This window comes from Alteromonas sp. ABH4_454 (assembly GCF_056311775.1).
Window position 1 is genome coordinate 1,038,087 of the sequence record NZ_CM149972.1, and the last position, 115,343, is coordinate 1,153,429.

Annotated in this window: 92 protein-coding genes, 1 tRNA gene and 3 pseudogenes (2 of these 96 cut by a window edge); 74 read left to right on the forward strand and 22 right to left on the reverse strand. The window is 44.3% G+C overall.

The features are described from left to right. The 10 genes from galK to ACYX4W_RS04625 form a co-directional block, all read left to right on the forward strand. A protein-coding gene (galK, locus tag ACYX4W_RS04580) for a galactokinase (protein WP_476074819.1) crosses the window boundary here: on the forward strand, window positions 1–590 show its 3' portion. The gene continues 550 nt to the left of window position 1, outside the view; only the last 590 of its 1,140 coding nucleotides appear in the window; the start codon falls outside the window, past its left edge; it ends in the stop codon at window positions 588–590. A gap of 361 nt (window positions 591–951) precedes the next feature. Continuing rightward, window positions 952–2,514 (forward strand): sodium/sugar symporter, encoded by a 1,563-nt coding sequence (locus ACYX4W_RS04585; RefSeq protein ID WP_474802859.1) that lies wholly within the window; start codon window positions 952–954, stop codon window positions 2,512–2,514. A 267-nt stretch (window positions 2,515–2,781) separates the two neighbouring features. Then, window positions 2,782–3,366, forward strand: a complete 585-nt coding sequence (locus ACYX4W_RS04590) for a single-stranded DNA-binding protein (RefSeq protein ID WP_476074820.1) — start codon at window positions 2,782–2,784, stop codon at window positions 3,364–3,366. Window positions 3,367–3,519: 153 nt separating this feature from the next. After that, window positions 3,520–4,254 (forward strand): hypothetical protein, encoded by a 735-nt coding sequence (locus ACYX4W_RS04595; RefSeq protein WP_476074821.1) that lies wholly within the window; start codon window positions 3,520–3,522, stop codon window positions 4,252–4,254. Beyond that, window positions 4,230–4,775: a site-specific integrase gene (locus ACYX4W_RS04600; protein ID WP_476075441.1), complete on the forward strand. Its 546-nt coding sequence runs from the start codon at window positions 4,230–4,232 to the stop codon at window positions 4,773–4,775. Before ACYX4W_RS04595 ends, ACYX4W_RS04600 begins: the two co-directional genes overlap by 25 nt. After that, window positions 4,765–6,339, forward strand: a complete 1,575-nt coding sequence (locus tag ACYX4W_RS04605) for a site-specific integrase (RefSeq protein WP_476074822.1) — start codon at window positions 4,765–4,767, stop codon at window positions 6,337–6,339. Before ACYX4W_RS04600 ends, ACYX4W_RS04605 begins: the two co-directional genes overlap by 11 nt. Next, the gene (locus ACYX4W_RS04610) at window positions 6,332–8,362 is read left to right on the forward strand and encodes an integrase (protein ID WP_476074823.1); all 2,031 of its coding nucleotides are present in this window, start codon (window positions 6,332–6,334) and stop codon (window positions 8,360–8,362) included. Before ACYX4W_RS04605 ends, ACYX4W_RS04610 begins: the two co-directional genes overlap by 8 nt. Then, entirely contained in the window at window positions 8,355–8,774 is a 420-nt protein-coding gene (locus ACYX4W_RS04615) for a hypothetical protein (RefSeq protein WP_476074824.1), read from the forward strand. Before ACYX4W_RS04610 ends, ACYX4W_RS04615 begins: the two co-directional genes overlap by 8 nt. Window positions 8,775–8,844: 70 nt before the next feature. Next, window positions 8,845–10,125 (forward strand): AAA family ATPase, encoded by a 1,281-nt coding sequence (locus ACYX4W_RS04620; RefSeq protein ID WP_476074825.1) that lies wholly within the window; start codon window positions 8,845–8,847, stop codon window positions 10,123–10,125. Continuing rightward, on the forward strand, window positions 10,126–11,007 hold the full coding sequence (locus tag ACYX4W_RS04625) for a hypothetical protein (RefSeq protein ID WP_476074826.1): 882 nt from the start codon (window positions 10,126–10,128) through the stop codon (window positions 11,005–11,007). It begins immediately after the preceding gene. Between the two features lie 1,046 nt (window positions 11,008–12,053). Here the strand turns inward: ACYX4W_RS04625 and ACYX4W_RS04630 are convergent. Further along, window positions 12,054–13,079 (reverse strand): hypothetical protein, encoded by a 1,026-nt coding sequence (locus ACYX4W_RS04630; RefSeq protein WP_476074827.1) that lies wholly within the window; start codon window positions 13,077–13,079, stop codon window positions 12,054–12,056. Window positions 13,080–13,655: 576 nt separating this feature from the next. On the opposite strand from ACYX4W_RS04630, the gene ACYX4W_RS04635 reads away from it, so the two are divergent. Both ACYX4W_RS04635 and ACYX4W_RS04640 read left to right on the forward strand, forming a co-directional pair. After that, window positions 13,656–14,942 carry an alpha/beta hydrolase family protein gene (locus tag ACYX4W_RS04635; protein ID WP_476074828.1) on the forward strand — a complete coding sequence of 429 codons (1,287 nt, stop codon included), beginning with the start codon at window positions 13,656–13,658 and terminating at the stop codon, window positions 14,940–14,942. A 170-nt stretch (window positions 14,943–15,112) separates the two neighbouring features. Further along, the gene (locus ACYX4W_RS04640) at window positions 15,113–16,204 is read left to right on the forward strand and encodes a tetratricopeptide repeat protein (protein WP_476074829.1); all 1,092 of its coding nucleotides are present in this window, start codon (window positions 15,113–15,115) and stop codon (window positions 16,202–16,204) included. Between the two features lie 83 nt (window positions 16,205–16,287). Here ACYX4W_RS04640 and ACYX4W_RS04645 read toward each other — a convergent pair whose 3' ends face one another. The 6 genes from ACYX4W_RS04645 to glpK form a co-directional block, all read right to left on the reverse strand. Continuing rightward, the gene (locus tag ACYX4W_RS04645) at window positions 16,288–18,417 is read right to left on the reverse strand and encodes an alpha-galactosidase (RefSeq protein ID WP_476074830.1); all 2,130 of its coding nucleotides are present in this window, start codon (window positions 18,415–18,417) and stop codon (window positions 16,288–16,290) included. Window positions 18,418–18,687: 270 nt separating this feature from the next. Beyond that, the gene (locus ACYX4W_RS04650; RefSeq protein WP_476074831.1) at window positions 18,688–20,145 is read right to left on the reverse strand and encodes an SLC5 family protein; all 1,458 of its coding nucleotides are present in this window, start codon (window positions 20,143–20,145) and stop codon (window positions 18,688–18,690) included. 20 nt (window positions 20,146–20,165) lie between these two features. Then, the gene (locus ACYX4W_RS04655; protein WP_476074832.1) at window positions 20,166–20,915 is read right to left on the reverse strand and encodes a SapC family protein; all 750 of its coding nucleotides are present in this window, start codon (window positions 20,913–20,915) and stop codon (window positions 20,166–20,168) included. A gap of 13 nt (window positions 20,916–20,928) precedes the next feature. Continuing rightward, complete coding sequence (locus tag ACYX4W_RS04660; protein WP_476074833.1) at window positions 20,929–22,461, reverse strand: tryptophan halogenase family protein; 1,533 nt, start codon at window positions 22,459–22,461, stop codon at window positions 20,929–20,931. A 123-nt stretch (window positions 22,462–22,584) separates the two neighbouring features. Beyond that, entirely contained in the window at window positions 22,585–25,398 is a 2,814-nt protein-coding gene (locus tag ACYX4W_RS04665; RefSeq protein ID WP_476074834.1) for a TonB-dependent receptor, read from the reverse strand. Window positions 25,399–25,702: 304 nt separating this feature from the next. After that, on the reverse strand, window positions 25,703–27,187 hold the full coding sequence (gene glpK / locus ACYX4W_RS04670) for a glycerol kinase GlpK (protein WP_476074835.1): 1,485 nt from the start codon (window positions 27,185–27,187) through the stop codon (window positions 25,703–25,705). A 159-nt stretch (window positions 27,188–27,346) separates the two neighbouring features. Between glpK and ACYX4W_RS04675 the strand changes: the two genes are divergently transcribed. The 29 genes from ACYX4W_RS04675 to tldD all read left to right on the forward strand — a co-directional run bounded on the left by ACYX4W_RS04675 (window position 27,347) and on the right by tldD (window position 59,839). Further along, entirely contained in the window at window positions 27,347–28,105 is a 759-nt protein-coding gene (locus ACYX4W_RS04675; RefSeq protein WP_461852671.1) for a DeoR/GlpR family transcriptional regulator, read from the forward strand. A 345-nt stretch (window positions 28,106–28,450) separates the two neighbouring features. Next, on the forward strand, window positions 28,451–29,998 hold the full coding sequence (gene glpD / locus ACYX4W_RS04680) for a glycerol-3-phosphate dehydrogenase (protein ID WP_474857322.1): 1,548 nt from the start codon (window positions 28,451–28,453) through the stop codon (window positions 29,996–29,998). A gap of 141 nt (window positions 29,999–30,139) precedes the next feature. After that, window positions 30,140–30,721, forward strand: coding sequence for a phosphoglycerate mutase family protein (locus tag ACYX4W_RS04685; RefSeq protein WP_474857323.1), 582 nt, complete (start codon window positions 30,140–30,142; stop codon window positions 30,719–30,721). 226 nt (window positions 30,722–30,947) lie between these two features. Then, complete coding sequence (locus tag ACYX4W_RS04690; protein WP_474802751.1) at window positions 30,948–31,451, forward strand: hypothetical protein; 504 nt, start codon at window positions 30,948–30,950, stop codon at window positions 31,449–31,451. A 167-nt stretch (window positions 31,452–31,618) separates the two neighbouring features. After that, complete coding sequence (locus ACYX4W_RS04695; RefSeq protein WP_474857324.1) at window positions 31,619–32,533, forward strand: agglutinin biogenesis protein MshI; 915 nt, start codon at window positions 31,619–31,621, stop codon at window positions 32,531–32,533. Beyond that, window positions 32,530–33,156 (forward strand): PilN domain-containing protein, encoded by a 627-nt coding sequence (locus ACYX4W_RS04700; protein ID WP_474802745.1) that lies wholly within the window; start codon window positions 32,530–32,532, stop codon window positions 33,154–33,156. Before ACYX4W_RS04695 ends, ACYX4W_RS04700 begins: the two co-directional genes overlap by 4 nt. Beyond that, the gene (locus ACYX4W_RS04705) at window positions 33,131–33,778 is read left to right on the forward strand and encodes an agglutinin biogenesis protein MshJ (protein WP_476074836.1); all 648 of its coding nucleotides are present in this window, start codon (window positions 33,131–33,133) and stop codon (window positions 33,776–33,778) included. The genes ACYX4W_RS04700 and ACYX4W_RS04705 overlap by 26 nt, the downstream gene beginning before the upstream one ends. A gap of 18 nt (window positions 33,779–33,796) precedes the next feature. After that, complete coding sequence (locus ACYX4W_RS04710) at window positions 33,797–34,114, forward strand: agglutinin biogenesis protein MshK (RefSeq protein WP_476075442.1); 318 nt, start codon at window positions 33,797–33,799, stop codon at window positions 34,112–34,114. Beyond that, complete coding sequence (gene mshL, locus ACYX4W_RS04715) at window positions 34,098–35,846, forward strand: pilus (MSHA type) biogenesis protein MshL (protein WP_474802740.1); 1,749 nt, start codon at window positions 34,098–34,100, stop codon at window positions 35,844–35,846. The genes ACYX4W_RS04710 and mshL overlap by 17 nt, the downstream gene beginning before the upstream one ends. Before the next feature lie 2 nt (window positions 35,847–35,848). Then, window positions 35,849–36,751, forward strand: coding sequence for an ExeA family protein (locus tag ACYX4W_RS04720; protein ID WP_474802738.1), 903 nt, complete (start codon window positions 35,849–35,851; stop codon window positions 36,749–36,751). Then, a complete protein-coding gene (locus tag ACYX4W_RS04725; protein ID WP_476074837.1) occupies window positions 36,748–38,106 on the forward strand; it encodes a tetratricopeptide repeat protein in 1,359 nt (452 codons plus the stop codon). Before ACYX4W_RS04720 ends, ACYX4W_RS04725 begins: the two co-directional genes overlap by 4 nt. Further along, complete coding sequence (locus ACYX4W_RS04730; RefSeq protein WP_476074838.1) at window positions 38,106–39,818, forward strand: GspE/PulE family protein; 1,713 nt, start codon at window positions 38,106–38,108, stop codon at window positions 39,816–39,818. The genes ACYX4W_RS04725 and ACYX4W_RS04730 overlap by 1 nt, the downstream gene beginning before the upstream one ends. After that, window positions 39,818–41,047 carry a type II secretion system F family protein gene (locus ACYX4W_RS04735; RefSeq protein WP_476074839.1) on the forward strand — a complete coding sequence of 410 codons (1,230 nt, stop codon included), beginning with the start codon at window positions 39,818–39,820 and terminating at the stop codon, window positions 41,045–41,047. Before ACYX4W_RS04730 ends, ACYX4W_RS04735 begins: the two co-directional genes overlap by 1 nt. A 28-nt stretch (window positions 41,048–41,075) precedes the next feature. Continuing rightward, window positions 41,076–41,570, forward strand: a complete 495-nt coding sequence (locus ACYX4W_RS04740) for a hypothetical protein (RefSeq protein ID WP_476074840.1) — start codon at window positions 41,076–41,078, stop codon at window positions 41,568–41,570. Window positions 41,571–41,614: 44 nt separating this feature from the next. Beyond that, window positions 41,615–42,202 (forward strand): prepilin-type N-terminal cleavage/methylation domain-containing protein, encoded by a 588-nt coding sequence (locus ACYX4W_RS04745; RefSeq protein WP_474857332.1) that lies wholly within the window; start codon window positions 41,615–41,617, stop codon window positions 42,200–42,202. A gap of 22 nt (window positions 42,203–42,224) precedes the next feature. Beyond that, complete coding sequence (locus tag ACYX4W_RS04750; RefSeq protein WP_476074841.1) at window positions 42,225–42,740, forward strand: type II secretion system protein; 516 nt, start codon at window positions 42,225–42,227, stop codon at window positions 42,738–42,740. A gap of 1 nt (window position 42,741) precedes the next feature. Then, the gene (locus ACYX4W_RS04755) at window positions 42,742–43,203 is read left to right on the forward strand and encodes a type II secretion system protein (protein ID WP_474857334.1); all 462 of its coding nucleotides are present in this window, start codon (window positions 42,742–42,744) and stop codon (window positions 43,201–43,203) included. Next, complete coding sequence (locus ACYX4W_RS04760; RefSeq protein ID WP_476074842.1) at window positions 43,193–43,714, forward strand: type IV pilus modification PilV family protein; 522 nt, start codon at window positions 43,193–43,195, stop codon at window positions 43,712–43,714. Before ACYX4W_RS04755 ends, ACYX4W_RS04760 begins: the two co-directional genes overlap by 11 nt. Beyond that, window positions 43,714–44,457, forward strand: a complete 744-nt coding sequence (locus ACYX4W_RS04765) for a type II secretion system protein (RefSeq protein ID WP_476074843.1) — start codon at window positions 43,714–43,716, stop codon at window positions 44,455–44,457. Before ACYX4W_RS04760 ends, ACYX4W_RS04765 begins: the two co-directional genes overlap by 1 nt. Next, a complete protein-coding gene (locus tag ACYX4W_RS04770) occupies window positions 44,447–44,935 on the forward strand; it encodes a pilus assembly PilX family protein (protein ID WP_476074844.1) in 489 nt (162 codons plus the stop codon). Before ACYX4W_RS04765 ends, ACYX4W_RS04770 begins: the two co-directional genes overlap by 11 nt. Then, the gene (locus ACYX4W_RS04775; RefSeq protein ID WP_476074845.1) at window positions 44,935–48,657 is read left to right on the forward strand and encodes a DUF6701 domain-containing protein; all 3,723 of its coding nucleotides are present in this window, start codon (window positions 44,935–44,937) and stop codon (window positions 48,655–48,657) included. The genes ACYX4W_RS04770 and ACYX4W_RS04775 overlap by 1 nt, the downstream gene beginning before the upstream one ends. A 353-nt stretch (window positions 48,658–49,010) precedes the next feature. Beyond that, window positions 49,011–50,054 carry a rod shape-determining protein gene (locus ACYX4W_RS04780; protein WP_118490596.1) on the forward strand — a complete coding sequence of 348 codons (1,044 nt, stop codon included), beginning with the start codon at window positions 49,011–49,013 and terminating at the stop codon, window positions 50,052–50,054. A 37-nt stretch (window positions 50,055–50,091) separates the two neighbouring features. After that, window positions 50,092–50,994, forward strand: a complete 903-nt coding sequence (gene mreC / locus ACYX4W_RS04785; protein ID WP_476055231.1) for a rod shape-determining protein MreC — start codon at window positions 50,092–50,094, stop codon at window positions 50,992–50,994. Then, window positions 50,987–51,463 (forward strand): rod shape-determining protein MreD, encoded by a 477-nt coding sequence (mreD, locus tag ACYX4W_RS04790; protein ID WP_118490591.1) that lies wholly within the window; start codon window positions 50,987–50,989, stop codon window positions 51,461–51,463. The genes mreC and mreD overlap by 8 nt, the downstream gene beginning before the upstream one ends. Before the next feature lie 36 nt (window positions 51,464–51,499). After that, on the forward strand, window positions 51,500–52,105 hold the full coding sequence (locus ACYX4W_RS04795; RefSeq protein WP_476074846.1) for a Maf family protein: 606 nt from the start codon (window positions 51,500–51,502) through the stop codon (window positions 52,103–52,105). Further along, on the forward strand, window positions 52,102–53,568 hold the full coding sequence (gene rng / locus ACYX4W_RS04800; protein WP_179982059.1) for a ribonuclease G: 1,467 nt from the start codon (window positions 52,102–52,104) through the stop codon (window positions 53,566–53,568). The genes ACYX4W_RS04795 and rng overlap by 4 nt, the downstream gene beginning before the upstream one ends. Window positions 53,569–53,594: 26 nt before the next feature. Further along, complete coding sequence (locus tag ACYX4W_RS04805) at window positions 53,595–57,593, forward strand: YhdP family protein (RefSeq protein ID WP_476074847.1); 3,999 nt, start codon at window positions 53,595–53,597, stop codon at window positions 57,591–57,593. Beyond that, window positions 57,586–58,404, forward strand: coding sequence for a carbon-nitrogen hydrolase family protein (locus tag ACYX4W_RS04810; protein ID WP_476074848.1), 819 nt, complete (start codon window positions 57,586–57,588; stop codon window positions 58,402–58,404). Before ACYX4W_RS04805 ends, ACYX4W_RS04810 begins: the two co-directional genes overlap by 8 nt. After that, complete coding sequence (gene tldD, locus ACYX4W_RS04815) at window positions 58,397–59,839, forward strand: metalloprotease TldD (protein WP_474802705.1); 1,443 nt, start codon at window positions 58,397–58,399, stop codon at window positions 59,837–59,839. The genes ACYX4W_RS04810 and tldD overlap by 8 nt, the downstream gene beginning before the upstream one ends. Window positions 59,840–59,938: 99 nt before the next feature. On the opposite strand, the gene yjgA is transcribed toward tldD, so the two are convergent. After that, complete coding sequence (yjgA, locus tag ACYX4W_RS04820; protein WP_476074849.1) at window positions 59,939–60,496, reverse strand: ribosome biogenesis factor YjgA; 558 nt, start codon at window positions 60,494–60,496, stop codon at window positions 59,939–59,941. Between the two features lie 72 nt (window positions 60,497–60,568). Here yjgA and pmbA point away from each other — a divergent pair, with 72 nt between their 5' ends. Further along, window positions 60,569–61,924: a metalloprotease PmbA gene (gene pmbA, locus ACYX4W_RS04825; RefSeq protein ID WP_476074850.1), complete on the forward strand. Its 1,356-nt coding sequence runs from the start codon at window positions 60,569–60,571 to the stop codon at window positions 61,922–61,924. Here pmbA and ACYX4W_RS04830 read toward each other — a convergent pair. Beyond that, window positions 61,898–62,752 (reverse strand): AraC family transcriptional regulator, encoded by an 855-nt coding sequence (locus tag ACYX4W_RS04830; RefSeq protein WP_476074851.1) that lies wholly within the window; start codon window positions 62,750–62,752, stop codon window positions 61,898–61,900. The two genes, pmbA and ACYX4W_RS04830, sit on opposite strands and share 27 nt — an antisense overlap. Window positions 62,753–62,856: 104 nt before the next feature. Here ACYX4W_RS04830 and ACYX4W_RS04835 point away from each other — a divergent pair, with 104 nt between their 5' ends. Then, complete coding sequence (locus ACYX4W_RS04835) at window positions 62,857–65,967, forward strand: beta-galactosidase (protein ID WP_476074852.1); 3,111 nt, start codon at window positions 62,857–62,859, stop codon at window positions 65,965–65,967. Window positions 65,968–66,042: 75 nt separating this feature from the next. On the opposite strand, the gene arcA is transcribed toward ACYX4W_RS04835, so the two are convergent. The 7 genes and pseudogenes from arcA to ACYX4W_RS04870 all read right to left on the reverse strand — a co-directional run bounded on the left by arcA (window position 66,043) and on the right by ACYX4W_RS04870 (window position 72,941). Next, window positions 66,043–66,750, reverse strand: coding sequence for a two-component system response regulator ArcA (gene arcA, locus ACYX4W_RS04840; protein WP_014996957.1), 708 nt, complete (start codon window positions 66,748–66,750; stop codon window positions 66,043–66,045). A gap of 154 nt (window positions 66,751–66,904) precedes the next feature. Continuing rightward, a complete protein-coding gene (locus tag ACYX4W_RS04845; RefSeq protein ID WP_476074853.1) occupies window positions 66,905–68,551 on the reverse strand; it encodes a sensor histidine kinase in 1,647 nt (548 codons plus the stop codon). A 219-nt stretch (window positions 68,552–68,770) separates the two neighbouring features. Then, window positions 68,771–70,196: pseudogene (glgA, locus tag ACYX4W_RS04850) on the reverse strand (glycogen synthase GlgA). 146 nt (window positions 70,197–70,342) lie between these two features. Beyond that, on the reverse strand, window positions 70,343–71,425 hold the full coding sequence (locus ACYX4W_RS04855; RefSeq protein ID WP_476074854.1) for a methyltransferase: 1,083 nt from the start codon (window positions 71,423–71,425) through the stop codon (window positions 70,343–70,345). Further along, entirely contained in the window at window positions 71,425–72,144 is a 720-nt protein-coding gene (gene trmB, locus ACYX4W_RS04860) for a tRNA (guanosine(46)-N7)-methyltransferase TrmB (RefSeq protein ID WP_474802689.1), read from the reverse strand. The genes ACYX4W_RS04855 and trmB overlap by 1 nt, the downstream gene beginning before the upstream one ends. A gap of 91 nt (window positions 72,145–72,235) precedes the next feature. Next, on the reverse strand, window positions 72,236–72,613 hold the full coding sequence (locus ACYX4W_RS04865; protein ID WP_476074855.1) for an alpha/beta fold hydrolase: 378 nt from the start codon (window positions 72,611–72,613) through the stop codon (window positions 72,236–72,238). After that, on the reverse strand, window positions 72,606–72,941 hold the full coding sequence (locus ACYX4W_RS04870) for an alpha/beta fold hydrolase (RefSeq protein WP_476074856.1): 336 nt from the start codon (window positions 72,939–72,941) through the stop codon (window positions 72,606–72,608). Before ACYX4W_RS04870 ends, ACYX4W_RS04865 begins: the two co-directional genes overlap by 8 nt. A gap of 133 nt (window positions 72,942–73,074) precedes the next feature. On the opposite strand from ACYX4W_RS04870, the gene mutY reads away from it, so the two are divergent. From mutY to ACYX4W_RS05010, 28 genes and pseudogenes are all read left to right on the forward strand, one after another. After that, window positions 73,075–74,142, forward strand: a complete 1,068-nt coding sequence (gene mutY, locus ACYX4W_RS04875) for an A/G-specific adenine glycosylase (protein WP_476074857.1) — start codon at window positions 73,075–73,077, stop codon at window positions 74,140–74,142. Between the two features lie 58 nt (window positions 74,143–74,200). Then, window positions 74,201–74,473 carry an oxidative damage protection protein gene (locus ACYX4W_RS04880; protein ID WP_476074858.1) on the forward strand — a complete coding sequence of 91 codons (273 nt, stop codon included), beginning with the start codon at window positions 74,201–74,203 and terminating at the stop codon, window positions 74,471–74,473. A gap of 151 nt (window positions 74,474–74,624) precedes the next feature. Beyond that, window positions 74,625–74,700: transfer RNA gene (locus ACYX4W_RS04885), tRNA-Phe, on the forward strand. Window positions 74,701–75,339: 639 nt separating this feature from the next. Then, on the forward strand, window positions 75,340–78,021 hold the full coding sequence (locus ACYX4W_RS04890; RefSeq protein WP_476074859.1) for a TonB-dependent receptor: 2,682 nt from the start codon (window positions 75,340–75,342) through the stop codon (window positions 78,019–78,021). Window positions 78,022–78,079: 58 nt separating this feature from the next. Then, entirely contained in the window at window positions 78,080–79,591 is a 1,512-nt protein-coding gene (locus ACYX4W_RS04895) for a CehA/McbA family metallohydrolase domain-containing protein (protein ID WP_476074860.1), read from the forward strand. After that, the gene (locus ACYX4W_RS04900; RefSeq protein ID WP_474802677.1) at window positions 79,581–80,111 is read left to right on the forward strand and encodes a sigma-70 family RNA polymerase sigma factor; all 531 of its coding nucleotides are present in this window, start codon (window positions 79,581–79,583) and stop codon (window positions 80,109–80,111) included. Before ACYX4W_RS04895 ends, ACYX4W_RS04900 begins: the two co-directional genes overlap by 11 nt. Further along, window positions 80,111–81,052 carry a FecR family protein gene (locus ACYX4W_RS04905; RefSeq protein ID WP_476074861.1) on the forward strand — a complete coding sequence of 314 codons (942 nt, stop codon included), beginning with the start codon at window positions 80,111–80,113 and terminating at the stop codon, window positions 81,050–81,052. The genes ACYX4W_RS04900 and ACYX4W_RS04905 overlap by 1 nt, the downstream gene beginning before the upstream one ends. 6 nt (window positions 81,053–81,058) lie before the next feature. After that, window positions 81,059–84,016 (forward strand): TonB-dependent receptor, encoded by a 2,958-nt coding sequence (locus tag ACYX4W_RS04910; protein ID WP_476074862.1) that lies wholly within the window; start codon window positions 81,059–81,061, stop codon window positions 84,014–84,016. 450 nt (window positions 84,017–84,466) lie between these two features. After that, window positions 84,467–84,646 (forward strand): DUF2986 domain-containing protein, encoded by a 180-nt coding sequence (locus ACYX4W_RS04915; RefSeq protein ID WP_474857357.1) that lies wholly within the window; start codon window positions 84,467–84,469, stop codon window positions 84,644–84,646. Between the two features lie 999 nt (window positions 84,647–85,645). Next, window positions 85,646–86,317 (forward strand): methyl-accepting chemotaxis protein, encoded by a 672-nt coding sequence (locus ACYX4W_RS04920; RefSeq protein ID WP_476075443.1) that lies wholly within the window; start codon window positions 85,646–85,648, stop codon window positions 86,315–86,317. A gap of 57 nt (window positions 86,318–86,374) precedes the next feature. Continuing rightward, the gene (locus ACYX4W_RS04925; protein WP_474802668.1) at window positions 86,375–86,740 is read left to right on the forward strand and encodes a response regulator; all 366 of its coding nucleotides are present in this window, start codon (window positions 86,375–86,377) and stop codon (window positions 86,738–86,740) included. Window positions 86,741–86,778: 38 nt separating this feature from the next. Next, window positions 86,779–88,896, forward strand: a complete 2,118-nt coding sequence (locus ACYX4W_RS04930; RefSeq protein ID WP_476074863.1) for a chemotaxis protein CheW — start codon at window positions 86,779–86,781, stop codon at window positions 88,894–88,896. Continuing rightward, window positions 88,893–89,396 (forward strand): chemotaxis protein CheW, encoded by a 504-nt coding sequence (locus tag ACYX4W_RS04935; protein ID WP_476074864.1) that lies wholly within the window; start codon window positions 88,893–88,895, stop codon window positions 89,394–89,396. The genes ACYX4W_RS04930 and ACYX4W_RS04935 overlap by 4 nt, the downstream gene beginning before the upstream one ends. Before the next feature lie 489 nt (window positions 89,397–89,885). After that, window positions 89,886–90,209, forward strand: a pseudogene (locus ACYX4W_RS04940) (PAS domain-containing protein); the annotation flags it as partial. Next, window positions 90,198–92,351 (forward strand): methyl-accepting chemotaxis protein, encoded by a 2,154-nt coding sequence (locus ACYX4W_RS04945; RefSeq protein ID WP_476075444.1) that lies wholly within the window; start codon window positions 90,198–90,200, stop codon window positions 92,349–92,351. The pseudogene ACYX4W_RS04940 and the gene ACYX4W_RS04945, both read left to right, overlap by 12 nt. A 3-nt stretch (window positions 92,352–92,354) precedes the next feature. Beyond that, window positions 92,355–93,185 (forward strand): CheR family methyltransferase, encoded by an 831-nt coding sequence (locus ACYX4W_RS04950; RefSeq protein WP_476074865.1) that lies wholly within the window; start codon window positions 92,355–92,357, stop codon window positions 93,183–93,185. A 14-nt stretch (window positions 93,186–93,199) separates the two neighbouring features. Continuing rightward, window positions 93,200–93,829, forward strand: coding sequence for a chemoreceptor glutamine deamidase CheD (gene cheD / locus ACYX4W_RS04955; RefSeq protein ID WP_179982083.1), 630 nt, complete (start codon window positions 93,200–93,202; stop codon window positions 93,827–93,829). Then, window positions 93,804–94,850 carry a protein-glutamate methylesterase/protein-glutamine glutaminase gene (locus tag ACYX4W_RS04960; protein ID WP_476074866.1) on the forward strand — a complete coding sequence of 349 codons (1,047 nt, stop codon included), beginning with the start codon at window positions 93,804–93,806 and terminating at the stop codon, window positions 94,848–94,850. The genes cheD (ACYX4W_RS04955) and ACYX4W_RS04960 overlap by 26 nt, the downstream gene beginning before the upstream one ends. 226 nt (window positions 94,851–95,076) lie before the next feature. Continuing rightward, a complete protein-coding gene (locus tag ACYX4W_RS04965; RefSeq protein ID WP_476074867.1) occupies window positions 95,077–96,141 on the forward strand; it encodes a methyl-accepting chemotaxis protein in 1,065 nt (354 codons plus the stop codon). 212 nt (window positions 96,142–96,353) lie between these two features. After that, window positions 96,354–96,719: a response regulator gene (locus ACYX4W_RS04970; protein ID WP_039217225.1), complete on the forward strand. Its 366-nt coding sequence runs from the start codon at window positions 96,354–96,356 to the stop codon at window positions 96,717–96,719. A gap of 38 nt (window positions 96,720–96,757) precedes the next feature. After that, window positions 96,758–98,692: a chemotaxis protein CheA gene (locus ACYX4W_RS04975; protein ID WP_476074868.1), complete on the forward strand. Its 1,935-nt coding sequence runs from the start codon at window positions 96,758–96,760 to the stop codon at window positions 98,690–98,692. Next, window positions 98,689–99,192, forward strand: a complete 504-nt coding sequence (locus ACYX4W_RS04980) for a chemotaxis protein CheW (protein ID WP_179982088.1) — start codon at window positions 98,689–98,691, stop codon at window positions 99,190–99,192. The genes ACYX4W_RS04975 and ACYX4W_RS04980 overlap by 4 nt, the downstream gene beginning before the upstream one ends. 4 nt (window positions 99,193–99,196) lie before the next feature. After that, window positions 99,197–101,503 (forward strand): methyl-accepting chemotaxis protein, encoded by a 2,307-nt coding sequence (locus ACYX4W_RS04985; protein ID WP_476074869.1) that lies wholly within the window; start codon window positions 99,197–99,199, stop codon window positions 101,501–101,503. Window positions 101,504–101,607: 104 nt separating this feature from the next. Beyond that, entirely contained in the window at window positions 101,608–104,523 is a 2,916-nt protein-coding gene (locus tag ACYX4W_RS04990) for a methyl-accepting chemotaxis protein (RefSeq protein WP_476074870.1), read from the forward strand. Further along, the gene (locus ACYX4W_RS04995) at window positions 104,523–105,353 is read left to right on the forward strand and encodes a CheR family methyltransferase (protein ID WP_476074871.1); all 831 of its coding nucleotides are present in this window, start codon (window positions 104,523–104,525) and stop codon (window positions 105,351–105,353) included. The genes ACYX4W_RS04990 and ACYX4W_RS04995 overlap by 1 nt, the downstream gene beginning before the upstream one ends. An 8-nt stretch (window positions 105,354–105,361) precedes the next feature. After that, window positions 105,362–105,979 carry a chemoreceptor glutamine deamidase CheD gene (gene cheD, locus ACYX4W_RS05000; RefSeq protein WP_474802646.1) on the forward strand — a complete coding sequence of 206 codons (618 nt, stop codon included), beginning with the start codon at window positions 105,362–105,364 and terminating at the stop codon, window positions 105,977–105,979. Between the two features lie 2 nt (window positions 105,980–105,981). Next, the gene (locus tag ACYX4W_RS05005; RefSeq protein ID WP_476074872.1) at window positions 105,982–107,028 is read left to right on the forward strand and encodes a protein-glutamate methylesterase/protein-glutamine glutaminase; all 1,047 of its coding nucleotides are present in this window, start codon (window positions 105,982–105,984) and stop codon (window positions 107,026–107,028) included. Between the two features lie 432 nt (window positions 107,029–107,460). Then, on the forward strand, window positions 107,461–107,721 hold the full coding sequence (locus tag ACYX4W_RS05010) for a hypothetical protein (RefSeq protein ID WP_474802642.1): 261 nt from the start codon (window positions 107,461–107,463) through the stop codon (window positions 107,719–107,721). A 71-nt stretch (window positions 107,722–107,792) separates the two neighbouring features. On the opposite strand, the gene ACYX4W_RS05015 is transcribed toward ACYX4W_RS05010, so the two are convergent. The 4 genes from ACYX4W_RS05015 to ACYX4W_RS05030 form a co-directional block, all read right to left on the reverse strand. Then, window positions 107,793–108,464 (reverse strand): haloacid dehalogenase type II, encoded by a 672-nt coding sequence (locus ACYX4W_RS05015; RefSeq protein WP_476074873.1) that lies wholly within the window; start codon window positions 108,462–108,464, stop codon window positions 107,793–107,795. 197 nt (window positions 108,465–108,661) lie between these two features. After that, the gene (locus ACYX4W_RS05020) at window positions 108,662–109,951 is read right to left on the reverse strand and encodes a GGDEF domain-containing protein (protein ID WP_476074874.1); all 1,290 of its coding nucleotides are present in this window, start codon (window positions 109,949–109,951) and stop codon (window positions 108,662–108,664) included. 52 nt (window positions 109,952–110,003) lie between these two features. Then, entirely contained in the window at window positions 110,004–110,462 is a 459-nt protein-coding gene (locus tag ACYX4W_RS05025; protein ID WP_476074875.1) for a hypothetical protein, read from the reverse strand. Between the two features lie 149 nt (window positions 110,463–110,611). Continuing rightward, entirely contained in the window at window positions 110,612–111,505 is an 894-nt protein-coding gene (locus ACYX4W_RS05030; RefSeq protein ID WP_476074876.1) for a DMT family transporter, read from the reverse strand. Between the two features lie 267 nt (window positions 111,506–111,772). On the opposite strand from ACYX4W_RS05030, the gene ACYX4W_RS05035 reads away from it, so the two are divergent. After that, a complete protein-coding gene (locus tag ACYX4W_RS05035; protein ID WP_476074877.1) occupies window positions 111,773–112,291 on the forward strand; it encodes an HAD family hydrolase in 519 nt (172 codons plus the stop codon). 4 nt (window positions 112,292–112,295) lie between these two features. Here the strand turns inward: ACYX4W_RS05035 and ACYX4W_RS05040 are convergent, their stop codons facing one another. Then, on the reverse strand, window positions 112,296–113,153 hold the full coding sequence (locus tag ACYX4W_RS05040) for a DUF4760 domain-containing protein (RefSeq protein ID WP_476074878.1): 858 nt from the start codon (window positions 113,151–113,153) through the stop codon (window positions 112,296–112,298). A 778-nt stretch (window positions 113,154–113,931) separates the two neighbouring features. Between ACYX4W_RS05040 and ACYX4W_RS05045 the strand changes: the two are divergent. Next, window positions 113,932–114,219 (forward strand): annotated as a pseudogene (locus ACYX4W_RS05045) (HAD family hydrolase); the annotation flags it as partial. Here ACYX4W_RS05045 and ACYX4W_RS05050 read toward each other — a convergent pair. After that, complete coding sequence (locus ACYX4W_RS05050) at window positions 114,216–114,374, reverse strand: hypothetical protein (RefSeq protein WP_269918800.1); 159 nt, start codon at window positions 114,372–114,374, stop codon at window positions 114,216–114,218. The pseudogene ACYX4W_RS05045 and the gene ACYX4W_RS05050 sit on opposite strands and share 4 nt — an antisense overlap. Before the next feature lie 68 nt (window positions 114,375–114,442). Between ACYX4W_RS05050 and ACYX4W_RS05055 the strand changes: the two genes are divergently transcribed. Beyond that, on the forward strand, window positions 114,443–115,343 hold the start of the coding sequence (locus tag ACYX4W_RS05055) for an ATP-binding protein (RefSeq protein ID WP_476074879.1). It continues 2,984 nt past the right edge of the window; 901 of the gene's 3,885 nt are visible here — the first part of the coding sequence; its start codon is at window positions 114,443–114,445; its stop codon lies beyond the right edge, outside the window.

Genomic DNA, 115,343 nt, shown 5'->3' on the forward strand with positions numbered 1-115,343 from the left:
CAATGCTGCTTGATTGTCAGTCGTTAGCCATCGAACATTCACCGCTTCCAAACTCGCATCAAATCGTGATTATCAACTCGAATGTGAAACGTGGCTTGGTAGACAGCGAGTATAACTTGCGTCGTCAGCAGTGCGAGCAAGGTGCATCGCTACTGGGTGTTTCATCATTGCGCGAAGCAACCATGGAGATGCTAGAAGAAGCCAAAGCACACATGCCTGAAGTGGTTTATCGCCGAGCAAAGCATATCATTACTGAAAACGCGCGTACGTTGGCCGCAAGCCAAGCGTTAAAGTCTGGTGATATTGAAACGGTAAGTGACGCTATGGCCCAGTCTCACATTTCTATGCGTGATGATTTCGAAATTACCGTACGCCCAATTGATTATTTGGTTGAGATTATCGGTGAAGTGCTTGGTAAATCTGGCGGTGTCCGTATGACGGGCGGTGGTTTTGGCGGCTGCGTTGTAGCGCTTGCCCCTACAGACAAAGTTGATGCTGTGAAGCAAGTAGTAGCAGACAAATACTTTGACGAAACTGGCTACCATGCAGACATCTACGTGTGCACCGCAACACAAGGCGCATTTGCTTAAGTTCGCATGAATGAAAACAAGGATTAGATAGTAAAACCTCTCCCTTTTCTAAACAATCCTAAAGGTTAGAATTGTTTGTGTCCCTTGAGCCGCTCCCATAGGTAGCGGCTTTTTTTTACAAAATTGCATGTTTCTTGTTAAAAAAGATCAACAAAGTGTGTTACTAATACTACCCGCAGTAACACGATACGTTTATCGGTGACTTTCTGACCGGTTGACAGTTATCGTAGAATGCGAAAAACGCGTTGTAAAAAACGTGACACCGGTGTGGCAATAACCAATAAAATAATAAAAACAATTTTTCACCTGTGTACCCTGCATAACAATCGCCGCACCCAAAATAAGAACTTTGGGAAAAACTATGAAATTAGCATCAATAGATATCACGTTGTTCGTGGTATACGTCGTCGCGCTTATCGGAATTGCGTGGTGGGTTTCGCGCGAAAAGCAGGGTCACCAAAAAGACACTAACGATTACTTTCTAGCGGGCTCAAGCTTGCCATGGTGGGCGATTGGCGCATCGTTAATTGCCGCCAATATTTCTGCCGAACAAATCATTGGTATGTCTGGCTCAGGCTACCAGCTAGGGCTTGCCATTGCGTCTTATGAGTGGATGGCCGCCATTACACTGCTTATTGTGGGTAAGTTCTTTTTACCTATCTTTTTAAAGCATAAAATTTACACCATGCCTCAATTCTTAGAGCAGCGGTATGATCATCGCGTGCGTAAGGTAATGGCAATATTCTGGCTAGGCGTTTATGTTTTTGTAAACCTGACAGCTGTGCTGTGGCTAGGTGCATTGGCCATCAATACCATTGCTGGTGTCGATATGGTCTACGGCATGATGTTCTTAGGCCTTTTCTCGCTAGCCTACTCACTTTATGGCGGCCTAAAAGCGGTCGCGTTAACCGACATTATTCAAGTGGTGCTGTTAGTCATTGGCGGGCTGTTCCTGTCGTATACCGCGTTAAACCTAATCAGTGATGGAAACGGTGTTATTCAGGGGTTTGTCGATTTAACCAATAAACTACCTGAAAAATTCGACATGATTTTGTCAAAAGACAACCCGCACTATATGGACTTGCCGGGCATTTCTGTACTGGTTGGCGGTATGTGGATAATGAACCTGTCGTACTGGGGCTTTAACCAGTACATTATTCAGCGTACGTTGGCGGCAAAGAGTGTGCAAGAAGCCCAAAAAGGTATCGCCTTTGCGGCATTCCTTAAGTTACTTATGCCATTAATTGTGGTGTTGCCTGGCATAGCTGCGGTACTAATTGTGCCTGACCTAGCTAAGCCTGACCAAGCTTATCCAAGCTTGATGACGCTAATGCCTGTTGGCCTTAAAGGTATTATCTTCGCCGCGCTTGTGGCGGCAATTGTGTCATCACTAGCCTCAATGACAAACAGCGTGTCCACTATTTTTACTATGGACCTTTATAAAGATAAGCGCCCGAACGAGTCACAGCAGCACTATGTAAAAGTAGGGCGAATCGTGAGCCTGGTCGCGCTAATTATTGCTATGGTGGTGGCCAAGCCGCTGCTGGGAAATTTCGACCAAGCATTCCAGTATATCCAAGAATTTACCGGTTTCTTTACACCGGGTATCTGCGCGTTATTCGTTTTAGGCATGTTCTGGAAGAAAACCACGGCAAACGGTGGCCTGCTTGCTGCGTTAGGTTCATTTTTATTAAGCATTGTATTTAGACAGTTCTGGCCAGAACTACCGTTTATTGACCGTGTAGGGCTCGTGTTCCTACTGTGTGTTGCTCTGGCTGTAGTTGTTTCACTTCTGGAGAAAAAGGGCGTTAGCGAAAATGCGGTTGATATAAATGAAGTGCAGTTCAAAACCACAAGTGGTTTTAACGTAGCTTCAATCGCTGTAGTGATTTTGACCGCAGCGTTTTATATTACGTGGTGGTAGCAAGTACAAGAGGGTGTTTCTAATAGTAACGCCCTCACTAAGCTCTGCTCAAAACAACGCGAAAGTTCAGAAGACGCTGACAATAAATTTTGTTAAGTTCTAGAACGTGTTGCAGTTAGTGAAGTAAACGTGAGGCGAAAAATTTCAATTTTCCCTCATAAAATACGATATACTAACCGGCTAATATTCGATGAACTTTCGCGCTTGCTGATGTCTTACTAAGAAGAGTTATACAGCAAGCCACTAAAAACGTTACAGGAGACATCAATGGCAACGAAAGGCGTTAATAAGGTTATTCTTGTTGGAAACCTTGGCAATGATCCTGAAGTTAGATACATGCCTAACGGAAACGCCGTTGCGAACTTAAGCCTAGCAACTAGCGAAAGCTGGAAAGACCAACAGGGTCAGGTTCAAGAGCGCACTGAGTGGCACCGCCTTACAATGTACCGTCGCTTAGCAGAAATTGCCGGAGAGTACCTGAAAAAGGGCTCGCAGATTTACGTTGAAGGTAAATTGCAAACGCGCAAGTGGCAAGATCAGCAAGGTCAGGATAGGTACACTACTGAAATTATCGTAGACCAAATGCAAATGCTTGGCGGTCGCGGCGGTGAAGGTGGCGGCGGTAACGGTGGTTACCAGCGTCCTCAAAATAATCAAGGTGGTTACAACCAAGCACCAGCGCAGGGCGGCTATAATCAAGCGCCACAGCAAGGCGGTGGTCAACAAGGTGGTTACAATCAAAACCAAGGTGGCAGCTACAATCAAGCGCCTCAAGGTGGCAACCAAGGTCAGCCTAAGAACCCACCAATGGCTGAGCCAGATTTTGACTTTGACGACGATATTCCGTTCTAGCGTTTACCTGAGATATATTCTGTAAAGAATTTTGATTAAGCCCTTTTGATAAGGGCTTTTTTTGTTTCTATGGTTAGTTTTTAGTGTAAATAATTGATTGGCAATTATCTGCTTATTGTGTACCTTGTAGAAATGTAAAGAATGGGGTGCACAATGAAAGGTGATTACGGAACATCTGTATTTGTGATGGATAGTGGAGAGCGATACTGTTTAGTTATCGATAAAGCTACAGGATTGCCCGTATTCCATCCTAATTTATTTCTCACTACTCAGGTACGTAATACTAAGTCCAATTCATTTTCTTCTCTCTTGTCAGCCGCTAGTAGCTTAGTTGTCTTACTTCGTTTCTTGAACAGACGAGGAATTGATCTCGAACAGCGGGTAAATAATCGAGCGTTACTTGAAGTTCATGAGCTGGATGACTTAAGAGATTTCACGCAAAGAAAGTTTAAATCCTGCGCCATCGATAACTCAGTGCTTTCTATGTTTTCACTTGAAGAGTTGGAAGAATCCGAGGGCTTTGTTGAGTCCTCAACTCAATATAATCGGTTAACGATAATCGCTGAATATATAAAGTGGTTTATAAGTCACGTTATTTCGAGACCTTCAACTACAGAGTGGAAGCAAATTGATGCAATTGAAGCGCAAATTAAATCAAGACGTCCATCAAGAAAAGGACGCAATAAAGAAATAGATCGCTCTATAGATGAGATTCAATTGGAAGCGCTGTTTGAAATCATACGAATTGGTTCTGAGCAAAACCCCTTTTCAGCGGAAGTTCAACGCAGGAATAGGCTAATGGTATTGCTACTTTATCATCTGGGTGTCAGGGGGGAGAGTTACTTAACATCAAGGTCGCAGACATTGATTTTGCCAAGCATCAACTGAAAGTGCTCAGACGAGCAGACGAAAAAGATGACCCACGTGTTAATGAACCTAATGTGAAAACGTTAGAGAGAACGTTGCCCTTATCGGAAACGCTTAGCAAGGAATTGCATGAGTATGTAACAACAGATCGTCGATTGGTTCCTAATGCAAAGCGAAACACCTTTCTTTTCGTGACACACAAATCTGGCCCTACTGTTGGACAACCAATCTCTAAGTCTGGATATCATAAAGTAATGGCTGTTGTAAAAGCAGTTTCTCCAAAACTATATGCTTTGACTGGGCATAAGCTCAGGCACACATGGAACCGTAAGTTTTCCGAGCTTATGGATTCAATGGACAACTCGCCAAGTGAAGAAAGGCAAGAACAAATTCGTTCGTACCTAATGGGCTGGAAGCCTGGCTCTGGTTCTGCCGCACATTACAACAAACGCTTCAGACAAGAACAGGCAAATAAGGCTGCTTTAGCACTTCAAAATACGAGTGGGCTTCGTCTACCCAAGGATTTACATAATGATGAATGAAAAAAAGAAGCAGTTGTTACCAGTCCACAATCGCACTGTATCCAGGATACCAGCAAAGGCAAGAGGGTATGACTTTGATATCAAGGACGTAAATTGGATTTTGGACAAGAATACCAAAATAAACTTAACGGGGATTCATAAATTCTTAAAAGGCCCGACTCTTGAAGGGTGTCTTCACACGCTCTCTTACTATGCATCAAATCTATCGGGCAAGCATACTTCTAACGTTGCAATGCTGTTTCAGCACATGCTTCGGGAGACCGAGACAAATGAAATCACTGATACTATGCTCATTAATTACCGAGCATCATTGACCAAGTCAACTGAATGGTATTTGGGCACTATCAGAGGTTTTTTGCGGCGATGGTATCAGCTAGGCCATTTTGGCATTAGCGAAGAAGTTATTACGTTACTCGATGGTTGGACGATTAAAGGTAATCGTAAAGGTGACGCAGTAAAGCGAAAAGACCCAACTCAAGGGCCACTAACAGATAATGAGTTGCTGGCCTTCAACGAGGGGGTTGTAAAAGCTTATGAGCTAGACCAGATCCAACTCTCAGATTTAGCAATTTCACTGACAGAGAGCAACACAGGGCGGCGACCAATACAGATTTCTCATTTAAGACTTGTCGATGTTATTTGTGGGATGAACAACAAAGGTGAACCTTACTATTTGCTTAATGTCCCTAGAGGAAAGCATGGAGAAGGCTTCAGGGCAGAATTCAAACCCTTTGCTATCACACATGAATTATGGGCGATTTTGTCTGCTCAAGCTAAAAATGCGCTGTCCTTGACAGAGAAAAATTTGGGATTTCAGCTGCAAGAACAAGATCGCCAACAAATTCCATTGTTCCCAGATTACAGCGTCTTACTTCAAGTTACCTCCCCAGCCGAATATCGAGCATTATTGGAAAGTGATAAACTACATATATCTGCTGCTGAAGTAACAGACATTCTCCAATTTACTGCCGAAGAAGCAGGCGTTAAATCTGAGCGTACAGGAGAGAGCCTATTTATAAACGCTCGACGCTTTAGATATACCACAGGAACCAGAGCTGCGCGTGAAGGATTCGGAGAGTTGGTAATTGCGGAATTACTTGATCATCGAGACACACAAAACGCAGGCGTATATGTAAAAAACATACCGGAACATGTTGAACGACTTGATGCGGCGGTAGGTTTTCAACTGGCTCCCTATGCTCAAGCATTCGCAGGTGTATTGGTTGATTCAGAGAAGGAAGCCGAACGAGGTGATGACCCATCAAGTAGGATTCGTACTGGAGTCGGTAAAGGTGTTGGTACATGCGGAGAGCATGGATTTTGCGGCGCTAATGTACCTATACCCTGTTACACCTGTATTCATTTTCAGCCCTGGTTAGATGGCCCGCATCAGGAAGTTTATCAAGACTTGCTTGACGAGCGAGAACGAGTGAAAAGCATCACTGGTGACATTGAAATTGCGGCAGTTCTGGATAGAAGTATTGTCGCTGTTGCTGATGTTATTTTGCGATGTGAGAAGCGTAGAGCCGAGCTTGACGAGCAAGGAGAGTGTAACAATGGCTAATTTGTTCCAGTTCAAAGCGAAAGATGAAGTTACAGCGGAAGAAAATCTCAGTGCTTTCATTGATAAATGTAGAAACGAACTTGCGGTGTTTGGTACAGATCTTAATTGGTCAGCATTTGTTTGGCCCAAAATAGCCGTATTTGCCAAGCTTGGTGTTACCACTCGTAAACCTACACCAGAGCAAATATTGGATAATGATTTTGTTGAATTTGCGAAAGCATATTTTCGCTATCAGCAAGGTCATAAACCGACTGGCACAAAGAATGAACTAAAAGCACTACGAGCGATAGAGTCAGCACTCATTCAAGTAAATGGGAATGCTTCGATTGTTGGACTATCTATTGATTGTTTGGATGAGGCGGCTGTACTTACAAAGCAGCACTATTCTGACGGCGCTGCATATCATTGCGGGAGAGAAATCGAACGATTGGCTGAATTTGTAACAACCCACCATCTAATCTCTGCAAATTTGAAGTCTTGGAAGAGTCCTATTTCGCGGCCCAGCGATACAACAAAAACGGGCAAGGATGCAAAAGCGGCAAGAGATAAAAAGCTGCCAAATGAAATCGCTTTGAATGCGTTGGCAGAGATATTTGCCAATAACCCCAGCGACAATCGAGACATATTTACGACCTCAGTATTCGCAATGTTGATGTCTGCGCCATCAAGGGTTTCTGAAGTTCTTGCGTTACCAGCAGACTGCGAAGTGATAGAGATGGACAACAAGGGTGTAGAACGCTATGGCTGGCGTTTCTTTTCAGGCAAAGGCTTTGAAGGCGATATTAAGTGGATACCCACTGTAATGGTTGAGGTAGCAAAAACCGCAGTCAAACGAGCTAGAAAACTATCGTCAGAAGCCAGAAAGTTGGCAGATTGGATAGAAAAGCACCCAGACAAGTTTTACAGGCACAAAAATTGTCCTAATGTGTCTGATACTACCAAGCTCACCGTGAAACAAGCTTCTCAGGCTCTAGGATTGGCAAATGATACCCGTAAAAATTGCTTATCTAGCCTTCATAGCAGAGGCTTGGAAGCGAAGGATGGAGTTCATACACTAAAAAGTCTTTGGATTCACGTAAAAGAACGGCTGCCCGAAGGCTTTCCTTGGTTTGATAAAGATAAGGGAATTAAGTACAGCAATGCATTGTTTGCATTAAATAAAAATCAACTTCATGGCAACCGTGGCTGTTTACCTGTTGAACTGCACAAGCCAACAAATAACTTTTTCAATAACGACATTATTACCAGAGACAGTCTAGGTGATACCCATCGAAGCATTTTTGACCGATATGGATATCGTTCTGAAACCGGACAACGCCTAAAAGTAACCTCGCATCAGGCGCGGCATTTATTGAATACCATTGGACAACGTGGTGGCCTTTCAAACCTTGAAATAGCCAAATGGTCAGGCCGCGCTGACGTTAAACAAAATCGGACTTACAACCATATGACTGAATATGAGTTGGTAGCTATGGCGGAAAAGATTGATACGTCCAAAACCATGTTTGGCCCTGTCGGAGATGTTAGCAAACACCTACCTGTTACGGCACTAGAATTTAACACATTAGAGCAAGCTGCGGCACATGTCACAGAGTATGGTTTCTGTGTTCACGACTACACAATGAGTCCGTGTGAAAAGTATCGTGATTGTATCAACTGTACAGAGCAGGTTTGTATAAAAGGAGATACATCTAAGCTAGAGCGCATGAAGGAGCGTTTAGAAAGAACGGAAGAACTCCTGATAAAAGTAAAAAAAGATGTTGAAGAAGGCGATGCAGGGGCTGACAGATGGTTTACCTATCACCAAAAAACAGCAACCAGGCTACGTGAGTTAGTCAGGATACTCGAAGATCCTGAGGTAGAGGAAGGCGCACAGATTAAATTACGTGGCAATGATTTCAGTCAATTACGTCGTGTCGCGCAGAAAAAATCAGTGGAATCAATTAGCAGTAGTCGTTCTAATAACGAAGAAGCAGCGATGTTAGAGGATCTCTCTAAAATGCTGGGAGGCGGAATTGGCTAAACACCTTAGCAGGCAAGATATAACAGCAATCGTCAGTTTGATTCGGGGATGGGAGGAAACGAAACTCACGTGGTCGGCAATTTGTGAAGAAGCTGAACCCTTGATAGGCAAGTTACCTACTAGACAGTCTCTCAACGCACATGAAGCCATCACAACCGCTTATCAAACGAAAAAGGACTCGTTAAAGGGTAAAGCCCCTAAAAAGCCTCGTCCAGCTAGCCTTAACGCGGCTGCGTCTCGTATTGCAAATCTTGAGGCTGAGTTGGCAGAGGTTAAAGAGCAAAATCGAAGATATAAGCAGATGTTTACGATTTGGCAATACAACGCATATAAAAAAGGGGTAAATGAATCGCAACTCAACATGCCCTTGCCCAAAATTGATCGTGAACGTTCAGATGGTCAGAAACGTTAGCGTGGTTAATTTTATATTTACCTAACAGTTTGAAAAATGTATTGTTTCTGAGCTATGCATGGAGAGAAAAATGAATTTTATAGATAGAGTGTCCATAGATGGATTTTGGGGAAGTCGAAGTTTTAGCCTTAATTTTCATGATGATGTGAATTTTTTAATAGGGATCAACGGCTCAGGAAAAACAACAGCAATTAACTTAATAGTTGCGGTTTTAACTGCTGACTTTTCAACGCTAGATTCAATCGAGTTTGATAAAGTGGTTGTAACTTTAAAAGAATCAAAAGGGCGAAAAAAGCCAGAAGTAACGGTTCTAAAGAAAACTATTGAGTCATTACCTTTTCAAGCTATTGAATACCGAATAAAAAACTCGGCAGGAGAAAAGCCCGAAATATATTCATTAGACGAATATGAGGAAAGGCTTCTGTATAGGGATGTACCTCAAAGATTTATTAGTAGAGAGATGAGGCGAGCTTACGGTAAATCAATTGTTGAGCACTTGAATAGACTATGTGAGGTTAGTTGGTTATCTGTTCATCGAGCCTCTCCGTCAGAAGACCGAGAAAGAAAGTCCTTTGAATCAACAGTCGATAGGAAGTTGGATGAGTTATCAAACCGTCTAGTGAGATATTTCTCAATGTTAGGCAGGCAAGGTTCAGAATTATTAGAAAAATTTCAAGAGACGATATTTTTATCTATGTTGGTTGGTAGAAGCCAACGAGGTTTATTCCGCCGTGATATGGACGAAAACCTAAATCTCGAAGAAGAAAAAAAGGCGCTTAATGATATATTTTCTCAATTCAAACTAGACGAAAGAAAATACTCTTCTAGAGTTGAAAATCACTTTTCAATATTAACTAAAGCTATAAAGAAACTGCAAGATAATGAAGGGCTTACGCATTCGGATGTCGCAGCAATAGTATTGAATGATAGAATCGATAGCATTATTGATGACTGGAAATCGCTTGAAGAAAAAAGGGCAATTATATTCGAGCCAAGGGAGATCTTTCTTCGAATAATAAATGGATTGATGCAACGTAAAAAGTTTCATATTGATGATAGAAATGAACTGAAAGTTGTAACGCAATCGGGAAAAAACCTTCCGTTGAGGCTTTTATCATCTGGTGAAAAGCAATTAATAATCGTATTAGGTGAAGCTTTGTTGCAGCAGCAAAAAGCTTGTATTTATATAGCTGATGAACCTGAACTTTCCTTACATGTAAAGTGGCAAGAAAGCCTTGTAGAAAACTTATTAGCATTAAATGAAAACGCACAAATAGTATTTGCTACTCATTCTCCTGATGTTGTAAGCGTCTTTGGAGATAAAGTATTCGATATGGAGAGCGTTTTTTAAATGGCGTTTACAAGAACAAAATCAGGGCTGTCTAATTTAGCCCAATTCCATGGAGCAGATGTAATACTATTTACTGAAGGAGGGGTTCAATCTTTCACGTTCGAGGATGTTTGTAATGGTCGATTTAATGAAGCTGCTATCGATATAAAGTTTTGGTCTGCTATATTGGCAAAGCACGGTTACGATAAGCGGGTTAGATTTAGGGCTTTAGGTTCTAAGAGTGCTTCGGAAAAAATCTGTGAACTCATTGTAAGCGGTCAAGTCAGGAATGTTGTTGTCGCCAGAGATTCTGATTTAGATGATTTCCTATCTCAAAAGTATAATTCCCCTTTTATACTCTATACAAGAGGGTACAGTTGGGAGAATGATGTGTATGAGAAGGAGTTGGTAAAAGAACAGGTTAACTCTCTCTTGATGGAAGCAGAGCTTAAAGCCGAGTATGTCCAGATGATTGATGATTGCTTTGAAAAATTCATGCTCAAAGTTAAAAATCTTATGAAGTTAGAACTAATCTTTAGGACACAAGGCAAGAAGTTTATAACCGACTCAAATGGAGAAAGGTTCATAGATGGTAAGAATTTACCGCTGCTGAAAATGTCACAAATTAGAGATATTCTCGATAGTCTCAAGAGCGAACTGAACCGTCCAGTTATGCTGAACGGAATGAAAAGTAGCTTTTGCCCAGTGACGTATTGTTATGGAAAGCTGTTTGAAGCACTAGCGATATCTCTAGTTAGTTACATAGTTAGTAATCTTGAGGGGCGAAAGTCAGCCCAACCTGAAGCTGTAAAGATGGCGATGATCGAAAGGTACAAGAATACACCATCAGCAATTTCGGATGGATATTACAATCAATTGGTGGCTACGCTTAAGGCTGGGTAGGACTGGGCACGATTGGTGTATTAGCGAACATTGAATTGCCATTAATTAGCTAAGCGCTTTGGCATGTGTTCGTTTTATAAATTCTAGTGCACAAAGTTTTACCTGAGGGGACTCCTTACGCAGCATTCTGTATTTTTTTTTGGTTTTCTTCTTATGTGACAAGATATTTTCTTGATAGAAGTAAAGCTATTAAAAAAGCGTAACTGTGACTGATAAATACATTAGCTAAACCGCATAATGAAACTTTCATTATGACTTTATCATTATGAAAGTTTCATTATGGCTAAGAAGACGGATTTCAGTCTCAAGGAGCAAAGTGGCAATATGATAAAAGAGTACGAACATAAAAACCTGACAGAACGGGAACATGAGCGTGCCCAAGTGCGAAAAAACATGCGCCGCTAGGTAAAGTTGCGAGAGCATTTCGACAAAAGGCCTCTAAATAAGAACAAATCTGGGTAGGTGGCACTGAACACTAGGAATTCAGTGGTGGCTATCGCGTCAATAAAAGTAACGACTGCATCATCAGCCCCATTCTGAATGCTTTCAGTTGTTGTATTTTATGCAACAACTGATGACCGTTTGTTCCATTTTGGAACGAGCCACTATAGTCGTTTATTTGTGTATACGTGTTTGCACATTTAGAAGGGGGCATTTTTTGCACTTTGCATTTTCTCATCGCTGCATGAACCCCATTTCTGAAAGGGGTTCATTTAGCTCACCAAATCGCTCTAGCTTGACCTCCAATTCTTTAACGTTAGCTTCAATTCAATATTTTCAGCTTCTAATACAGATACGCGCTTAGAGTTGAGCAGCTTACTATATGACGTGTTGCAGTATTGCTTTGGTTTAAATAAATTTATTTTACCGATTCGGTCAGTGGCGGCAAAACATCTTTTTCACGCAACTTGTCTTCTAACGCCTTGTACGCTTTTCTAAGCGCAGGGTTCTGGCTGATGGCCGAATTGTATCAGCCAACACCTTTTGCAACTCCGATGCTGTTAAGCTTGCCTTTAAAGGCTATTTGCTTAAAGTCATCATTAGTTTTAGTGGCCTGCCATTCCTGAAATGCTTAGAGATCTTGCTACACTTCTCAAGTTTTTGGGAAGGTGTGTACATCCGTATATTGTGGCAATTATGCATCTACAAAAATCAAAGTAACTATGTTCTAAGGTTAATCTTGGCTCGAAATTATCGCTAAGTGCTGCAAGAGTGAATGTATCTTCTATACATGAATAAGTGTCAGCATCATGAATATGCGATTCAAGACGTATGTGGCTATCTAAGTCGGCTTTGATCACTCCAGCCAGACTATTATCTTCATTGTCCAAAGAGTCCTTGTAAACTTTTACCATAAAAAAATCATTTTCGAGATTTAACTTATACATATATGAAGATGGACTATAAAAAGCGCTGCGTACTATTACCCTATTTAATTCTTCATTAGATAAATTGATTGCTGATGAGGGAACATAATCAAAGTGGCATATTTTCGTCTGTGATTCTATAAATACGATATCGGAATAAAGTTCTAAATACCTAAGAATGGGACGTCGCGCTCCATAGGGTCGATTTCTGCGTTGTATTAGTTTTTTATCAATTTTAACTATCGGATTAAATACATGTGCTGTCGAATGAAGTGTTTGAAGCCCATGGATAAGGTCAAGTTCGCTGGTATAACTAATCACTTCGTAATTATCTTTGTCTAAAGGTATCAAGCACAAATTGATAATTGTTCCAGGTGCCTCTCCACCGTACTGAGTCCAAGCAGAAGAAGCTGAAAATCCCGCAAATAGCTCATCTATGCATTTGTTAGAGTTGGAATGTATATTTAGTGAGCGAATTGTATTAGGTATTACGACTTTTAAGATTGCAGGTAAATCAGTGAACAATACGTCACACTTATTGAAATCTTTCAATCTATTCCAACTCGGATAACCAAGGCTCAAAGCAATATTATTTTGTATTGATGTTAATCCGAGCGAGGGGGAAACAGTTTTCTTAATTGTTTTAGCGAGTGCTTTAAGAATGGCTTTGTCTTTTTCACTAACATAGAATTTAAATTCAGACATAAATACTCCTTCACCCCGTCAATTAGAACCTCGATCAGCATGGAGTGAACTAGCAAATAGTCATATTAATAGCAAAAAAGCACACGGTTTACTGGCTCTGGAAAGTTGGTGTGCAAGATTAAATTAATTTGAATTGATGTACATGTCAATAAGACTCTCTGATGTTTGTAAATGGACGGCGTCTGATACGGATCTTGGCTAGTTGCATCTGGTCATGCTTTTCCCTGCTTTCACATAAGTATAACTTTACACTTTTGCAACACAGACCCCAATATTGCAAAAAAGTTTACAAAAATCATTGCAAAACTTCTTTAAAAAATCATTAAGTATATAATATATATGGAATTATATGCGTATATTAAAATTAATAGGTCAATTTAACCCTTCTAATCAAAGACAAAATAAAAAATGTTTAAAAGTATAGAAAGAGCCGCTTATAGCGGCTCTTTTTTTGAGCTAAACTCGCCTAATTATTTCCTCTTATATTTCTAAATCATCAATAACAATAGTCTTGAGGTTGTGCCGTATCCGCAGCAAGGTATTATTTTATTAACTAATTAAAAAATGCCTATCACCATGAAAACGTTATCCCTACTTGCTAGTACCATCGCTTTGGTTTCAGCAACCGCCATCGTTTCACCCACAGTATCAGCTGCACAAACGCTGTATAAGCCTTTTCCTGCCGACGTGATGCCGTCGCTCAGTGAGAAAGGTGCACATACAGTAGGTGTAAAAACGATTGAAGCCACGTATCCCGAAAAAGTAAAAGATATTACTGGGAATGATGTCGAACGTAAGTTGACGCTAGAGGTTTGGTATCCAGCTTCAAGTTCTGCCGAGACGGCAACGTATGTGAATGAAACGCGAAGTGGTCAGGTATTTGAAATTGAGGGCGATGCAAGTCGCGATGCGCCCATTGCTGCAGCAGATTCTGATTACCCGGTGGTGGTTATATCTCACGGCTATACTGGCTATCGCACGCTTATGTATTATTTAGGTGAACACCTAGCGTCTCACGGCTATGTGGTTGCATCTATCGACCATACAGACTCAACAAACAAAGATGTTAACTTTGCGGAAAATCCGTATTCAGGTTTTCCAAGCACATTACTAAACCGCTCACGAGACCAAGTACTTACTTTAAACAGCATCAGCGAAAACGAATTTTTCAAAGAGAATGTTGATGCAAGCAAAGCAGGTGTGATTGGTTATTCCATGGGAGGCTATGGTGCGGTAAGTACAGTCGGTGGTTGCTATGCATTTAACGATCAAACAGCAGCAACCTTTACTGGTACACAAGACCCTAAAGTGGCAGCGCTAGTTAAAGACGCGCTAAATACGTGCGCAGGTGGCGAAGAAAGTAGTAAGGATGTGCTGCCAGTTTGGAAAGCAGCGCTAGCGCTTGCCCCATGGGGCGGGCAACATCAGCTCTTTGACGTTGAATCACTTAACAATATCAAGATACCGGTTCTTTATGTGGCAGGTGATAACGACGATATTTCTGGTTACGAAGGTATCAAGTGGTTATTCGAAAATACCGGCAGTGAAGGCTCTAAGCTACTTACGGTTAAAAATGCGCGTCATAACGTAGCGCCACACCCAGCACCTAAAGAAGCCTATGGTAGCGAGTTTGATTTGGGTAGCTACATTGAACCTGCGTGGGAAGTACAAAAGTTAAATGCCATCAACGAGCACTTTGCGTTGGCGCTTATGAACTGCCATGTGAAAGGTTTAAAAGATGATTGTGAATACCTGAATGTGAGTGGCAGTAGTGCCCAAGTACCCGTAGACGGTAAGAAGCCAGAGCCTTGGAAGGGATTCGACGACCGATGGGCATTGGGTCTAGAGATGGACGGTAAATAAAAGTTTGAAAAGGGTGCTTCGGCATCCTTTTTTAATTTTGTTACATATTTATTTTCTAACTTTACGCATAAAGGCGTATTGTAAGACTGCTTCTATCAATCATTGATAGTAAAAAGCGCTTTAAAGCGGCATTTCGGGCTACCCATAAACTAAACCATAAGGAAGTGAAAATGCGTAAATTTACTGTGTCAGCACTATGTGCGTGTTCTATTTTGGTAATGCCTTCCATAACCGTTACCCAAAGCTATGCGGCAGCACAAAACGTTGCTACAACGAATGCCGTTGACATAGAAACGCTAAAATCTTACTTCAAACAAGGTGACTATAATTACGTTGTAGAAAAACTCGAAACCGTTGAAGGCAAATCGCCAGAGCAGCACAATATGCTTATTTCTGCCCTTATGAACATAGATTTAGATGATGCAGAAGAGGCAGCAGAGCAATTCATTCAGGATTACAGTGATAACTATAAGGCTTACCATACACACGCCAGCGTAATGGGAGCCCAAGCATCAAGTAGTATATTTTCAGCCTTAGGCTATGCGAAAAATGCCAAGAAGAGTTTAGAAAAAGCAGTGGAAATTGCCCCAGAAGAAGTTGCTGTTTACCAAGCCTTAATGCAGTTTCACTTAATGGCCCCCTCTATTGCTGGTGGCGATTTGGATGAGGCTACAACACTTGCGCAAACTATTTCAAAACTAGATGCTGCCGAAGGTCAGTTTGCTTTAGCTAAAGTTTATTTGGAAAAAGATAAACAGGCAGAAGCAGAGGCGATCTTTGCCTCTTTAATTGAAGATGACAGCACCCATATTCGCGCTAGGGTTGAGCTAGGTAGTTTCTATTTAGGTAATGAGCAGTACGCTGCATCTTACGATACTTTGTTGCCGTTATCATATACTGATGTGACTGCAGCTTCGAAAGCAGATAAAGAGGCTTGGGATACGTATCAAAAGCGTAAAGCCAATCTTATGTATGGAAAGTATCGCTTAGGGCAAGTTGCTGTTGAAAGTGGCGAGTACACAACTTCAGGTATTAATGCGTTGAAGAGCTACTTGGAAGACTACCAAGTTACGACCATTGATACTGAAGGCTTACCAGGAGCTAATTGGGCCCAGCTGCGCCTAGCCGAACTTCTTCTTAACGCAGACAAAGTGAATGAAGCGCAAAACCTTGTTGAGACGATAAAAGAAGACAGCGATGAACGCTTTGCTAAAACACTTAAGAAAATTAAAAAGGCACTAAAAAAGCGAGCGGCGGTTTAATACCGCGTAGCTCGCTTACTCGTATTTTCTTTCGGCTGCGCTTAAAAGGCCACAGTGATTAGAAAGCCATAGCGCTTAGAAAGCTACAGCGCTTTAACGGTATAAATTAACGCTGTCTGAGGGAAAAGTACTGGCAGCTGCATACCGTACTTCATTAACACTTCGCCAGAGAACACTTGCCCGTCTGTTTGTTGCAAAATAGACGGGGTGTATTCTTTTAGCTTTTCAGGCCATACACGCTCAATGGTGTATTGCTTGTTAGCATCAAGCCCCGCAAAGTAGAAACGATTCGGCGTAGTGCGTACGGTTTCTGTAACACTGTTATATGCAAAAATACCTTCTTGCTTGTCTTTCGACACATAACCAAATTTCACATTCATGCCGTCATCGTCCATGCGGAATAGGTCGCCGCCGTGGGTAATATGACGATATTTCTTATAAAGCGAAATGGCGTCCGCTAGCACTTTTTGCTCGTGGTCTGTCAGTTCACGCGGGTCCATTTCTATCCCCATATGACCAAACAAGGCGACCGCAGAACGAATCTCAATAGGTAGGTTACGACCTGTAATATGGCAGTCACGCGGACCTACGTGGGCGCCCATGACTTCAGATGGGAAGAAGTAAGAGCAGCCGCGCTGAATATATAAGCGGTCTAGTGCGTCGTTAGAGTCTGACGTCCAGAAGCGATCTGTGTGTGGCAATATGCCTAAATCTACACGTCCGCCGCCTGAGCAACAGCTTTCTATTTCAATACTTGGCTTTGCTGCTTTTACGCGGTCAATCAAGCCGTAAAGCGCTGCCATTTGGCCGTGCATTGCTGGTTTGCCTTGAAGGTTACCTGGGTGGTTTACGTCGCGGTTCATGTCCCATTTGATGTAGCTTATTTTGGGATAGGCTTTAAGTACATCAGTAATAACTTTATAAAGGTACTCAACCACTTCTGGATTGGTTAAATCTAGAACGTATTGGTTTCTAAATGGCACATGAGGGTTGTTTTCAGTTTGAAGTGCCCATTCGGGATGCGCGCGATATAAGTCGCTATCTGGGTTAACCATTTCTGGCTCAAACCAAATGCCGAATTCCATGCCAAGACCAGTAACATGGTTAATTAATCCGTCTAGTCCTTCTGGGTAGATAGCTTCATCTACAAACCAGTCACCAAGTCCAGCTTTGTCGTTTCTGCGGCCTTTGAACCATCCATCATCTAATACGAAGCGCTCAATGCCTAGCGGTGCTACCTTGTCAGCCAAGGCTTTAAGTTCGTCTTCGTTATGATCGAAGTAAATTCCTTCCCAGGTGTTGTAGTGCACTGGTCGAGGCTTTGATTCAGCGCTGTGGTTTAGCACATTGCTACGTATAAAATTGTGGAACTGTTGCGATAGGGATGAGAAACCTTCACAGCCATAGCCGGTATAAAGCACCGGAGATGTGTAGCTGTCCCCTGCATCAAGTACCACTTCACCAGGAAACAGTAATTCACCGAACTGAACATAACTTCTGCCATCTGCCATGAGTTCAGCGCGAAGTTTATGGTTCGCTGAAGCGCCAAGGTGGTAACCAAAACACTCCCCGCTAAGTTCCCCTGTCCCTTCAGGAAATGCAATCAAACCAGGAAAAGTGTCGTGAGACGTTTTACCGCGACGATTTTCACGCACGTAGCTGCCAAAGAATAAGTCGTGATCTTTGGTTTGGAATTCAGCAGACCAACGACCTTCGAATGTTTTGATTTTACTAACCGTTGTAGGAAGTGGAAGGCTAGCGGCATTCAGGTAATTGAGGTTCAGCGCACTGCTGCCGGTGTTTTCTACACGAGAGACATATTTTACAACGCTGGTCGCGGTATCAAGCTCTATACTTGTGATAAGGCGCATACCGCGATGTGCATCTTCAGCAATGAAGGCAACCGATTGGCCTTCTTGATTTGTCTCTACTAAGCTAAAGCCTGCTGACCATTGGTCAGCATCGCCGGAAACTTCAAGGCCTGGCTGTCCTGTCCAACCTTCACCATGGGTAGGCACTAAAGTAATGGGTGGCTCGATAACCGGCGCACATTTAGCTTCTTGGCGTGTGTTTAAAACGCTAAGCATTTCAGGCGTTGTGCTGTCACTTAATGGCGCACCATAGTAAATGACTTTTGGCATGCGACCCTGGCAGTCGAATATTAAGGTGACTTTTTCGTTCGACAAGCGTACGAATTGAGAAAGTGACGACATAAAAACCTCAGCGTTAATAAAACGTAAATTAGGTGGCGATACAACTTTTTTACAACGTAAGTAGTGTCTTCTTACGGCATAGTTTCGCATATTAAATCACGTTCACTATACCTATTCTACAATTTTAGGGTAAACGTTTTACTTTCAATGGTAGTCTGCATTGCAAGGGAAATGAAGTCTGACCAATAGTTGTAAAATATAGACGAAATTAATTGTTAAAAACAAAAAAGGATGTCAAAAGACATCCTTTTTCGACATGTTACTAACTTGTTAGGCTTCTTTTTTATAAAGCTCTAACGAAAACTCTGCCTTTTGGTTAAATACCAAGCGGTTCACAATCAGCGCGAATGCGACACAGCCGATAAGCGTTGCGAACATTAGGTGTATGTAATGAAGTCCAAATGGTGCATACAGAGGTGAAGCTTCAAAGCTCATTAATGCGTAAATTGAAACGCCAAACAGTACCGCACCTATGGCTGCAAAAGCATGCACGTTTCTAAACAGTAGGCCAACAATGAATACCGAAAGAATGGGCATGCTTAATAGACCGTACAGCTTTTGAACTAGGTTAATAATACTATCAGCTTGTTGGTATACGGGGATTAGCGCAAGCGATACTAAACACAATAAGACCGTAACGTAGCCGCTTAACTTAGGTACGTTAGGTGTTTTGTTGATATAGCTTTCGTGGATATCACAAACATACAGCGCAGTAGCAGAGTTCAAGTTACTGTTAAACGTGGTTAACACCGCAGCTGCCATAGCCGCTGCGAATACGCCAGAAAGCCAATCAGGCAATACCGTTGCAACAATTTTTCCGTAAGCACTATCACCAATATCACCAAATAGCTTATATGAAACGATACCTGGAATAACGATAATGGCAGGTACAATCAGCAAGCGAATACCGGCCGCAGCGAATACGCCTTTCTGCGCTTCTTTCAATGAAGGTGCCGCCATTGCGCGCTGAGTAATTACTTGGTTAGTTCCCCAGTAAAACATTTGAATGAAAATCATCCCGGTAAGTAAGGTATGCCAAGGGATCGGGGACTCATCATCGCCAATTAACGTAAGTCGCTCTTGCGGAATTCCATCAAAGTTATAATCGATGGCTTGAAGCGCCAGAATAACCACCAATACAGCCATGGTTAAAAGAAGCACGCCTGAGTAGGTATCAGATACTGCTACCGCGCGAAGACCGCCGAAGATAGCGTATAGAGCACCGACAATAACGAAGATAACTGCAATGTACATCAGCGGCAGCTCAACGTTAAACATTGACTGCATAAACAAAGAACCCGAATAGATTACCGCTGGGCAGAAAATTAAAGCACTACCTGCAAAGAAGAGCGCACTAATAACCGCACGTATGTGCTTGTCGTGATAGCGCTGCTCTAGAAGTTCTGTTGTCGTTGTACATTTGAACTTGTAATACACAGGCAGAAATACTTTTGCCAGTACGAAAAGGCCTACAACGGCTGCTAGCTCCCATAGGGCTAACAAGGCCATTTGGTTACCGTTCATACCTACTAGCTGGTCGGTACTTAGGTTGGTAAGGGTGATACTACCTGCAACGAAATACCAAGCTAGTCCTCCGCCAGCAAGAAAGTATTCGCGGTTTTGGTTTTGGGCATTTCTATTTTGTCCGCGGCAACTCAAATAGGTAAGAAAACCAATTAAAGCAGTCACAAAGACAAAAACAGACACCTGAATAGTGCTGGAAAACATGTTTTACTCCTAAAGGAAAGTTATGACTTGCTGGTTTCGAACTTAATGTTGTTAACAGCGCGATCAGGGAATTTAGTGTTATGAAGACGGATAACGCGGTTCACTTGCAAAATAGAACCGAGAATATTGAAAAGCACGTTGAGCAGGCCCTTTTGATTCAAACTAGCCAGTTCTTCACCCGTAAGGCTTTGTAAGCGTTGTTCATTCACCGTAGCTAATCCGCCCACGCGCTGATTGGTGTTGTCTTTGTACTCTATAATCAAGTCAACAGTATGAATGAGTCCCATCTCGCTAATTTGATTCATCATTACAGCGGTTTGCTGCATGGCGGTAACGCGCTCATCCAGCAATTTCTTTTTATTATCTAAGTACGCAGTAGGGCGCTTTGAAGGTAAAAAGAGCGCTTCACCGTTTTGAGAAGAAACAGCTGGCGAGTCGACATCAACTAAAACTTCTTGCTGCTGAGCATCATTTCCCAATCGTACGATAAAAGGTAAGGTGCGAAGACTAAGCGGTGCATAGTGGCCTAGCCACGTGCCTTGCGTTTCAAACACGTTTTCTTGAGGAGCTAGGCCGCACAGGGCCGAAATTGTCCAATACCGTGCATCAGTAGATTTACTGAAAAACAGAGGGAAGTCGCTAGATGCTTGAACGGCTTCTTTTATCTCAATGTTGAGAAGGTGAAATTTCGAATAAGTACTAGCAAGCTTGCTCTCATCAATAGTAAGAGCGCTGTGGGTATCAGCCGATAAGGTTTCAAATGTTGGCATATTATAATTCTCGTTAGCTTGCCAACCACTGCTCAATGTAGTCGCGGTGATTAGGTAAGCTGCTTAGTTTTTGCTGCGTGATTAGCTGATTTTGTTGAATTACTTTATCAGCTAGGTCACGTTCGTTGTAGAAATGAGATTGCAAAGAAAAGTCTGGAGAAAATCCCATTCCATATAGTACGTACTGATAGCTGGCGGCAGGGAATAACTCTATTGCCGCTGAAAAATCAGCAATTTGTGGGCCGCGATACTTCCAAATTTCCAAATCTTCTTTTAAAGAATCGGGGATAGAAGCCGCATCGCGATTGGCAACCCAGTAAGGCTCACTGCGTTGATTAAAAATATAATGAAGTTTCAAGAAGTCGATAATGCGCTGCCAGCGATAATTCATTTGTTTGTTAAAGCGCTGGCTGACTATAGGCATAGCAGAAACGGGCAGCGGCATTTGCTCTGCAATATAACGTGCTGATATCTCAATAAGCATGAGGGCTGTTGCCTCTAACGGCTCTACAAACCCTGCGGAAAGGCCTACGCCAATGCAGTTGCCTTTCCAAATACGCTTCTTATAACCAGAGTTAAAGCGAATGGTGCGCGCTTTCAAATCACCGTGCTTGTCACCGACGTACTCACGCAATACTTCTTCGGCGCGTTCATCGGTAGTAAATTCGGTGGAGTAAACATGGCCTACGCCTCTTCGAGAAGATAGACCAATATCCCAAATCCAGCCTGCTTCTTGTGCTGTTGCTTGGGTATAGGGCTTTATTTCGAAGTCTTCATCGTGGGGTACATGAAGGGCAAGGGCAGAGTTATTGAATAGCACGTCGTCTGTGGAAATAACGCTTTCACCGAGGGTTTCGCCAAGCAATAGCGAGCGAAAACCAGAACAGTCGACAAATAAATCGGCGTCTAAAACCATGCCGTTGTTAAGCGTAACGCTTTCGATATGTTCGTTTGAGGTTGCGGCTACGCTTTCTACCGTGGCGACAATGTGTTTTACGCCTAGCTCCGTTTTGCTGAAGTCTCGTAACATGTCAGCAAATGCGCCAGCATCTAAATGATACGCATAGTTCGATTGCGCGCTGCTGTATTCCTGTTCGCTGAGCGTGCGAGGCGCCATATTGCGTTCACACACGTGCTGCTGAAAGTTAGTGGCATTGGCAAAATTTGCAATGTCGCCTACGTAGGGGGCCATCTCAACGCGGCCATAACCTAGCGGAACGGTAAACGGGTGGTAATAAAAGTCGCCGTCGCCATTTACCCAATTTACAAACTTACCGCCTTGCTTGAATGCAGCGCTGCAGCGTCTAAATACTTCTTTTTCAGACAGGCCAATGTCTTTCAGCGTGTTGCGCATGGTTGGCCAGGTTCCTTCACCTACGCCGACAGTAGGAATGTCACTGGATTCGACTAAAGTTATGTCTAAGCCACATTCACCCATAGCTACCTTGTGTTTAGCCGCGACGATAGCGGCTGTAAGCCAGCCAGCGGTGCCGCCACCTACGATGACAATACGTTGTTTTTGAGATGTATTAGATGAATGGTTCATGAAACAACACTGCTTAAATGGAATTATGACTGTTTTCTACATTTATCCATAAACGTACTCGTTTTGCCAATAGGCTTATGGATAAATGGCAGGGTTTTACCCCTGCCAAAACACACACAAATCTTAGAATGAGCCTCGGATACCTACAGAGTAGCGAGCACCATTGTCTTCAATTGAGTAAATTTGGTCTGGGAAGCGACCTACTTGTGTAAGCTCTTCTTCAGTCACGTTGATACCTTCAACAAATACCGTAAGGTGTTCGTTGATGTCGTAACTTGCACTTACATCCCATTGACCGTAAGTTTCAGTCGTAATTGGCTCGCCAGTCGCGCCGCCAACTTCAGTGTTATCTAGTGCAAATAGGAACGACTCACGGTTGTTAAACGCTACACGTGCTTGGAACGCATCACGCTCGTAGAACACGATAAGGTTTTGTGAATCTCCAAGACCTGCTAGCGCAAACGTCTGAGTTGTATCGCCAGATACTTCCGCATCGCTGTTTACTACAGTAGCGTTAGCGGTTACACCAAAGCCGTTATCCCATACGTGGGTAATCGCTACTTCGTAACCATTAACCGTTGCTGTTTCGCCGTTTTGAGGGCGAGGAACGGTATAATCTTCGGTAGTTCCATTGAGTTCATCAGTTGTTGCTACTACGTCACGCTCAGGGTTTTGAGGATCGAGTGACAATCCTGGTTCACACAACGGGTCGCTTGTACAGCGGAAGTCGGGACCTGAACGATTAAACAACGTGTAAGTTTCAGTTCCACCAAGTGTAACAATAAAGTCTTCCACTTCTTTATTAAATACTGCAAACGAGAATACTGAATCATCGCTGTAATACCACTCAAATGATAAATCCCAGTTTTCAGCGCTAAATGGCTTAAGGTCAGGGTTACCACCGCTTGCCTGAAGGTTTTGTCGACGAGGCTCACCATACGTTGTCGCCGGAGACATCTGAGACATAGTCGGGCGTGTCAAAGAATCGTAGCGAGAGAAACGCACAATCATGTCTTCTTGTACTTCTAGCTTAACATTCAAGCTAGGCAAAAGGTTGGAATATGAAGATGTACCAGTAATATCTTCTGCAGGCCCAAAAACGTTTCTAAATAGCGTGAGATCTGAGGTAGGTACAACATCAGCAATAAACGCTTGTACCGCAGAAACCGCTACGCTTGTCTCTTCATAACGGGCACCGAAGTTCATGGTTAACGGCATATCACCGATGTCATAACCAAACTCGAAGTTAGCGTAAAGTGCAGTCACGTCTTCTTCAATAGTGTAATAGTTATTTTGCAACGTTGGCGTTACTGGCGCGCCTTGAGAGGCAAGGTAATCTAGGTAAGCATCACCGTCGTACGTGTACCAAGTGTCAATCAAACCGCTGAAGAAGTTGTTCGCGGTAAACGGGCGAATATTCAGTTCATCGATTGGCGCTGCTGTGCCATAACCACAGAATGCACATTGTGACGCAAACTCTTGGAAAACGAATTTCTCACGCTCTGAGCGCAAAATACCGAAATCAACTTTACGGAAAACGTCAGAATCAGCTAAATAAGTGAAATCAGCTTTGTATTCTGTTACTTCGTCTTCAGACGCAACAACGTTACCTAAGTCATTATAGTGAAGGCGGTTTAGCGAAATATCGGGTAGTTGACCATTGCCAAAACCATCGTGAATTACAGTAGGTGTACCACCTGTGCTGTCAAACTCGTAGTTGTTAATAATACCTACAACGTTAAAGCGACCTTCGCCAGCAACGTCGTTTTCCGCTTCAGATGTTGATACATCAAACGTTGCTGAAAGGGAGTCAGTTACCTGCCAATCAACATTTAAACCAAAACCTTTGTTGGTAACATCACGTACACCACGGGTAGACGATACGAAGTCAGATGCTGGATTACCGCTACCTTGGTGTAGGTCAATTTCCTGCGTAAATTGTACAGCCGTGCCAAACTCAGAAATAGTGGCTGAACCCACGCGATCTGGCTCAAACCATGATGCAAGGTCAGTAACTTGTGAATCCACTTCAAACTTAGATACAAAACCGTCTAATGTGATAGTTACATCGTCAGATGGCGCAAACTGCGCAACAAGTGATGCATTGGTACGTGTTCTATCTTGCTGGTCGACTACTTGGTCCCAGTTACGAGGTAGATAAACATTAGATTCTAAAACACCGTCATTTCTATTCGAAAGTGTTAGACCTGGACGCCAACCCGCTGTTTGGATACGGTTAATTTGAACTTGACGCTCTTGATGAGAGACCGCAAGTAGCAAACCAAATTTATCGTCAGCAAATGTGTTGCTAACTAAGAAAGAGGCTTGTGGAGACGTTTCTTCTGAAAGGGTTTCATACACACCTTTCACGCTTCCTACCGCTTGGAAACCGTCATAGTCGAATGGACGAGCAGTCGATACATTGATGGTAGAGCCGATGCCACCCGATTGAAGGTTGGCAACGCCACTTTTATAAATATTGGCGCCAGTAATTTGGTCGGCAGCAAGTACGTCGAAGTTAAATGCACGGCCAGCGTCGTCAGTAGCGAGTTGGCGACCGTTTACAAGTACCGTGTTAAACTGTGGGCCGAAACCACGTACCGTAACTTTTTGGCCTTCACCACCGTTACGGTCAATAGAGACACCAGTGATACGCTGAAGTGATTCAGCAACGTTTAGATCTGGGAATTTACCTAAATCTTCCGCTGCGATACCGTCTGAAACAGCGAGGTTTTCTTTCTTATCAGACATTGCTCTTTTCAAGCTGCTTACAATGCCGCGAACTTCAATAACTTCAACAGGTGCATCGTTTACACTTTGAGTGTCAGCATCTTGAGAAAATGCTACCGGTGCGTGTAGGGCAGAGGCGATAGCAACACCTAAAAGTGAGCGTTTCGCAATTGGGCCTAACTGTGATGTGTTAATTTTATGTGTCACTGTGTTTTCTCCGTGAGTAGGCTACGTTTTAACGTACTTTGCACTTAAATTACGTTTTTAGTATGTGCGGATCAAGCTTATTAACATTACTTTTACACATTTAACGTTATATTTTCTCGATTATTATTTGTAACTTTATGAAAAATATAACGTTTCTATTTTAAGGTAAAAGGTGAAACGTTTACCTTAGGTCCAATACTAGCACAAAATGACAATGTAATTACAATGTTATAAAAATTTTTTTGTATAAAAAAAGTGCGGTATATAACCGCACTTTATTAACAATAGGAAAAATAAGGAGAAATTAACTACAGCGGATACGGTCTACAGCAGCTTTCCAACCGTCATAGGCTTGATCACGTTCCTGCTTTGATAGTCTTGGGGTGAAAACGCTATCACTCTTCCAGCACTGGGTTAGATCATCAATACTGCTAAACACACCTGCTTGTAACCCGGCAAGGAAAGCTGCGCCTAACGCAGTTGTTTCGGTGATTTCAGGTCGCTCTACTTCAGCACCCAATATATCTGACAAAAAGCCCATAACCCAGTCGTTACGGGACATACCGCCGTCTACACGTATATTCGTAGGGCGAGCTCCGTCGCTTTCCATCGCTTTTTGAAGGTCTTTGGTTTGATAGCAAACCGATTGTAGGCCTGCGGCAACGATTTCGCTTATTCCTGTATCACGAGTAAGGCCTAAAATGGCGCCTCGAGCATCTGGGTCCCAATATGGCGCGCCCAAGCCGGTAAAGGCAGGAACTAAAAATACACCGTTATCTTCTCGCGCGCGCTGTGCTAAAGCTTCAGATTCTGCCGCATCGTCAATAAGCTTTAGGCCATCGCGAAGCCACTGCACGGTGGCGCCAGCCATAAAGATGCTGCCTTCTAACGCATAGGTGGTTTTGCCATTTAGTCGGTAACCTACAGTAGTAAGTAAGCGGTTTTTTGATTGAAGAGGGGCGTCGCCGGTGTTAAGGATCATAAAGCATCCGGTTCCGTACGTACTTTTTGCCATGCCTTTTTCAAAACACGCTTGACCCACAAGTGCTGCTTGCTGGTCGCCTGCTACACCCTGAATAGGAATAGCTTTTCCGATGATGTCTTCTTTAATTACCCCAAAATCTGCGGCACAGTCCATAACTTCCGGCAGCATTGAAGCTGGAATGTTAAATTTATCAAGAAGCTTTTCATCCCAACACTGGTTATGAATATCAAACAACATGGTTCGAGACGCATTGGTGGCATCAGTTTTATGTGACTCACCGCCCGTTAAACGCCAAATCAAATACGTATCCACGGTACCAAACAGAAGTTCGCCGTTTTCTGCCTTCTCTCGGGCGCCTTCGACGTTATCTAGTATCCATGCGACTTTCGTTGCTGAGAAGTAAGGGTCAAGTAAAAGCCCTGTCGACTCTGTTATATACGATACAAATTCTTCGTCTTCGCTAAAGTCTCGGCAATATTGTGCTGTGCGTCTGTCTTGCCAAACGATTGCAGGGTAGACAGGCTTTCCTGATTGCTTATCCCAAACTAGCGTGGTTTCGCGCTGGTTTGTGATACCAATAGCAGCGACGTCAGACGGGGTTACATTACATTTGTTAAAAACTTCCTTCAAGGTAGCGACAACACTTTCCCAAATTTCTTCGGGGTCGTGTTCAACCCAGCCATCTTTAGGGTACTTTTGAGAAAACTCCTGTTGAGCGATGGCCTCTATACTGCCTTTTGCAGAGAAAATAATGCTGCGAGAGCTTGTTGTGCCTTGGTCAATGGCAAGAATATGTTGTCCCATAAGGTCACTCCTGAAGATAATTTTCATAGAGTTTGCATCATTTACAGATGTTTAACAATGCCATATTTTCGAAAACGAACATCTGATTTTCGTTTTATCGCGTGAAGTTTGTCATTAAGCACGTATAATTATTGTCGTTTTTATTTATGAGGATGTGTGATGAACCAAACGCAAAGACACGAAAAAATTGTTGGGCTAATAAAGCAACATGGTTTTATGTCTATTGATGATTTGGTGAGTGCTTGTGAAGTGACGCCACAAACCATTCGAAGAGATTTAAATCAGCTTGCTGAGAATGGCGTGGTCAGTCGCTACCACGGCGGCGCAGGTTTAAACCGAAGCTGGGAAAACACGCCTTATCAAGAACGTAAAACACAAAACAGTGAAGTAAAAGAAAAAATTGCTGAAGCTGTAGCGGCCATGATTCCCGATGGTGCGTCTTTGTTTATCAATATTGGTACTACGACTGAACTTATTGCTACTAAGCTACTAAATCATAAAAATCTACACGTAGTAACAAACAACATTCATGTAGCGACAATCCTATCTGCTAAAGAAGACTTCTCGGTGATCATTGCCGCAGGTGAAGTACGGTATCGCGACGGTGGTATTATTGGTGAAGCAACCTGTGACTTTATCAGTCAATTTCGTATGGACTACGGTATTATCGGTATAAGTGGTATAAGTTCAGATGGCGCGCTATTAGACTTTGACTTCAGAGAAGTGAAAGTTTCACAAGCTATTTTAGAGCATACTCAACACGTCATCCTTGCTGCCGACTACAGTAAATTTGAACGCCGCGCCATGGTTGAACAGGGCCATATATCACAAGTCGACTGTTTAGTTTGCGACAAAACACCACCGCCAAGCATAGGCAAAATTATAAAAGAAAATAACATTACTTTTGTAAAAGCATAACCATTAGCTGTATTACTGACTTATCGTCATAATCACAGATCTGTCATAATTCTAGACTAGCCTTATCATTCGATAATGTTGTGCGATGCCAAGTGTTCCTTGCACATGGTTTTGTATTGATTCACTCGTCTAGTTGTATTTACAAATATGCGACTCAGCGTATATAGATTAGCTAAACCCTTTATTCTTCCTTTGCATTATTACCAGCAAGTTAACGCATAATTGGGTTCATTTAACTTTCTTTAATGTTCGGTAATGTTCGTTTTGTGTTGACATGTTTTCCTTTTGGTTGTCAAATAGCCAACAACTAGATAAAGCAAATGTAAATACGAGCAGGGGCAAACTATGAGTCACAGCAATGAATCTGAAAAAACAGTCGACGTTTTAGTTGTTGGCGGCGGCGTTAACGGTGTTGGCGTGGCGCTAGACGCTGCAGGACGTGGGCTTTCAGTAGCATTATGTGAAAAAGGTGACCTTGCTGGCGCTACATCTTCATCAAGTAGCAAGCTCATTCACGGCGGCCTCAGATATTTGGAACATTACGAGTTCCGTTTAGTAAAAGAAGCATTGGCGGAACGGGAAGTATTGCTTCAAAAAGCCCCTCATATCATGTGGCCCTTGCGCTTTCGCTTGCCGCATCAAAAGCATTTACGCCCAGCGTGGATGATTCGAATTGGTTTGTTCCTTTACGATTCACTGGCGAAACGCAACATGCTACCTCGCTCACGTAAGCTGTCCACAACCAGCGAAAGCCCTTTAGTTAGCGGTATTACAACCTGTTTTGAATATTCTGACGGGTGGGTAGACGATGCACGCTTAGTGGTATTGAACGCATTAGCCGCACAAGATCAAGGCGCACAAATTTATACCCGCACTGAATGTGTGAAAGCTGAAAAGCTAGACAACCTGTGGAGCGTTGAGCTTAAAACAGCAAAAGGGAAAACGTTTACAGTAAAAGCGAAGTCTATTGTCAATGCTGCAGGCCCTTGGGCGGTATCCTTCTTAGATCGTTTAGTAAATGTTAACAACCCAAATGCTATGCGTATGGTAAAAGGAAGCCACTTCATTGTGCCGAAACTTTACGATACTGATGAAGCATACATACTGCAAAACAAAGACGGGCGTATTGTTTTTGTTATTCCGTATGAAGGAGATTTCTCTCTGGTAGGTACTACTGATGAAGACTTCAAAGGCAATCCATCAGATGCTGCTATATCGGATGAAGAAACCGAATACTTAATTGACGTGGTAAACACATACTTTAAATCAAAAATTACCCTAAGCGATATTGTTCACTCTTACAGTGGCGTAAGACCTTTACTGGAAGAAAAGAATGCTTCTGCTCAAGAGTTAACACGAGACTACAAAGTTGAGCTAAAAGGTGAGACAGGTAAGCCTGTGTTGCTCAATATTTTTGGTGGGAAAATAACGACCTACAGAAAATTAGCTGAGCATGCGGTAGACAAACTGACTACATGTTTCCCTAAAGCCAAGAAAGCATGGACTAAAGATGTTCCTTTACCAGGTGGCGCATTCGAAAGCCAAGACGAGCTTGTAAATAAGTTAATTGGTGAGTTCCCGTGGTTGAACAAAGATATTGCTCAACGTTATGCCCGTCAATATGGCCTTTTAAGCTACAAATTTTTAAAAGGAAAATTGACAATTGCTGAGATGGGAGAAGACTTTGGCGCAGGCATGTATCGCGCAGAAGTAGACTATTTAATTGAGAGTGAGTGGGCATGTACCCTGGAAGATGTTATTTGGCGCAGAACTAAGCATGGATTGCGTTTAAACAAAGCGCAACAAGAGGCGCTATCGCAATACATTGAGCAAAAAGCTCATTCACTTGATAGCGAGCAACAAGCTATTGACCCAGTATTGGCAAGTGCGTAGCTTCATTAAATAGATATAAAGGGCGTTTCGTCTAATAGGACGCCCTATATTCTCGTATATATCCGGTCTTATCAATTTGATACCGTTTTTTATAACTTTTTACATTAGCAAGGTCGCAAGCTTCAATTAGCCGGACTCAATATGAACACGGATGTCATAAAAGAAAGCACAGTGAGAGAAGTTATTTTCATTCGCCATGGAAAGCCACTTTCAGCCCACAATGAGAAAGTGAATGCTGCGGATTATGCAAGCTGGGTGCGTAACTATAATAAATCCCCCCTAGACCCAGCCAGCCAACCTAAACAAAAAATAGATATAACCGGTAGCTACATTGCCGTCAGCCCGCTTTTAAGAGCAAAGTTAACAGCAGCTCAATATGGGGCAACTTCAATTGATGAAGAGCTACCGGAATTGAGAGAAATGGATATACCTTACTACAAGCTACCTTTCACATTGCGCAGTTGGCACTGGGTTTTGCTAAGCCGTGCCCTTTGGTTTATGGGAACTAAAGGCCGCTTTGAAAGTTTCAAATTTGCTAAAAAACGGGTTGAAAAACTTTCAATACATATTAATAAACTTAGCGAAAAACACCCTAGAGTGGTTCTTTTTGGGCATGGGATGACGAACTACTATACGCGAGAGGCGCTAATGAAAAGCGGGTGGAAGCTAAAGCAAAAAGACAGTGATTTCTGGGGAATTACTATTTTGCAGAAAGACGTTTAGCCAAGAGTCTTACTCCAATCATCGATACTTGAAAACGCGCTAGGCTTAAGGTTTTGGTTAATTATCTATGCAAGCTGGTATTGCTTCATATTTCCTCCAAAATGCCGATAAACTATCATCATAGAAAAGTCGTTTTGCTGCGGTAGCAATTTCATGTTGCGCAAATAGCGACAAACACCACGCCAAACAAGGTTTAATACTTCAGTTATAAGCTGAGGAGCCACAGATGAATAAAAATAATAAAGATACCGAGACCACTAAAAACCTTATTAAAGCTTCTATCGCCGTTGTTTTCGCGTTCTCGCTAGGCATAGCAATTAACCATTTTCATATTGGCGAAGAAGATACCACTACAAAAGTTTTTGCAGAGCGTTTAGAGACGTTCAAGCGGAATGTGATTTCTTCACATTGGCAATGGCGAGTACGTCAGCCTACCACTATGATAATGCTTATTCACTATGACGACTCTGGCAGCGAAATGAACCGAACGCCAGTTCGTATGAATCACAATGGATGGCCGACCGCTGATATGTCGGACGCTGGATGTGAAAAAATTTGGTCATCAATAGTAGCATCCCCATTACGTGTCGACGGATTCAAAGTTCATGCAAAATACTACGCCGAGCTTGAAACAAGTGAAGATAACTACTGGTGTCGCTTCAGCTTGAGTAGAGGAACCTACTTCGACTATTACCCAGCAAGCGGTTCGGTAACTGCCTTGGAAGACTAGTAAGGTCTTCATACCATTAACATATTAATATAAATAATTACCTATGTAGGTATTTGGTTTATTTAGATAATTAGTCTACTTTTGAGTTAGCGCCATGTCATAAATTGGCACCTTAAGGTATTGTTGATAACAAGATAATACTCGACACTAACGAATTAAGTAGACATATGCTCTCTAGCTTATTCTCTTCGCAAAAGAACAATACAACGCTCACGGTAGGTGTGTCTGTGAGTGCTGCTGAGTTACATATTGCCGCTGTTAATTTTAGCGACAGTGGCTATGTACTCAACTCTTTTGCGTCTGTTCCCTTTGACAATCGACAACCTCTTGAACAGCAATTAAGCGAGGCCTTACGAGAATTTGAAAAAGAGGCATGTCGAGTATCCATTGTGCTTTCTCAAGAAATGTATCATATGGTTCAAGTGGAAAAGCCTGATGTACCCGAAGAGGACATCACGACTGCACTACCTTGGACACTTGGTGAGTTGGTTCCGTTCGATTCTAGTAATATTGTTTTGGACTACATCGATTACCCGGTTCAAACACGGACCGGCGGCAAAAAAATAGATGTGTTTGCTGCCGAAAAGTCATCGCTTTCTGCACTGGTACAAAGCCTATCGAAAAAGAAAGAGGTTAAACTCACCCATATTCACGCTAAAGAAGTGCTGGCTACCGAAATGGTGCCTGATGATGATTACGCGCGATTACTTATTATTCAAGAGCCCAATAGCGAACCTTTTTTGATGATAGTGCGCTCGCGCGCTATTTGGCTATCGCGACGGTTGAGGGGATTTGTTAAAAAATCCTCCGCCCCAGAAGATTTAGTTCAATTAAGCGATATGCTTGGTTTAGAAATTCAACGTTCCATGGATTTCTATGAGTCACAGCTAAAACAGCCACCGCTAAAAGAAATCTTGTTCAGAACACAGTTTGATTGCGAGCCTGTTATAGAGCGCTTAAAGCCCTTTCAGCCTGCGGCTATGAAAAAATTCGTTGCAGAGCTTGAATTAGCTGATGTTGTTGACCCCACTTGCCACTTTGCTTTGGCTAGTGCGCTTGTTGCAGCGAGGGAGGCCCAGTGAAACGCACGATAAACCTTTATCACCCCTCGCTTAAGCCTAAAAAAGAGCGCTTACCCCTATCAAAGGTGCTTTGGGTAAACGGCGTAGCGTTTGGAGTAATGCTAATTGCCGTTGTGGCTCTAAATGTTTTACTTAGCGCCAAACAAGAAAAAATAGCACAGCAATCAGCGTCAACACGCCAAATTAATAACGAAATTAAAGCGCTGAATAATGCACTAGAGAAAAAGCGTGATACCAAAACGCTTCAGCAGCAGCTTGAGCAAGTGAATGCCAAGATAGAAAACAGAAAGCAATTGCTTGCCTATTTAGAAAGTGGAGAGCTGTCTTTTGATGCAACCAAGTATGGCGAAGTGATGGACGATTTAGCTAACTATCACAACCAGAACCTTTGGCTTACTAGCATAAACATAGATACCCAGAAAATTCGTTTGTCAGGGCAAACGGTGGCACCTTCGTCTATTCCTGTTTGGTTAAAGAAGTTACAGCAGTCACCTTTCTTTCAGGGCAAGTCATTTTCGTCCGTGAAGTTTGATGAAGTAGACGGGGCTGAAAACGTGAAGCAATTTTTAATATCAACTGATTTTGAGGGAGACGCTGATGAGTCAGTATCAACAGCTCTCTGATAAGTTTTCTGCGCTCGAAAACAGAGAAAAGCAGCTTATTTTGTGGGTGAGCTTTGGCCTTATCGTTTATCTGTTCTTTTGGTTTGGCATATCGCCCGCGCTAGATAGCATGTCTGGTGCGGATAAAACCCTTACTCGAAAAGAAAGTGAATACAAGGCGCTAGTTATTCAAAGGGATGCCATTCAGCAAGCGCTGTCTGTCGATTACACACAGCGTATGCAACAAGAATTGGATAGCGCGAGAAAAGTACTACTGAGCGTAGACGATGCGCTGCTTTCATTGAACGAAGGCTTCGTGGCAGCCGACAGAATGCCCGAGTTGTTAATGACGCTATTAAATGAAGAAAACAATGTGAGCTTGGTTAACTTTAACGTAGAACCTACTCAAACCCTTCGTTTTGGTGAAGGTGAAACGCAAAGTACATCATTTTATCGTCACAATATGCGTTTAGTGATTGAGGGTAGTTACTTCGACTTACGCAGTTATTTAGCGCGTCTACAAGCGGCACCAGAAAAAGTCATTGTGACTGACTTCGCTTATAACGTCGACGAATATCCCAGAGCATCATTGACATTGGGGTTAGCGACAGTAAGCAATAACGCTACCTTCATTTCGCTTTAAGGAGTCTAGGTGAAGACGATGAAATGCTTGATATTTAGTTTGTTGGTAGTAGGTAGTGCTTTCAATCCTGCAATAGCCGCCGTAGACCCAACTAAACCTGCCCAGTTCAAGGGGGCGAGTGCAAGCGAAAGCAACCTTTTAGATGGCGAATTGGCACTGCAGTCAATTTTTAAACGCAGTTCCGGTTACAGCGCGATCATATCTGGCAAGTCTTATCGAGAGGGCGACACGCTGAATGAATTTACTGTGTCCAAAATAACCCCTAAACACGTGATTATAACTGACGGTCGTCAGCAGAAAATACTAAGAATGTATGCATATGAAATTAAAAAATAGCCTTATTTCTAACGCACTGATGCTAGCTGCGGCGTTTGTTATCGCGGGTTGTCAAACCTATGGTGTTGGCGAGGAAGTGAAACCGCATATTCGCGATGAACTCAATCGTTCCCAAAATGTACCTGCGACCAAACCAGCTCCTCCACCGCAGTTAAACCAAGAACTGCTGTCAGAAGTAGCTCGCTATCAGTCGCTACCAGCTCCTACGTCTCAGAAGCTATTTGCCGTATCTGCTAATAATGTGGATGTTCGACCGTTTTTCGATGCGCTGGTGGAAGATACGCCTTATAGCGTGGCTGTGCATCCAGCGGTGTCTGGTCAAATTAGCTTAACGCTTAAAGACGTGGCGCTTGAAGATGTGCTTACGATTATTTCTAGAATGTATCCGCTGGATGTATTTTTAGAAGGTAAGGTCATCCAGGTTATGCCATCTCAATTAAAAACAGAATCTATCCCGGTTAACTTTCTTATGATCAAGCGTTTCGGTGTGTCGAACGTCAGCGTGATTGCAGGTGGAGTAAGCGAGCAGGACCAAAATAACGGTGGTAACAACGGTGGTATTAACGGCAACAATAATATCAGCGGTAACGCACTGGGCGGTCAAGGTGGTTTTGGTGGCCAAGGTGGTCTTGGCGGCAACAATATACAGCAGCTCAACGGTTCAAATATTCAAACCACCAGTGAAAACGATTTTTGGAGCGACTTAAAAGAAGCGTTAAAAGTACTGGTATCACCTACTGAAGGCCGTCAGGTGGTGGTGTCACCGCAGGCGGGGTTGGTGACGGTGCGCGCGCTACCAAGCGAAATTGCCGTGGTGAAAGACTTTTTAAACCAAAGCCAAGAAAGCCTGCAACGCCAGGTGGTGCTAGAAGCTCGCATTATTGAAGTCACGCTAAATGATGGTTACCAACAAGGCGTTAGATGGGACCGTATAGCAAGCGGCTTAACGGGGAGCCTCAATTTTGGGTTTAGCGGCGGGGCACTTGCTTCTAATTTTGCAGCAAACACTGCAGCGGGAATCGACCCAGCTATTAATGCGGTTAATGCTATAGGCAATACTATTTCTACCGATATCGGTGGAGTATCAACGCTTCGTATTTCTCGCGGCGACTTTGATGGTGTTATCAATATGCTTCAAACCCAGGGTGACGTGCAAATGCTGAGTAACCCTCGCGTTACGGTAACTAACAACCAAAAGGCCGTTATTAAAGTAGGGCAAGACGAGTACTTTGTTACCGATGTGTCGACCAGTGAAGATCAAAGCACAACAAGCACAGAGAACGAGAATGACATCGAACTTACTCCTTTCTTTTCTGGTATCGCGCTGGACGTAACACCGCAAATAGACAGAAGTGGCTCTGTAATACTGCATGTTCACCCTTCAGTAACAGAAACGGCGGAACAGACAAAGGTTATCCAAGTAGGTGACCAACAAATTTTGTTACCGCTAGCACAAAGCAATATTCGTGAATCAGACACCGTGATCCGCGCTCGCGACGGTGAAATTGTGGTGATAGGCGGCTTAATGGAAACGGTTACCAGCGAGCAAGAATCCAAAACACCGCTGTTAGGTGATATCCCTATTATCGGTAACGCGTTTAAAAACAAAGCGAAAACCCAGAGCAAGCGCGAATTGGTTATTCTCATTCGCCCTTCTGTGGTACAGCCAGATACGTGGGAAAAGCAGCGCCTTCGCACTCAGTCACTACTTGATCAATGGTATAGAAACTAATTATGTACCAAGGCTTTTATCATTTCACAGAAATGCCGTTTTCGCTTACGCCGAACACGGATTTCTTTTGTGCACTGGCGCCGCACAATGAAGCGTTAAAAGTCATTTTGTCTGCGTTAAGTATGTCTGAAGGCTTTATTAAAGTGACCGGTGAAGTAGGTACAGGTAAAACCCTGTTGTGCCGCAAATTGATAAATCACCTTTCGGACAAATTTGTAGCCTGTTACTTACCGAATCCATACCTAAGCCCTGACGAGTTGCGTATAGCATTCGCCAATGAATTAGGTATTGATATATGTAAAAACGAAGCTTCTCAAGGGTTACACAGTGCCATCGAGTCAAGGCTTTTAGCACTTAAACAAGAGGGGCGGCAAGCGGTACTGATTATCGATGAAGCGCAGTCGTTAAGCTGGGATGCACTTGAGATGCTGCGCTTATTTAGCAACTTAGAAACTGAGAAAAGTAAGCTGCTTCAAATCGTTTTATTCGGCCAGCCAGAGCTTGACGCTAACCTGTCAAACCCCAAGGTTAGGCAAATTCGTCAGCGCATCAGCTTTTCGTACACGCTGCGCACAATGACGTCGGCAGAAGTGGAATATTACATAGGCCACAGACTAACAACGGCCGGCGGCAGCGAGCAGTTAATTTCTAAAGGTTTACGGGCTTTTATCGCATTAGTCACCCGAGGAACGCCACGGTTGGTTAATATTGTTTGCCACAAAATTCTTCTTCGCGCTTACGGCCAGGGAAAAAGCGCTGCGACTTGGCAACATACGATAAATGCAGTGTTTGATACTGATGACTGCAAGCGAAGGCTTGTTCCTAGACAAAGCATTGTTATTTTTTCCATAGCTGCGGTTGCTGTAGCAAGTGCGCTTTACCTTTACGGGGCGCAGGGCTTATGAGCATTTTAAATGACACCTTAAAATCGTTAGATGAGCGAAACCAGAATGAAGATTTTGGCTTGCCGCCTACGGTGCACGTCGAAAATCGTTCGCTTTGGCCTAAGGTGCTGATTGCGCTCATTGTACTAGGTCTAGTTATATGGTTGATGTTGAGTAGTATGACTGAGCTTGGGGATAACAAGAGTGTTGGTCATACAGGTAGCGCTGACATTGTTGCAAAAGACGATGTACAGAATACAGCAGCAAGCTCAATGGAAAATAAGCCCATCCAAACGGACAGTGAAAGTACTTCCAAGCAAGGTGTCGATAGTGCCGAACAACAGTTAGAGGGCATGAAGTCTACACCGTTATCCGAGCAAGATTTGGCATACCAAAATACGCCGTCAGACGTGGCTGAGATTGTATTTAACAGTATTGATGAAACGGTAGTCGACGACGAGGCAGAATATAGGCAACGTACGCAAGTTGCTAATGCTTCAAGCTCAAACTCGGATGCCCAATCAGATCAAAAGCCAGATAAAAAGACAGATAAACAGGCAGCCGAAGTTAAAGACGAAACCCTATCAGCCGCAAACGTATCAGAAGAGACTGAAGAAACCGGCTCGGCGGTAGTGAAAGCCTCAGGCTTAACCCAAGAAAAAGCAAACATACAAACGGCAAGCAGGACAAACCCTGGAACAAACGTTAAAACAACTGGTGAATTAAGCTCGCCTAAACCAGATAGCATTATTTCACGTGAGCCAGCGATTGACGTTACGCCTAAATCGCCAGAGCAACAAAGCGCCGTTCATTTAGAGGCAGGGCTTAAAGCTTATAATTTTGGTATTTTCGACGACGCTCAAAAAAGCTTTACTCTTGCACTATCTACCTACCCGCAAAACACCGAGGCTCGCAAACAGTTGGCCGCGCTTTATTTTGGTCAAAATAACAACCTACAAGCGTTACAGGTACTTTCAGAAGGCGTTGTAATATCACCAGAGGCGTTAGTGTGGCGCGAACTCATGGCTAAGATTCTGGTTCAAGAAAGCCGTTTTGAAGAAGCTCTGAACCTTATGCCAGATAGCTTAGATGCGAAAGCACTGGCTGAAAAGCGTTTCGATTATCTGATACTAAAAGGGACCTCTGCACAGACAATCAATAAACCAGAACAAGCTATCTCGGCGTTTAGCGCCATGACCTCGCTACAACCGAATAATGCAAAATGGTGGTTGGCACTGGGGGTTAATTACGACGCACTTTCTGACAAGCGTTTAGCCATATCTTCATATTCCAGAGCCCTTGCGATTGGTGGCCTCTCTTCTACATCATCGCAATATGCTAGTGCCCGCCTAACCGATTTACAGGAGCAACCTTAATGCGTCCTCGATTAAAGATGCGCCTCGGCGATTTATTAGTTCACGAAAATATCATTACCAGCGCGCAGCTTGATAATGCGCTATCGGCACAGCGGTCATCCGGGCGAAAACTTGGTGATACGCTTATTGACTTAGGGTTTATCAGCGAACCGCAACTTCTTCGCTTTCTTGCTCAGCAACTCAATATTCCTTTTTTAGATATTACACAGCGTCGAATAGATCCAGAGCAAGCACAACTTATCCCAGAAACTTATGCAAGACGCTATCGCGCGCTAGTACTCGAAGCTGACGACGATGAAGTGCTGCTAGGTATGAGCGACCCCACCGACTTAGGCGGTCTTGATCAGTTAGGGCCGCTAGTAGCGCCGCGTAATATCGAACTGGCAATAGTTCAAGAAAATCAGATGTTAGAAGCGTTTGATTCGGTTTATCGTCGTACCCAGGATATAGCGTCATTTGCAGAAAAGTTAGGTGAAGAGTACGCCGATGAAGCCGACTTTGAACTCTCTGCCTTAGACGATACTACTTCAGATGCCACAGTAGTAAAGCTGCTTCACTCTATTTTTGAAGATGCAGTACAGGTGCGTGCATCTGATATTCATATTGAGCCAGATGAAAATATTCTGCGCATCAGGCAGCGTGTTGACGGCGTGCTGCAGGAAAATACGCTAGGCCAGGTTAAAATTGCGTCGGCATTGGTACTTAGGCTAAAGCTGATGTCAGGTTTGGACATTTCAGAAAAGCGTATACCCCAAGATGGGCGTTTTAATATAAAAGTGAAAGGTCACACCCTTGATGTGCGTGTGTCCACCATGCCTGTTGCCAATGGCGAAGCGGTGGTTATGCGATTGCTAGATCAATCCGCGGGTCTTTTGACGTTAGATCAGACGGGGATGCCGGATGCAATGGCCGAGAAATTTCGCGCAGCAATAAACCGACCCCACGGCATGATATTGGTTACTGGGCCGACAGGTTCGGGTAAAACCACAACCTTGTACGGCGCGCTAAGCGAGCTCAATAAACCCGACTTGAAAATCATTACCGCTGAAGACCCCATTGAATATCGCTTGCCTCGTATAAACCAAGTACAAGTGAACTCAAAAATTGGCCTAGATTTCGCGTCAATTTTGCGTACCACGCTTCGACAAGACCCTGACATTATCATGGTGGGGGAGATGCGCGATCAAGAAACCGTTGAAATAGGACTGAGAGGCGCACTAACTGGGCACTTGGTTTTAAGTACGCTTCACACCAATGACTCTGTAACTAGCGCCATCCGTCTTATCGATATGGGCGCGGCGCCCTATCTAGTAGCAACATCACTGCGTGGCGTTTTGGCGCAGCGTTTGGTACGTCGTGTATGTGACAACTGTAAAGAAGAGCGGCCGCCAAGCGCGCAAGAGCAAGCATGGGTAGGTTTCCTAAAGCCAGAACTAGCAAATGCGACTTTTTGCAAAGGTAGGGGCTGCAATAGCTGTAACCACACAGGTTACAAAGGGCGTATTGGTGTTTTCGAGTTTTTGGAAATGAACGAAGATATGATGGAAGCGCTGCGAGATGACGATACGCAGGGGTTTGTTGACGCGACAAAGGCCAACAAAGACTTTGTTCCACTTTCTCATATGGCTCTTGATTATGCAGCTGAAGGCAAAACCTCATTAGATGAGGTCTTCAAAGTCGCTGAATTTGTGCCTGAGGTGGTGAACCACTAATGCCTCAGTTTAGTTATGCGGGTAAATCGGCTCAAGGTGGCCCTCAAAAAGGCATTATTGAGGCTGCGTCTGCGCAAGCAGCGGCGCAGGCTTTGTTGTCTAAAAACATAGTGCCTATTTCGATAGAAGAAACTAAAAAAACAGAGAAAACGAGTACTGGTTTAGACATAGGTCACCTATTCGAAGCTAAAGTCGGGCTGGATGAGATGATCATCTTTTCTCGCCAAATGTACTCGCTGCTGAAAGCGGGTATACCGATTATCCGGGCAATTAAAGGGCTAAGTGAAAACGCCTCACATAAGCGTTTCCAAGAAATTTTAAAGGACATTGCCGATCAGCTTGAGCAAGGCAGAAGCTTATCTTCTGCCATGACGAAATATGAAAAAATCTTCACGCGGTTGACCATTTCTGTTGTCGTAGTAGGTGAAAATACCGGTAAGCTGGACGATGTTTTCCTGCAGTTAGCCCTCTATTTCGAACGGGAACAGGAAACGCGAAAGCGCATTAAATCGGCATTGCGGTACCCCACTTTCGTATTGATAGCGCTCGCTATTGCTATGTTTATATTGAATCTTTTCGTTGTACCCGTTTTCACACAAATGTTTGAGCGGTTCGACACCGAGCTACCCATAATGACTCGCGTGCTTATAGGCACTTCAAACTTCTTTGTAAACTACTGGTGGTTAATTTTAATCGTATTAATTGGAATAATTTTTTCGGCTAAACAATACGTTAATTCGACTAATGGACGACTTAAATGGGACAAATTTAAACTAAAGTTGCCTGTTGTAGGCAGCATTATTGAGCGATCATTATTAGCAAGATATAGCCGTAGCTTTTCTATGATTCTGCGGGCAGGTGTGCCCTTAACTGCGGGCCTGTCACTAACAGCGGATGCTGTAGATAACGCTCATATGCAAATGCGCATCAAAGAGATGCGCCAAGGCATAGAAAAAGGCGAAAGTTTGCTGAGAGTTTCGAAAAATAGCGAACTGTTTTCTACACTTGTACTACAGATGATTGCTGTGGGTGAGGAAACGGGGCGATTAGAGCCGCTTTTAGAAGAAAGCGCCGACTATTACGAACGTGAAGTCGATTTCGACTTAAAGAGCTTAACCGCCAAAATAGAGCCTATCTTAATCGGCTTTGTGGCGGTCATGGTGTTGATACTGGCGCTTGGCATCTTTACACCAATGTGGAACATGATGTCGGCGGTGAAAGGCGGGTAATAGTTTCGCTATTTCAGTGGGGTAAAAGGTGGCTAGCACTAGAGCAGGGTTATTTAACTTTATTGTGATTGGGTTGGTGCTCGCTGTTTTGGCTACATCGTACGTGTATCACGCAGCACCAGTGATAGAAGAAGCTGAACAAGTAAACAAAGAAAACGCGATAGCTCAGTTTCAACGGGTTGTTATGTTGGCCAGAGCCCAATGGATAAAGACCAAGCAATCGAGGGTTCTGATTTACGAAACTGATTTTGATGCCAGTGGCAGTATAAAGCAGCAAAAAGAAGTGGCTGCAGAGTTATTTGTAAATACAAAAGGTTGGCCTGAAGGGCTTAAAGCAGGCCAAGGCAATGCGTGTGAATACCTGTTTACATTGGCGACATTAAGAGAATTCGATGTGTCGTCAAAAATATCGGTAAGCGATGAATACGTAAACGGATACTTGCAATGTGCATTCCTTATTCAAGACAAAGTTTGGTTTGAGTACAACGCTGGTAGCGGCGTAGTAAGAGAAAGAAAAAGTTAACTAAGCGTCGGAGTTATGCGCTTATTTGTAATCTAGGAGATGCTATGAACACGAGACAGCAAGGCTTTACGCTAATAGAGCTTATCATTGTTGTAATTATTTTAGGCTTGCTTGCGGCTACGGCACTACCGCGTTTTATCGATGTTACCGATGAAGCTCGAGAAGCCAGTGTAGAGGGTGTAGCAGGGGGCTTTGCCGCCGCTGTAGGTCTTGTGCGCGCACAATGGGAAGTGGAAGGTCGCCCAAGTGGCAACAATGGGAACGGCAATGGCACAGTAGTTACTTACGACCAAACGCCAGTGGGCGTTGACGGTACCATTGGCTACCCGACCGGCAGTTCTACCGGTAATACACTTATTTCTACGGTTAACAACACCGAGTGTAAAAACACATTTGACCTAATTCTACAGTCGGCACCTACCAACACCACATCGACAAACGATACGGTTGTTGCTGATTTCAGATACGCGGTACGTTCAGATGACTCTGGCACAAACACGCTTTGTGTTTACTACTTAGTTGAGTCTATGGGGTTACCTAATACTTCAGCGCCAGCAGACGGCACGCCTGACGGTACGACGTTTGACGGTTTCACTTACAACCCAGCCACTGGCCAGGTTACTGTTTTTTAATTAATACTCAGGAAGTTTGATTATGCAAAAAGTATCAACACAACAGGGTTTCACCCTAATCGAGTTAATCATTGTAATTGTATTGCTGGGTATCCTAGCGGTAACCGCAGCACCTAAGTTTCTGAACCTTCAAGACGACGCACGTGATTCTGTTTTACAAGGGATCGCTGGATCAATAGAGTCGGCATCATCTGTTGTATACGGTAAGGCGTTAATTAATGGCGAGGCGAGTGCAGCAACAGGTTCGGTTAATGTAGGCAACGGCACGACTATTAATACAGTCTATGGTTACCCAGATGGTGCAACTGCAACCAATTTGACTAACCTGTTAGACGCAGACATTGATAATGCTGGTGATTATTTGACTACTACTGTTGCTGGTTCTGACCCTGCTGAGCTACTGATTTATTACAAAGGTTACACAGGTTACAGCACGACTGCTCCTACTACGGCAAATGCTCCGTGTACGATTACTTACACGAATTCATCTGGTGAAGGTGTTCGCCCTACTATCAATGTTGTTTCTTGCGTCCAGTAATGTGAAGAAAAACGGTTTTACACTAGTAGAACTTATTATAACCATATTGGTTATTGGGGTGCTGGCGGTAACCGCCGCACCTCGCTTTCTTGGTAGCGACACCGAAGAAGCCATTGCACTTCGGGACAGAGCCCTTCAGCTAGTGCGAAATATGCAGCTTCGCGCCATGCAAAACGTAAAAGACAGCAGCTGCGTGAAAATTACAAGTACAGTTATTGCTCCCCCCGCTGGACACGACTGCGCAAATGCTCTTTCCACTGCTTTTGACGACGACCAAGTTATCAATGCTTCTAATACTGATTTCACTTTTCAAACTGCAGATGAAAACGGCGATAGTTTTTCCCAAATTCAGTTTGACGGGTTTGGCCGACCAAGCAATATTGCCTGCTCAACTAACTGCAAAATTCAAATAAGTTCCTTTACCATGTGTTTGCAAAGTGAGGGAGCCATTTATGCGTGCTAACGGGATGCTCCCTACGCGTAGAAAACGCAGTGAAGGCTTTACTTTATTAGAGCTCGTAATTGGTATTGTTGTATTCACTATCAGCTTAACCATTGTGCTATCGCTTATTGTGCCGCAAGCTGAACAAACGGCTGAGCCATTTCGCCAAGTAAAAGCTGCTAAGTTAGGTCAGTCGTTAATGAACGATATTCTAAGCCGCTCTTATGATGAAAACAGCGACAGAAGCCCGCCATTTGAAACCTGTAATACTAAAGGAAATTGCTCAACAACCCTTGGTCCTGAAGAGGCGAGTGAAGACGACTATGACGATGTTGACGATTACAACGGCTACGTAGTGAATAATGTGGGCGGTAACTATAACAATTTTGGTTTTGCGGTAACGGTAGATTACGACAGTGACTTAGATGACAGTACGCCCACTGACGGTCAAACGTTCAAGCGTATTGATATAGCAGTGACTGCTCCAGACGGCCAAGTCTACAATTTCAGTGCTTATCGAGGGAGCTATTAATGTTTCCACGCAAAGCACAGCGCCAGCGCGGTTTTACACTTATAGAGCTTATTCTAGTGATCACTATTTTAGGTGTAATTAGCGTTTCTGTCGCCCAAGTGATTTCTTTAAGTGCGCAAATTTATATAACCGGCGCAGAGCGTACCCGCCTTGTTTCAGACGCGCGCTTCATTATTTTGCGACTGGAAAAGGAGCTACGCAATGTGGTGCCAAATTCAGTGTCATTTGATGCGAGTTTAGGGTGCCTGTCTTATTACCCGATTAAAGAAAGTGGTACCTATGTGGGTGATGCGTTCAATAATCCCATGCATGTTGTGGTGTTCAATAGTCAATTGAGCGTGAATGATACCCTTGTGATATACCCCACAAACCCGCAGAGCGTGAATGATAACGGGCGAACAATAGATACTATTGCTGATGCGGCTTCTGAGCCGACTAGCGATAATCAATATGAGCTCACGCTTAGCGCCGCGAACACACAATCTTCCCCAGGCAAACGCTTCTTCGTTCCTGAAGAACAAGTGACAATTTGTAGAACGTCTACAGCCCAAGGTGAACGCTTAATAAGAACACAAGGCGCTACGTCGGGCGTTCTTGGAACTAATGTGACATCGTGGAGCGCGAATGTGGTCACCGCGGGTTTACGCCAAAATGGCTTAATTGAGCTGCAAATGACCTTAGAAAGCAGTGATGATGAGCGGATATCCGTTGTACACGAGGTGCACTTCCCTAATGTGCCATAAAAAAACGCGACCAACCTTTTTTCATAGTAAAAACCGACGGCCCGTCGGTCTATGTAGTTCGCCTGCTCGGCAAAAAGGTTCTACAACGATTGTTGCGATCATTATAAGCATTGTTCTTTTAGGGCTTGGTATTGCGTTATCTAATCAAATTTCATCAAACATCCGTCAGCAATCCATTGAGTACTATGGTGCTCGCGCTTATTTGGCCGCACAAAGTGGAATGGAAGTCGCGATTTCGAGACTAATTAACGGGAATAACCCCGCGTGTTCCGTTATTACTCAGCCAGTAATTATTAATGCAGCTAACGTGCAGAATTGTGTTATTGCGCTATCTTGTGAAGTAGAGACCGAGGTCGAAGAGCCAGAAGTAGCCGCTGGTGAAATTAGGGTTTATGCGTTAGGTGCGGAAGCACAGTGCAGTGCAGGCCAGCTTGAAACCTCAAAACGCGTTCTTGTTGAAGTGAGGCAGGAAGAATAATGACATTTCGTATATCTCTTGTTCGAGCCCTTTTTATTGGGATGTTATCTGTATTGGCAATGCCCGTGTTAGCTGTCCCTCAAATCGAAGGTAGGTTCATCGAGCTTCAAAATACCTACAATAAAGCAGAGTGGACGACTATAAGCTTTTCGCAGGTGTATGACGAGCCTCCGGCCGTATTCATGCTATCGACCAATCAGGGGAGTAACCCTGCTATCGTTAAAATTCGCAACGTGACCAGAACGGGCTTTGAAGCATTGCCCCTTGAGCCCTCTGGTGAAGATGGCCCTCATATCACTATGGGAGGTCATTATCTAGCGATTGCCTACGGCGTTCACGAATTCCCTGACGGCGATATTGTTGAGGTAGGAAAAATGGAGCTGGATGCTACTACCATCCAAGCTGCTACCAATTCTCCTTGGTATTTTCCAACAGGACCATTAGTGCCTGGTACTGAAGATGCGCGATACGCAGAAGTGCCTCTTCAGACAGATTTTGGCGAGCAACCCGTTTTCTTCCACTCTATTCAAACTGTTAATAACCAAGTTGACGTAAATGGCAAGAAACCTCCCAATGAACATCTACTGCCATTCCTAACCATTGCAGCTAAATATGAAGCGCCTTCATACTATATAGCTTTGGAAGCGTCAGAAACAGATTATGAACCTGTAACACAGCCCGAGACCGTTGCTTACATGGCAACCACGGAAGGGTTTGACCGCAGGTTCTTCGACGACAATGGTGTAGAGGTAGTCTGGGAGGCTGACTTTGCAGACGTGCGCATTCAGGGGTGGGACGACGGCTGTTTTCGAAATAACTTTAAGAACTCTTATACGCAAACCCCTTTGGTTGCTGCCAGTAAGATCAGCCGCAATGGTCAAGACGGAGGGTGGCTGCGCAGTTGTCAGGTAAACAAAAATAGATTGGGGCTTCGCGTTGATGAAGACCGAAGTTTAGATTCAGAACGTAATCACGCCGAAGAAGATGCCAGTATTTTAGCCATGACATCAGAATTTGTGTTCAGCGGTGAAGTGCCAAGTTGTGACGTGGCATTCCCTGGAGCGGTAGCAGCATTTGGCGGCTCGGCTATTAATCTCCCCGCTAATAGCCGTATTATCGATGAAAACAGCGGCGTACTAAGTGCAACGCAATTAATCCCCGGAGGAACAGCTGGTACAGCAGATTATCCTAAGTGTGGAGAGCCGGCTGTTGACTGTACCGTAAATAACACAGACTCACTGACCGAGTCACAAGCCAGAGCAATACCTAGCATCACTGTTGATGACAGCGGCCCCGAAATAGCAGCCGGTAATTTAGCAGGGGATTACTACTTCAGCAGGCAAAATGTGCTGATGGCAGCGGGTAACTATAACGTCGTAGCCCCTACACGCATCTATATTTCCGATCCAGGTACAAATCCAATTGGCGAGCCAACCCGCTTCGTTATGGCTAATGCCAACGTTACCGTCGCTGATGGTGCTTACCTAGCGATTTATGTAGACGGCGACGTAGTTATTGATGGCTCTAACCCTAACGCCTTAGTTATTGCAAAAGGTTCGGTTACATTCGCTAATGTTGGTGATGAAACCATCATTGGTCGTTTTAATGCTGGTGGAGGAATTGAATCCGTTTCTTCAACAACGGCAACTCTTCCAGCACCTCTTAGAGTTACTGCAAACGAAGTACCGAATAATATTCCCGGCATATGTGGTCGTGAGGTTATCGAAGTACTTAATCACTATCGCTATGAATTAGCGGACAACAAAGGCAGTAGCTGTGCGGCTAAACAGATAACGCTTAAGGCTTGTGCAGATGTGAATTGCGATCTCATCTACTCTCAGCCTTCAACGGTTAATTTGTCTCCGCAAAACAATGCTAATTTTCAGTGGAGCGGAAATGATGTCGTCTCTTTTACTGGGCAGATTTCGTTAGCGCTAGACAGCTTGAAAGGAAACGATACAAAGCTTGCAACACTAGGCGAAACGCCATCTTCACAGCTTCGCTGTTTTATTGGGGGAAAGGATGTAGGTATTGAAGGGTGTAAAATTGACTTCAAAGACGATGGTCTAGTGTTCAAAAACCTTACAGACAACACCGCCACTATTGTAACCCAACTATCTGGCAAACCATCAGATCAAGGCTTTAATAGTAAGACCTATGCTGTCGAGGCCTGTGGTAACTCAGAATTTTTAAGAAACAAAGTTGTAGATGTGGACCTTAACTACAATTGCGCAAGTTCTAGCACTTGCTCGAATAAGGTAGCCCTGTCAAATAACAATAACACGTATGAACTTGGGTTATCTGCGGATACCTTCGCACTGCAATTTGACGCAAACTCTCGCGCAGAGTTTACGGTGCAGTATCCTGATGCGGGTGAATTGTCGCTTACAGGAACAATTACTGACAGAGCCGCTATAACGGGCTCTTCAAATATCTTCACAGTTCGCCCTTTCGGTTTCGCAATGGACATTTTAAATGACAGTGGAACCAGTACTAATCTCAACGGATATGCGACTAACGCAAATGGCTCACTGCTGAAGCGCACGGGAGAAAACTTTGTACTAGGTCTTCGCACTGTGCAGTGGGTTGATGGCGAAGACAGCAATAACGACGGTATACCAGATAACTTCGCAGAGTTAGCTAATAACAACACAGCCGAGCATTATTCAGGAAGTGTTACTCTGACCCCTCAACAAATCTTACCAGCAGGTGGGACAGCAGGTTCATTAAGCGTCACTGCCGTTAATTTTGATAACGAGGGCAAAGTCAGCTTGGCTCTAAATTACGATGAGGTTGGTACTATATCTATCGCTGCGCAAAGTACGTATTTAACAAACTCTACCGTACTTGGTGAGGTAAGTAATGTGGGGAGGTTTGCGCCCTCTAATTTTGCACTGACGGGAAATGTAGTGGCGGCGTGTACGGCGAGTGATGCGTTCAACTATTTTGGTCAGCCAATCAGCGAAGTGAGCTTCTCTCTCACTGCCCTTAACCAAAATGGCAGCCGCACTGTGAACTACTACGATGGTTTCGACAAGCTAACAAGCCTTACGCTGCAGGTAGAACACGACGGAAGCCTGCTAGATCGTTTAGAAAATATAAACACGATTTCATGGCCTCAAAGTGGGACTACAGGTCAAATCACCTTTTCTGACAATGACATAGTATTTAGCCGTTTGGGGAGCGCAGCGCTCGACGGAGCATATATGAATGCGTCTATTGCGCTGGTGGCTGATAGTGGACAAATTGAGAACGCAAACTTTAACGGGCTTTCTTGCACGGGTTCCTGTGTTGATGATTTTGGTGATGCGGTCAACTTCGCCTATGGCCGAGCCACGTTAATAAACAACTATGGCGCAGCAGATGAAGCCCTATTGTTACCACTTCGTACCCAATACTGGGATGGTCAAACGTGGCGCATAAACACGTACGACAACTGCACGGATTTTGCACATGCTAATATAAATGATGCCTCAGGTGAGCTAGTTTCTTCTGAAGACGGAACCCTAAGTGAAGGTGCGTATACCACCGGCGAAGGCATGCGTTTATCATCGCCAAACGGGGCTGGTAATTATCCTGTGACTTATACCCCTGATGCATGGTTGCTGTGGGATTGGGATGGAGATGGCGAAGCTGACAATCCGCCTAGCGCCACGCTAACCTATGGTGTTTACAGAGGGAACGACAACATCATTTACAAGCGCGAGCAAATCAACAATTAGAAAAGTATGGGCTGGATTTGGTCGTAACGCCGTGCGTTAAAAACACCATCGCGACCTCAATACAAAAAGACCTGGCTAATCGACCAATGTTTTTGAACCTTCCGTTTTTTGTAAGGTCATTAGTGGGTCTAAAGTAGGAATAAATCGATTAACGCGTAAGTGCTATGCCTTTATGGGGCAGTCGCCGAATTTGCTTGTTAATAAAGTAGTTATTTTGGCTCTAAGTGACAGCATCACTTGCCCAAAATTGCCCCCATTGTTAAAGTGTGCGAATAAATATCGACTTCACGTTAAAGCGTCGCCATCTCACCTTTGCAAATACGCGTTAACACAGAAACAGGAATACACACTTCATGTTTAAAAAGCTTCGAGGCATGTTCTCTAATGATCTGTCCATCGACCTCGGAACAGCTAACACGCTGATTTATGTAAAAGACCAAGGTATTGTTCTAAACGAGCCTTCAGTAGTAGCTATTCGTCAAGAGCGCGCAGCCGGGCCGAAAAGTGTTGCGGCAGTAGGTGCAGAAGCTAAGCGAATGCTTGGTCGTACACCAGGTAATATACGCGCTATCCGCCCGATGAAAGACGGTGTTATTGCCGACTTTTACGTGACTGAAAAAATGCTTCAGCATTTTATTAAGCAAGTGCATGATAATAATTTCTTGCGTCCTAGCCCTCGTGTATTGGTATGTGTACCTTGTGGTTCAACACAAGTAGAACGCCGAGCGATTAAAGAATCTGCGTTGGGTGCGGGTGCGCGAGAAGTTTACCTTATTGACGAGCCAATGGCTGCGGCAATCGGTGCAGGCTTGCCTGTATCAGAAGCGCAGGGTTCTATGGTGGTAGATATCGGTGGTGGTACTACCGAAGTTGCTATCATTTCACTAAACGGCGTGGTCTATTCATCTTCTGTTCGTATTGGTGGTGATAAGTTCGACGAAGCTATCATTAACTATATTCGTCGTAATTTCGGTTCTCTTATTGGTGAAGCTACTGCTGAGCGTATTAAGCACGAAATTGGCGCGGCGTATCCAGGCGAAGAGGTTCGTGAGATTGAAGTTCGTGGTCGCAACCTAGCAGAAGGCGTGCCTCGCGGGTTCACGCTAAATTCAAATGAAATTCTTGAAGCACTTCAAGAACCGCTAACGGGTATTGTTTCTGCCGTAATGGTGGCGCTAGAGCAGTCTCCACCAGAGCTCGCTTCTGATATTTCTGAGCGCGGTATGGTACTTACCGGCGGTGGTGCACTTCTTAAAGATCTAGATAGGCTATTAATGGAAGAAACGGGTATCCCAGTGGTTATCGCTGATGATCCGTTAACCTGTGTAGCACGCGGCGGTGGTAAGGCTTTCGATATGATTGACCTTCACGGTGGCGACCTGTTTAGCTACGAATAAACAGGAAAGGCAACCGTAAGGTTGCCTTATTTGTATCATGGATACTATTTTTACTCGCGGCCCTTCTCTAAATATCAGGCTTACGCTGGCGCTTGTGTTGTCAGTCACACTGATATTTGTTGATCACAAAATGGATGGCTTCAAATCTACGCGGGTGTACCTCAACTCTTTGATGAGCCCACTTCAATACATTGCTAACCTCCCCGGGTTAATGCTAAGCGAGAGCGCCCAGCGCCTTACCTCTAAAGAACAGCTACTGGCTGAAAATCAAAAGCTGAATAATCAACTGTTGCTAATGAGCGAAAAACTTCAGCAGTACGATGTTATCGCAAAAGAAAATGCTCAGCTTCGCGAACTGCTTCAAGCACCCGTGCGCCTATCTTCTAAAAAGATGGTTGCCGAGCTGATGGCGGTAGATAAAAACCCCTATAGTCAGCAGGTTGTCATCAATAAAGGGGCGATAGATGGGGTATATCCATCGCAACCGGTTCTTGATGAAAAAGGTATTGTGGGTCAGGTGATGGAAGTGGGGTCAACCAACAGTCGTGTATTGCTGATTGCTGATGTGACACACGCCATCCCAGTACGCTCTCTTCGAAATGATATCCGCTTTATTGCCACCGGCAGCGGTGCGCTTAACGAGTTATATCTTGAACATGTACCGCACAGCGTAGACATTCAGGAAGGCGATACCCTTATTTCATCGGGGCTGGGTAAGGTATTTCCAGAAGGTTACCCTGTGGCAACAGTTAAACAGGTAGTGAGAGATGAAAGTCGTCCCTTTGCTCGGGTGATAGTTACACCCATGGCGAATTTAGACAGACTTCGTCATCTTTTGCTTTTATGGCGTACGGATGATTCATCACAAAAGTCTGACACTGAAAAGGATGAAAAGGTAAATACACCTGCTACCAGCGAGGAAGAGTCTTCAGATGCGTAAACGTAACCTCGTTATTTGGTTGAGTCTGTTAGTGGCGCTGGTACTGCAAATTGTTCCTTTGCCCACTCAGGTAGATGTGTATCGTCCTGACTGGGTGCTAGTTGTCCTTGCATACTGGAGTATGGCGTTGCCCCACAGAGTAAATGTAGGTGTGGCATTTTTAACTGGTGTTGCAATGGATGTGCTCGTGGGTACAACGTTGGGCATTCACAGCTTCGGTTTAAGTATTTGTGTTTATGTATTGGCTGCTAATTACCAAAGGCTAAGAAATTACTCTGTATGGCAGCAGGCAATTATCATTGGTCTACTTGCTTCGCTATATCATTTATTAACGTTTTGGGTTCAGCACCTCTTAACGGATATCTATTTCCAAGTTGATTACTTGTGGCCAGTCTTAACGTCTATGGTGCTATGGCCGTGGGTGTTTTGGCTACTTAGGCGCACGCGTAGACAACTATCAATTTCTTAATGAAAACACCTTCACGATTAAACCAAAGGTAAGCCAATGACAAAATCGGTAGTGTTAGCGTCAGCCTCACCACGACGCACTGCTTTGCTCAAGCAAATGAACATAGCCCATACAATACAACCTGCCGATATTGACGAGTCGCCTCGTGACAATGAATCACCGCTGGAGCTTGTAGCAAGGCTTGCTACTGAAAAAGCCCAAGCAGTAAAGGCGCAGTTAGTGTCTCAGGGCGCAATGACGAAAGATAAAGTCATTTTAGCCAGCGACACCCTGATATCTTTTAACGGGCGAAGTGTGGGCAAGCCCGAAGATAAAGCCGACTCAAAACGCATTCTTACCATGCTTTCTGGTAAAACTCATGACGTACTTACGGCTATTTGTGTACTCAATGACGCTCAGCAACAGACACAAGTCATTACCACATCTGTGACTTTTGCAGCATTGACGGATGAGCAAATTGACGCATACTGGGAAACAGGAGAACCTGCCGATAAAGCAGGGAGTTACGCTATTCAGGGTATTGGTGGTGAATTTGTGGTCTCTATCAACGGTAGTGCAAGTGCCGTAATAGGTCTACCGCTATACGAAACCCGCCAATTACTTAATGCATTTGGACTGAATGAATTTGGAGTAGTATCGTGAGTGCTGAACTGCTTATCAACGTTACCCCGTCAGAGTCACGGGTGGCGCTTATTGAAAACGGAATACTGCAAGAAATTCACGTAGAGCGTCATACTAAACGGGGTTTAGTTGGCAATATTTATCGTGGAAAAGTAAGCCGTGTATTGCCGGGAATGCAGGCGGCATTTGTCGATATTGGGTTAGAAAAAGCGGCGTTTTTACATGCCTCTGACATTGTCATCCACAATGAGATTGCTGAAGAAGTCTCGGCAAGCCATATTCAGAAGCAAGACATTCGTGAGCTGGTACGAGACGGTCAAGATATTGTGGTTCAGGTGGTAAAAGATCCCATCGGTACTAAAGGTGCTCGCCTTACCACAGATATCACTATTCCCAGCCGATATCTGGTATTTATGCCCTCGGTAACCCACGTGGGTGTATCGCAGCGTATTGAAGAAGAGTCAGAAAGAGATCGTTTAAAATCCCTTGTACAAGAATTTTGCGATGAGAATGGCGGCTTTATTCTTCGTACTGCCGCAGAGGGCGTGGGTAAAAATGAGTTGCAGTCAGACGCCGCGTTTTTGCGAAGGCTGTGGGATAAAATTCAGTCGCGTATGAAAAAGCGCAAGTCGAACGTGCTTTACGAAGACTTACCGCTTGCGCGACGAGTTCTACGAGACTTTGTAGGCACAGAGCTAGACAGAATTCGAATCGACTCAAAACTATCATTCAACGAACTACATCAGTTTACCAAAGAGTACGTGCCGGAAATGAACGGCAAGCTCGAGTATTACCCAGGTGATAGACCTATTTTTGATTTGTATGATGTTGAAAACGAGGCGCAGCGGGCGCTAGAGCGTCGCGTGGACTTAAAATCGGGCGGCTATTTGATCATCGATCAAACCGAAGCCATGACCACAATCGATATTAATACGGGCGCTTTTGTTGGCCACCGGAACTTAGAAGAAACAATTTTTAACACCAATATTGAGGCGACGCAGGCCATTGCCCGTCAACTAAGGTTGCGTAATTTAGGCGGTATGATCCTTATCGACTTCATTGATATGATTGAACCAGACCACAAACGACGTGTCTTACATTCATTAGAGGTGGCGACGAACAAGGACAGAGCCAAAATAAATATTCACGGCTTTACCGCGTTAGGGCTGATTGAAATGACCCGTAAGCGCACCCGTGAAAGCATTGAGCATATACTGTGCGGCGAATGCCCGGTGTGCAAAGGCCGAGGCACAGTAAAAACTATTGAAACCATTTGCTTTGAAATTATGCGTGAGATTGTAAGGGTGAATCGCGCCTATGATGCAGACAAGTTTGTGGTTTATGCCTCACCCAAAGTGGCGGAAGCCTTAATGGGTGAAGAGTCTCATATGCTGGCAGAACTAGAAGTATTTGTGTCCAAACAAATCAAGGTTCAAACCGAAACACTGTACAATCAGGATAAGTACGACGTCGTCATGATGTAATGCATTAACGTATACAAAGGCAAAATGTGACAAATTTTTCGTCGGTAGCCGCTTATATACTTAAGAAGTTTTGGCTGCTACTCGCCGTATTGCTTGTACTTTTCGCGCTTGTTTTAAGCGCTGCACGCTATGCTCTGCCGCATATTGAGCACAACAAACACCTGTTGGAAAATTATATTAATGAGCAGTATGGCGTAAACCTATCTATTAAAAGTGTGCATGCTGTTTGGCAGCGCAGTGGCCCCAGCATTGTGCTCAATTCTGTGTCGCTGGCTAAAAACGATGCGTCTCCTGTTGCGTTGGATATTAGACAAATCTACGTTGAGCTAGACTTTTGGGAATCGCTACGTCACCAGCTTATTTCATCCAATCGCTTTGAACTGCGGGGTTTAAAACTCGATATTGATGCCGACCGCCTTTCCGGTGACGGTAAAAATAACTTTCCGGTGGTGAAGGCTCTTGAGCGCCTCTTCCTAGAGCAGCTACAAAGCTTTTCGCTAGAAGACGGTGTGGTATCTGTCACTCATATTAACGAAACCAATTCCTTCGATATAGAGAGCTTATCGTGGAACAACCACGAGGAAAGGCACCAAGGCTTAGGGCAGCTGAAAGTTGCAGATTTAGCTGCTAACTCGGCGTCGTTTATAATTGATATCACGGGCACACGAGAAGAGTTTGAGGGCGTGTTCTACGCCAAAGCCGAAGAGCTTGATATTTCCCCTTGGGTAAGCGACCTGATAAAAACTAAGCGTCCGTTAGCCCAAAGCCGTGCAAACTTCGAGGTATGGACGAACTTTTCTCAAAGTGAAATCACGAGTATACAAGCCGAACTAAGTGAAAGCCTTCTAGAGTGGGGAAGTGGCCGTGCGAAAACCGTAACCGGCATCAGCGGCGGTAGTCTTCAGGCGTTGCCCAATACTGAAGGCAATCAGAGCGGGTGGAATGTTAGGGTAGACCAGCTTGTGCTTAACTCAAGTAATGAGACGCTTACCACTGATCTTATCGGGAGCGTAGGCGCAAACGGTGATGCGTTGATAAACACCGTGAAACCCGTGCAAATTAACCCGTTTTTACTGTTATTACCCCTTTTTATGGATGATACCAGTGAAGAGGAAATACGCGGGCTAAATCCAAAGGGGGAATTAGCTACGTTGCAAATTCAACTGCATAACGGTCATCCTTCTTTAGCCGCTAAAGTGCTCGAACTGCAGTGGGATAAAACGGATAAGGTGCCGGGGCTTTCTTCCCTCAACGCCGATCTCTTTTGGTATAAAAACAACGGTGCGATTTACTTGGAAAGTAAAGATAGCGTACTCAGCGCTGATGGTGTAATCAAAAAAGACATCAATATTAATCAGCTCAAATCCCGTTTTTATATTTATCCAGAGCAAGCAGGCGAAGCTGCAAAGCAGTGGATAGTGAAAGGTAGCGACATGCTGTTAGATAGTGATGCTGTTACTTTGCACCCTCAGTTTAAACTGAATACGGCAACGGGGTTTATGTCGCTGTATGTCGATGTGAGTCCACTGGCTTTAAATGAAGTGAGCAGTTTGTTTCCGGCTTCCATTATGGGGGCTAATACAGACAAATACCTTACTCGCGCGTTTACCGGCGAAGGTGAAATTACAAACGCACGTGTTCTGTGGCATGGCCGTACAAGTGACTTTCCCTTTGAAGACAATACCGGCATCTTCCAGGCTTATGTTGATATTAAGCAGGGAGATTTTATTTTTGCACCTGACTGGCCTGCGCTCAATGACTTAGATTTGTCTTTGTTTTTTGTGAACAATGCCTTAGTGATGGAAAGCCCAAGTGCAACCCTTGCTGATGTGAAAATAAGCAATATGTCGGCTGCTATACCTAGTTTTAAACCTGGTGCTCGCTTGAACATCTACGCTACCGGCACAGGCTCTGGCGAGGCGCTTACGGCGCTAATGATGGATTCATCCCTTAAAAATTCGCTGGGTAAGGTATTGAACGATGATGTGCAAATTAGTGGGCCGCTGTCTGCCGATATTAAGTTAGATATACCTTTTAAAGGCAAGGATGTGGTGGCATCGGGTACCGCGCATTTATCTAACAATCCTGTCTATATCACAAAAACTAACATGCTTTTTGATAAAGCGTCGGGTGATGTGTCATTTACTAATGGAGATATAGATGCAGGGGATCTTACTGCGCAATTTCTTCAGCAGCCGGTGAATTTGTCGCTGACTGGCAGGCAGAGCGACACCTACGATCTCCATGTAGAATTAGGTGGGCGTTGGCATGTACATCCGCTGGCTAACTATGTAAACACGGATCTCACCACGTATATCGATGGTGAAAGTGATTGGAACACCAAAGTAGATTTAACGCTTTCTAATAGCGGGTTTAAATACTCTGCAAATCTCTCGGCAGATTTAACGGCAACACAAAGTATATTACCTGCTCCTTTTGATACTGCAGCCGGTACTAGCTTACCTCTACAGATAATTAGTACTGGCGATGGCAAAGCATCGAACGTCAAAGCCACGCTTGGCAGTAATATCCGTTTTGACGGTGTGCTTCCTCACAAAGAAATGCAGTTCTCGCGGGCGCACTTGGCCCTGGGTGAAAGCGATATTGCCAATATTGGAACAGGTTTTAGTATCAGTGCAAATTTAGCTCAAGCCGATGTACAAGAGTGGTTTACCACAATCGATATGTTGCTTTCTGGTAAAGGGAAAGATGCGGGTAACATCTATACGCAAACTAATGCTCAACCATCTATCGATTCAGAAGCTCCTGAAGCCAAGCGCACAAATTTGTTCGGCACACCGTCGCGTATATTTGCTAAAGCCGACATGCTTAATTTCGCTGGCCATAGCATTAAAAAGGCAGAATTGAATGCCACCGAGCGCAATAGGGATTGGATTTTAGACCTAGCCTCACCTCAGGCTAGGGCGACCATTCGCATCAACAGTGATTTAGATGAGCAAGGCATTGAGGTAAATGCCGACTACTTATCGTTAGATAAACCTATTGAGCCTGAGGTATCAGCGACAGCAGATAATAATGACACCGCGGTAGCCACTACTAACTCTGTTGCAAGCGAGGAAGATGAGTCACCTTATAATATTGACCCCAACACGCTGCCGCCCATTTATTTTTACTGCCAGTCTTGCGGCGTGCATGGGATTGATTTAGGTGAAGTAACATTAGACGTAGCGAAAGAAGATGACGGCCTAGCCATACGCCAGCTCTTAGTGAAGTCTGATGAAAGCAACGTAACCGCAACGGGTTACTGGAAGCACGTAGGCGGCGAGGTTAAAAGCGCGTTAAACGGAACTTTAACGTCTCCAGATGTTGGTCAAATGCTAAAAGAGTATGGCGTTGAATCGGGTATTAAAGATTCCAGTGCAAACGTGCAGTTCGACATCAACTGGCCAAACGCGCCAATGGACTTTGGGTTTGAACAGCTTAATGGCAATGTAGAGTGGTCACTGTCTGATGGTTATCTTACGGAATTGAGTGACAAGGGGTCGCGAATATTTACCTTATTCAGTTTAAATTCGTTAGTACGAAAGCTAAGCCTAGATTTTCGTGACGTTTTTGCCAAAGGCTTTTTCTATGACGACATGGGCGGCACCTTAAGCATTGTTAACGGTAAAGCATATACTGACGATACAGAAATTGACGGCGGCGCAGGGGAAATAGAAATTACCGGCTTCACCGACTTGAATACGGGCGGATTAAATTACAACGTGTCGTTCGCGCCCAATGTAACTGGGAACCTTCCGTTTCTTGTGTATTTCTTAGCAACGCCGCCTACCGCATTAGCTGCCCTTGCCATTGACCAAGTGTTAACCTCTGCGAAAGTCATTTCAAATGTGAACTATCGCGTAACGGGTACCATAAAAGAACCTAAGTTCGATGAAGTAGAACGTAACAGTAAAGACATTAGCTTACCTGCCCAAAATGCGCCTGTACCAGCGAACCCGCAAGACAGGCCATTAACGGATGATGACGTTCGCAGGCTGAAAATGGAGGTGATCGATGGTTAATTTAGTAGCACTACAAATGACTTCTACGCCAAATGTAGAAGAGAATCTCGATACAGTTGCAAGCGAAATGGCAGCGGCCAATATTGAAAAGGACAGTTTAGTGGTGTTGCCAGAGTGCTTCGCCTGCTTTGGCGGCAAAGACAAAGGTCAACTTGAAGTCGCTGAAGTAAAAGGTGATGGTGCAATACAGCGTTGTTTATCCTCGCTTGCTAAGCAGCACCAATGCTACATAGTGTCAGGAACATTTCCGGTTAAAACGGAAAACCCCGATAAGTTTTCTGCTGCATGCATGTTATTTGGCCCAAGTGGCGAGCTTTTGGCTGACTATCGTAAAATTCATATGTTCGACGTATCGGTAAACGATAACACTGGCAGCTACAAAGAGTCGGCTACCACTGAGGCAGGAAGCGAAGTCGTCACTGTTCAAACGCCAATAGGCAACATTGGGCTTGCGGTGTGCTATGATGTACGTTTTCCAGGGTTATTTACTGCAATGGGCGATATCGATATTTTGGTGTTGCCTGCGGCCTTTACCCAGCGTACTGGAGAGGCCCATTGGCATGCGTTGTTGCAAGCCAGAGCCATTGAAAAACAGTGCTTTGTGGTAGCGCCAAATCAAAGTGGCGTTCATGCTAACGGTCGCGAAACTTATGGGCATAGTATTATCCTATCGCCTTGGGGAGAACCCCTTGCCGAACAAGTCTGTGAAACGGGGCTGGTATCGGCAAACGTAGATATTGCAGCAAGAGAAACCATTAAACAGAATATGCCGGTTGCCGAACATAACCGATTCAGGAGTCATTTTGTCTAAATCTGTTGAGCGTCATTTATTATCTGACTCAGGCCTAGATATTACAAAGCTAGAGAGCGCGCTAGCGACCATTCATCGCCACGACACCGACTATGCCGATTTGTATTTTCAGTCGAGCCAACACGAGAGTTGGGTTCTGGAAGACGGTATTATCAAAGAAGGCAGCTATAACATTGAGCGCGGCGTAGGTGTTCGTGCTATTAGCGGTGAAAAAACGGGCTTTGCTTATTCTGATGAAATAAGCGAAGAAGCGTTAACTAAAGCATGTAAAGCGGCCCGTGGTATTGCGCCAAGTGGCGGAACCCAACAAGTTGCTGGCTTAGGTCACAAGCCTGTCGAAGCACGCTATGCCGAAAATAATCCTATTCTTGCGATGCAAGATGCCGAGAAAATTTCATTGCTTAAAGCGGTAGATGCTTATATCCGTAAGCAAGAGCCGTCTGCCAATCAGGTGGTAGTAAGTTTAAGCGGCGTATATGAAGAAATTTTAGTTGCTGGTAGCGACGGTACGTTAGCCACAGATATTCGTCCGCTTGTGCGCTTAAACTGCTCAGTATTGCTAGAACAAGGTGATAGACGCGAGCGCGGTTCAGCGGGTGCTGGCGGGCGATACGCTTACTCATTCTTTAAGCAAGATGAAGATGGCAAACCCTATTATGAGCAACTAGCCGATGATGCACTTCACATGGCGCGGGTTAACATGCAGGCAGTAGCCTCACCTGCAGGCGCTATGCCTGTGGTATTAGGTAACGGTTGGCCTGGTGTTTTGCTTCACGAAGCTGTAGGTCACGGTCTTGAAGGTGACTTTAACCGTAAAGGTGCATCAACCTTCAGCGGTCGCATTGGCGAGCGCGTAGCCGCCAAAGGTGTAACGGTTGTTGATGACGGTACATTAAGCGACCGTCGCGGTTCGTTATCGGTTGATGACGAAGGCACGCCGACCGCACATAACGTGCTAATTGAAGACGGTATTTTAAAGGGCTACATGCAGGATAAACACAACGCCAAGCTAATGGGCGTTGCACCTACTGGAAATGGGCGTCGTGAATCTTACGCTCACTTGCCTATGCCTCGTATGACCAATACTTACATGCTGGAAGGTGAGCACGATCCGAAAGAAATTATCGCCTCTATTGATAAAGGGATTTATGCGCCGAACTTCGCTGGCGGTCAGGTAGATATTACCTCTGGTAAATTCGTTTTCTCTAGCGCTGAAGCCTACCTTATCGAAAACGGTAAAATTACTGCACCAGTGAAAGGGGCAACCTTAATTGGTAACGGCCCTGAGGTTATGCAAAAAATCTCAATGATTGGTAACGACACTGCGCTAGATAAAGGCGTGGGTGTATGCGGTAAAGACGGTCAAAGCGTACCAGTAGGTGTAGGCCAACCTACGCTGAAAATTGACGAGTTGACAGTGGGCGGTACGGCGTAGTACGGCTCACGTAGTCACTCATAGAACTAAAAAAGGTTGGGCCATAGGCACCAACCTTTTTTGTATCTGAAAATCACTCAAAGCCCAAAAGGCAATAAGTTAATCTTCGTGAATAACGTCTTTTAAATACTGAAACAACTCTCTGAACGCTCTGGGTGGCGCATTTTTTTCACGCTCTTTCTTAATTTGGCGGTGAAATTGACGCAGTTTCTGGCGATCAAGCTCAGGGTGCGCTTCAATCAACTTCTGAATAGCTGGGTCGCCCTGTTCAATTACCGCTTCTCTGGCTTTCTCTAGCGCATGAAAAGCCGCGTTTGCTGCTTGGTGTTGATGCGTTAGTTTTGCTAAGGCCTCTTCTATGTCGGCAGTATCGCGATTACGCAGAGCTTTACCAATAAACTGAAGCTGGCGTCGATAGCCATCTTTTTTCTTGTTAACTTTACGGGCAATAGCAACCGCATCGGCCAGTTCTTCATCCATTGGAATAGTGGCAATGTTTGCATCGGTTAAGTTAACTAAGGTTTCGCCTAGCTTGTGAAGCTCTTTTGCTTGACGCTTCAGCTCAGTTTTACTGACAAACTCTTCCTCTTCGAACTCATCTGCTTGCGCATCTTCGAAGTAAGGATCTTCAGGAGAATTGTATTTCTGATCACTCATTTCAAACTCATTAGTGTTACACTTTAGCTAAATTGTAACTATCACAGTCGAATTAAGACAGCGAAACTTACTATGCAAATTGAGCAGCAGTTAGCCGACATTCAAAATGTCGTAGATGATGTACTAAAATTAGCCGTTTCAAAAGGCGCAACGCAAGCTGAAGCCAGCATGTCGAAAGTGCAGGGCATCGCCGTATCTTCGCGTATGCAAGAAGTTGAAAACGTTGAATTTACCAACGACGGTGGCTTAGGTATAAGCGTATACGTAGGCAAGCGAAAAGGCAGTGCGTCTACTGCTGATTTGAGCAAAGCAGCATTAACATTAGCGGTAGAAAAAGCCGTAGATATTGCACGTTACACCAGTGAAGATCCTTGTACTGGTTTGGCCGATGCTGACCTTATTGCTACTGAATTCCCAGATTTAGACCTGTATCACCCCGAAGAGTTAGATACTGAAAAGGCCATCAAAACTACCATTGAGGCTGAAAAAGCAGCAATGGATTACGATACGCGTATTACCAATTCAGATGGCGCGTCGTATAACGCAAATTTAGGTATGCGCGTTTATGGCAATACCCACGGTATAAACGCAGGTTACCCTAGTAGCCGCTATTCTTTAAGCTGTATGGTTATTGGCGCACAAGATGACGATATGCAGCGCGATTACGCTTACACGGTAAGCCGCAAAGCTTCTTTGCTGCAATCTGCAAGTGAAGTGGGTATTGATGCCGCAAAAGCGACTGTAGACCGCTTAGGCGCCCGTAAGATTAATACGGCAAACGTACCTGTACTTTTACACCGCGACATTGCATCAAGCCTGTTCGGTCATTATGTCGGTGCTATCAGCGGTGGCAGCCTTTATCGTCGTTCTAGCTTCTTACTTGATAGCCTTGGTAAACAGGTTTTCCCAGAATGGCTTAACGTCGAAGAGCGCCCGTTTATTAAAGGCGGCTTAGCAAGCTCTAGCTTCGACAACGAAGGTGTAGCCTGTGCAGATATGACAATAGTCGATGGCGGTAAATTAGCCACATACCTTTATACGACGTACTCTTCGCGTAAGTTAAATACTCGGTCTAACGGCCATGCTGGTGGTATTCACAACTGGCTAGTAGGCGATACAGGACATAGCGACGCTGAGCTTCTAAAAGAAATGGGCACAGGACTATTTGTAACCGAGCTTATGGGGCAGGGCGTTAATGGTGTAACCGGTGATTACTCGCGCGGTGCTGCGGGCTACTGGGTTGAGAATGGCATTATTCAATACCCAGTCCATGAAGTAACCATTGCCGGTAACCTAAAAGATATGTTCAAAGGCATTGTGGCTATTGGTGCTGAAAAAGATGTGCGCGGCAGTGTACAGACTGGCTCTGTGCTTATCGACCATATGAAGATAGCGGGCAGCTCAGCTCGCGTTTTCTCGAAACGCTGAAGGAGAGAGACCTGTCGATTTCTTAAAGCGTTTTGAGAAAGTAAATACATTTGTGTAGCCCACATAGCTTGCAATGTAGGAAACGGGCCACTGCGTGCTTAACAATAAGCTTTTGGCCCGTGCCATCCGCAAATGAATAACGTGCTGTTTTGGGCTTCGCCCAAACACTTGTAAGCACAACCTATGAAGGTGAGGGGCAGAGTAATGGGCCTTTTCACTTAAGCTTTTCATATCCCAGTCAAACTGAAGTTGTTTATCCACCACTGAAAACAGCGCATGTACCCGGCTTATTTGGCGTCGCTCCTTATCGTCACTGGCATGCTTTTTACCAAATGGAGCATCAGCTATGCGGTACAGATAACGAGAAACAAACTGCATGGCAGCGCGACGGCTATCAAGGTCGCGTTCCAAGTACACAAGTTCCATGGCGTGATGGAGTCCTTCTAGCATGGCGTTATCTACAACTAGGGCATCGCTTTTTCTAAATGACTTCCAGCGCTCGACATTAGCTAAATTTACCCAAATTATGTCCCACTGGTCGCTGATAATGGAAACTTCAAAGCTTTGTCCAGCAGGTAAAATAATAAGCTGCCCTTCATTTAGCTGTAGTTCGCCTGATGGAACGCGAAACTTTCCTTGCCCCTTTATGCTGTAGAACAAGGTATGGTTAGGCGGAGAAACACGCCCCACTGTATAATTCCCTGATAAGTTAGAGCATCCTGCTAGTTCAATGCCTAGGTTGCTGATTTCTGGCGCGTTACTACTATCTATAAAGCGTTCGAAGCAGTGGGGGCCAATATCTACAATGTCTCTGAAGCTAGGTTGCATAAATGTAAAATGATAGTTTTGGATAAATAGATGTAAGTTTAGAGCATAAAGGATCTGTAGAAAGTTAGCTATATTTCGCTTAACGAAAAAGTAAAGGATATGACATGCTTAATGTTGCCCAAGTAGTCGCTCAAAAAGACTGGCAAAACCCAGTTGTGTTTCAAAGAAACCGCATCAGTGCCCACAGTCCACATTGCGGATACAAAACGCTAGAAGATGCACTGCACAGTACCAATGCACAAAAGCGTAGTTTAAACGGCGATTGGGATTTCCGATTATTTGATGCACCAGAAAATGTACCTGAAAGCCTCCTTTCTAAAACATTAAGTGATGACGAGTATGCTAATTGGCAGCACATTACCGTACCTTCTAACTGGCAGCTTCAAGGTTACGACAAACCGATTTACTGTAACGTGAAATATCCCTTCGCGGTGAACCCTCCTGTAGTGCCTAGCGAGAATCCAACGGGTTGCTACCGCACAACGTTCAACGTTACCAAGGATGAGTTAAAACAGCGCAATCATATCGTTTTTGAAGGGGTGAATAGCGCGTTTCACTTGTGGTGCAACGGCGAGTACGTGGGTTATTCCCAAGACAGTCGTCTACCGGCTGAATTCGATTTGCCTGGCTACTTGGTTGAAGGTGAAAACCGCTTGGCTGTTATGGTGATCAGATGGTCTGACGGCAGCTATTTAGAAGACCAAGATATGTGGTGGCTCAGCGGCATCTTTCGAGACGTTAATTTGGTCACCAAGCCTCAGCATCACCTTCAAGATGTGTTCGTTACACCAAAGCTTGATGCGTGTTACCGCGACGCTACGGTTTCAGTTCGTACAGCCATCAATGCGCCATCTACCTTTAAAGTGGGTATCCAGCTTTTTGATGGCGATTACGCTGTCACCGAGCAAGTTATTACCGGTACTAACAATAAGCGTATTGATGAGAAGGGCGGTTGGGACGACGTGATTTTCCAAACCCTAGATGTGAAAGAGCCCAAACACTGGACCGCAGAAACGCCAAACTTGTACCGCATTGTCGTATCCCTTATTGATGAGAGCGGTGAGACGGTTGACCGTGAAGCTTACTATGTTGGCTTTCGAACTATTGAAATGAAAAATGGCCAGCTATTGGTTAATGGCAAAGCTGTGCTTATTCGCGGCGTAAACCGACATGAGCACCATCAGTTTAAAGGCCATGCCATCAACGAAGATGACATGCTTGAAGACATTAAGCTATTAAAGCAAAACAACTTTAACGCCGTGCGTACTGCGCACTATCCTAATCATCCTCGCTGGTATGAGCTTTGCGATGAATATGGGCTCTATGTGGTAGATGAAGCGAATATCGAGACCCACGGAATGTTTCCCATGGGTAGATTGTCTCGCGACCCGCTTTGGGCAGGCGCTTACATGGCCCGCTTCACCCAAATGGTTGAACGGGACAAAAACCACCCTTGTATCATCATATGGTCGTTAGGTAACGAATGTGGTCATGGGCCTACTCACGACGCTATGTATGGCTGGGCGAAGGCATTTGACCCATCACGACCTGTGCAATATGAAGGTGGTGGTGCCGACACTACGGCTACCGATATTATCGCACCCATGTACGCTAGAGTAGATACCGACGTTAAAGACGAAGCCGTACCTAAATGGGCTATCAAAAAATGGCTGTCGATGCCCGGTGAAAACCGCCCCGTTATTTTATGTGAGTACGCCCACGCTATGGGTAACAGTTTGGGCAGCTTTGATGAATATTGGAAGGCATTTAAAGACTATCCACGTCTTCAGGGCGGCTTTATCTGGGACTGGGTTGACCAAGGGTTAACTAAGTACACCGACAGTGGTGAAGCTTACTGGGCTTACGGTGGCGACTTCGGTGATACCGATAACGACAGGCAGTTCTGTATTAACGGATTGCTGTTCCCAGACAGAACGCCTCACCCCCATTTGTTTGAAGCCAAATATTGCCAGCAGCACTTAAGCTTTTCGCTGGTTGAAAAAGACAACAAGTTTGAGCTTACAGTAAGCAGCGATTACCTGTTTAGACGCACAGACAATGAGTTGTTGTGTTGGCAAGTACTTGAAGATGGAAAACCCATTGCTAATGCAAAGGGCGAGCTCGAAATCAATATAGGTCCGCAACAAGCACAAATGCTAACCCTAACCCCCGAAATTACGTTTAAAGCAGGGGCTGAGTATCATTTAAATATTGACGTTGTAACAGCTAATGACTGCGCGTGGGCTGGTGCAGGGCATGTTATGGACACTGCGCAGTTAGCAATAACCAATATGTGCGGTATGGTCCCGTTTTCTTTCAATGAACAAGACGACAAAAGTGAACTAGTTATCGAGGCCCAAGATGGAGTGCTACTGGTAAAAGTCCAAAACAACGTATTTAGCTTCAACAGTGAAAGTGGGCTGTTAACCTCGTGGCTTCAAGGCGCGGAGGAAATACTTAGTGCTCCGTTAGAAGATAACTTCTTTCGAGCGCCGCTAGATAACGACATTGGGGTAAGTGAAGTGGATAACCCCGACCCGAACGCATGGGAGTCTCGCTGGCGTCGTGCTGGTATAGGAGAATGGTCACGCACTTGTACGGGTATTAACGTCGAGCAGGGCGCGCAAGACGTGCGTATAACGTCATTATTTGAATATCACTATGGTCAAAAGCTAATGGCTTCAACTAAGTGGGTTTATACCCTAGATGTACAAGCCGAGCTTTCAGTCGATGTAGAGGTGTTGTTAGACGATGGCTTACCACCAATGCCGCGCATTGGTATGCAAATGGCAGTGCCAGTAGCCGAAGAGTGTACGCCGGTGACTTGGCATGGGCTTGGGCCGTTTGAGAACTACCCTGACAGAAAAGCGGCGGCGCGCTATGGCCACTACACCTTACCTATTAACGCTATGCAAACACGCTATGTGTTCCCAACCGATAATGGCTTGCGCAGTCACTGTAAAAAGCTGGCCATCGGCGAATTAGCTGCTAGCGGGCAGTTCCACTTCAGTGTAAGTGAATATGGGCAAGCACAGTTGGATAAGGCAAAGCATACCTGTGATTTAGTACCCCAAGACTGTGTGTTTGTTTATATTGACCATGCGCATATGGGCGTGGGGGGCGATGACTCGTGGAGCCCGAGCACGCACAAAGCGTTCTTATTGGAAGAAAAGCGTTATCGCTACTCGGTTTGCTTTAGCGCTACTGCTAGCTAGTCAGATACCATTACGCACAAAAAAGCCGCTACATGGTAGCGGCTTTATTAACTCAATATTCGTTCAGGCAGCGGTTTAGCCGTCAACCTGACCGCAGAAACGGTAACCTTCACCGTGGATAGTTACAATCAATTCTTCATCTGTAGGATCTGACTCGAAGTGCTTACGAATACGACGAATAGTAACGTCAACCGTACGGTCATTTGGACGAAGCTCGCGACCTGTCATTTCCATAATAAGCTGTTCACGGGTAAGGATTTTACCTGGGTTGCTTAGGAAAAGGTGAAGCGCACGGAATTCACTACGAGGTAGACGGAATTCTTTACCGTTAGGAGAAATCAATGAACGGCTGTCACCGTCAAGCGTCCAGCCGTTGAAACTTACACGGCTTGGTAAATCGTCATCTTCTGAAGAGTTTGTTGTACGAGACAGTAAGTTGCGCGCGCGGATAGTCAATTCACGAGGGTTGAACGGCTTAGTCAGATAATCATCTGCGCCAATTTCAAGACCTAGAATGCGGTCAACGTCGTTGTCACGGCCTGTTAGGAAGATAAGACCAACGTTTTTACGGTCACGTACTTCACGGGCTAAAATCAGGCCGTTTTTGCCTGGAAGGTTGATATCCATGATAACCAAATTGATAGCGTGATTCTCGAAGAAATCATGCATTTGATCACCATTTTCGGCTTCAAATACATTATACCCTTCCGCTTCAAATAGACTCTTAAGCGTGGTACGGGTTACCACCTCATCTTCAACAATTAACACATTTGGCGTCTGCATGGTGTTTTACACTCTTTCTAAAATACGATTTAAGCAACTAACTGGTTAAATTTTAATATTCATGTACTTGATTGCAAGTAACTTGTGAATATTCTTATTGTTAAGGTATTGGGGTTAGCCAATAAAAATCAAGAAAAGTTCATACTTTATACAACTATTCTGATGTTTTCGCATTAACAACAGGGAAGATAATGACAAATTCTACCCCATTGCCCTCCTCGCTGGTAATCGATATTGAACCGTTAAGGGCTTGCGTTACTAAGTTGTACACTAAGTGCATTCCTAATCCTGAACCGCCTTGCCCACGTTTGGTGGTAACGAAGGGGTCAAAAATCCGTTTGCGGATTTCTGGGGAAATGCCTTTTCCGTTATCGGTATAAACTAGCTTGAGCTTATCACTGCTAACCAACTCGGCACGAATATCAATGGTGCCTTTATCCATAGATTCAAACCCATGGATAACCGAATTCATTATTAAATTAATCAAAATTTGATTTATTGGGCCAGCCTTCGTTTCAACGCTAAGGGTAGGGTCGCAATTTACGTTGATGTTGTGTTTTAATTTTTTGAGTCGAGGCTGCAATGACAACAGTATCTCATTAACTAGCTGTACAACGCAAAAACTTCTACTAGATTCTGAGGTTTGATCGACGGCAACCTGCTTAAAACTACTGATAAGCTCTGCAGCTCTGTTCAAGTTGCGGTAAATAATATTGAGGTTTTCGTTACTTTCTTCCAAGAAGCGCTTCATTGCGCTGGCTTTTAGCGTTTTATTTTCAAAGTCTTTCTGAATAACAGCCAACCTGTCTAGCATCATCGTTGATGCAGTTACGCCTAAACCTATTGGTGTATTAACTTCATGGGCGACACCAGCAACCATATCACCGAGAGAGGCCATTTTTTCATTCTGCACGATTTGGCGTTGAAATTGATGCAGCTTTTCTAATGTTTGAATAAGCTCTTGGTTCGCGTCTTTAAGTGCTGTTGTTCGGTGGCTGACTATATCTTCAAGACTGGCATTAAGTTTTCTGTGCTGCTCCTCTGCCTGTCTTTGTTTTTGCATGTATTCTTGCATGCGCAGCAGCAATACGTTCACCGCGTCAGCTAGAATGTCGAGCTCTTTAATGCTTGAGCCAGTAGCGCGAGCTGAATAGTCACGCTGTCGCGACGTGCGTTGTAAAAAATTGGCTATACTTTCCACCGGGCCGGTTACAAAGCGCTGCATTCTGAGCGCAGAGTAAAAGCTTATGGCCAGCAGCACTAAAGCTACTGCTAAATTTAGCCAAATTGACTTCCCTACCAGTTGGTTAAAGTTGTCTGAGGAAACCCTTAAATATACCCACCCTAACTGGATGTTGGTCTCTGGGTCGAACACTTTTGCACTCAGTTCAAGGTAATGCCCATTATCAGCTAGTATTGGATTCATAACCATGGAAGCTAACTGGTTTTCCTTGCCACCTAATAAAAGCTGCCCCTCTTTATTGTACGAAGCAAAAATTTCTGGCTGCGATATGCCGTTTTGGGCTTTGTACACGTGAGCATTGAGTACATGCTCTGCAGCTGTAAGGTTACTTAACGCAACTTCTATACGTTCAGGGGTTTCATCATAAAGGTAGATAGATGAGCTTCTAGCAACCAACTTAGCAAGCATCATTGCGTTAGATTCAAGCTCATGGCGATAGGTTTTTATTTGCGTATAAACAGCAAGGCCCGATAACACTGCAATTGAGAAGGTAATGATAGACATTACCACCCAAAGAAAGAGGCTTTTTATAGAAAGCTTTACTGCCTTATCCGTCATACCTGCCTTGTGTACTGTCCGTTCACGTCATCCGTTTTTTAATAGTGGCGCAAAAGTAGGCAAAAAGAAAGGCGCTTATAAACAATAATTAATGTAGAAGGTTATAGAGCTATAACCTATTTTAGCTACGTTTTTTATACGCTGATATCGCCACAGCTTATAGTAAAGTCAGTGTTCCAATAAGGGGGTAAAACGACAGGAATACAACTACAGTGGCGACTAGTTAGTCGCCGATAAATACAGCTGCTGATAATGTTTGGCGGATGTTTCCCAAGTAAAGCGGGTTCGCATACCCCGTTGCTGCATTGCCCTGAACTTACCCGTATCTTCATAGAAAGCCAGCAGAGCACGTCGAATACAAGCTAACAAAGCATGCGGCGTAGGTTCATCAAACACAAAACCTGTACCTTCACTATCGTTGCTATAGTCAATGACCGTGTCTTTAAGCCCTCCTACTGAACGCACAATAGGGATAGTACCGTAGGCCAGGCTGTACATTTGATTTAACCCACATGGTTCAAATTGTGAAGGCATAAGGAAAAAGTCAGCGCCAGCCTCTACTAAATGAGCATGCTCTGAACTAAACCCGTTGATAAAGGCAAATTTGTCAGGGTGCTGTTGGGCAAACTCACCAAGGTCCATACATACCTTTGGATCGCCAGTGCCTACAATGACCATTTGAATATTATGCTTAATTAGGTCGTCTAAAATGGGCAGTATATACCCAAAACCTTTTTGTTCTGTAAGGCGGCATACCATTCCAATAAGCGGAACATTGCTATTCTCAGGCAGTGCTGACTTTTCCTGTAATACCTGCTTACAGGCCGTTTTTGGATGAAGGTTATCTGCACTGTAGTGCTCTGGCAGAAATGTATCTGTTTCGGGGTTCCACTGGGTGTAATCACATCCATTCAAAATACCGCTTAAGTCGGCTTGACGCTTTACAAGGCGTTCGTGCAGTCCGTGACTGCCTAAGTCGGTAAGCAGTCTCCCTTGCATAGTTAGGGCTTACTGTCGTCACTTTCGAGGCAAACTCAATACCGCTTTGCAGCATATTAATGTACCCGCCGTGTACTTGCGCCAAAATGTTCGGGTGATGCCGAAGAAACGGGATAGTTTCTAGTTTGTGCACGCCTTGGAAAGCGGCGTTATGAATAGTGAATATTGTTTTGGTGCTGTCGAAATACCCTGATTTGTCGTGGGTAAGTAAAAACGGAAGCATAGCCGTGTGCCAATCATGGCAGTGAATAATATCCGGCTTGTTATCAATCGCTTTTAGCGTTTGAAGAACAGCGCCGCTGAATAAACTAAAGCGCTCGCCATTATCTTCATAAGCTTCAAAGGCATTAGCGTATAGCCCTTCACGCATAAAGTAGTCAGGCGCGTCTACAAAGTAAATTGGAATGTCGTGCCATTGCATATAGCGAATATCGAAATGGTACACTTGCCCTTCGGTGAACAGGGTTTGTTGCTCGGCTACCGTGGGCAGGTTCAATTGCTCTGCCAGTACTTGGTAATAAGGCATTATTATCGTGATGCTTTCGCCCATACTATGTAGTGCGAGAGGGAGTGCTTTGCCAACGTCAGCAAGTCCGCCAGTTTTGACCAACTCTTCAACTTCTGAAATAGCAAATACAATATTCACAGTTAATCTCCCAGAGCGTACATATAGTGCACTCATAATGCTTAAGTTAAGTGTACGAAAAGCGCTGAGTGCCACTGTGAAGTACCCACAATGGCATAAGCAACAGGTAGAAAAGCTAAGTTAGCACAAGCTAATGGCTTTTTTAATTACAAAGCTGCCTGATAAACAGAAAATTGTGATGTTTGTGCCGTGGTATAAACCGTTTGGAAGTGCTCAGCGAGCAAACCAGGGTAGGGTAAGAATCGGTTTGCCACCATTTGCATACTGCCACCACGGCTTAAGGTTGCCTTTGCATCTGAGATAAATCGCTTCGTAATGGTGTAGTCGGTTTTAATGCCGGTGTGAAACGGCGGGTTGGTGACAATATGCTGTACTTTTTGGGAAAACCCATGCAAACCATCCGCAGCATATAAGGTTGCTGACAATCCGTTTTCAGCCAGAGTCAAAGCACTACAATACACCGCAAGGGCGCTCACATCGGTTAGGTGCAGCTTTAAATGCGGGTATTTCAGCATAATGTAGCTACCAACAACGCCAGCACCACACGCGAAATCTAATACTTCACCGCTCAGCGACGTCGAAAGCTTTTCAAGCAGTAGCTCTGTTCCCGCATCCAGTTCTTTATAACTAAAAACACCAGGCATAGAGGCAACTTCCCAAGCAGTGCCTTCAACGTGGTAGGTATTCATGTCAAGCCAAGCATCGGGCTCAAAGGCAAGGTGAGGCTCTTCAACTATAACGGTAATCAGGCTGCAGTGGCGTGCCGAATCAACTTTTTGCGTAGGGCCATATTGCTGCATTAACTTAGCGGCACTTTTAATACCGCCTTTGTTTTCACCAACCACATGAATACGGCCATGTTGGCCAACCATACTTGCGGCCATTCGCAGTAACATTTGAAAATGGGTTTTTGCTTTAGGTAAGAAAATCATCACGTCAGTGTGGGATTTTTCTAAAGCCAAGAAAGGCGCAAAAATATGGGTATGATTGCCAACCTTTTGCGTCACCTCAAAGCCTTTGCGCGTAATGTCTCTGCTATCAAACGATACAGAGGGGATGACGCGTACGCACTCCGAAAAAATGTCGAAGTACTGGTGAAGAACAGTGACTTCTTGCGATTTAAGGCCGTCCAAAAAATACGCGTCAGTAGGGTTAATAAATGCCCACTGGCCTTCATCAAAAAGCGCAATATTACGTTCTAACAGCTGGCTTTGAGGAGATAGAATCATTACTTAGTACGCTCGAAAATTAGATCCCACACGCCGTGGCCTAGTTTTTGACCGCGAGTTTCAAACTTGGTGATCGGACGGTAGTCCGGACGGGGCACGTAGTCGCCATCGGTTGCGGTATTAGTGTAGCCCTCTGCCTGGGTCATGACCTCTAACATATGCTCAGCATACTGTTCCCAGTCGGTCGCCATATGAAAGCAACCGCCAATAGCCAACTTAGTACGAACTAATTCAACAAATTCAGGCTGTACAATACGGCGCTTGTGGTGACGCTTTTTGTGCCACGGGTCTGGGAAAAACAACTGCAGGCGAGACAATGAACCATCTGGGATCATATTCTTAAGCACTTCAACGGCGTCATGTTCCATTACACGCAAGTTCTCAACGCCTTGCTCACTAGCATCGGCTAAGCATGCGCCAACACCAGGGCGGTGAACCTCAATGCCTATGAAGTCTTTTTCAGGAGCATTCGCGGCCATTTCAACCAATGATTTGCCCATACCAAAGCCAATTTCCACAACCACATCTGCGTCGCGGCCAAACAACTCTGACAACGACAAGGGCGCGTCAACGTAGTCTATGCCTTTAGTTGGCCAGTAATCCGCCAGTGCTTTTTCTTGTGCTTTTGTAAGTCTGCCTTCGCGTTTAACGAAGCTTTTTACCTTGCTTACATATACTCCAGCGGCTTCTGCTTCCGCCTGACTTTTGAATTGCCTCATTTGCAATGCCTTTCTAACCCAATTTTCTGGTGGCGCATTATCCACTTACCCACGGCTTATGCAACGCTATCGTGGTAAAAATGCTGTAATTTTATACGCCAATTTGTTTAGCAATAATAGATGCTACTGTCTCAGTTTGCTCAAGCACTAGCATATGTCCTGCATCATCAATAGTGTGAAACGTAGCGTTAGGCAATGTGCTTTGAAGTTGTAGTACTGCCTCTGCAGGTGCAATGGCGTCTTGCTGTGCGGTGATAAACGTGATTGGCGCGTTGATCTTTGCGAGTGCTTTAACGGTACTTTCCCGTGGCGTGGTGGCGAGTGTGTGATTAAGTAATGTTGTTTTACCTAAATCTTGTGCCATCGATTTAATAACGCCAGCCACGTTTTCATCGTCCAAACGTGAAGGGTGAATAAACCGCGAAAGGTACGCGTCGTTATCGGGTTTAAAGTTTCCTTGCTTAAGCATGGTAGTCAGACTGCTTACGCTTAGCAATTTCTTCTTTTGACAAACCTTCTGGGTTGTAGCCTATAAGTGTGACAGAGGCTACATTAGCAGGATTGCGCTGTGCGACTAGTGCAGCTATAAACCCGCCCATGGAGTAACCTACAAGGTGCACTTTTTCGTCATCGAGGATACGGTCTTCACTTAATGCCAGCATTTCTTCTTGAGATGCTGCCCATTGAAGCGGCACATACCTGCGCTGTGAAATATTCAACGTGCGCCATAGTGGCAGGAATACGCGCTCGTCGCAGAGTGTACCGGGAAAAAACAAAACAGGGTGCTGCACAGACACGTGTGCTCCTTAACATTAAACTAGCTAGTTACATGCTACCATAGCGCGCTAGTTAATGAATGGTCGCTAGGCAGAAAGCATTTAGCTTTATTGGTAAAAGAATAAGCAGTAGCAATTACCCATATAGATAATTATGACAGAACAACAATATTCAGGAAGCTTTGCAGAGCGAGTGCTTGCATGGTTTGACAAACATGGGCGTAAGCATTTGCCTTGGCAGAAAGAGGTAACGCCCTATAAGGTATGGGTGTCGGAAATTATGCTCCAGCAAACCCAAGTCACTACGGTAATTCCTTACTTCGAACGTTTTATGGCGTCGTTCCCGACGGTGCATGACTTAGCTAAGGCATCCCAGGATGATGTGCTTCATCATTGGACAGGGCTTGGCTACTACGCAAGAGCAAGAAACTTGCACAAAGCGGCAAATACGCTGGTAGATAAATACAACGGCGAGTTTCCCTACAGCCTTGAAGAAGTTATGGATTTGCCCGGCATAGGTCGCTCAACAGCCGGTGCCATATTGTCGCTGTCAAGGAATATGCGCTTTCCTATTTTAGATGGCAATGTGAAGCGTGTTTTGGCGCGTTACTATGCAATCAGCGGGTGGCCGGGGCAGAAAAAAGTGGAAAACCAACTTTGGGAGGTCGCCGAGAAAAACACGCCTACCCATTCAGAAGGCGGACGATGTGCCAACTATACCCAGGTGATGATGGATTTGGGCGCGATGATCTGTACACGAAGCAAGCCAAAGTGTGACGAGTGCCCGCTTCAAGCCGACTGTATTGCCTATGCACAAGGTGCGCAAACTGAGTACCCGGGTAAAAAACCAAAAAAGGCGCTGCCCGAGAAATCCACTTTCATGATGGTGGCACAGTTCAATAGCCAAGTGTATTTAGAACAGCGTCCCTCAACAGGTCTCTGGGGTGGGTTGTATGGTTTTATCGAGGTATTTTCAATAGATGAGGGTATTGAGCAGCTTAACAAGCGGGGGATCAGTGTTGAAGATACCCGAGAGCTTGAAGGTTTCCGCCATACCTTTAGTCATTTTCATTTAGATATCACCCCGGTAGTGGCCGTGGTAAACTCTGCTCCAACAAAGCGCGTAGCTGAAACGGCATATCGCTGGTTTTCGTTGAACGAGCCTATTGAAGTTGGTTTAGCGGCACCTACAACCAAGATAATTCAGCAGTTAATGCGTTAGGCTTGTAAAGGAAGCCTTGTATTAATTGCTAAGCAGATAGCGAACGAAAGGAAATAACATGGCAAGAACGGTATTTTGTCGCAAGCTTCAAAAAGAAGCAGACGGCTTAGATTTCCAACTTTACCCGGGCGAACTGGGTAAGCGTATTTTCGACAACATTTCTAAAGAAGCATGGGCTGAATGGCAAAAGAAACAGACCATGCTGATTAACGAACAAAAGTTAAATATGATGGAGCCGAATGCCCGTTCATTTTTGGAAGAAAAAATGTCGGCCTACTTATTTGACGACGTAGAGCCTACGATTGAAGGCTATGTTCCGCCTGAAAAATAAGCAAAAAAGCGTTTTTTGAGCAAACAATGTGCAAACAGTAATAAAAGCGCAAAAAAAGCGAGAAAAACGGTTGACTTGTGAGGGCGAAAACCGTTTAATACGCACCCACAGCAGGACAGGCAGTAAACGCCTAGAACGCTAACAAGTTTCAGCCTCGATAGCTCAGTTGGTAGAGCAGCGGATTGAAAATCCGCGTGTCCCTGGTTCGATCCCGGGTCGAGGCACCATTATTCAGAGAGCCCTGCATGAAAATGCGGGGCTTTTTTGCTCCCGGCGGTTGGAAAACCAGGCACACGCTAACGTGCCCCTGCGGCTGCGCCACGCGTTACAATCCCGGGTCGAGGCACCATTCTTAGAAGCCCTTGCAGAAATGCGAGGGCTTTTTTGATTCCGGCGGTTAGAAAACCAGGCACACGCTAACGTGCCCCTGCGGCTGCGCCACGCGTTACAATCCCGGGTCGAGGCACCATTCTTAGAAGCCCTTGCAGAAATGCGAGGGCTTTTTTGATTCCGGCGGTTGGAAAACCAGGCACACGCTAACGTGCCCCTGGGGCTGCGCCGCGCGTTGCGGTCCCGCGACAATGAATCCTCACTACGCTTGAGCTCGAAGTATATATTATTCTGTCTCCTTCATTTTCTTTGGATAACGGTGACAATGTATATAACCAACCTATTTATCGAAATTTATTATTGCTTATTAAAATAGCGACGCTATCCACACATTTTTATAAAAAACCTTCCCACTCGTTTCGTCACAAAAGTTTCATCAAAAACTCTGTCTACTTTTTTCAGCTACTGACTCATTACATGTGTTAACCGTGCGCACCGGAACATCTATCTCTTACTTTGCACAACTAGGATCACACATGAAAAATCAATTTACCAAAACCACACTCTCGTTGAGTGTATTGGCTGGGTTAACGGGTGTTACGCCTGTGATAGCACAGCAGTCATCAGTAGCCGAAGAAAACGTTGAAGTAATTGAAGTCACTTCTTTTCGTAGCTCACTAATTAGAGCGAAAGACTTGAAAAAAGATGCCATTATTTCCCGCGATACAATCTTGGCAGAAGATATCGCAGACTTTCCAGACCTTAATTTGGCCGACTCGCTGCAGCGAGTACCAGGGATCACTATTACCCGAGAAGGTGGCGAAGGCCGCCAAATTTCATTGCGTGGCTTAGGCCCCGATTTTACGCGTGTTCAAGTAAATGGTATGGAAGCCATGGGTACGTCTTCATCCCCCATGGATGCTCGTGGTGGTGTAAGTCGCACTCGTGGTTTTGACTTTAATGTTTTCGCATCTGAGTTGTTCAATCGAATTGACATCAGCAAAACTTATTCAGCCGATCAGGAAGAAGGCGGCATTGGCGGAACGGTCGGGCTATTTACCGCAAAGCCATTCGATTATGACGGGTTCAAAAGTGCATTGTCGGTACGAGGTGGCTACAACACTAATAGCGAAGAAACTAACCCCCGCATGGCTGGGCTTATTTCGAACGTATGGAACAAATTTGGCGCTCTGGTTTCCGTCGCGTACAGTGAACGTGAAACTGCCGAGTATGGAACAAATACCACACGCTGGCGCCGGGAAGGCGGAAAAACTGCTGCGGATCCAGCAAACACCGACCTACAAGCTGAGTTAGACTCAGGTGAACTTTGGTTTCCTCGTGGTCATCGCTTTTCTCGCTGGAACAATACTCAAGACCGCCTGGGTGTCACGGCCGCATTCCAATACAAACCGTCTGATTCTTTTTCACTTACGTTAGACATCATGCATGCAGAATTAGAAAACAATACCGATGAACATCACTCTGCAGTGAAAGACAACAAGGTTGTATCTGATCTTATATGGGAAGAAAACGACGGGCAAAAAGAAGTCGTTTACGCGCTGTATGAGAATGCAACGTGGCGTAACGAGAACTCTCGTCGTTACAATGAGTCGGAATTTAACCAATATACGCTCAGTATGGACTGGACAATAAACCCGGAGTTCTATGCCAGTGCTGTTATTGGAACAAGTTCATCTGACTTTGATCAGCCTGAAGTTATAAAATCGAATATTCATGCCAAAGGTATCGTGAATATCGCTACAGACTTCAGACAAGATCGCTTTTACGGTATCAGCACTTCACCTGACTTCGATACTACGCAACTCGATGGCTACGAGATGAAAGATATCTATCTGCAGGAAAACTACGTTACCAATGATTTTGATACAGCGAAAGTCGATTTCACCTATCTTGTTGGTGATACAGGAGAACTCCAATTTGGTGTGAACTATAAAAAATTCGAGAATTCTGCTTACCAATTAACCCAGAGCAATGCGCAGAATATTGCACCTGAAAATACCGGTATCACAACATTAAATGATGCTTTGGTTGAGGTGTACAGTGAACATCCCAACACAAGCTGGCTTCAAGGTGATTTAGACGCATTGCTAAACTTTTATGGGCTGAATGGCTACAACATTGATAGCAGTGAGCTTACGCGTAATGACAAATCGCCAGTAACAGAAGAAACTTTGGCAATGTACGTGCAATATGGCTGGGAGACAGAGTTTGCAGGTAATCCACTGTTAGTAAGTGCGGGGTTACGATATTTTGAAACAGATATTACGGCGGCCGGCAAATCATCGGGTGTTGCCATAGAAACCACCCGTTCATATTCTGATATTTTACCTACTATCAACCTCGTTTACGAGTTGCAAGAAAACATGTTATGGCGTGCATCGGCAAGCAAAAACATAACCCGTCCATCATTGGGGTCGCTAAGCTATAACGCGTCAGTTTCGCAGACATCGGGGGATGCGATTACCAGCGTGACGATGGGAAATCCCATGTTGGAACCCTTTGAATCGATTAATTTAGATACCGCGTTTGAGTGGTATTTCGATGACGTTGGTTATGCCGCAGTTGCGATTTTCTATAAAGATATCGATAATTTCATTGTCGATACTACCAGCGAAGTAGTGTATTCGTCACTAGGCCTACCGACAGAATTATTACCTGTAGATAAAACCGTAGACAGTATTTTTTATTTACAGCGTCCAGAGAATATGGACGCCTCGAAAATTAAAGGGGTAGAGTTAACTTTTTCTCGCGATTTAGATTTTCTTCCTGCTCCATTTAATCATTTAGGTGTTATTGCAAACTATACCTATGCAGATGGTGATGCTTTGTATCGCAATATCTATGGCGAAGCGGGAAATGATCAGGAAAAACCGTTCACGGGACTATCAAAAAATAGTTATAACTTTACGCTGTACTACGAGCAGGAAGGCTGGGGAGCTAGAGTGTCAGCGGCGTACCGTAGTGCATACCTTACTGGCGCGTCTTCCAGCGGCGATCAGGATGAATCAGGTTATCACGGTACAACATTCATCGATTTCTCTTCATTCTACCAACTAACCGACACTATTAAACTGAGCTTTGAAGGCATTAACCTCACCGATGAGCGTCAGGAGTTATATAGCGATTCTCACGATCGTGCATACAATACCACCACCAGTGGACGTACTTATATGCTTGGTGCAACCATGCAATTTTAAACTAAGTAGCATACCAGGCTTGCCTGGTATGCTTTTTCCAATGGAAGTTTAAACAGTAATGAAAAAAGTTTTAATGATAACGTTTACGAGCGGATTACTCGTCTTGTCAGCGTGTGTATCAGTAAACCAGCAACACAATGAAAGCCCTGCTTTTGTGCCCGAAGATGGAAAAAACTGGCTAGCCGGTGATCACCATATTCACGGCAAATATAGCGCAAGATGGAACTGGAAGACTCAACCCCCTTCGCCACTCTTATTTGGTGACGCCCACTATTTCACTGCATTGAACGCCAAAATGGCAGCATTTCATCAATTAGATTGGATGGTAACAACCGACCATGGTGGTCCAAATCACAGCGCAGTAAACCGAAATTCAGCGTACCCTGAACTCGTCGCCTCCAGAGCCGCCATCCCAGAAATTATGCAGTTCTATGGTATGGAGTTCGACACCCCAGGTGCGCGACACAGCACCCTGATTATTCCAAAAAGTGTGAAAGAAGCTGATCAACTTTTGGAGTTGGAAAGTCAGTACAACCGCAGAGAAATTTACCCAGATGAATCTCCACGAGATACGCAGGCGTTTATGCTTAGCGCGTTAGAAGCTATGCAGAATATGTCACCACGACCGGTGTTGGTGGTGAATCACCCTGCCCGAAAGGCTACTGATTTGAATGTGTACCAAAAGGTTACACCGCAAAAAATGCGGGAGTGGCAGGATACCGCGCCAGATGTGGTTACCGGTATGACTGCTATTCCTGGTCATCAGGCTGCATCAATCAACCCAGACGGTTCGAATAATCCGAGAGCGCCTCGCGCAGAGTATTTTGGCTATCCGACCCTTGGCGGCACTGACCAAATGTCGGCAATTGTTGGAGGGGTTTGGGATAAGTTACTGGCTGAAGGCAGAAAGTGGACGGTTACCGCTGTTTCTGATAGCCATGCACATTATACCGAAGGCCGTACAGATTTTTGGCCAGGAGAATACGCAAAAACGTATGTACGAGCGGCACGAGACTACGACAGCGTACTAGATGGTCTGCGCGAAGGAAATGTCTTTATCGTTACCGGTGATTTGATTGACGAGCTGTATGTGAGTGTTCAACATGGAGCTAAGCGCGTTAACATTGGTGATACGTTAGATTTAGACGTTAACAATAACGCGCCTATAACCGTTACTGTGGCGTTTCACGATCCGCAAGGTACTAACTTTAATCGTCAGTATCCGACGGTAGAGAGATTAGATGTAATCTATGGAGGTGTGGTTGGCAAATACCCCCAAACAGAAAAAGCACCTGTGAAGGTGATTCACCGATTTTATCAGCAAGACTGGGAAAGACAGGGAGCCTATAATGTTGTGCAATTTTCTTTGCCCGCACCTGACAACGATGCCTACATACGAGTACGCGGGACCAACTTAAAAGAAGAATTGGAGCCAGAGGTTGATCCTAGAGGGGAAAATCCGTGGGATGATCTCTGGTTTTACAGCAATCCCGTATATTTACATCACCCCAATCCTCACACTTCTCGACACTGCAATGAATCTGTCACAGGCGAGTGCGATGATAAGTGACCATCATATTAATACAGCAGTATCGTCGTTAGACATGCCAGAAGAAACCTCCAGCTCTTCACTTCAAACGCTGATAAATTCGAAAGTCCTCAAGCAATACTTGCGCAGGCACTCCGTTAACAGTGAAGAGGCGGCAGACCTTTATCAAGAGTCAATCGTTCGCGTTTTAGAACAATCTAAAGCAACCACTATTGATAATCCTCTCGCATACGCGTTTCGCGTAGCGAGAAATCTGCTTTCGAAACGCCAGCTTCCAGACACTGACAATGCTGATGAACAACAATGCTACCGACAAAATCCAGAGCTGCACCTTGAAACACAACAACGAATCGAGCTCATCGCGCAAGTGATTAATGCCATGCCAGTTCAACGTCGGCGTGTTTTCGAAATGCGTCGTATCGAAGGTCAAAGCCGTCAAGCCATAGCGTCTAGCTTGAATATTTCAGCAGAAGCAGTAACAAAGCATATTTCGCGCGCAATGGCAGATATTCAACTGCATCTGGATAAAGCAGGTAGATAATGACAAGCCAACAAGAAAAGACATACCTAGAGGCAGGTGAGTGGATTGACCGGCTCGCAGACGGAGATTTAGATGCGTTAAATAAACGCCGTTTTATCCGTTGGTTAGATGAAAGTGAGCGGCATCAAGACGCGTTAGAAAAGATGATAGCAACTTGGGAAGACCCAGCAGTTCATGCTGCTTATTTAAACGCCCAAAAGTCGTCGAAAACCGCAAACCGAAGGCATTCACTTGTGACATGGGGAAGCGCCATTGCTGCGTCATTACTTGTGATTGCGCTAGTATTTTCACGCTATCACATCATAACACCCTCAACCTCATCCCAACTAATTACTTCCGCGCACGAGGCACTAAGTGATGGTAGTGAGGTGCAACTACAACCCAAAAGTGAGCTAATCGTTCTATTTTCTGACGATACCCGCGCTTTGAACTTGAAAAAGGGACAGGTGTATTTTGATGTGGCGAAAGACCGGGCTCGCCCGTTTGTGGTTAAGGCCGGACTGACTTCAGTGACGGCGGTTGGCACGGCGTTCAACATCGATAGGCAAGGGCAGCGTGTTGATGTGATAGTACACGAGGGCATTGTAGAAGTTCGAGGTAAGGTCGATAGCGCGCCTATATTGCTCAAGGCAGGTGAGAAAATAATAATTAATAGGGGAGTTGCAGAGTCGGTGCAGCGTGTTAATTTGTCACAAGTGGTAGACTGGCGCACAGGCTGGATAGAAGTAGATAATGAATCTCTCACTTATTTGTTGGAACGATTGAACCGTTATTCAGATAAGCCCATTTTGATGATAGATAGCACTATTGGGAAACACCGTGTGGCTGGTCGCTTTAAACTAGAAGATACTGCGCAAACGTTAGCGGTACTTAGTTCCCTCTATCAACTGGAGGTAGCTGATACTCGTTCAGGTATCGAAATACGTCGACAAGTAAACTAAATTGGCATGATAAACCGAAGAAACAAAAAGTCAGTGGTCATTGTGGGTCACGTTTTTTGGTTAATATCGGTCGGTTTATCACCTGCTTGTTTTGCTGCTCAAGAAGGGTTAGCAGACAAAGCCATCAATACTATTCCCTTATCACAGCTTGTCACTGAATTTAGTCGTGACGCCGGGAAGACCATTGCATTTGACCCCACCTTACTTAAGGGGTTAACCATAACGCCTACACAATGGCGCACGACTAACGCCAGTGATTTATCTTCACTACTGGAACCGTTTTCACTTTGTTTAGCGCCTGTCCAAAATGGCTGGGTTATTCACTGGTGCGACACACAACAAAACGAAAACACTAGCAAAACAACCCAAACAGAAAGCAATGCTATTACGCGTACTCACCCTACTGTTGAAATAGAAGTCACAGGATTTCGGCAATCTCTTATTCGTGCCAGAGAGATAAAGCGCCTTGCCATGGTCACACAAGAATCGATTTTGTCAGAAGACATTACTGATTTCCCCGATTTGAATTTGGCTGATTCATTACAACGTATACCGGGCATTACTATCACCCGTGAAGGAGGCGAAGGGCGACAGATTTCACTTCGGGGACTAGGTCCTGACTTTACCCGTGTAAAGGTAAATGGTATGGAAGCGATGGCGATGACATCCTCGGCGATGGACGCCAGAGGAAGTGTGAGTCGTACCCGAGCCTTTGACTTCACTCTATTTGCATCAGAGATTTTTAATCGTATTGATGTAAGTAAGTCGTATTCGGTGGAACAAGATGAAGGCGGTATTGGTGGCACAGTTATGTTGTATACGCCAAAACCCTTCGATTTTGCGGATGACATAAATAGCTTTACCGTGAAACAAAGTTACAACGAAAACAGTAAACAGCTCGACCCAAGTATTATTGGGTTGGTCAGTCGACGAAATGATAAATTCGGAGGTCTCGTTTCCGCCGTATACAGTCAGCGGCACACTACTGAGTTTGGCACTAATACTACGCGGTGGCGACAGGAGAAAAAGCATTACAGCGGAGACGAAGATAGTGTGTTGCAGCATGAATTAGCACAAGGCGTATTCTGGTTTCCCAGAGGCCATCGATATTCTCTTTGGAATAATAATCAACGTCGATTAGGGGTAACAGCCTCACTGCAATACGCGCCAAACGATAAGTGGCAAATTGCGTTTAATGGTATTGCCAGCCGTTTACAAAATAGTCTTGATGAGCATCATATTGCAGTGAAAGACAATGACAATGTTACGCTACTCGCATGGGAACAAAATAAAAATGACAAGGAAATATTGTTTGCGAAATATACCGATGCAACATGGCGTATCGAAACTCGGGAAGATGAAAATACGTCAACGTTTTATCAAATTACTATGGAAAGTCAGTGGCAGCCCACTTCTGCACTAAGCTTTAACGTTAGCCTCGGCAGCAGTGCCAGTGATTACTCGCAGCCTAAAGTAAATAAAGTCAACATTCGTAAAACTGGGGTGGATATCGTTACGGACTTTCGTGAAGACCGTTTTTACGGCCAGAGCTATTCAACTAATATGGATACGGCATCCCTAACTGGACTAACCGTAAAAGATCTCTATTTTCAAGAAAACGAAATACGTACTTCGTATAACAATGTAAAGGGATCACTTCGCTATTTATTTAGTAACGGTGATGCCCTGTCGGCGGGGGCACATTATAAATCCTTTGAGAACACAGGGATGGATCGCGCTAGAAGTGTGTACCCGGCTCTTGATGATAATACGCTGACTAAAGCGCACTTATCTCTGTTCAGTCAGCACCCAGATAAAACATGGATGCAGGGCAACCTTAATGCTATTCAAACACATTTTGACTTGGGTAACGTACAACTTACCGCCGAGGATACAGTAGATAGTTCCAACTTTAAGGTAAAAGAAAACACTCTCGCGCTCTACGCGATATACGATAGCGTAGGACATTGGCTGGGTAAGCCACTTTATACGCAAGGGGGAATTCGGTATTTCAATACGCGGTTTACATCTTCAGGTATTCAAAAGGGATTGCCGTCCGCCGTCACCAAAACTTATGACGATGTGCTTTTTAGCGTAAATACCGTACTTGAACTCAACGACAATTGGTTGTGGCGTGCCAGCGTTGATGAGAATATCACGCGCCCGTCTATTCAAGATTTAGCTATTACCGCCGAGGTGTCGCAAGCATCCCGGAATGAAGGCGACATTGGGCAAGTATTTTTAGGAAATCCTTATTTAAAGCCTCTAAAGTCATTGAATGTAGAAACCGGTGTTGAGTGGTATTTCGAAGATGGCGGCATTATGGCTCTCTCTAGCTTCTTCAAGCAGATAGATAATTTCGTAGTGGAAGATGTTGAAGCTATACCGTATAGCGAATTGGGACTCCCCGCTAGCTTGCTTCAAGATGGGGATAGTGTCGATGATGTTTTTTATGTTAGTACACCCAAGAATACCGATACAACCACATTTAAAGGTTTTGAAATGACTTATTCTCGTGATTTAGCATTTCTTCCTTCTCCTTTTGATCTTCTTGGGATTAGTACCAACTTCACTTATGCCGAGGGTCAAACCCTTTACCGAGACGTACAAGGTACGGGAGAAAATCAGGTTAAGACATTCGCGGGGCTGTCTAGACGTAGTTATAATTTTACATTGTATTATGAACAGTCGCATTGGTCGGCTCGTGTATCTGCTGTCTACCGTAGCCCTTATATATTGTCTGTCCAGCCAGGAAATACTGACCAAGACGAATCGGGCTATCATGCAACTACTTACATTGATGCATCGGCTAGCATGCAACTTAGTCAATCATTAAGAATGACTATAGAAGGTCTAAATTTAACTGATGTTAGAGAGGAACTGTACAGCGATTCAAACGACCGAGCTTATAATACTACATTGAGCGGGCGTACATTTTTGATAGGTTTCTCATTAGAGATTTAATCACGAAACAAAGCACATAAAACCGTAAGTACTGATTAAAGTGCACTGCTATTTTTTTGATTATTCAACATAACAACGCTCACTACTTAGAGGCATACAGGTGGTTGTGTAGACATTAGTCGTTCAACTAGAGTGGCCATGCTAATAGTTGTCATGAAACCCCAGCTTATGCAAAGAATTGGCAAGTAAAATGAAAGTTTAATAAAAACAATTAATTAAAGCGTAGGGTTGCATTGAAAATCCGCGTGCCCCTGCGGCTGCACCGCGCGTTACAATCCCGGGTCGAGGCACCATTTTTCAGAGAGCCCTGCATGAAAATGCGGGGCTTTTTTGATTCCAAACCACTTTCCTCTATTTTGAAATTTGTGCTCGCGAAAACTCATATGGCGGCTTTTGCGATGAGCATCGTATAATACGAACAATATGCGGTACTGATTAAGAGAACAGAGCATGAATCGTCGTAAGAAAATTTTCACTAAACTTAAGAAAAAAGATAAGAAAGCTAAGGCTAAACTTCATAAAAGTAATAAGCCAGCTTATATCTCTAAAGCGGAACGGGCAAAGCTTACAGAACAAGAGCACGATGAATTGTCTGTGACAGAAAAAAGTACTAAACCAGTCGACAGATAAAATAGCGGGCAAACTGGGTGATGAAGTTACCTAGCTAAAACAAAGGGATTTTTTATGCCCAGTTGAGGTGAACAATCTCGAATACGTATGTCATAGCGAAACGCCATCATCATCACCACTGTTCCAGCAAAGTTTGCTGCATGTGCATATCTCTTGGTGCTTTCTCATCAACACTATCTTTAACACTTCTTAGCAAGTTAGACACAAATAGCGACTAAAACGCTTTTTTTATAAAAAAATTATGCATGTTCTTGCCTACTTTTCAAATTGGGTACTACGCTTATCTCATGTGTGCAAAGCCAGTTAAGCATAACGTTGTTACCCAACTTGGCTAACAACGTTATGTTGCCTTTGCGCTAGGCTTTATGTCTATTGGCGCTCATAGAGTGTGCCCAGCGTTTTGTAATTCGTGAACCAAGTAACGTGCTTAATTATGAAAGAGTACTGTTGAAGTTAAGTCGCAGTGTTTTTTCAAGGAGAGTTTTTTTGTCATCTAATAACTTACCTTCAATGCAGCAAGGGGCTTTAAAGAGCATATATGTACTTTGTGTAGTAGGCATAGCTGTTTCTTGGGCTTTGTTCTTTTTTGTGTCCGCGCTCACAGCGCTTGCGGTACTAACAGGCGTAGTTGTCTTTAGTGCTTTCATTTATAGCAAAAGTGCGGATGAAGTTGACGAGGTCTATCCAAGTAACGACTCCCAAGCGCAAAGCGAACAAGCGGGTAGTGCTGATATCAAGAAAGCGAGCGACGAACTTGCTCTGTCTTTAAGCACATGTGATAGCAATTTATCATCCATTAAGTCTACTCAAGATGACGCTGTTGAAACCTTATCCAATGCTTTTAGCAGCTTAAAAGCGCTTGTTGCACAGCAAATTCAGTGTATCGATGCGTTATTGAGCGTCGATAGTACGCAAACACAATCGTATTCAGAACGCATGCGTACGTTTGCACAAGAAACCGATGGAACCCTGACCCAGTTTATCGATTCAACTGAGCAAATGTCCTCGTCAACAAAGCACCTTATGGAACAGGTGCAAACCATTCAACAGGCGATGCCAACGGTTATTGACGCACTTAGCGGCATTGATGATATTGCCGCGCAAACCAACTTGTTGGCGCTAAATGCTGCGATAGAAGCGGCAAGGGCAGGCGAAGCTGGTCGAGGGTTTGCGGTGGTGGCTGATGAAGTGCGCGCATTATCAACGCGATCTACACAATTTAGTGACGTTATAAAAACCCAAGTTGAGAATATCCGTAGTTTGGTAGACAAACTCACTGACACTGCAGAATTTGTCGCCTCGCAAGATATATCTCAGGTTGTTAATGCTAAATCACATATAAGTGATCAACTGGCCGAAATCATTAGAAAAGCAGAAGCAGACCTTGTTACTACTAAACAAATTGAAGATATAGGCTCACAGCTTGATGAGTCTATAAATGCTGCTATCCGAGGTATGCAGTTTGGCGATATCAATGGCCAGCATATCCAATATACCCAAGACATGATTACGTTCATTTTAGAACAATTGGCAACGTTAGATCCCCACAATATTGAGCGTTTCGTCAGCGAATTAAGCGAGTACCAAAGAGGGCTCGCACAAAAAGGTAAAAATGACCACAACCCAGTGTCTGCCACCTCTATGGACGCTGGAGAAGTTGAATTGTTCTAAGCTAAGAAAGGAACAGGAAGCACTGTCAGTAATGACATATTTTGGAGAAGTGAGCACATGAGCAAACATATTTTAGTTGTCGACGATTCGGTGTCGATTCGTCAAATGGTAGAGATGACACTAAAGGGCGCCGGATATACCGTCACTACAGCCCAAGACGGTCAAGAAGCGCTGGATAAATGTAAGGGGCAGCAATTTAACTTTGTACTCACTGATCAAAACATGCCTCGTATGGATGGCCTTACGCTTATTAAAAACTTGCGTGGGTTAGGGGCCTACAGCAGAACCCCAATTGTCATGCTTACCACAGAAGCGGGCGACGATATGAAAGCTAAAGGCAAAGCTGCTGGGGCTACAGGCTGGATGGTAAAGCCTTTTGATCCAAACAAACTTCTTGATGTGACTAGACGCGTCTTAGGTTAGTCCCTTTTACTAATTCCTTAAGTCTGGAAGGATTCAGAATGAGCATCGATATTGAACAGTTCCATAGCGTATTTTTCGACGAGAGCGACGAGCATCTCGACGATATGGAACAGCTATTGATGAGCTTGGACGTCGAGTCTCCCGATCCTGAAGAACTCAATAGTGTTTTTCGCGCTGCTCATTCCATTAAGGGCGGTAGCGGTATTTTCGGCTTTGATGCGTTGATGAACTTAACGCATGTGATGGAAAATTTACTAGACAAAGCCCGTAATAATGAACTTAGCGTCACAGCTGACATTGTTAATGTGCTTTTAGAAACTCTAGACGTTTTAAAAGACACCCTAAATGCCTATCGTGATGAAACTGAAATTCCACAAGAAGGCATTGATGAGCGCATAAAAATACTCAACGCTGTTATTGACGGGCAACCCACTGATGCCGAGACAGATGGTAACAATGGGTCAACTGAAGTAAGCGTGAACGCGCAAATCGAAAGTGAACACGATGACAGCTTTGGCTTTTTCGATGATGAGCCTATTCAAAATTTATCTAGCGAAAGCAGCGAAGAAAACGATGATGGCTTTGGATTTTTTGATGACGTATCTGATAGCCAAGACCTTCAAGACAGCGGCGCTACCCATTCGTCACCTCAAGCTGAAGAAGGCTTTGGGTTCTTCGACGATGAAGATACCCAAAGTAATCTCGTCGAATCTAAAACGGAAAAATCAGAAGCAGCAACAGCTGAAAGTGGTAACAAAGAGGAAAGCCAAGGCTTCGGCTTTTTCGAAGACGTACCTTCGGCTCGCCACATAAATACTGCAGCAAACACAACTAACAACGGGCAAAGTCAAAGCGCCAGTACTTCAAAAAGTTCAGCAACAGCCTCTAGAGCACCGCAAGCTGAGACTGGCTCTACGCCTGCAACTGCTAAAAAGAAAACTAAACCTTCTACGAAAAAAAGCTCTGCTCGAGAGTCGGCTTCAATTCGAGTAGATACCACAAAAATTGACGCCATGGTTAACTTGGTGGGCGAACTGGTAATCACCCAGTCAATGCTTTCCATGATAGGCCAAGATGTTGATGGGCAAATTGGCGAGCGGCTACAGCTTGCTATTGATGAGTTACAGCGCAACACCCGAGAAATACAAGAGTCGGTCATGTCTATGCGCATGCTTCCGCTTACGGCAACTTTCAATCGCTTCCCCCGTTTAGTGAGAGACCTAGCAGGAAAGTTGGGTAAACAGGTTGAATTGGTACTTCAAGGTGGCAGTACGGAAATCGATAAAAGCCTAATTGAAAAAATAGTCGACCCGCTTACGCACTTAGTGCGCAACAGTATCGACCACGGCATCGAAATGCCAGAAAAGCGCACGGCTGCCGGCAAGCCGGAAAAGGGCACGGTTATCTTAAGTGCCGAGCAAAAGGGCGGCAGTATTATCATCAGTATTATCGACGATGGTGGTGGTCTTCATCGCGATAAAATTCTTGATAAAGCACGTAGCAACGGGCTTGCCGTATCTGATGATATGCCAGACTCAGAGGTATGGCAGTTGATATTCCAGCCTGGGTTTTCAACCGCTGAAGCCATTACCGATGTCTCGGGAAGAGGGGTAGGTATGGATGTGGTGCGCCGCAATATCGAGTCTATTGGCGGGCGTATTGATATTGAATCGAGCGCTGGTGAAGGCTCAGCTTTCTTCATTCACTTACCGCTTACGCTAGCTATTGTCGATGGCATGTGTGTGTCGGTGGGTAAGCAAATTTTCGTGATCCCACTTTTAAATATTATTGAATCCTTCCAGCCCACAAAGCAACAGCTTAAAACCTTAGGTAACGACACTGTACTTTATATTCGAGACCAATACTGGCCTTTGGTCCCTCTTTACGACTTTATGGAAGTAGAAGGTGCCGCGCTTTCTCCAACAGAAGGTATCGTGGTGTTACTTGAAAGCAGTAAGAAACGATTTGGTGTTTTAGTTGATGCGCTTGTTGGTCAGCAGCAGGTAGTCATTAAAAGTCTAGAGGAGCATTACCGTAAAGTGGCTGGAATAGCGGGGGCAACCATTATGGGTGACGGTAAAGTCGCACTTATTATCGATGCAGACTCCATTGCTACAACCTATACCTCCAGCCAAATAGAGGAGTTACTTTCATGAGTGAAACGGCCTTGCATCAAGCGGTTACTGGTGGACAAGACAAAGAATACTTAAGTTTCGTGCTTGGCGATGAGCATTACGCCTTGGACATAACAACAGTGAAGGAAATCAGAGGGTACGAACAAGTTACTAAAATTGCGAATGCGCCTGCTTTTATCAAAGGGGTAATTAATTTGCGTGGTGACATAGTTCCTATCGTGGATTTGCGTATCAAGTTTAGCGTAGGCGAGGCCACATATAACGACTTCACAATAGTGATAATGCTAAACATTCAAGAACGTATTGTTGGCATCGTGGTAGATGGTGTATCCGATGTTATTCGCTTGTCTGAAGAGCAAGTACTTCCGCCACCAGAGTTTGGCGTAGCTTTTGATAGTAGGTATCTACACGGCTTAGCCGATGTAGATGAAAACATGGTCATTCTGGTGAACATTGAGAGCTTAATAACCAGCGAAGAGTTGGGTTTAGTTGCACCTGATAGCGTTAACGGCGACGCGTAGTTACAAGGTCCTTCACTAAACGGAAACACCTGACATTGGGAAATATTAGTTATGGGCGTATTTAATTTTCTTAACGGCGAAGAATTAAAAATAGCGAAGCACGACGCGCTATTAAAGTCGAATATTTTAAAGGCTAGTGCCTCAAACTTGTTGGTTATCGACAAGTCTGGGGTCATTCATTACTGCACACCGGCATTCTTGCATATGGCCAAAGCCTACCCCAAAGACTTTTCTGTCGGCGGTGGCGAATCCACACTATCAGGAAAGCACATTGACGATATTACTGTCAGTGCAAGCACAGCAGAAAATCCGTCTTATTTACTCACCCATTCTACAGGTGGTAACAAGCAGCTTGTTTCACTTGCTGAACATAGCTTTTGCGTAAGTGCATCTGCGATAACGGCTGACGATAGCGGGACTGAGCTTTTTGTCACAGAATGGCAGGACAACACAGAAAATAAACGCAACAAAGGCATGGTCGATGCCATTATGCGAAGCCAAGCTGTGATCTCCTTTACTACAGATGGGGAAATATTATCGGCTAACGACAATTTTCTATCCGCCATGGGTTATAGCGAGGCTGAAGTCGTAGGAAAGCACCATCGTATTTTTGTAGACAGTGACTACGCACAAAGTGATGAGTATAAAGCGTTTTGGGCAAAGCTAAAAAGCGGAGACGTACACAGCGGTGAGTTTTGCAGAATCAATAAACAAGGCGAAGAGGTGTGGATCCAAGCTACCTATAACCCTGTGTTTGACGACAACGGCGAGGTGGACTACATCATTAAATTTGCCTCTGACATTACGGCTCAAAAACAGAAAAATGCAGATTTCGAAGGGCAAATTACCGCCATTAACAAATCTCAGGCCGTAATCGAATTCGACCTAGAGGGAAATATTCAAAACGCCAACGAAAACTTCCTTGCCGCAATGGGCTATAGCCTGTCTGAAATTAAAGGGCAGCATCACAGCATGTTTGTCGACCCAAGCTACAAGCTAAGTGCAGAATACGCTGCTTTTTGGCAGAGTTTAAAAGCAGGAGAGCATACCGAGGGTGAATACAAACGACTTGCCAAAGGCGGCAAAGAGGTATGGATCCGTGCGTCTTACAACCCCATTTTTGACAGTACTGGCAAGCCATTTAAAGTAGTTAAATTTGCCACCGACGTAACGCAAGATAAGCTAAGAAACGCGTATTTCGAAGGGCAAATTAACGCTATTAGTAAATCTCAGGCGGTCATCGAGTTTGATGTAGATGGCAATATCATTACCGCTAACGATAACTTCCTCAACACCATGGGCTACCGCCTAGACGAAATTAAAGGTAAGCATCACCAATTGTTTGTTGATGAGGAAAACAGGCAAACAGAGTCATATCAGCGCTTTTGGAGTGAACTCAAATCCGGCAAGTTTTTCTCTGGCGAGTTTAAGCGCGTAAGCAAGTCAGGGAGTAGCGTATGGATTCAAGCTTCTTACAACCCCATAGAAGACATGAATGGCAACCCGTTTAGGGTAGTCAAATACGCTACCAATATTACCGAAGATAAACTGAAAAACGCCTACTTTGAAGGACAGTTGAACGCCATAAGTAAGTCTCAGGCTGTCATTGAATTTGACCTTGAAGGCGTAATTTTAAACGCGAACAGTAACTTTTTAGCAGCGATGGGTTATACCCTTGATGAAGTAAAAGGTAAGCACCACAGTATTTTTGTGGATCCTGCTTTTAAAAATAGCCCCGAATACGCAGCTTTTTGGGAGCAATTACGCCAGGGTGTTTATGCTAGCGGAGAATATAAGCGGTTAAATAAATCAGGAAAGCCAGTTTACATTCAAGCCTCTTATAACCCTATTCTAGACCAAAATGGCAAGCCGTTTAGAGTAGTGAAATACGCCACGGACGTAACGGGAAGAACCTTAGCAGTAGAAAGTATCAAGTCTATTATGGTGAGCCTTACAGAAGGCGATTTATTGAAAACAATAGATGAGCCACTAGATGGTGATTTCAAAGTACTCGGTGAATCCATTAATCACTTTATTGACGAACTACGCGACACCATAGTGAAAATCCATACTGCTGTTGAAACCATTGATACTGCCTCAAACGAGATAGCCACGGGTAACGCCGACCTGTCTAGTCGTACCGAGCAGCAGGCTTCAAGCTTAGAAGAAACTGCCTCAGCCATGGAAGAACTAACGGGAACGGTGAAGCTAAATGCAGAGAATGCTGACCAAGCGAAAGGATTGGCAAGTCAGGCGTCGGATGTAGCATCTGAGGGCGGCAAAGTTATTGAACAAGTGGTGCATACCATGGGTGAAATTAATGACTCTGCCCAGCGTATTTCCGACATTATCGGCGTAATTGATGGCATTGCCTTCCAAACAAACATACTTGCACTAAACGCAGCCGTTGAAGCGGCAAGAGCGGGCGAACAAGGACGCGGATTTGCGGTTGTTGCCTCTGAAGTAAGAACGTTGGCCCAGCGATCTGCAGAGGCGGCAAAAGACATTAAGGCGCTAATTTCAGCATCGGTGGAAAAAATTGGCGATGGCAATGTATTGGTGAACAAGTCGGGTGAAACCATGGCCAATATCGTCACAGCGATAAAGCGTGTTAACGACATTATGTCTGAAATTGCTGCTGCGTCATCGGAGCAAGCCACAGGTATTCAGGAAGTGAGCAATGCGGTGGTTCAAATGGACGAAATGACCCAGCAAAATGCTGCCTTAGTTGAGCAGGCCGCGGCAACCGCTGACAGTATGCGGCAGCAGTCGGGTGAACTCGCGCAGCGAGTATCGGTTTTCAAAGTAGGAAATAATCGAAAGCCCGAACAGAGCTCAGAGGTACGATCGTTAAATGGCAGCAGTGGGTTACCTAGAGAACGCGAAGTGCCAAAACAGCGACTTAAAGCGCTGAATCCAGCCGCACCAGATGAGTCGGATTGGGAGGCATTTTAGTGTATGTCGGCCATACAAAGCACGGACGCGCAAAGGGAGTTTTCATATAGCCGAAGAGATTTCGAGCGGGTAAAAGGTCTGCTTTTTAAACAAGCAGGCATTAACCTAGCCGACTCTAAAGACGCGATGGTTTATAGCCGCCTTGCGAGGCGGCTGCGCACGCTCGAAATAAATAGCTTCAAAGAATACTTAGCTTATGTTGGAAGCAATGATGATGAAATGGAGCACTTTATCAATGCGCTTACCACCAATCTCACCGCGTTTTTCAGAGAGCCTCATCACTTTGAAGCGCTAGCAAATTTCCTTCGAAAGCGACCGCAAACTAAACGTATTTGGTGCGCTGCGAGCAGCACGGGTGAAGAGCCTTACAGTATTGCAATGACGGTGGCGTCTGTGTTTGGCACCTTTACGCCCAACATACAAATACTTGCCACAGACATTGATAGTAAAGTGTTGCAGAAGGCACGCCAAGGCGTTTATGCCCAAAACAGTATTAGTCAGCTTTCTTACGATTATAAAACCCAATTTTTCTACAGGGGGAAAGGTGCCCAAACTGGAAGAGTAAGGGTGGTAGATGAACTGCGAAAAATGGTGCAATTTGAACCGCTCAATTTAATGTCGCCAAGCTGGTGTGTAGATGCGCCGATAGACGTAATTTTTTGTCGCAACGTCATGATTTATTTTGACCGACCTACGCAGCGCAAAATTTTAGCGCGTATGGTGAAGTTAATGTGTAGTGACGGCATGTATGTGGCGGGGCACTCTGAAAATTTCACTATGTACCCTGAACTGGTGGCGCCCATGGGGAAAACCGTTTATCGACCAGTTGTTTAAAGGGAACTTGTAGTATGAGTCAGGATGAAAACCCCATACGTTATTTTGATAATCGCCTTCAAAAAGAAGCGGTAAAACTCCTGCCGGGGCAATACTATGCTACTGCCGCAGACAAAGCATTGGTAACTATCCTTGGTTCGTGTGTTGCAGCGTGCATTTTCGATCAAGAAAAGAAAATTGGCGGTATGAACCACTTCATGTTGCCCGATCTCAACTTTACTACCAATCTCGACGCCTGCTTGGCCACAAAATATGGCGTGCACGCTATGAATATGCTGATAGACCAACTCGTGCATTTAGGCGCGCGTCGTAACAAGCTGGTGGCGAAAGCATTTGGTGGCGGAAAAGTGTTACCAGGGTTTGTGCAACAAGACATTGGGCGAGTAAATGCAGAGTTTGTTTTAGAGTATCTAGATAATGCCAACATCCCGCTCGTTAGCAGCGATTTGATGTCTACTTATGCTCGAAAAATATATTATTTTCCGGCTGACGGAAAAGTGTACATGAAGCGAATTCGCGAGTTTAACAATGCTACGCTTTACGAGCGTGAATCTACGCACCGCGTTCTACTCTCTGAGCAAGCGAAAACCGGCGTTATTTCATTTTCGGAACAATCACATGCCTATAAAAGTTCTCGTCGTTGACGACTCTGCCTTAATACGACAAATTTTGTCAGAAATCGTCGCTAAAGCGCCAGGGTTGTCATTAGTTGGGGCTGCACCCGATGCCTACGTAGCCAAGCGGATGGTACAAGAGTTTAGGCCCGATGTTATTACTTTAGACATTGAAATGCCGAAGGTAGATGGGCTTCGCTTTTTAGAAGTGATGATGAAGGCGATGCCAACCCCAGTGGTAATGATTTCCACGCTCACTGAACGAGGAGCCGATGCAACGTTGCGCGCCCTAGAGTTGGGAGCGGTTGATTTCATGGCTAAGCCAAAGTTAGGTGTGGCGCAAGGTATGGCCGAATATGCCGCAGTTATCGTAGAAAAGATAAAAGCAGCTGCCCACTCCAAGTTAGGCCATCCCACCGAAACTCGCTGTACTAAGCACGCTTCCATGCGCTACACAGGCACTGAAAAGCTTATTGGAATAGGTGCATCAACTGGGGGAACCGAAGCGATTAAAGATGTCATCATGCATTTTCCTCGCAATGCTCCAGCAACTATTATTTCCCAGCATATGCCTCCAGGTTTTACCACCACCTATGCTAAGCGTCTTGATAACCTTTGTGAAATAACGGTGCGAGAAGCGCAGGGGGGAGAGCGCTTATTGCCAGGCTTTGCCTATTTAGCCCCAGGTAATAAACATTTGAAAGTGGAAAGAAGTGGTGCCGATTACCGCTTGAGCCTTGATGATGGCCCTAAGGTATCAGGGCATAAGCCCTCAGTTGACGTCATGTTCGATTCACTTGCTGAGCACGCAGGTGCAAATGCAGTGGGTGTACTGCTTACCGGAATGGGGCGCGACGGGGCAAAAGGTTTAAAGAATATGCACACTAAAGGCGCTGTCACCTTCTGCCAAGATGAAAAAACCTGTGTTGTATACGGCATGCCTAAAACCGCTGTAGAAATGAAAGCTGCAAGTTTCATAAAACCCTTAGAAGAAATTTCAGACGCCATACTTGATACACTCGAAGCATTAGGAGCGGGTAGTCGGCTTTAAGTAGTTTTTATATCTTCTAGTGCTTTTACAAATCCTCCAAGTACTTTCCTTATTGTAGATTCCATACGCGATGGGCGTACCCGTATCACCGTGTGTCGCAAATGTCGCCAAAGTAACAATTTAACAAAAATATTCAAAAGTATAATTGTCACTGGTGGAAATTAGACCATAATTTGCTTGTGTTTTGCACAGCCGTTAACTCGGAAGTAACAATTGAGGTGAAATTGTGGTCGCCATAACAGCAAATTATTTGGATAACTTCTTCTCTAGCAAGAGCAATGTTTTCGTTGTGGCGTTTTTGATGATGTTGGGGAGTTGGACTTTATCCTTTACGTCAGTAGTGCATTTGGGCCTTGCTCTTAGCTCCGCTTGTGTGATTTTTCTGCTGTTCGTACTACTAAGAGTAACTAGCGTAAGTCAGGCAGCAGCGACGCCTAACGCTAATCATTCAAAACAGCACAACTCTCATTCTCATGAGGCTTCGCTAGCTTCTGATTCAATCAGTATTGCAGTATCCGAAGCGAGCGACATATTATCAGTCACCTCATCAAATATTAGCGACATCTTTTCAACGCAAAGCGATGCGGTGTCTACGCTAAGCGAATCCTTTATTTCTCTTCAATCCCTGCTTGGTCAGCAAGAAATTAGCATAAACAATTTGCTAAAAGACGATGATAACAGTGAGTGCGCTTACGCCGACAAAATGCGCTCGTTTGCCTCTGACACAGACACTACGTTAACGCAATTTATCGAATCAACAACAGAGATGACCGATTCTACAAGAGCGTTAGAAACCCAAGTGCAAACCATACAGCAAGCAATGCCCACCGTAATTGAAGCGTTAAGCGGCATCGATGATATTTCCTCACAAACTAATCTACTAGCGCTGAACGCAGCCATTGAAGCAGCGCGGGCCGGTGAGGCAGGTCGCGGCTTCGCAGTTGTCGCAGATGAGGTGCGTGCGCTTTCTACTCGCTCCACGCAATTTAGCGATGTAATAAAAAACCAGATAGAAAACATTAGATCCCTCATCGATAAACTAACGGAAACTGCTGAAGTTGTTGCGTCTCAAGATATTTCTCATGTTGTTAACGCAAAGGATGCAATTAGCGCACAGCTTAAAGGCATCATTAAAAAAGCAGAAGCAGACATACAAGGTGCAAGCGAACTTGAAGCCATCAGACAACAGCTTGCAGATTCCACAGCAGATTGCCATTCGCGGTCTTCAGTTTGGCGATATAAATGGCCAAAACCTGACGTATACCCGCGAAATTATCGACTTCATTGTTGAGCAACTTTCAGAGCTCAACCCAGAAAGTGCAGCTCGTGTGCGTGAAAACCTAGAAAACTATCAACACTCGCTTACTGAAAAAGGGCAGGCAGACCACAATCCGGTCTCTGCGACTTCTATGGATGCGGGTGATGTGGAGCTTTTTTAGCGGTAACAAAACCTATTCAAAGCAAGGTAAGAGCAATTTCGACAATTCAAAAGGTGATTGAATTATGAGTAAAAGTATATTGATTGTTGACGACTCTGTGTCTATTCGCCAGATGGTTGAAATGACCCTTAAGTCAGCGAATTACAACGTAACCACTGCGCAAGATGGGCAAGATGCGTTAGACAAGTGCCAAGGGGCTCGCTTCGACTTTGTACTGACCGATCAAAACATGCCTCGCATGGATGGATTGACACTTATTAAGTCGTTGAGAGGGTTAGCCAACTTCCGGTCAACGCCAATTGTAATGCTTACCACAGAGGCGGGCGATGATATGAAGGCTAAAGGTAAGGCGGCGGGAGCTACGGGGTGGATGGTGAAGCCCTTTGATCCAAATAAACTGCTAGATGTGATGAAGCGAGTGTTGGGCTAATCGAACGTCGGTTTTAATAGGGCAAGTGGGAGTCAACCATGACCATTGATGTAAACCAGTTTCACGGTGTGTTTTTTGATGAGAGTGATGAGCACCTCCAAGACATGGAGCAGTTGCTCATGACCTTAGATGTGGATGCTCCCGACCCCGAAGAATTAAATAGTATTTTTAGAGCGGCTCACTCCATAAAAGGTGGTAGCGGGATTTTTGGCTTCGACGCTTTAATGAACCTTACTCACGTGATGGAGAACCTACTCGACAAAGCGCGTAACCAAGAGATTCAAGTTACGGCAGATATCGTCGATATTTTCCTGCAAACCCTCGATGTACTCAAAGACACCATCTCTGCTTATAAAGAGCAGACAGATCTTCCTCAAGCACAGATTGACGCAAGCATAAAAGTACTCGAAGAGACGCTTGCTAGCGCTTCAGGTGAAGTTGCACATGCGCCTCATGATCAAACCGAAGATATTGAAGGTGCTTCGGATAGCGAGATTGAAGGTTTTGGCTTTTTCGATGATGAAGAGACTGAAACGCAAAGCACTACTTCTGAAACTTCGCAAAATCAAAAAGAAGATGAGGAAATTGAAGGGTTTGGATTCTTTGAAGATGATGAAGTAACAGCGGAGAAACAGGCTGAAGAGGCGTCTCACGCGAGTAAAAACGACGAAGGCTTTGGCTTCTTCGAGCCAGAAAACCTTCCTGTAAAACCAGAGGTTACCCAGTCAACTGTACCCAAACAACCTATTGTTAAGCCTGTAAAAACCAAGCCCAAAGCAGTGGCAAAAGAAGCGGCATCAATTCGTGTAGACACAACGAAAATTGATGCCATGGTTAATTTAGTTGGCGAACTCGTCATCACCCAATCCATGCTTTCTAACGTAGGCCAGGAAGTTGAAGGGCAGGTGGGCGAACGCTTACAGCTTGCTATCGATGAGCTGCAGCGCAATACCCGTGAAATACAAGAATCGGTGATGTCTATGCGTATGTTACCCGTGAACATGACATTTAATCGCTTTCCTCGTGTTGTACGTGACCTTTCGACAAAGCTAGGCAAAAAAGTCGATTTGGTCATTCAAGGTGGGAACACTGAAATTGATAAAAGCCTTATCGAAAAACTGGTCGACCCGCTTACTCATTTAGTTAGAAACAGTATTGACCACGGTATAGAAAGCCCTGAAAAGCGCCTTGAAGCGGGAAAATCTGAAAACGGAACCGTTATTTTAAGTGCAGAGCAAAAAGGCAGCAGCATCATTATTGGCATCATTGACGATGGGGCAGGCTTGAACAAAGCGCGGATTTTAGAGAAAGCCACGCAAAACGGATTGGCCGTTACGCCGGATATGCCAGACAGTGAAATTTGGCAGCTTATATTCCAAGCAGGTTTTTCTACCGCCGCTGAAGTGACCGATGTATCGGGGCGTGGCGTTGGTATGGACGTAGTGCGCCGAAATATCGAATCTATTGGCGGGCGCATTGAAATCGAATCGTCGCAAGGCGAGGGCTCAGCCTTTTATATCCACTTACCCCTTACGCTCGCCATTGTCGACGGCATGTGCGTGTCTGTTGGCGACCAAATTTTTGTCATCCCGCTGCTTAATGTTATCGAGTCTTTCCAGCCCACAGCTTCCCAAGTAAAGACACTTGGTAATGACAAGGTGCTGTGGATTAGAGACCAGTATTGGCCGTTAGTGTCGCTTACACAGCTTATGCAGGTTGACGACGGCATTACTGAACCAACCAAGGGCATAGTGGTACTTCTTGAAAGTAGCAAGAAACGTTACGGCGTGCTGGTGGACTCTTTAGTGGGTCAGCAGCAAGTCGTGATCAAAAGCTTAGAACAACATTACAAAAAAGTCGCAGGGATTGCCGGCGCTACCATTATGGGCGATGGCAAGGTCGCAATGATTTTGGATGCCGACTCAGTGGCAGCAAATTGTACCAATATTCCAAATGAAGAGGTTTCACAATGAGCGAAGCAGCATTACAGCAAGCCGTTAGTGCGTCGAAAGAGAATGAATTTTTAAGTTTTGTATTGGGCGAAGAACACTACGCCTTAGACATCACGACGGTGAAAGAAATTCGCGGCTATGAGCAGGTCACCAAAATAGCCAATGCGCCAAGCTTTATTAAGGGGGTGATAAACCTTCGTGGCGATATTGTACCTATCGTGGATTTGCGGATTAAGTTCAATGTCGGCGAAGCCACCTACAACGACTTTACTATCGTGATCATGCTAAACGTTCACGAGCGTATTGTTGGCATTGTAGTCGACGGGGTGTCTGACGTGATACGCCTTTCTGAGGAAGACATGCTTCCTCCTCCAGAGTTTGGTGTGGCGTTCGATAGCAAATACCTTCATGGCTTGGCGGATGTGGACGAACACATGGTTATTTTAGTGAATATTGAGAGCTTAATTACAAGTAACGAATTGGGCTTAGTTGAAACAAAAACACAAACGGTTGAGGGCTGAGACAATGGGAATCATGACGTGGTTAGAAGACTTCACGAAGGCAACGGACGTAAACCAAGCATTGAGAAACAAACAGGCGCTTGATGCCACAACGTGTTGCATCATGATGGCCGATGCAGATAGAAATATTATTTATGCCAATCAGTCGGTAAAAACACTGCTTAAAGAAAATGAAAAGAAACTACAGGCTGTCCTTCCTAGTTTTTCTGCTGATAATTTGGAAGGTCAGAACATCGACCAATTTCATCGTAATCCGTCACATCAGCGCAGTATCTTAGCTGAACTAAAATCGACAATGACTTCTACAATAAGCATAGGCGACTTGAACTTTAAGCTTACGCTAACGCCTTTTTTCGACCAAGACAATCAAAACATAGGCACTATGGTTGAATGGGTTGATCAGTCTGAGTTGCTTATTAAAAGCACCATGCTTGATGCGCTTAACAATGCGCAAGCGGTTATAGAATTTAATGCAGATGGCGTAATTCAAAACGCTAACGAAAACTTCTTGAATGGTCTTGGCTATAGCCTTAACGAGATCGTAGGCAACCATCATAAGATGTTTTGTGACTCTCAGTATATTCGTACTGAAGAGTACGCGCAGTTCTGGCGCGACCTTAAAGCGGGCAAGCTACAAAGTGGAGAATTTTGCCGTTTTGACAAAATGGGTAAAGAGGTTTGGATTCAAGCGACCTACAACCCGGTATTTGATGGCGATGGCAAGGTTATTCGCGTAGTGAAGTTTGCCACTGACATTACTGCATCTAAATTACGTAACGCTTATTTCGAAGGGCAAATTGAAGCAATAAATAAAGCTCAGGCGGTTATTGAATTTGACCTTGACGGAAAAATTCTGAGCGCCAACGAGAACTTCACTAACACAGTTGGCTACAGCCTAGATGAAATCGTCGGCAAGCATCACAGCATGTTTGTTGAAGATGAATACAAGCGCAGTGTTGAATACAGCCAATTTTGGGAGCAGCTACGCCAAGGCGTACTGTTCACTGATGAGTTTAAGCGCGTGGGCAAAGGCGGTAAAGAAATTTGGATCCAAGCATCTTACAACCCCATTTTAGACCAAAATGGCAGGCCCCACCGTGTAGTAAAATACGCCATTGATATCACGGCCACAAAGCAAGCCATAAGCGATATCAAAACAGCAATGAGTGAGCTTGTTCAAGGGAATTTGGACTGCCGCATCGAGCATGAGTTCGACGGCGAGTTTAAAGAACTCGGAACATCAATCAACCGCTTTATTGACGATATGCGCCGTATTATCGGTTCAATTAGCGATGTAATGACTCGCTTATCCGGTGGCGACTTAACGGCAGAATTGGACGAACAGTTTGAAGGTGAGTTTCAGGTATTGGGCGATGCCATAAACCAGTTTGTCGGAGAGATGTCTGGCACTATCGGGTCCATTTACGAAGCGGTAGAGACCATCAATACTGCGTCTTCAGAAATCGCTACGGGTAACTCAGACCTCTCAAGCCGTACTGAACAACAAGCATCTAGCCTTGAGGAAACCGCTTCGAGTATGGAAGAGCTTACCGGTACGGTAAAACTCAATGCCGAAAATGCTGAGCAGGCAAATGGCTTGGCGTCACAAAGCTGCGACATTGCAACAAGAGGCGGTGAGCTCATCCGCCAGGTGGTTGACACCATGTCTTCAATCAACGAGTCAGCTCAAGAGATCTCAGACATTATCGGTGTGATCGACGGCATTGCATTCCAAACCAATATACTAGCCTTGAATGCCGCTGTTGAGGCAGCTAGAGCAGGCGAGCAGGGCCGTGGCTTTGCGGTTGTGGCGTCAGAAGTAAGAAGCTTAGCCCAGCGCTCTGCTGAAGCGGCAAAAGAGATAAAAGAGCTTATATCAGACTCGGTAAGCAAAATTGACGGGGGCAATAAACTTGTCAATCAGTCTGGCGATACCATGGAAGAAGTGGTGACCTCTATTAAGCGGGTTAACGATATCATGTCAGAAATTGCTGCAGCGAGCTCTGAACAAGCTTCAGGCATTGAAGAAGTCAGTAAAGCGGTAGTGCAAATGGATGAAATGACGCAGCAAAATGCGGCATTGGTAGAAGAAGCTGCGGCGGCTGCTGAGAGCTTGCAGCATCAGGCCGGGAATCTAACTGAGCGTGTGTCGAGCTTTAATATCGGCGACAGAGCAACTATCACTGAGGCGCTCCCTCAAAAAGTGCATCAAGTAGTGAAGGAAAAAAAAGTGGCTCCAGTGGCCATGTTAAATACAAATAAAAAGCTAGCTCCTAAAGTACCGAACAATGATGAGTGGGAGTCTTTCTAGTTAACTAAAGGCGAATTCTTCAAAAGGGAATTCGCCTTTTTTATAAGTTGCGGGTTTATTCAGCGCTTCAAACAACTAGCGCTACAAATATGATAGGTGATGCTATGGGTGTTTTTAATATATTTCATAATGAAGAGTTGGTGGCTGCTCAAAGCCTTTCTCGTTTTCAAGAGCAGGCGCTGAGCGAGAGTGCGGCGTGTTTGATGCTAGTGGACGCATCGGGAACGATAACCTTTGTCAACAAAGCATTTAAACAACTTACAGCAGAGTTTCGCGCACAATTCTCGCGCTCTCTTCCCAACATTAACTATGAAAACTTAACAGGCTCCTCGGTTGCAGGCTTCTTCGCAAATAGTAGTGAACTAAATCAGCGGTACGCCACCTGTAACAGTAGCGACACCTTTTTACTGCCGATAGACAACCTGTTGTTTACACTAAGGCTCACCACAATCAAAAGTGTCGAGGGAGATAAACTTGGCACAATGGTGGAATGGATAAATGATCAAGAGTTGCAGCATAAATCCGGCTTATTAGAGGGCCTCGATCGTTGCCAGGCTATTATTTCCTTTACTCCAGATGGCATTGTTGAAGATGCTAATGATAACTTTCTAAAAGTAACAGGTTATTCGAAGGAAGATATTGTAGGTAAGCATCACCGCCTATTTGTGTTACCTGAATATGGTGTATCTGAAGAATATAATCAGTTTTGGAAAGACCTGAAAAATGGAGAGCGCAGCAGTGGAGAGTATTGTCGCGTAGCGAAAAACGGTGACAAAATTTGGATCCAAGCTTCGTACAATCCTATCTACGATAAGTTGGGCAATATTGTACGCGTTGTTAAGTTTGCTACCGATATTACGGCGCAAAAGCGCAAAAACGCCGATTATGAAGGGCAGATAAACGCCATTGACAAATCGCTAGCTGTCATAGAGTTTGACCTAGAAGGGGTAATTCAACACGCCAACGAAAACTTCTGTGCTACAACAGGCTATGACTTAAGTGAAATAAAGGGGCAACATCATAGTATGTTTGTTGAGCCTAACTATAAAATGAGCCCTGAATATTCGGCATTTTGGCGAGATTTGAAAAAGGGTGAGTTTAAGTCAGGGGAATTTAAGCGGGTAAAAAAAGACGGTAGCGAGCTTTGGATACAGGCGTCTTACAACCCAATTTTTGATGAGTTCGGTCAGCCTCAGAAGGTGGTGAAATACGCTTCCGATGTTACTGAACAAAAGCTGCGAAATGCATTTAACACGGGGCAGATAGATGCGATAAGTAAATCTCAAGCAGTTATTGAGTTTGACTCTAACGGTAATATCGTGACCGCAAACGATAATTTTTTGGCCACGGTTGGGTATGCACTAGACGAGATTCAGGGAAAGCACCACAGAATTTTTGTCACGAAACAAGAGCGTGAATCTGAAGAGTATCGCACTTTTTGGAAGAAGTTGGCTGAAGGCCAGTTTTATTCAGGTGAGTTTCACCGTGTTGCCAAAGATGGTTCTGATGTATGGATTCAGGCAACCTACAACCCCATTTTAGATATGAGTGGTAATGTAGTAAAAGTGGTGAAATACGCGAGCAACATTACCGAACAAAAAGTAAAAAACGCCTATTTTGAAGGGCAGTTAGCGGCCATAGGAAAGTCTCAAGCGGTTATTGAATTTAACATGGACGGCATTATCCAAGATGCCAATGAAAACTTTCTAAATACGGTGGGCTATACCCTAGAAGAGATCAAAGGGAAGCACCACAGCATGTTTGTCGACCCGGCATACAGAGCAAGCCCAGAATACGCCGCATTTTGGGATGCATTGCGAAGTGGCACCTACTCTTCTGGTGAGTACCGAAGAATTGGCAAAAACGGCAAAGAAATTTTCATTCAAGCTACTTACAACCCCATTTTAGATCATAACGGTAAACCCTTCCGCGTTGTGAAATTCGCTACGGACATTACAGGTCGAACTCAGGCAGTTGATGAAATTAAGCACGTAATGACCAAGCTTACAGAGGGCGATTTAACCGTTAATATCGACCATGCATTAGACGGCGACTTTGCTGTCTTAGGCGAAGCAATAAATCAATTCATCAATGAAATGCGCGGCACCATCACAAATATTAATGAAGCAGTAGAGACTATCAATGTAGCCTCAGGCGAAATAGCAACGGGCAATGCTGACTTATCAAGCCGTACTGAGCAACAGGCATCAAGCCTTGAAGAAACCGCGTCGAGTATGGAAGAGCTGACTGGCACCGTAAAGCTTAACGCCGAGAATGCTGAGCAAGCCAACGGCCTTGCAGCGCAGGCAAGTCAAATTGCCTCTCAGGGGGGAGAGGTCATCAGTGAAGTAGTGGATACCATGACGCAGATTAATGATTCTGCCCAAGAAATCTCAGACATCATAGGTGTCATTGACGGCATTGCGTTCCAAACTAACATACTGGCGTTGAACGCCGCAGTAGAGGCTGCACGAGCAGGGGAGCAAGGGCGAGGTTTTGCGGTTGTTGCTTCTGAAGTGCGTAACCTAGCGCAGCGTTCTGCAGAAGCCGCGAAAGACATTAAAGAGCTTATATCTGACTCGGTTGGTAAAATTGCCAGCGGTAACCAGCTGGTCGTGAAATCGGGTGAGACTATGGCTGAAGTAGTAACCTCTATCAAACGAGTGAATGACATTATGTCAGAGATTGCTGCGGCATCGGCTGAGCAAGCTGCTGGCATTGAAGAGGTAAGCAAAGCCGTAATTCAAATGGATGAAATGACGCAGCAAAACGCCGCGTTGGTGGAAGAGGCCGCAGCCGCTGCAGACAGCCTTAAACAGCAATCTTTCCAGTTGAACGAACGGGTTTCTGTTTTCGAAGTAGGCAAAGGATTTACTAATGAACAACGGCCTGTAGCGGCACTAACGCATGGTAACTTCCAACAGCCGCAACGTTTAGCTGCACAAAGAATGGAGCATGCACCCCAGGCTAAAGTGCTAACACCGGCTATGCCAAACGAAGCAGAGTGGGAGTCATTCTAATGACGGCGGCTGTTTCCACAAAAGATAGCTCCAGGGAGTTCGCCTTTGAAAAGGCGGACTTCAAGAACGTGCAGCAAATGTTGTTTAAAAAGGCAGGAATAAACCTATCTGATGCCAAGGAGGCAATGGTCTACAGCAGGCTAGCGCGTCGGATAAGGGCAAGAAACTTGCGCAGTTTTAATGAATATCTTGCTTTAGTGAACACATCGGAATCGGAGTTAGAGCAGTTTATCAATGCACTAACCACAAATCTAACGTCTTTCTTTCGCGAGCCGCATCATTTTACTGCGCTGGCTGATTACCTTAGCCAGCACAACGTTACTAACATTTGGTGTGCTGCCAGCTCAACCGGCGAAGAGCCATATTCAATCGCGATGGTAGTGGCTGAAGCGTTCGGAAGTTTTAAAACTCCGGTCAAGATCATTGCCTCAGACATAGACAGCAAAGTGTTAGCCAAGGCCAAAGCCGGTGTTTATCCCTTAGCCTCGATAGCGAAAATACCTCAATACCGGCAAAAGCAGTTCTTTCACAAGGGCAAAGGTGCTAACGAGGGAAAGGTGAAAGTGGTCGATGAGCTTCGCAATATGGTGCAGTTCAAAAAGCTGAATCTTACCGATGCAAAATGGGATGTTAAGGGGCCGCTTGACGTTATATTTTGCCGCAATGTGATGATTTATTTTGATAAACCAACGCAGCTAAAAGTACTACAAAAAATGGTGGGTATGTTAAAGCCATCTGGACTTTATATGGCTGGGCATTCTGAAAACTTTAATATGTATACTAACCTTGTGAGACCGGTGGGGAAAACCATTTATCGCCCCGTCGATTAGGAGATATCGTGGCGACCCCCAATTTTGAACTGCCCATAAGTTACTACGACAAGCGTTTTTCTAAAGAAGCGGTAAAGCTTTTACCCGGTCAGTATTTTGTTACCACTAAAGACAAAATGCTGGTCACGGTGCTTGGCTCTTGCGTTGCAGCTTGCTTGTTCGACCCCTATACGGGGTTTGGTGGTATGAACCATTTTATGTTGCCTACCGTGAATAAATCGGCAGGTGAATTTGAGCAAGTTCAAGGAATGGCAGCAAAATACGGCGTTCACGCTATGGAAATTTTAATTAATGAACTCGTTAAAGTAGGCGCACAAAAGAACCGGCTTAAAGCAAAAGTCTTCGGCGGCGGTAAGGTCGTTCCTTCTTTTGTTCAAAACGACGTGGGTAAGTTTAATGCCGAATTTGTAACTCAGTTTTTAGAAACCGAAGGCATACCTATTTTAGCCAGTGACTTGTGCGATGTTTATGCGCGAAAAGTCTATTTCTTTCCAAGTAGTGGCCACGTGATGATGAAGCGCATACACGAGTTAAACAACGCAACAATCATCGAGCGAGAAAGTCAGCACCGCTGGGAATTATCAAAACAAACGCCAAGTGGCAGCGTAGATTTATTTGAGGACTAGTCATGACAATAAAAGTGTTAGTGGTAGATGATTCAGCGCTTATCCGCCAAATACTCAGCGAAATAATTAAAAGTGAACCCGACATGACGCTGGTAGGCGCAGCGCCAGATGCGTTTGTGGCGAAAAAGCTGGTGCTAGAAAAGTCTCCCGATGTCATAACATTGGATATCGAAATGCCAAAAGTAGATGGTTTGCGCTTTCTTGAAGTGCTTATGAATGCCAGACCAACCCCTGTGGTTATGATATCAACGCTAACAGAGAAAGGGGCTGACGCCACATTACGGTCGCTGGAATTAGGTGCGATTGATTTTGTTGCTAAACCTAAAATCGGTGTAGCTCAAGGTATGGCGGAATACCACGAGTTAATCGTTGACAAAATTCGAACGGCCGCACGTTCAAAAGTAAAAAAATCCTCGCCAGCTAAAGTATCTTCGGTCAATAAGGTAAGCTATTCAGGTACAGAAAAGCTCATTGCCATAGGTGCCTCGACTGGCGGCACAGAAGCCATAAAAGAAGTGCTGCGAACTTTCCCAGCAAATGCCCCTGCAACGGTGATAACCCAGCACATGCCGGCAGGCTTCACTTCTACCTATGCAAGGCGGCTAGACTCTGTATGTCAAATGCAGGTTAAAGAAGCGAAGGGCGGCGAGCGTTTGCTTCCTGGTCAGGCATATCTAGCACCTGGCGACAAGCACATGGAAATTGAAAGAAGCGGAGCCGATTATCGTATCAGGCTTACCGATGGTGCGCGGGTATCGGGTCATAAGCCCTCTGTGGATGTACTGTTTAATTCGCTATGCAAAAGTGCGGGTAGCAACACGATAGGTGTATTGTTAACGGGAATGGGTAGTGATGGTGCTATCGGTCTTAAAGAATTATTTAACGCCGGTTGCGAGACATTCTGTCAGGATGAGGCAAGCTGCATTGTATTTGGCATGCCTAAGGTCGCTATTGAAAAGGGGGCTGCTAAGCAAGTATTAAGCTTAGATGATATGGGCAAAGCGGTAATGCAAACTGTAGAAAAGCTTTCGGCAGGTAGTCGCTTATAAGAATAGTGAGTAAATACTTACAGAATGCAAATTTTGTCCTAAAAACTGTAAAGCGATTGTTATAACTTTTCTTGTTACAGAAAAGTTTAGGTGTTTTAATAGCATAGCTTAATGAGTAGGTAATGCTGCTTCAGAATGCTGTTACTGAAGCCGATACTATGGATAGGCTTACTTGGAAGTGCGTAAAAATATAAAAATCGCTACGTAAGTGGAATGGTAAGGTAAAGCGTTGTTGTCATAATAATATAAAAGACAACGGTTTATGTGTGATAGCGGCGGCAAAGTAGACAAAGTTTTATTACTACGTATATTTTGCTGTACCTAATAACAAAAAAAGGCCTGCTATATTCCTTACAGATTTGAGAGCAAGTATATGCTCATTCTTACGGTAAAACACTAACCCGGGATTATAACGAGTAGTTGGGGACTCTTATGAAACAGCAAACGCTAATTGCGCTATCAGCCTTAATGTTTTCTTCTTCAGTTTTAGCTAACGGCGGCTTTGAACCGAATAAGAAAGCATGTGTAAACGTCGGAAAAGAAATCACTCGCGTAAGCACTGAAATGGACGTAGCAAAGTCTGGTATTCAAAAATCATGGCTTAAGCGCCAATTAAGTGCATTAGAAACTAAACGCAACTCATGTAGCACAAAAGGCTTTAAAGCTAACCGTCCAGAGTTAGCTAAGCTTTAATCGCGAAGTGTGTTTAGAAACAAAAAAGTCTTACCTTGGTAAGACTTTTTTTGTTTGTACAGTAGATAAAGTTAGTCAGTCACTATAGGTATTAAATCATTAAGCGAACTAATACTGTGATCAGGTGCAAGCCCTAACGGGTACATCATTTTGCCCGGGCGCTCTACAAATGTAGTTTGCATACCTGTCGCCTTAGCGCCGCTTACATCCCAGCCATGGGCCGCTACCATCATGGCGTCTTCGTTCGTCACATTAGCCTGTTGGCAGGCCCAGTGATAAACCGCTGCATGAGGCTTGTAAGTTCGTACGCTTTCCACACTCAATACATGAGAAAAATACGGCTTAATATTGGCATATTCCAGCTGCGCATCCAGCCCTGCTTTTGATGAATTTGAAAGTGCTACTAAGGAGAACCCCGCACTTTGAAGTGCCTTCAACGTCGGGATAACGTCACTATGAGCGGGTAGCTTGGTTATATGCTGTTTAATGGTGTCTTTCGCGGTAGTTTCATCAAGGGCTATCCCTTTACTGTGGGCTACCATGGTAAGCACTGCCGCGCCGATATCAATAAAGTCATGAAACTGCCCCGACGTTACATCCACCAAACTATGGTGAAGCAAGTTAGCAAACCATAAGTCGACCAGTGTTTCATCGCCGTTTAATACAGATGCTAAGCCTGTTTTAATAGCCTGCATGTCTAAGAGTGTTTCATTGATATCGAAGAAAATAACTCTTGTTGTCACACTTCACCTTCCTATTAATAATGACATTAAACGTTGCGTGTTATCCCAACTCACTTGATGCTTATACCACTGTAAGACAGAATTGGTTTTGCTAAAGCGCTATACGACCAATGTCGATGGATTGGCGTTGAAGGGGAGCATGAGGGTATTGGGAGCGCGCGACATTGCAAATACTGTTCGCGCGTTTTTTATTTAAGCTAATTGGTATCGGTTCGACTTTCCATATCAATCGACATGGCGATGTCATCGAGTATATCGTTAAGCCCAGTAATTTTTTCGGTAGCAATAAATACGCTCATTTGAGACTCAACCGTAATATAGTCATCTGTGGTGTCGCTCTCAAAGGTGCTTTCTAGCGCGCTTTGCACTCGGTCAAAGAACTGGCGCGCGCTTCGCTCTTCAATATTGTGAAGGCATAAAATGAATTGGTCGGTTCCAAAGCGGCCTAGAATATCGTTACCACGGATAACGTTTTGAAAAGTTTGTGCAATTTGCCGCAATACAAAATCGCCTTTTGTAGAGCCCATTTTACGCGTTATCTCTCGTAGGTTACTGATGTCGAATATTGCAATAGCAATGGCTCGACCCTTTTTAGGCGCATCTAGTTTATTAATGCGTGCGATGGCTGAATCGGCATTAAGTAGAAGTGTTACTGGGTCGATGGCTTTGCGTGCAAGATGTTTTTTACGTAAAACGTACCCGGCAATAAGAACGAGCGCTAAGAACACAACGATAGCGGTATACAAAGTATTCCTTCTTTGTTCTTCGGCTTTTTCAATGGCTGATTCAAGATCATAAATACGTGTATACAGATTGGCGGCGCCAACAATTAAAGCGGTATCTTGTGCCACTTCCCGTCGCTTCGTGACCTCTTTTGAGTAGATGTTGTGCGCTTCCTTGGTTAGAGCAATATCTTTTAACGCTAGGTACATGGAAACGTTAAAACTTAAGTAATCCAGGTTTGTATTGAAGACTTTTGGAATAACGATTTTGTCTAATGCGCCAATGCCAGCTAAATATTGCTCTACACAGGTGAGATCGTTGTTATGTAAACATAATTCGGCTTTGTGCCAAGCAACCAGTTTATGACCGAGGGAGCTAGAGATATTTGCAGTTGCCTCTTCGAGGGCCGGAAGGGTGTAGGCTAGATTACTATAATCACGCGTTTTTCTATGGTAGATAGACAGTGCATATTGATACAAAAAATTACTGAGTGGCGTGTTGATTTCGCTATTCAGTGCACCTAGCTCCAAAATACTTTGATAGGCTTTATCAGTCTGACCGCTACTTAGCAGTGATACAATGGCACTAATAATAATACTTACCTTATTGCTGCCTTTGTAAACAAGTAGGCCCATTTTATGTGCTTTCAAGTATTGCTCGGCGGCCAGCGCGTGCTGCTCTAGGCTACCATAGAGAAGACCGATAGCGTTGTGGATATGCGCGAGTTCACCTGGGCTACCGTTATCGGAATAGCGTTTAAGCACGCCGAACATTTTACCTAGTCTGACTTCGGGCGACGTAGACTCTGAACAATAGCTAATCAGCCCTAGCGAAGAAGCTGGTGAAAATATCGCTATGACGTTTTGGTGAAGATAAATCTTGGGCCTGTTGGTAATATTTACAGCGCGCCGGGTTTTCTCTGGCATCATAAGAAAAGCCAATTTGATAAATAGCCGATGCAAACGCGTACGAGCTTTCATCTATATTGCTTTGCATTATGGCTTTAAGCAGCATCTTTTCTGCTTCTTCATACTTGCCGCGACAAATTAAAAACTGCCCTTTGGCTACGGTCAAAGCAAAACGTTGTTGGGGTGAGAGGCTTTCTAAAGTGAGCGTTTCTTCTAGCTCTGGCAGTAACGATTGACTTGGGCAATCGTACGAGGGCGAGCGAACTTTTTCGATAACGGCATCGACATCAGTATTTGCCAGAGTCGCAGAAGAAGCGAACAATACGCTGAAAAAAGATAAGACTGTTAAATATAACCTTCGAGCCATAAGAGATAGCGTTTACGTTTTTTCTTTATAATATCGATTTGAGCCAATAACTACTATATAAAGCCCGTAAATCTTACTGCTTTTTTATGTTCTTATGCGTATTTTGTGTCTGAATTTAGCAGCTATTGTAAGTGGTAAGCACATTATCCCTAATGCACAGGCGACCCAAAACTTACCAAAATTGCCACGCCAACTAAGGCAACGGCAGACCATGCAATGGTGGCTTTTGTCGCTTTTTCACCAAGCACCCAGGCTACCCCTAACGACATTAACGCACTGGTGGCAATTAACGTTTGAACAACGGCGGCTTTGGCATAGGCGAACGCAAACATTTGTAAGTAGATAGCGGCAGTAGTACCAAGCAATGTTGCTACTACAAAAGCCGGCCATATGCGCTTGCCGTGGCTACTTTGATAGTCGATAACAGGCATATAGCGGGTTTTGGTTATGGCTATAAGCGGTATCACAAAGGCCATGCCGCCTACTAATCGCAAAAATGCGGCGCTTGCCGCGTCAACTTCTCCCGCGCTTAAAATGTCGCGGCTAACTACCGCGCCAATGGCCTGGCATAGTGCGGCGCCTACGCCATATAAATAACCGCTGGTAGCAAATACATGAGTAGAACTGCGTTTACGTGCCTTTATTACCATATCCACCGAGAATAAAACCACAGCAACGCCAACCCACTGCTGCCAGGTAATCCATTCGCCAATAAAGGCCATAGCGAAAAGCGCGGTAAATAAAGGCGCAAGGGTTTCGGCTACCAGTACCGCTTGGCTATCGCCAATGCTTTGTAGGGCTTTAAAGAAACAGGTGTCGCCAATGCCTATGCCAATAAGGCCGCTAAGCAATAGCCACAACACTGCGCCAGTGGTAAGCCCGGTTGGCTGAACGAAAAGTAGCACAACGGCCAATATGGCAATTGAAATTAAGCCTTTCCAAAAGTTCATAGTTAGCGGCGAAAATGCGTTGCCCGTACCACGGAATAAGCGCGCAGCAATAGCCCAACAAAGCGCTGTACCTAGCGCAGCAAAAACACCCATAAACTACCTGTTAACAATATGAATAAATGAGAAAGGGCAACGTTTAGTCTGCCAAAAAGAGCGGCTATGCTAATGCATGGTGTAGTTGGCGTAAACTTAAATCATCCAGTTGGTTTTTAGCTAAAACATCATAGCCTTAAGTAAACGTAACAGAAGGTGAAAGGCTTTCGTGGCATTATGTTGGTATCAGAAAATATGAGCAAAAACGCGCTGAACTGTTTTAAGCGTGTCTCTAGAGTATTAATGAAGTAAAAGGACGAGAAAAGCGTGAGTGTAGAGCAGATGAACTTAACCGGCATTAAAGGTGTAATATTCGATTTAGACGGCACCTTGGTAGAGTCTAGCCTTAACTTTACGCGAATGCGCGCCGACATAGGCTGCCCACAAGACGAGGATATTCTTACCTTTGTCGATGCCCTTAACTGCGCGGAAACCAAAGCCAATGCACACCGCACTATTTTGCAGCACGAACTAGAGGATGCGCAGAATGCAAAATGGCTAGCCATAGGCAAAGCTATGGTAGAAAAGGTACAGGAACACAAACTTCCCATGGCAATTGTTACCCGCAACTGCCGCCAAGCTACCGCTATTAAAGTAGCTAATAACGACATACCTATCGATTACGTGCTAACCCGCGAAGATGCCCCAGCCAAACCCGATCCAACCGCCTTATTAATGGTGGCGAACACATGGCAGCTTCAACCTGAAGACTGCCTGTATGTAGGCGACTTTATTTACGACCAGCAAGCCGCCGAGAATGCTGGGATGAAATGGTTGTTGGTTTAGATGTCTATCTACTGAAGTTCGCCTTGTCTTCCTCACGGCGTGTAAACCATGATGAATGTAGCGCTTTGATTTCACAGAATGTCTTAACATCGCCTGACTTATCAATAAGCATTTCTGATTGCTTATAGGTTCTGACGAAGATACCGCCAAGTGATTGGTACAAAATTTCTTCTTCCAATATTAGATTTTTTATACCTAAAGCCAAAAACTCAAAGTAATTGAGTACATAAGCCTGCGACTTTATAGCTTCAAAAAGTATTATATCTTCTTTGTTTTCTTCCGGGGCAGCATAAAGTGTTTTAACATCCATTTTTTCGAATTTTTCGATGTCCTCTAGCGTGATTTGTGTGTTCTGCCCGCTAGGGTACAATCTATTGACATTTTTGACGTGCTTGTTATAAACCTCAGAAGTGCGCATTTGCAACAAAACATCTAAGGAGTGACTTGTTCTGCGAGCAGAGGCATCAATTTGGAATTTAACAAATAAAAGGAGAAGCGTTATTGCTGTAGTAATGAGAACGGAAACCAGGGTCATATCGCCAGTTTGTACAGCTAATCGTTTGCTGCTTACCCAAACAAGGCTGCCTAACATTAAAAGAGCTGCGATTGTGGCAATTATAACTAAGCCGACCTTGTCCCTCTGAACTCTTAATTTAAAAATAGGCGCAGCAAATGCGCCTGCAATAAGACAGTAACAGGCAAACCATAATACTACGCAGTAGTCTCTATAAAAAAACGGTTTGTCCTTCTCAATTATCGTCAATGCAAACTCTAGACTTACTATAGCCACTAAAAGAATGCAGCTAAGGATCAATAGAGTCCAATTTAACTTTCCGAATTTTGAGAGAATGTGAGAATGCATTTGCGTTGCTACCAATTCCTTTTGACGCAGTTTCAGAGGTACTTATATACCCACTATATCTAGTTGTGGGATGGCCTATTAATCCCAAAGGCCATCATTGTGATTGGTAGTATTGATATCCCACAAGCCGTCTTGACATCCGTTTGAGATATCCCACAAACCGTCATTCACGCTTACTGAAATGTTCATAAATCACCTATATAAAGTTAAACAATTTTAGTAGCCAATCGAATATACATCATAAAATTGATAATGACTGACATACTTTATACAACAAACTCTACGTATAAGTTCAATTGCTTTTGAGCGACACATTTGTGCGCCCTACATTCAAAGTATTACTTCTATGTATACAATGTCAATATTTGCACAACGAAATTCGACGAAATGCTTAGTTTCACGATGCGTAGTGCGAAGCATTTAGAATAAAATCTAAATAAAAGGCCAAACATTATAAAGGAATAATAAAAAACTTCAAGCTAGTAGGCTGTGAATCACTATCTATTGGTCAGGTTAGAAGTAATTACTAAGCATTATTTCTGTGAGTTTAATCACTGTAGTATTTATCGGCTTTTGAATTCGTAACTTTAAAAGCCGATATTTTCATTATTCTAACTAATTCCATCGAAGATCTATGAAGCAAGAGTGATGTTACTTAGTGGTTTTTTATTTTGTCCTGTAGCCTGTGGAACTTTCTCAAAAAAATGCTTTTTAGGATGTAGGCGCCTCACTTTTAATGAACCATTATATAGACGGGACTAGAAGGTGTGCAGAATAGCTCAATGTAGGTCTAGCTATAGTAAACGAGGAGCATGCCTACAACTTACCCATGGCAATTGTTACCCGCAACTGCCGCCAAGCTACCGCTATTAAAGTAGCCAACAACAGTATACCTATCGACTACGTGCTTACCCGCGAAGATGCCCCAACTAAACCCGATCCAACCGCCTTATTAATGGTGGCGAATACATGGCAGCTTCAACCTGAAGACTGCCTGTATGTAGGCGATTTTATTTATGACCAGCAAGCCGCCGAAAATGCTGGGATGAAGTGGTTTTTGGTTTAGATGTCGACTTTATGACCAGAAGGAAGAGTTGGCAGTTCGGGCATTATTGCCATTAAGTCTTCCTCTAATAAGCAAAAGCGCCCAGTGCCAGCATATACTTTAGTATAGTCTTCCTCAGTAAGCTCTTGCATGTTCATATTTTGTTCGATACTCATAGTCTATTCCTTTCCATTTAGTTGATATTGCTTAAAAAGCATTAGAAAAGTAACAAGGCAAAAAGCATATGGATTTGCGATTAGAGACAAAAGTGGGACTTGTTGAAAAATTTGCCATCATTGGCGCAATTTTAATGCTTTTTTGTCTCACCTTTTCACAAAACGTTAGTGCTTTTGGCGTTACATTAGATGGAAAAACTAAGTTTGCCGGTATTCCCGCAGGAATAATTAGAGATATTGAAGTTGTTGGCGACGCAGTCTATATCGCTTCTGAAAATGGTCTATTTAGGTACTTAGGCGGTCGTTCAGAAAAGTTGGAATATAACATCGACTCTAATGAGCGAGGGACTATTTCAGACTTATACTACGATAAAGAAAATACGCTCTGGATCGTCGAGTTTGGAGTGGGTGTTTTTAAATACAGGACAGACACAGGTGCTGCAGAAAAGTTTCGTTCTGAAGACAAGTGGCCACGATATGCCTGGAAGATAGGTGTTCTCGAACAATATACAGTAGTTTCACTAATTACTGGTATTCTTGTTGTTGACAAGGAGACCGGAGAGCTACAGGAATGGGCATCAAACGTTGCGCCTGGGCATGTTAACAATGTACTTTCTTTAGCAGTGTCGGTAGATGGGACGGTCTACCTAGGGGCTGAAAGCGGTTTAGTTAAAATTGACCCCGAAAGAGAAACAAGCGAAGTAATATCAGTTGATACTTTTCTAACAGACCTCTCGTCTGTGGAGGCAGTCTCAATATACGGCGAGATACTTTATGTTGGAGGAAGTGAGGGGATCTACGCTTACGACACCTCAAATAACAACAAGTCATTTTTCCCTTTAGAAAGTCCTGATTATCCTATTGGGCCTGTTTCAGACATATTTGTTTCAAGTTCACGCAGAATATACGTCACTGCAGGTGGCCTGTATGAATTAAATAATGGAAAAATTAATAAACCTGATTTTATGG

Bases quoted from the DNA above. Each gene is read 5' to 3' on its own strand.
- ACYX4W_RS04900 (WP_474802677.1), top strand. From the start codon at position 79,581: ATGATAAGTGACCATCATATTAATACAGCAGTATCGTCGTTAGACATG.
- ACYX4W_RS04745 (WP_474857332.1), top strand. From the start codon at position 41,615: ATGAACACGAGACAGCAAGGCTTTACGCTAATAGAGCTTATCATTGTT.
- ACYX4W_RS04595 (WP_476074821.1), top strand. From the start codon at position 3,520: ATGAAAGGTGATTACGGAACATCTGTATTTGTGATGGATAGTGGAGAG.
- mreC (WP_476055231.1), top strand. From the start codon at position 50,092: ATGGATACTATTTTTACTCGCGGCCCTTCTCTAAATATCAGGCTTACG.
- ACYX4W_RS04950 (WP_476074865.1), top strand. From the start codon at position 92,355: ATGTCGGCCATACAAAGCACGGACGCGCAAAGGGAGTTTTCATATAGC.
- ACYX4W_RS04630 (WP_476074827.1), bottom strand. From the start codon at position 13,079: ATGTCTGAATTTAAATTCTATGTTAGTGAAAAAGACAAAGCCATTCTT.
- ACYX4W_RS04675 (WP_461852671.1), top strand. From the start codon at position 27,347: ATGAACCAAACGCAAAGACACGAAAAAATTGTTGGGCTAATAAAGCAA.
- ACYX4W_RS05040 (WP_476074878.1), bottom strand. From the start codon at position 113,153: ATGCATTCTCACATTCTCTCAAAATTCGGAAAGTTAAATTGGACTCTA.
- ACYX4W_RS05005 (WP_476074872.1), top strand. From the start codon at position 105,982: ATGACAATAAAAGTGTTAGTGGTAGATGATTCAGCGCTTATCCGCCAA.
- ACYX4W_RS04930 (WP_476074863.1), top strand. From the start codon at position 86,779: ATGAGCATCGATATTGAACAGTTCCATAGCGTATTTTTCGACGAGAGC.
- mutY (WP_476074857.1), top strand. From the start codon at position 73,075: ATGACAGAACAACAATATTCAGGAAGCTTTGCAGAGCGAGTGCTTGCA.
- arcA (WP_014996957.1), bottom strand. From the start codon at position 66,750: ATGCAGACGCCAAATGTGTTAATTGTTGAAGATGAGGTGGTAACCCGT.
- yjgA (WP_476074849.1), bottom strand. From the start codon at position 60,496: ATGAGTGATCAGAAATACAATTCTCCTGAAGATCCTTACTTCGAAGAT.
- ACYX4W_RS04640 (WP_476074829.1), top strand. From the start codon at position 15,113: ATGCGTAAATTTACTGTGTCAGCACTATGTGCGTGTTCTATTTTGGTA.
- ACYX4W_RS04760 (WP_476074842.1), top strand. From the start codon at position 43,193: ATGCGTGCTAACGGGATGCTCCCTACGCGTAGAAAACGCAGTGAAGGC.
- ACYX4W_RS04660 (WP_476074833.1), bottom strand. From the start codon at position 22,461: ATGAACCATTCATCTAATACATCTCAAAAACAACGTATTGTCATCGTA.
- glpK (WP_476074835.1), bottom strand. From the start codon at position 27,187: ATGGGACAACATATTCTTGCCATTGACCAAGGCACAACAAGCTCTCGC.
- ACYX4W_RS04605 (WP_476074822.1), top strand. From the start codon at position 4,765: ATGATGAATGAAAAAAAGAAGCAGTTGTTACCAGTCCACAATCGCACT.
- ACYX4W_RS04835 (WP_476074852.1), top strand. From the start codon at position 62,857: ATGCTTAATGTTGCCCAAGTAGTCGCTCAAAAAGACTGGCAAAACCCA.
- ACYX4W_RS04620 (WP_476074825.1), top strand. From the start codon at position 8,845: ATGAATTTTATAGATAGAGTGTCCATAGATGGATTTTGGGGAAGTCGA.
- ACYX4W_RS04780 (WP_118490596.1), top strand. From the start codon at position 49,011: ATGTTTAAAAAGCTTCGAGGCATGTTCTCTAATGATCTGTCCATCGAC.
- ACYX4W_RS05030 (WP_476074876.1), bottom strand. From the start codon at position 111,505: ATGGGTGTTTTTGCTGCGCTAGGTACAGCGCTTTGTTGGGCTATTGCT.
- ACYX4W_RS05010 (WP_474802642.1), top strand. From the start codon at position 107,461: ATGAAACAGCAAACGCTAATTGCGCTATCAGCCTTAATGTTTTCTTCT.
- ACYX4W_RS04765 (WP_476074843.1), top strand. From the start codon at position 43,714: ATGTTTCCACGCAAAGCACAGCGCCAGCGCGGTTTTACACTTATAGAG.
- ACYX4W_RS04775 (WP_476074845.1), top strand. From the start codon at position 44,935: ATGACATTTCGTATATCTCTTGTTCGAGCCCTTTTTATTGGGATGTTA.
- ACYX4W_RS04865 (WP_476074855.1), bottom strand. From the start codon at position 72,613: ATGCTTAAGCAAGGAAACTTTAAACCCGATAACGACGCGTACCTTTCG.
- ACYX4W_RS04770 (WP_476074844.1), top strand. From the start codon at position 44,447: ATGTGCCATAAAAAAACGCGACCAACCTTTTTTCATAGTAAAAACCGA.
- ACYX4W_RS04970 (WP_039217225.1), top strand. From the start codon at position 96,354: ATGAGTAAAAGTATATTGATTGTTGACGACTCTGTGTCTATTCGCCAG.
- ACYX4W_RS04855 (WP_476074854.1), bottom strand. From the start codon at position 71,425: ATGATTCTATCTCCTCAAAGCCAGCTGTTAGAACGTAATATTGCGCTT.
- trmB (WP_474802689.1), bottom strand. From the start codon at position 72,144: ATGAGGCAATTCAAAAGTCAGGCGGAAGCAGAAGCCGCTGGAGTATAT.
- ACYX4W_RS04990 (WP_476074870.1), top strand. From the start codon at position 101,608: ATGGGTGTTTTTAATATATTTCATAATGAAGAGTTGGTGGCTGCTCAA.
- mshL (WP_474802740.1), top strand. From the start codon at position 34,098: ATGAAATTAAAAAATAGCCTTATTTCTAACGCACTGATGCTAGCTGCG.
- ACYX4W_RS04905 (WP_476074861.1), top strand. From the start codon at position 80,111: ATGACAAGCCAACAAGAAAAGACATACCTAGAGGCAGGTGAGTGGATT.
- ACYX4W_RS04915 (WP_474857357.1), top strand. From the start codon at position 84,467: ATGAATCGTCGTAAGAAAATTTTCACTAAACTTAAGAAAAAAGATAAG.
- cheD (WP_179982083.1), top strand. From the start codon at position 93,200: ATGAGTCAGGATGAAAACCCCATACGTTATTTTGATAATCGCCTTCAA.
- ACYX4W_RS04810 (WP_476074848.1), top strand. From the start codon at position 57,586: ATGGTTAATTTAGTAGCACTACAAATGACTTCTACGCCAAATGTAGAA.
- ACYX4W_RS04695 (WP_474857324.1), top strand. From the start codon at position 31,619: ATGCTCTCTAGCTTATTCTCTTCGCAAAAGAACAATACAACGCTCACG.
- ACYX4W_RS04960 (WP_476074866.1), top strand. From the start codon at position 93,804: ATGCCTATAAAAGTTCTCGTCGTTGACGACTCTGCCTTAATACGACAA.
- ACYX4W_RS04635 (WP_476074828.1), top strand. From the start codon at position 13,656: ATGAAAACGTTATCCCTACTTGCTAGTACCATCGCTTTGGTTTCAGCA.
- ACYX4W_RS04830 (WP_476074851.1), bottom strand. From the start codon at position 62,752: ATGCAACCTAGCTTCAGAGACATTGTAGATATTGGCCCCCACTGCTTC.
- ACYX4W_RS04795 (WP_476074846.1), top strand. From the start codon at position 51,500: ATGACAAAATCGGTAGTGTTAGCGTCAGCCTCACCACGACGCACTGCT.
- ACYX4W_RS04725 (WP_476074837.1), top strand. From the start codon at position 36,748: ATGAGCATTTTAAATGACACCTTAAAATCGTTAGATGAGCGAAACCAG.
- ACYX4W_RS04985 (WP_476074869.1), top strand. From the start codon at position 99,197: ATGGGAATCATGACGTGGTTAGAAGACTTCACGAAGGCAACGGACGTA.
- ACYX4W_RS04845 (WP_476074853.1), bottom strand. From the start codon at position 68,551: ATGACGGATAAGGCAGTAAAGCTTTCTATAAAAAGCCTCTTTCTTTGG.
- ACYX4W_RS04645 (WP_476074830.1), bottom strand. From the start codon at position 18,417: ATGTCGTCACTTTCTCAATTCGTACGCTTGTCGAACGAAAAAGTCACC.
- ACYX4W_RS04720 (WP_474802738.1), top strand. From the start codon at position 35,849: ATGTACCAAGGCTTTTATCATTTCACAGAAATGCCGTTTTCGCTTACG.
- ACYX4W_RS04650 (WP_476074831.1), bottom strand. From the start codon at position 20,145: ATGTTTTCCAGCACTATTCAGGTGTCTGTTTTTGTCTTTGTGACTGCT.
- mreD (WP_118490591.1), top strand. From the start codon at position 50,987: ATGCGTAAACGTAACCTCGTTATTTGGTTGAGTCTGTTAGTGGCGCTG.
- ACYX4W_RS04975 (WP_476074868.1), top strand. From the start codon at position 96,758: ATGACCATTGATGTAAACCAGTTTCACGGTGTGTTTTTTGATGAGAGT.
- ACYX4W_RS04880 (WP_476074858.1), top strand. From the start codon at position 74,201: ATGGCAAGAACGGTATTTTGTCGCAAGCTTCAAAAAGAAGCAGACGGC.
- ACYX4W_RS04730 (WP_476074838.1), top strand. From the start codon at position 38,106: ATGCGTCCTCGATTAAAGATGCGCCTCGGCGATTTATTAGTTCACGAA.
- ACYX4W_RS04690 (WP_474802751.1), top strand. From the start codon at position 30,948: ATGAATAAAAATAATAAAGATACCGAGACCACTAAAAACCTTATTAAA.
- ACYX4W_RS04910 (WP_476074862.1), top strand. From the start codon at position 81,059: ATGATAAACCGAAGAAACAAAAAGTCAGTGGTCATTGTGGGTCACGTT.
- ACYX4W_RS04625 (WP_476074826.1), top strand. From the start codon at position 10,126: ATGGCGTTTACAAGAACAAAATCAGGGCTGTCTAATTTAGCCCAATTC.
- ACYX4W_RS05025 (WP_476074875.1), bottom strand. From the start codon at position 110,462: ATGGCTCGAAGGTTATATTTAACAGTCTTATCTTTTTTCAGCGTATTG.
- ACYX4W_RS04920 (WP_476075443.1), top strand. From the start codon at position 85,646: ATGTCCTCGTCAACAAAGCACCTTATGGAACAGGTGCAAACCATTCAA.
- ACYX4W_RS04935 (WP_476074864.1), top strand. From the start codon at position 88,893: ATGAGTGAAACGGCCTTGCATCAAGCGGTTACTGGTGGACAAGACAAA.
- ACYX4W_RS04980 (WP_179982088.1), top strand. From the start codon at position 98,689: ATGAGCGAAGCAGCATTACAGCAAGCCGTTAGTGCGTCGAAAGAGAAT.
- ACYX4W_RS04890 (WP_476074859.1), top strand. From the start codon at position 75,340: ATGAAAAATCAATTTACCAAAACCACACTCTCGTTGAGTGTATTGGCT.
- ACYX4W_RS04705 (WP_476074836.1), top strand. From the start codon at position 33,131: ATGAGTCAGTATCAACAGCTCTCTGATAAGTTTTCTGCGCTCGAAAAC.
- ACYX4W_RS04995 (WP_476074871.1), top strand. From the start codon at position 104,523: ATGACGGCGGCTGTTTCCACAAAAGATAGCTCCAGGGAGTTCGCCTTT.
- ACYX4W_RS04925 (WP_474802668.1), top strand. From the start codon at position 86,375: ATGAGCAAACATATTTTAGTTGTCGACGATTCGGTGTCGATTCGTCAA.
- ACYX4W_RS04655 (WP_476074832.1), bottom strand. From the start codon at position 20,915: ATGCCAACATTTGAAACCTTATCGGCTGATACCCACAGCGCTCTTACT.
- ACYX4W_RS04610 (WP_476074823.1), top strand. From the start codon at position 6,332: ATGGCTAATTTGTTCCAGTTCAAAGCGAAAGATGAAGTTACAGCGGAA.
- ACYX4W_RS04750 (WP_476074841.1), top strand. From the start codon at position 42,225: ATGCAAAAAGTATCAACACAACAGGGTTTCACCCTAATCGAGTTAATC.
- ACYX4W_RS04735 (WP_476074839.1), top strand. From the start codon at position 39,818: ATGCCTCAGTTTAGTTATGCGGGTAAATCGGCTCAAGGTGGCCCTCAA.
- ACYX4W_RS04710 (WP_476075442.1), top strand. From the start codon at position 33,797: ATGAAATGCTTGATATTTAGTTTGTTGGTAGTAGGTAGTGCTTTCAAT.
- ACYX4W_RS04585 (WP_474802859.1), top strand. From the start codon at position 952: ATGAAATTAGCATCAATAGATATCACGTTGTTCGTGGTATACGTCGTC.
- pmbA (WP_476074850.1), top strand. From the start codon at position 60,569: ATGCAAATTGAGCAGCAGTTAGCCGACATTCAAAATGTCGTAGATGAT.
- ACYX4W_RS04590 (WP_476074820.1), top strand. From the start codon at position 2,782: ATGGCAACGAAAGGCGTTAATAAGGTTATTCTTGTTGGAAACCTTGGC.
- ACYX4W_RS05050 (WP_269918800.1), bottom strand. From the start codon at position 114,374: ATGAGTATCGAACAAAATATGAACATGCAAGAGCTTACTGAGGAAGAC.
- glpD (WP_474857322.1), top strand. From the start codon at position 28,451: ATGAGTCACAGCAATGAATCTGAAAAAACAGTCGACGTTTTAGTTGTT.
- ACYX4W_RS04895 (WP_476074860.1), top strand. From the start codon at position 78,080: ATGAAAAAAGTTTTAATGATAACGTTTACGAGCGGATTACTCGTCTTG.
- ACYX4W_RS04685 (WP_474857323.1), top strand. From the start codon at position 30,140: ATGAACACGGATGTCATAAAAGAAAGCACAGTGAGAGAAGTTATTTTC.